This window comes from Amycolatopsis sp. A1MSW2902, from assembly GCF_017312175.1.
In the GTDB taxonomy this organism is placed as follows: Bacteria; Actinomycetota; Actinomycetes; order Mycobacteriales; family Pseudonocardiaceae; genus Amycolatopsis; species Amycolatopsis nivea.
In genome coordinates this window covers 6,220,202-6,330,652 of record NZ_QJPO01000001.1, presented here as the reverse complement: position 1 = coordinate 6,330,652, position 110,451 = coordinate 6,220,202, and the positions used below count along the sequence as shown (strand labels likewise).

General features: G+C 69.1%; 117 protein-coding genes and 2 pseudogenes (2 of these 119 only partly in view). 63 read left to right on the top strand and 56 right to left on the bottom strand.

The window, feature by feature from the left end; all coding sequences use genetic code 11:
* Positions 1 to 490: the final stretch of a BTAD domain-containing putative transcriptional regulator gene (locus tag DMP23_RS29130; protein ID WP_337823117.1), read on the top strand. The gene continues 2,438 nt to the left of window position 1, outside the view; only the last 490 of its 2,928 coding nucleotides appear in the window; its start codon lies off the left edge, out of view; its stop codon occupies positions 488 to 490.
* Here the strand turns inward: DMP23_RS29130 and DMP23_RS29125 are convergent.
* Together DMP23_RS29125 and DMP23_RS29120 are read right to left on the bottom strand one after the other, a co-directional pair.
* A complete protein-coding gene (locus DMP23_RS29125; RefSeq protein WP_337823116.1) occupies positions 450 to 950 on the bottom strand; it encodes a hypothetical protein in 501 nt (166 codons plus the stop codon). The two genes, DMP23_RS29130 and DMP23_RS29125, sit on opposite strands and share 41 nt — an antisense overlap.
* 130 nt (positions 951 to 1,080) lie before the next feature.
* Positions 1,081 to 2,187 (bottom strand): C40 family peptidase, encoded by a 1,107-nt coding sequence (locus tag DMP23_RS29120; RefSeq protein ID WP_037816020.1) that lies wholly within the window; start codon positions 2,185 to 2,187, stop codon positions 1,081 to 1,083.
* An 80-nt stretch (positions 2,188 to 2,267) separates the two neighbouring features.
* Here DMP23_RS29120 and DMP23_RS29115 point away from each other — a divergent pair, with 80 nt between their 5' ends.
* From DMP23_RS29115 to DMP23_RS29090, 6 genes are all read left to right on the top strand, one after another.
* Entirely contained in the window at positions 2,268 to 3,077 is an 810-nt protein-coding gene (locus tag DMP23_RS29115; protein ID WP_134732588.1) for a biotin--[acetyl-CoA-carboxylase] ligase, read from the top strand.
* A gap of 83 nt (positions 3,078 to 3,160) precedes the next feature.
* Positions 3,161 to 3,736, top strand: a complete 576-nt coding sequence (locus tag DMP23_RS29110; RefSeq protein ID WP_037816017.1) for a PH domain-containing protein — start codon at positions 3,161 to 3,163, stop codon at positions 3,734 to 3,736.
* 1 nt (position 3,737) lies between these two features.
* Positions 3,738 to 4,667, top strand: coding sequence for a hydroxymethylglutaryl-CoA lyase (locus tag DMP23_RS29105; RefSeq protein ID WP_337823115.1), 930 nt, complete (start codon positions 3,738 to 3,740; stop codon positions 4,665 to 4,667).
* Complete coding sequence (locus DMP23_RS29100) at positions 4,657 to 5,235, top strand: GNAT family N-acetyltransferase (protein WP_337823114.1); 579 nt, start codon at positions 4,657 to 4,659, stop codon at positions 5,233 to 5,235. The genes DMP23_RS29105 and DMP23_RS29100 overlap by 11 nt, the downstream gene beginning before the upstream one ends.
* A gap of 82 nt (positions 5,236 to 5,317) precedes the next feature.
* A complete protein-coding gene (locus tag DMP23_RS29095) occupies positions 5,318 to 6,127 on the top strand; it encodes a TNT domain-containing protein (protein WP_337823113.1) in 810 nt (269 codons plus the stop codon).
* A complete protein-coding gene (locus tag DMP23_RS29090; RefSeq protein WP_037816012.1) occupies positions 6,124 to 6,387 on the top strand; it encodes a hypothetical protein in 264 nt (87 codons plus the stop codon). Before DMP23_RS29095 ends, DMP23_RS29090 begins: the two co-directional genes overlap by 4 nt.
* Here the strand turns inward: DMP23_RS29090 and hisN are convergent.
* Entirely contained in the window at positions 6,381 to 7,172 is a 792-nt protein-coding gene (gene hisN / locus DMP23_RS29085; protein WP_037816009.1) for a histidinol-phosphatase, read from the bottom strand. The genes DMP23_RS29090 and hisN overlap by 7 nt on opposite strands.
* Positions 7,173 to 7,214: 42 nt before the next feature.
* On the opposite strand from hisN, the gene DMP23_RS29080 reads away from it, so the two are divergent.
* Both DMP23_RS29080 and DMP23_RS29075 read left to right on the top strand, forming a co-directional pair.
* On the top strand, positions 7,215 to 7,916 hold the full coding sequence (locus DMP23_RS29080; RefSeq protein ID WP_009072764.1) for a response regulator transcription factor: 702 nt from the start codon (positions 7,215 to 7,217) through the stop codon (positions 7,914 to 7,916).
* A gap of 12 nt (positions 7,917 to 7,928) precedes the next feature.
* Positions 7,929 to 9,212 carry an ATP-binding protein gene (locus DMP23_RS29075; RefSeq protein ID WP_037816408.1) on the top strand — a complete coding sequence of 428 codons (1,284 nt, stop codon included), beginning with the start codon at positions 7,929 to 7,931 and terminating at the stop codon, positions 9,210 to 9,212.
* On the opposite strand, the gene DMP23_RS29070 is transcribed toward DMP23_RS29075, so the two are convergent.
* The 4 genes from DMP23_RS29070 to DMP23_RS29055 are packed head-to-tail and all read right to left on the bottom strand — an operon-like array spanning position 9,136 to position 13,174.
* On the bottom strand, positions 9,136 to 9,840 hold the full coding sequence (locus DMP23_RS29070) for an HAD family hydrolase (RefSeq protein ID WP_337823112.1): 705 nt from the start codon (positions 9,838 to 9,840) through the stop codon (positions 9,136 to 9,138). The genes DMP23_RS29075 and DMP23_RS29070 overlap by 77 nt on opposite strands.
* Positions 9,837 to 10,361 carry a GtrA family protein gene (locus tag DMP23_RS29065; protein WP_037816006.1) on the bottom strand — a complete coding sequence of 175 codons (525 nt, stop codon included), beginning with the start codon at positions 10,359 to 10,361 and terminating at the stop codon, positions 9,837 to 9,839. Before DMP23_RS29065 ends, DMP23_RS29070 begins: the two co-directional genes overlap by 4 nt.
* 37 nt (positions 10,362 to 10,398) lie before the next feature.
* The gene (locus DMP23_RS29060) at positions 10,399 to 10,899 is read right to left on the bottom strand and encodes a GtrA family protein (RefSeq protein WP_337823111.1); all 501 of its coding nucleotides are present in this window, start codon (positions 10,897 to 10,899) and stop codon (positions 10,399 to 10,401) included.
* A 10-nt stretch (positions 10,900 to 10,909) separates the two neighbouring features.
* On the bottom strand, positions 10,910 to 13,174 hold the full coding sequence (locus DMP23_RS29055; protein ID WP_337823110.1) for a sigma-70 family RNA polymerase sigma factor: 2,265 nt from the start codon (positions 13,172 to 13,174) through the stop codon (positions 10,910 to 10,912).
* A 256-nt stretch (positions 13,175 to 13,430) separates the two neighbouring features.
* On the opposite strand from DMP23_RS29055, the gene DMP23_RS29050 reads away from it, so the two are divergent.
* Both DMP23_RS29050 and DMP23_RS29045 read left to right on the top strand, forming a co-directional pair.
* Entirely contained in the window at positions 13,431 to 14,282 is an 852-nt protein-coding gene (locus DMP23_RS29050) for a hypothetical protein (RefSeq protein WP_037816002.1), read from the top strand.
* 53 nt (positions 14,283 to 14,335) lie between these two features.
* A complete protein-coding gene (locus DMP23_RS29045) occupies positions 14,336 to 15,664 on the top strand; it encodes a glycosyltransferase 87 family protein (protein WP_037816406.1) in 1,329 nt (442 codons plus the stop codon).
* 166 nt (positions 15,665 to 15,830) lie between these two features.
* Here DMP23_RS29045 and DMP23_RS29040 read toward each other — a convergent pair whose 3' ends face one another.
* The gene (locus DMP23_RS29040) at positions 15,831 to 16,193 is read right to left on the bottom strand and encodes a hypothetical protein (protein ID WP_158714527.1); all 363 of its coding nucleotides are present in this window, start codon (positions 16,191 to 16,193) and stop codon (positions 15,831 to 15,833) included.
* 1,117 nt (positions 16,194 to 17,310) lie between these two features.
* Here DMP23_RS29040 and DMP23_RS29035 point away from each other — a divergent pair.
* The gene (locus DMP23_RS29035) at positions 17,311 to 18,495 is read left to right on the top strand and encodes a 5-(carboxyamino)imidazole ribonucleotide synthase (protein ID WP_037815999.1); all 1,185 of its coding nucleotides are present in this window, start codon (positions 17,311 to 17,313) and stop codon (positions 18,493 to 18,495) included.
* A gap of 11 nt (positions 18,496 to 18,506) precedes the next feature.
* The gene (gene purE / locus DMP23_RS29030; protein ID WP_134668765.1) at positions 18,507 to 19,004 is read left to right on the top strand and encodes a 5-(carboxyamino)imidazole ribonucleotide mutase; all 498 of its coding nucleotides are present in this window, start codon (positions 18,507 to 18,509) and stop codon (positions 19,002 to 19,004) included.
* A 53-nt stretch (positions 19,005 to 19,057) separates the two neighbouring features.
* On the opposite strand, the gene DMP23_RS29025 is transcribed toward purE, so the two are convergent.
* On the bottom strand, positions 19,058 to 20,731 hold the full coding sequence (locus tag DMP23_RS29025; RefSeq protein ID WP_238608547.1) for a class I adenylate-forming enzyme family protein: 1,674 nt from the start codon (positions 20,729 to 20,731) through the stop codon (positions 19,058 to 19,060).
* A gap of 119 nt (positions 20,732 to 20,850) precedes the next feature.
* Here DMP23_RS29025 and DMP23_RS29020 point away from each other — a divergent pair, with 119 nt between their 5' ends.
* From DMP23_RS29020 to DMP23_RS28990, 7 genes are all read left to right on the top strand, one after another.
* Complete coding sequence (locus tag DMP23_RS29020; RefSeq protein WP_106961293.1) at positions 20,851 to 22,008, top strand: acyl-CoA dehydrogenase family protein; 1,158 nt, start codon at positions 20,851 to 20,853, stop codon at positions 22,006 to 22,008.
* A 474-nt stretch (positions 22,009 to 22,482) separates the two neighbouring features.
* Positions 22,483 to 22,956 carry a hypothetical protein gene (locus tag DMP23_RS29015; RefSeq protein ID WP_037815995.1) on the top strand — a complete coding sequence of 158 codons (474 nt, stop codon included), beginning with the start codon at positions 22,483 to 22,485 and terminating at the stop codon, positions 22,954 to 22,956.
* A complete protein-coding gene (locus tag DMP23_RS29010; protein ID WP_275295377.1) occupies positions 22,953 to 23,594 on the top strand; it encodes a DUF3558 domain-containing protein in 642 nt (213 codons plus the stop codon). The genes DMP23_RS29015 and DMP23_RS29010 overlap by 4 nt, the downstream gene beginning before the upstream one ends.
* A 3-nt stretch (positions 23,595 to 23,597) precedes the next feature.
* On the top strand, positions 23,598 to 25,055 hold the full coding sequence (locus DMP23_RS29005; RefSeq protein ID WP_275295376.1) for a hypothetical protein: 1,458 nt from the start codon (positions 23,598 to 23,600) through the stop codon (positions 25,053 to 25,055).
* Between the two features lie 8 nt (positions 25,056 to 25,063).
* Positions 25,064 to 25,798 (top strand): ESX secretion-associated protein EspG, encoded by a 735-nt coding sequence (locus tag DMP23_RS29000; protein ID WP_275295375.1) that lies wholly within the window; start codon positions 25,064 to 25,066, stop codon positions 25,796 to 25,798.
* 75 nt (positions 25,799 to 25,873) lie between these two features.
* A complete protein-coding gene (locus DMP23_RS28995) occupies positions 25,874 to 26,803 on the top strand; it encodes an esterase/lipase family protein (RefSeq protein ID WP_337823109.1) in 930 nt (309 codons plus the stop codon).
* 84 nt (positions 26,804 to 26,887) lie between these two features.
* Positions 26,888 to 27,310: a hypothetical protein gene (locus DMP23_RS28990; protein ID WP_134668777.1), complete on the top strand. Its 423-nt coding sequence runs from the start codon at positions 26,888 to 26,890 to the stop codon at positions 27,308 to 27,310.
* Here the strand turns inward: DMP23_RS28990 and DMP23_RS28985 are convergent.
* Positions 27,246 to 29,150, bottom strand: coding sequence for a translation factor GTPase family protein (locus tag DMP23_RS28985; protein WP_337823108.1), 1,905 nt, complete (start codon positions 29,148 to 29,150; stop codon positions 27,246 to 27,248). The genes DMP23_RS28990 and DMP23_RS28985 overlap by 65 nt on opposite strands.
* Positions 29,151 to 29,434: 284 nt before the next feature.
* On the opposite strand from DMP23_RS28985, the gene DMP23_RS28980 reads away from it, so the two are divergent.
* Positions 29,435 to 29,863: a DoxX family protein gene (locus tag DMP23_RS28980; RefSeq protein ID WP_037815987.1), complete on the top strand. Its 429-nt coding sequence runs from the start codon at positions 29,435 to 29,437 to the stop codon at positions 29,861 to 29,863.
* A gap of 43 nt (positions 29,864 to 29,906) precedes the next feature.
* Here DMP23_RS28980 and DMP23_RS28975 read toward each other — a convergent pair whose 3' ends face one another.
* The 3 genes from DMP23_RS28975 to DMP23_RS28965 form a co-directional block, all read right to left on the bottom strand.
* Complete coding sequence (locus DMP23_RS28975) at positions 29,907 to 30,611, bottom strand: TIGR03089 family protein (protein WP_134733790.1); 705 nt, start codon at positions 30,609 to 30,611, stop codon at positions 29,907 to 29,909.
* A 98-nt stretch (positions 30,612 to 30,709) separates the two neighbouring features.
* Positions 30,710 to 31,834: an LCP family glycopolymer transferase gene (locus tag DMP23_RS28970; protein WP_037816404.1), complete on the bottom strand. Its 1,125-nt coding sequence runs from the start codon at positions 31,832 to 31,834 to the stop codon at positions 30,710 to 30,712.
* A gap of 409 nt (positions 31,835 to 32,243) precedes the next feature.
* On the bottom strand, positions 32,244 to 33,782 hold the full coding sequence (locus DMP23_RS28965; RefSeq protein ID WP_337823106.1) for an LCP family protein: 1,539 nt from the start codon (positions 33,780 to 33,782) through the stop codon (positions 32,244 to 32,246).
* Between the two features lie 118 nt (positions 33,783 to 33,900).
* On the opposite strand from DMP23_RS28965, the gene rfbB reads away from it, so the two are divergent.
* Entirely contained in the window at positions 33,901 to 34,893 is a 993-nt protein-coding gene (rfbB, locus tag DMP23_RS28960) for a dTDP-glucose 4,6-dehydratase (RefSeq protein WP_238608663.1), read from the top strand.
* A 28-nt stretch (positions 34,894 to 34,921) separates the two neighbouring features.
* Positions 34,922 to 35,806, top strand: coding sequence for a dTDP-4-dehydrorhamnose reductase (rfbD, locus tag DMP23_RS28955; RefSeq protein ID WP_337823105.1), 885 nt, complete (start codon positions 34,922 to 34,924; stop codon positions 35,804 to 35,806).
* A 312-nt stretch (positions 35,807 to 36,118) separates the two neighbouring features.
* Here rfbD and DMP23_RS28950 read toward each other — a convergent pair whose 3' ends face one another.
* The 3 genes from DMP23_RS28950 to DMP23_RS28940 are packed head-to-tail and all read right to left on the bottom strand — an operon-like array spanning position 36,119 to position 40,671.
* Positions 36,119 to 37,204 (bottom strand): glycosyltransferase family 4 protein, encoded by a 1,086-nt coding sequence (locus DMP23_RS28950; protein ID WP_337823104.1) that lies wholly within the window; start codon positions 37,202 to 37,204, stop codon positions 36,119 to 36,121.
* The gene (locus tag DMP23_RS28945; protein WP_337823103.1) at positions 37,197 to 39,710 is read right to left on the bottom strand and encodes a glycosyltransferase; all 2,514 of its coding nucleotides are present in this window, start codon (positions 39,708 to 39,710) and stop codon (positions 37,197 to 37,199) included. The genes DMP23_RS28950 and DMP23_RS28945 overlap by 8 nt, the downstream gene beginning before the upstream one ends.
* Positions 39,711 to 39,741: 31 nt before the next feature.
* Positions 39,742 to 40,671: a glycosyltransferase family 2 protein gene (locus DMP23_RS28940; RefSeq protein WP_134733787.1), complete on the bottom strand. Its 930-nt coding sequence runs from the start codon at positions 40,669 to 40,671 to the stop codon at positions 39,742 to 39,744.
* 18 nt (positions 40,672 to 40,689) lie between these two features.
* Between DMP23_RS28940 and DMP23_RS28935 the strand changes: the two genes are divergently transcribed.
* Together DMP23_RS28935 and DMP23_RS28930 are read left to right on the top strand one after the other, a co-directional pair.
* On the top strand, positions 40,690 to 41,775 hold the full coding sequence (locus tag DMP23_RS28935; RefSeq protein WP_134668796.1) for a glycosyltransferase family 4 protein: 1,086 nt from the start codon (positions 40,690 to 40,692) through the stop codon (positions 41,773 to 41,775).
* 651 nt (positions 41,776 to 42,426) lie between these two features.
* A complete protein-coding gene (locus tag DMP23_RS28930; RefSeq protein WP_043831933.1) occupies positions 42,427 to 43,557 on the top strand; it encodes a glycosyltransferase family 4 protein in 1,131 nt (376 codons plus the stop codon).
* On the opposite strand, the gene DMP23_RS28925 is transcribed toward DMP23_RS28930, so the two are convergent.
* The 3 genes from DMP23_RS28925 to DMP23_RS28915 are packed head-to-tail and all read right to left on the bottom strand — an operon-like array spanning position 43,554 to position 45,558.
* Positions 43,554 to 44,528 carry an amidohydrolase family protein gene (locus DMP23_RS28925; RefSeq protein ID WP_134733786.1) on the bottom strand — a complete coding sequence of 325 codons (975 nt, stop codon included), beginning with the start codon at positions 44,526 to 44,528 and terminating at the stop codon, positions 43,554 to 43,556. The genes DMP23_RS28930 and DMP23_RS28925 overlap by 4 nt on opposite strands.
* Positions 44,529 to 44,569: 41 nt before the next feature.
* Entirely contained in the window at positions 44,570 to 44,902 is a 333-nt protein-coding gene (locus DMP23_RS28920; RefSeq protein ID WP_238608537.1) for a hypothetical protein, read from the bottom strand.
* A 26-nt stretch (positions 44,903 to 44,928) separates the two neighbouring features.
* On the bottom strand, positions 44,929 to 45,558 hold the full coding sequence (locus tag DMP23_RS28915) for an SRPBCC family protein (RefSeq protein WP_337823102.1): 630 nt from the start codon (positions 45,556 to 45,558) through the stop codon (positions 44,929 to 44,931).
* Positions 45,559 to 45,679: 121 nt separating this feature from the next.
* Here DMP23_RS28915 and DMP23_RS28910 point away from each other — a divergent pair, with 121 nt between their 5' ends.
* Both DMP23_RS28910 and DMP23_RS28905 read left to right on the top strand, forming a co-directional pair.
* Complete coding sequence (locus DMP23_RS28910; RefSeq protein ID WP_037815971.1) at positions 45,680 to 46,336, top strand: TetR/AcrR family transcriptional regulator; 657 nt, start codon at positions 45,680 to 45,682, stop codon at positions 46,334 to 46,336.
* A gap of 50 nt (positions 46,337 to 46,386) precedes the next feature.
* Complete coding sequence (locus DMP23_RS28905) at positions 46,387 to 47,250, top strand: glycosyltransferase family 2 protein (RefSeq protein WP_205670269.1); 864 nt, start codon at positions 46,387 to 46,389, stop codon at positions 47,248 to 47,250.
* A gap of 170 nt (positions 47,251 to 47,420) precedes the next feature.
* Here the strand turns inward: DMP23_RS28905 and DMP23_RS28900 are convergent, their stop codons facing one another.
* Positions 47,421 to 47,897 (bottom strand): hypothetical protein, encoded by a 477-nt coding sequence (locus DMP23_RS28900; RefSeq protein ID WP_134733784.1) that lies wholly within the window; start codon positions 47,895 to 47,897, stop codon positions 47,421 to 47,423.
* 140 nt (positions 47,898 to 48,037) lie between these two features.
* Between DMP23_RS28900 and DMP23_RS28895 the strand changes: the two genes are divergently transcribed.
* Positions 48,038 to 49,117, top strand: coding sequence for a sugar phosphate nucleotidyltransferase (locus DMP23_RS28895; RefSeq protein ID WP_134668804.1), 1,080 nt, complete (start codon positions 48,038 to 48,040; stop codon positions 49,115 to 49,117).
* Positions 49,117 to 50,010, top strand: coding sequence for a DNA-3-methyladenine glycosylase family protein (locus tag DMP23_RS28890; RefSeq protein WP_337823101.1), 894 nt, complete (start codon positions 49,117 to 49,119; stop codon positions 50,008 to 50,010). Before DMP23_RS28895 ends, DMP23_RS28890 begins: the two co-directional genes overlap by 1 nt.
* 27 nt (positions 50,011 to 50,037) lie before the next feature.
* Here the strand turns inward: DMP23_RS28890 and DMP23_RS28885 are convergent, their stop codons facing one another.
* The 8 genes from DMP23_RS28885 to DMP23_RS28850 are packed head-to-tail and all read right to left on the bottom strand — an operon-like array spanning position 50,038 to position 54,778.
* On the bottom strand, positions 50,038 to 50,328 hold the full coding sequence (locus DMP23_RS28885; RefSeq protein ID WP_336161221.1) for a hypothetical protein: 291 nt from the start codon (positions 50,326 to 50,328) through the stop codon (positions 50,038 to 50,040).
* Between the two features lie 44 nt (positions 50,329 to 50,372).
* Entirely contained in the window at positions 50,373 to 50,609 is a 237-nt protein-coding gene (locus DMP23_RS28880) for a hypothetical protein (protein ID WP_134733778.1), read from the bottom strand.
* A 55-nt stretch (positions 50,610 to 50,664) separates the two neighbouring features.
* Positions 50,665 to 51,018: a GntR family transcriptional regulator gene (locus DMP23_RS28875; RefSeq protein ID WP_037815963.1), complete on the bottom strand. Its 354-nt coding sequence runs from the start codon at positions 51,016 to 51,018 to the stop codon at positions 50,665 to 50,667.
* Positions 51,015 to 51,161 (bottom strand): LPXTG cell wall anchor domain-containing protein, encoded by a 147-nt coding sequence (locus DMP23_RS28870; protein WP_336161224.1) that lies wholly within the window; start codon positions 51,159 to 51,161, stop codon positions 51,015 to 51,017. Before DMP23_RS28870 ends, DMP23_RS28875 begins: the two co-directional genes overlap by 4 nt.
* Before the next feature lie 9 nt (positions 51,162 to 51,170).
* Positions 51,171 to 51,698, bottom strand: a complete 528-nt coding sequence (locus tag DMP23_RS28865) for an NUDIX hydrolase (protein ID WP_238608529.1) — start codon at positions 51,696 to 51,698, stop codon at positions 51,171 to 51,173.
* On the bottom strand, positions 51,695 to 53,104 hold the full coding sequence (locus DMP23_RS28860) for a coenzyme F420-0:L-glutamate ligase (RefSeq protein ID WP_235146710.1): 1,410 nt from the start codon (positions 53,102 to 53,104) through the stop codon (positions 51,695 to 51,697). The genes DMP23_RS28865 and DMP23_RS28860 overlap by 4 nt, the downstream gene beginning before the upstream one ends.
* Positions 53,040 to 54,032, bottom strand: a complete 993-nt coding sequence (gene cofD, locus DMP23_RS28855) for a 2-phospho-L-lactate transferase (RefSeq protein WP_043831954.1) — start codon at positions 54,030 to 54,032, stop codon at positions 53,040 to 53,042. The genes DMP23_RS28860 and cofD overlap by 65 nt, the downstream gene beginning before the upstream one ends.
* A complete protein-coding gene (locus tag DMP23_RS28850) occupies positions 54,029 to 54,778 on the bottom strand; it encodes a GNAT family N-acetyltransferase (protein ID WP_134668818.1) in 750 nt (249 codons plus the stop codon). The genes cofD and DMP23_RS28850 overlap by 4 nt, the downstream gene beginning before the upstream one ends.
* A gap of 47 nt (positions 54,779 to 54,825) precedes the next feature.
* On the opposite strand from DMP23_RS28850, the gene DMP23_RS28845 reads away from it, so the two are divergent.
* From DMP23_RS28845 to dapC, 3 genes are all read left to right on the top strand, one after another.
* Positions 54,826 to 54,999 (top strand): hypothetical protein, encoded by a 174-nt coding sequence (locus tag DMP23_RS28845; RefSeq protein ID WP_093575832.1) that lies wholly within the window; start codon positions 54,826 to 54,828, stop codon positions 54,997 to 54,999.
* A gap of 120 nt (positions 55,000 to 55,119) precedes the next feature.
* Positions 55,120 to 55,440, top strand: coding sequence for a ferredoxin (gene fdxA, locus DMP23_RS28840; RefSeq protein ID WP_009072848.1), 321 nt, complete (start codon positions 55,120 to 55,122; stop codon positions 55,438 to 55,440).
* Complete coding sequence (gene dapC, locus DMP23_RS28835; protein ID WP_337823100.1) at positions 55,437 to 56,525, top strand: succinyldiaminopimelate transaminase; 1,089 nt, start codon at positions 55,437 to 55,439, stop codon at positions 56,523 to 56,525. Before fdxA ends, dapC begins: the two co-directional genes overlap by 4 nt.
* Before the next feature lie 10 nt (positions 56,526 to 56,535).
* Here the strand turns inward: dapC and DMP23_RS28830 are convergent, their stop codons facing one another.
* Positions 56,536 to 56,892 carry a DoxX family protein gene (locus DMP23_RS28830; RefSeq protein WP_134668822.1) on the bottom strand — a complete coding sequence of 119 codons (357 nt, stop codon included), beginning with the start codon at positions 56,890 to 56,892 and terminating at the stop codon, positions 56,536 to 56,538.
* A gap of 60 nt (positions 56,893 to 56,952) precedes the next feature.
* A complete protein-coding gene (locus DMP23_RS28825) occupies positions 56,953 to 57,573 on the bottom strand; it encodes a TetR/AcrR family transcriptional regulator (RefSeq protein ID WP_134668825.1) in 621 nt (206 codons plus the stop codon).
* Positions 57,574 to 57,660: 87 nt separating this feature from the next.
* Between DMP23_RS28825 and DMP23_RS28820 the strand changes: the two genes are divergently transcribed.
* Positions 57,661 to 59,058 carry an FAD-dependent monooxygenase gene (locus DMP23_RS28820; RefSeq protein WP_337824458.1) on the top strand — a complete coding sequence of 466 codons (1,398 nt, stop codon included), beginning with the start codon at positions 57,661 to 57,663 and terminating at the stop codon, positions 59,056 to 59,058.
* Here the strand turns inward: DMP23_RS28820 and DMP23_RS28815 are convergent.
* The 3 genes from DMP23_RS28815 to DMP23_RS28805 form a co-directional block, all read right to left on the bottom strand.
* Positions 59,051 to 60,010 carry a CHAD domain-containing protein gene (locus DMP23_RS28815; RefSeq protein ID WP_337823099.1) on the bottom strand — a complete coding sequence of 320 codons (960 nt, stop codon included), beginning with the start codon at positions 60,008 to 60,010 and terminating at the stop codon, positions 59,051 to 59,053. The two genes, DMP23_RS28820 and DMP23_RS28815, sit on opposite strands and share 8 nt — an antisense overlap.
* A 100-nt stretch (positions 60,011 to 60,110) precedes the next feature.
* Positions 60,111 to 61,091, bottom strand: a complete 981-nt coding sequence (gene dapD / locus DMP23_RS28810; RefSeq protein WP_037816400.1) for a 2,3,4,5-tetrahydropyridine-2,6-dicarboxylate N-succinyltransferase — start codon at positions 61,089 to 61,091, stop codon at positions 60,111 to 60,113.
* A gap of 29 nt (positions 61,092 to 61,120) precedes the next feature.
* Entirely contained in the window at positions 61,121 to 61,561 is a 441-nt protein-coding gene (locus DMP23_RS28805) for a hypothetical protein (protein ID WP_037816399.1), read from the bottom strand.
* Positions 61,562 to 61,603: 42 nt separating this feature from the next.
* On the opposite strand from DMP23_RS28805, the gene dapE reads away from it, so the two are divergent.
* Positions 61,604 to 62,677, top strand: coding sequence for a succinyl-diaminopimelate desuccinylase (gene dapE, locus DMP23_RS28800; RefSeq protein WP_337823098.1), 1,074 nt, complete (start codon positions 61,604 to 61,606; stop codon positions 62,675 to 62,677).
* A gap of 363 nt (positions 62,678 to 63,040) precedes the next feature.
* Here dapE and DMP23_RS28795 read toward each other — a convergent pair whose 3' ends face one another.
* A complete protein-coding gene (locus DMP23_RS28795; RefSeq protein ID WP_337823097.1) occupies positions 63,041 to 64,090 on the bottom strand; it encodes a chitinase in 1,050 nt (349 codons plus the stop codon).
* A 194-nt stretch (positions 64,091 to 64,284) separates the two neighbouring features.
* Complete coding sequence (locus tag DMP23_RS28790; RefSeq protein WP_134733763.1) at positions 64,285 to 66,375, bottom strand: M4 family metallopeptidase; 2,091 nt, start codon at positions 66,373 to 66,375, stop codon at positions 64,285 to 64,287.
* A gap of 359 nt (positions 66,376 to 66,734) precedes the next feature.
* On the opposite strand from DMP23_RS28790, the gene DMP23_RS28785 reads away from it, so the two are divergent.
* Positions 66,735 to 67,520, top strand: a complete 786-nt coding sequence (locus DMP23_RS28785) for a TIGR00730 family Rossman fold protein (protein WP_037815948.1) — start codon at positions 66,735 to 66,737, stop codon at positions 67,518 to 67,520.
* A complete protein-coding gene (locus tag DMP23_RS28780) occupies positions 67,520 to 68,062 on the top strand; it encodes a TIGR00730 family Rossman fold protein (RefSeq protein ID WP_200864309.1) in 543 nt (180 codons plus the stop codon). Before DMP23_RS28785 ends, DMP23_RS28780 begins: the two co-directional genes overlap by 1 nt.
* A 5-nt stretch (positions 68,063 to 68,067) precedes the next feature.
* On the opposite strand, the gene DMP23_RS28775 is transcribed toward DMP23_RS28780, so the two are convergent.
* A complete protein-coding gene (locus DMP23_RS28775) occupies positions 68,068 to 68,742 on the bottom strand; it encodes a lysophospholipid acyltransferase family protein (RefSeq protein WP_134668882.1) in 675 nt (224 codons plus the stop codon).
* A gap of 54 nt (positions 68,743 to 68,796) precedes the next feature.
* On the opposite strand from DMP23_RS28775, the gene DMP23_RS28770 reads away from it, so the two are divergent.
* Both DMP23_RS28770 and DMP23_RS28765 read left to right on the top strand, forming a co-directional pair.
* Entirely contained in the window at positions 68,797 to 69,702 is a 906-nt protein-coding gene (locus tag DMP23_RS28770; protein WP_337823096.1) for a glucosyl-3-phosphoglycerate synthase, read from the top strand.
* A 93-nt stretch (positions 69,703 to 69,795) separates the two neighbouring features.
* Positions 69,796 to 70,380 carry a hypothetical protein gene (locus tag DMP23_RS28765; protein ID WP_337823095.1) on the top strand — a complete coding sequence of 195 codons (585 nt, stop codon included), beginning with the start codon at positions 69,796 to 69,798 and terminating at the stop codon, positions 70,378 to 70,380.
* Here DMP23_RS28765 and cydC read toward each other — a convergent pair.
* From cydC to DMP23_RS28745, 4 genes are read right to left on the bottom strand one after another with little or no spacing between them, the layout of a single operon-like run.
* Entirely contained in the window at positions 70,364 to 71,872 is a 1,509-nt protein-coding gene (gene cydC, locus DMP23_RS28760; RefSeq protein ID WP_238608520.1) for a thiol reductant ABC exporter subunit CydC, read from the bottom strand. The genes DMP23_RS28765 and cydC overlap by 17 nt on opposite strands.
* Positions 71,869 to 73,359, bottom strand: a complete 1,491-nt coding sequence (cydD, locus tag DMP23_RS28755; RefSeq protein ID WP_337823094.1) for a thiol reductant ABC exporter subunit CydD — start codon at positions 73,357 to 73,359, stop codon at positions 71,869 to 71,871. Before cydD ends, cydC begins: the two co-directional genes overlap by 4 nt.
* A gap of 12 nt (positions 73,360 to 73,371) precedes the next feature.
* The gene (locus DMP23_RS28750; protein WP_443111297.1) at positions 73,372 to 74,334 is read right to left on the bottom strand and encodes a cytochrome d ubiquinol oxidase subunit II; all 963 of its coding nucleotides are present in this window, start codon (positions 74,332 to 74,334) and stop codon (positions 73,372 to 73,374) included.
* A gap of 6 nt (positions 74,335 to 74,340) precedes the next feature.
* A complete protein-coding gene (locus DMP23_RS28745) occupies positions 74,341 to 75,504 on the bottom strand; it encodes a cytochrome ubiquinol oxidase subunit I (protein WP_337823092.1) in 1,164 nt (387 codons plus the stop codon).
* Positions 75,505 to 75,644: 140 nt separating this feature from the next.
* On the opposite strand from DMP23_RS28745, the gene DMP23_RS28740 reads away from it, so the two are divergent.
* Genes DMP23_RS28740 through DMP23_RS28720 form a run of 5 tightly spaced genes read left to right on the top strand, consistent with a single transcriptional unit; the run spans position 75,645 to position 77,991 of the window.
* Positions 75,645 to 75,962, top strand: a complete 318-nt coding sequence (locus DMP23_RS28740; RefSeq protein ID WP_037815937.1) for a helix-turn-helix transcriptional regulator — start codon at positions 75,645 to 75,647, stop codon at positions 75,960 to 75,962.
* Positions 75,959 to 76,657 (top strand): permease prefix domain 1-containing protein, encoded by a 699-nt coding sequence (locus tag DMP23_RS28735; RefSeq protein WP_337823091.1) that lies wholly within the window; start codon positions 75,959 to 75,961, stop codon positions 76,655 to 76,657. Before DMP23_RS28740 ends, DMP23_RS28735 begins: the two co-directional genes overlap by 4 nt.
* The gene (locus tag DMP23_RS28730; protein ID WP_037815935.1) at positions 76,654 to 76,983 is read left to right on the top strand and encodes a DivIVA domain-containing protein; all 330 of its coding nucleotides are present in this window, start codon (positions 76,654 to 76,656) and stop codon (positions 76,981 to 76,983) included. The genes DMP23_RS28735 and DMP23_RS28730 overlap by 4 nt, the downstream gene beginning before the upstream one ends.
* On the top strand, positions 76,976 to 77,431 hold the full coding sequence (locus DMP23_RS28725; protein ID WP_037815932.1) for an SRPBCC family protein: 456 nt from the start codon (positions 76,976 to 76,978) through the stop codon (positions 77,429 to 77,431). Before DMP23_RS28730 ends, DMP23_RS28725 begins: the two co-directional genes overlap by 8 nt.
* Positions 77,428 to 77,991, top strand: coding sequence for a DNA-3-methyladenine glycosylase I (locus DMP23_RS28720; protein ID WP_337823090.1), 564 nt, complete (start codon positions 77,428 to 77,430; stop codon positions 77,989 to 77,991). The genes DMP23_RS28725 and DMP23_RS28720 overlap by 4 nt, the downstream gene beginning before the upstream one ends.
* A 542-nt stretch (positions 77,992 to 78,533) precedes the next feature.
* Here the strand turns inward: DMP23_RS28720 and DMP23_RS28715 are convergent.
* A complete protein-coding gene (locus tag DMP23_RS28715; protein ID WP_037815927.1) occupies positions 78,534 to 79,328 on the bottom strand; it encodes an enoyl-CoA hydratase-related protein in 795 nt (264 codons plus the stop codon).
* A 202-nt stretch (positions 79,329 to 79,530) separates the two neighbouring features.
* Between DMP23_RS28715 and DMP23_RS28710 the strand changes: the two genes are divergently transcribed.
* Both DMP23_RS28710 and DMP23_RS28705 read left to right on the top strand, forming a co-directional pair.
* Positions 79,531 to 79,698, top strand: coding sequence for a DUF3117 domain-containing protein (locus DMP23_RS28710; RefSeq protein ID WP_005155393.1), 168 nt, complete (start codon positions 79,531 to 79,533; stop codon positions 79,696 to 79,698).
* A gap of 88 nt (positions 79,699 to 79,786) precedes the next feature.
* A complete protein-coding gene (locus DMP23_RS28705) occupies positions 79,787 to 81,226 on the top strand; it encodes a M17 family peptidase N-terminal domain-containing protein (RefSeq protein WP_037815924.1) in 1,440 nt (479 codons plus the stop codon).
* A 40-nt stretch (positions 81,227 to 81,266) separates the two neighbouring features.
* Here DMP23_RS28705 and map read toward each other — a convergent pair whose 3' ends face one another.
* Together map and DMP23_RS28695 are read right to left on the bottom strand one after the other, a co-directional pair.
* Positions 81,267 to 82,055 carry a type I methionyl aminopeptidase gene (map, locus tag DMP23_RS28700; protein ID WP_134668851.1) on the bottom strand — a complete coding sequence of 263 codons (789 nt, stop codon included), beginning with the start codon at positions 82,053 to 82,055 and terminating at the stop codon, positions 81,267 to 81,269.
* An 81-nt stretch (positions 82,056 to 82,136) separates the two neighbouring features.
* A complete protein-coding gene (locus DMP23_RS28695; RefSeq protein WP_337823089.1) occupies positions 82,137 to 83,033 on the bottom strand; it encodes a LysR family transcriptional regulator in 897 nt (298 codons plus the stop codon).
* A gap of 63 nt (positions 83,034 to 83,096) precedes the next feature.
* On the opposite strand from DMP23_RS28695, the gene DMP23_RS28690 reads away from it, so the two are divergent.
* Positions 83,097 to 84,287 carry an MFS transporter gene (locus DMP23_RS28690; RefSeq protein ID WP_337823088.1) on the top strand — a complete coding sequence of 397 codons (1,191 nt, stop codon included), beginning with the start codon at positions 83,097 to 83,099 and terminating at the stop codon, positions 84,285 to 84,287.
* A 4-nt stretch (positions 84,288 to 84,291) separates the two neighbouring features.
* On the opposite strand, the gene DMP23_RS28685 is transcribed toward DMP23_RS28690, so the two are convergent.
* Positions 84,292 to 84,948 (bottom strand): O-methyltransferase, encoded by a 657-nt coding sequence (locus DMP23_RS28685; RefSeq protein ID WP_009072906.1) that lies wholly within the window; start codon positions 84,946 to 84,948, stop codon positions 84,292 to 84,294.
* Between the two features lie 235 nt (positions 84,949 to 85,183).
* Between DMP23_RS28685 and sigE the strand changes: the two genes are divergently transcribed.
* The 5 genes from sigE (at position 85,184) to DMP23_RS28655 (ending at position 89,950) form a co-directional block, all read left to right on the top strand.
* Complete coding sequence (sigE, locus tag DMP23_RS28680; protein WP_134734579.1) at positions 85,184 to 85,798, top strand: RNA polymerase sigma factor SigE; 615 nt, start codon at positions 85,184 to 85,186, stop codon at positions 85,796 to 85,798.
* Positions 85,795 to 86,484: an anti-sigma factor family protein gene (locus DMP23_RS28675; protein ID WP_337823087.1), complete on the top strand. Its 690-nt coding sequence runs from the start codon at positions 85,795 to 85,797 to the stop codon at positions 86,482 to 86,484. The genes sigE and DMP23_RS28675 overlap by 4 nt, the downstream gene beginning before the upstream one ends.
* Positions 86,485 to 87,057: 573 nt before the next feature.
* Complete coding sequence (locus DMP23_RS28670; RefSeq protein WP_275295322.1) at positions 87,058 to 88,587, top strand: S1C family serine protease; 1,530 nt, start codon at positions 87,058 to 87,060, stop codon at positions 88,585 to 88,587.
* Between the two features lie 98 nt (positions 88,588 to 88,685).
* On the top strand, positions 88,686 to 89,111 hold the full coding sequence (gene tatB, locus DMP23_RS28665) for a Sec-independent protein translocase protein TatB (protein ID WP_337823086.1): 426 nt from the start codon (positions 88,686 to 88,688) through the stop codon (positions 89,109 to 89,111).
* 332 nt (positions 89,112 to 89,443) lie between these two features.
* On the top strand, positions 89,444 to 89,950 hold the full coding sequence (locus tag DMP23_RS28655) for a hypothetical protein (protein ID WP_037815913.1): 507 nt from the start codon (positions 89,444 to 89,446) through the stop codon (positions 89,948 to 89,950).
* 58 nt (positions 89,951 to 90,008) lie between these two features.
* On the opposite strand, the gene DMP23_RS28650 is transcribed toward DMP23_RS28655, so the two are convergent.
* The 4 genes and pseudogenes from DMP23_RS28650 to DMP23_RS28635 form a co-directional block, all read right to left on the bottom strand.
* Entirely contained in the window at positions 90,009 to 91,154 is a 1,146-nt protein-coding gene (locus tag DMP23_RS28650) for an Mrp/NBP35 family ATP-binding protein (RefSeq protein ID WP_337823085.1), read from the bottom strand.
* 25 nt (positions 91,155 to 91,179) lie between these two features.
* The gene (locus DMP23_RS28645; protein ID WP_037815909.1) at positions 91,180 to 91,677 is read right to left on the bottom strand and encodes a DUF1003 domain-containing protein; all 498 of its coding nucleotides are present in this window, start codon (positions 91,675 to 91,677) and stop codon (positions 91,180 to 91,182) included.
* Positions 91,670 to 92,981: pseudogene (locus DMP23_RS28640) on the bottom strand (magnesium transporter MgtE N-terminal domain-containing protein). The gene DMP23_RS28645 and the pseudogene DMP23_RS28640 overlap by 8 nt, the downstream one beginning before the upstream one ends.
* A 57-nt stretch (positions 92,982 to 93,038) precedes the next feature.
* Positions 93,039 to 93,953 (bottom strand): aminoglycoside phosphotransferase family protein, encoded by a 915-nt coding sequence (locus tag DMP23_RS28635; RefSeq protein WP_443111295.1) that lies wholly within the window; start codon positions 93,951 to 93,953, stop codon positions 93,039 to 93,041.
* Positions 93,954 to 94,038: 85 nt separating this feature from the next.
* Here DMP23_RS28635 and DMP23_RS28630 point away from each other — a divergent pair, with 85 nt between their 5' ends.
* The gene (locus DMP23_RS28630; RefSeq protein WP_134668866.1) at positions 94,039 to 94,914 is read left to right on the top strand and encodes a slipin family protein; all 876 of its coding nucleotides are present in this window, start codon (positions 94,039 to 94,041) and stop codon (positions 94,912 to 94,914) included.
* Here DMP23_RS28630 and DMP23_RS28625 read toward each other — a convergent pair.
* Together DMP23_RS28625 and DMP23_RS28620 are read right to left on the bottom strand one after the other, a co-directional pair.
* Positions 94,899 to 95,492: a DUF4190 domain-containing protein gene (locus DMP23_RS28625; protein WP_238608509.1), complete on the bottom strand. Its 594-nt coding sequence runs from the start codon at positions 95,490 to 95,492 to the stop codon at positions 94,899 to 94,901. The genes DMP23_RS28630 and DMP23_RS28625 overlap by 16 nt on opposite strands.
* A 58-nt stretch (positions 95,493 to 95,550) precedes the next feature.
* A complete protein-coding gene (locus DMP23_RS28620) occupies positions 95,551 to 95,886 on the bottom strand; it encodes a DUF4190 domain-containing protein (RefSeq protein WP_337823083.1) in 336 nt (111 codons plus the stop codon).
* A 164-nt stretch (positions 95,887 to 96,050) separates the two neighbouring features.
* On the opposite strand from DMP23_RS28620, the gene DMP23_RS28615 reads away from it, so the two are divergent.
* From DMP23_RS28615 to DMP23_RS28590, 6 genes and pseudogenes are all read left to right on the top strand, one after another.
* On the top strand, positions 96,051 to 97,241 hold the full coding sequence (locus tag DMP23_RS28615; protein ID WP_337823082.1) for an acyl-CoA dehydrogenase family protein: 1,191 nt from the start codon (positions 96,051 to 96,053) through the stop codon (positions 97,239 to 97,241).
* A gap of 76 nt (positions 97,242 to 97,317) precedes the next feature.
* Positions 97,318 to 97,845 (top strand): general stress protein, encoded by a 528-nt coding sequence (locus tag DMP23_RS28610; RefSeq protein ID WP_037815899.1) that lies wholly within the window; start codon positions 97,318 to 97,320, stop codon positions 97,843 to 97,845.
* Between the two features lie 248 nt (positions 97,846 to 98,093).
* Positions 98,094 to 99,413 carry an ABC transporter substrate-binding protein gene (locus DMP23_RS28605; RefSeq protein ID WP_337823081.1) on the top strand — a complete coding sequence of 440 codons (1,320 nt, stop codon included), beginning with the start codon at positions 98,094 to 98,096 and terminating at the stop codon, positions 99,411 to 99,413.
* Positions 99,410 to 100,357 carry a carbohydrate ABC transporter permease gene (locus tag DMP23_RS28600; RefSeq protein WP_037815896.1) on the top strand — a complete coding sequence of 316 codons (948 nt, stop codon included), beginning with the start codon at positions 99,410 to 99,412 and terminating at the stop codon, positions 100,355 to 100,357. Before DMP23_RS28605 ends, DMP23_RS28600 begins: the two co-directional genes overlap by 4 nt.
* Complete coding sequence (locus tag DMP23_RS28595; protein WP_037815895.1) at positions 100,357 to 101,199, top strand: carbohydrate ABC transporter permease; 843 nt, start codon at positions 100,357 to 100,359, stop codon at positions 101,197 to 101,199. Before DMP23_RS28600 ends, DMP23_RS28595 begins: the two co-directional genes overlap by 1 nt.
* Positions 101,200 to 101,202: 3 nt before the next feature.
* Positions 101,203 to 102,379 (top strand): annotated as a pseudogene (locus tag DMP23_RS28590) (ABC transporter ATP-binding protein).
* Between the two features lie 54 nt (positions 102,380 to 102,433).
* On the opposite strand, the gene DMP23_RS28585 reads toward DMP23_RS28590, so the two are convergent.
* Complete coding sequence (locus DMP23_RS28585) at positions 102,434 to 103,342, bottom strand: hypothetical protein (protein ID WP_337823080.1); 909 nt, start codon at positions 103,340 to 103,342, stop codon at positions 102,434 to 102,436.
* 114 nt (positions 103,343 to 103,456) lie between these two features.
* On the opposite strand from DMP23_RS28585, the gene DMP23_RS28580 reads away from it, so the two are divergent.
* Together DMP23_RS28580 and DMP23_RS28575 are read left to right on the top strand one after the other, a co-directional pair.
* Positions 103,457 to 103,957, top strand: a complete 501-nt coding sequence (locus tag DMP23_RS28580; RefSeq protein WP_337823079.1) for a DUF4265 domain-containing protein — start codon at positions 103,457 to 103,459, stop codon at positions 103,955 to 103,957.
* 143 nt (positions 103,958 to 104,100) lie between these two features.
* Positions 104,101 to 104,295: a PspC domain-containing protein gene (locus DMP23_RS28575; protein ID WP_051172855.1), complete on the top strand. Its 195-nt coding sequence runs from the start codon at positions 104,101 to 104,103 to the stop codon at positions 104,293 to 104,295.
* Between the two features lie 56 nt (positions 104,296 to 104,351).
* Here the strand turns inward: DMP23_RS28575 and DMP23_RS28570 are convergent, their stop codons facing one another.
* From DMP23_RS28570 to corA, 4 genes are all read right to left on the bottom strand, one after another.
* Positions 104,352 to 104,699 (bottom strand): ClpX C4-type zinc finger protein, encoded by a 348-nt coding sequence (locus tag DMP23_RS28570; protein ID WP_275295314.1) that lies wholly within the window; start codon positions 104,697 to 104,699, stop codon positions 104,352 to 104,354.
* A 56-nt stretch (positions 104,700 to 104,755) separates the two neighbouring features.
* Positions 104,756 to 105,595 carry a chromosome partitioning protein ParB gene (locus tag DMP23_RS28565; RefSeq protein WP_037815882.1) on the bottom strand — a complete coding sequence of 280 codons (840 nt, stop codon included), beginning with the start codon at positions 105,593 to 105,595 and terminating at the stop codon, positions 104,756 to 104,758.
* A complete protein-coding gene (locus DMP23_RS28560; RefSeq protein WP_043836938.1) occupies positions 105,592 to 106,245 on the bottom strand; it encodes a metallophosphoesterase family protein in 654 nt (217 codons plus the stop codon). The genes DMP23_RS28565 and DMP23_RS28560 overlap by 4 nt, the downstream gene beginning before the upstream one ends.
* A gap of 195 nt (positions 106,246 to 106,440) precedes the next feature.
* Positions 106,441 to 107,529, bottom strand: a complete 1,089-nt coding sequence (gene corA, locus DMP23_RS28555; protein ID WP_037815877.1) for a magnesium/cobalt transporter CorA — start codon at positions 107,527 to 107,529, stop codon at positions 106,441 to 106,443.
* Between the two features lie 329 nt (positions 107,530 to 107,858).
* On the opposite strand from corA, the gene DMP23_RS28550 reads away from it, so the two are divergent.
* Both DMP23_RS28550 and DMP23_RS28545 read left to right on the top strand, forming a co-directional pair.
* On the top strand, positions 107,859 to 108,362 hold the full coding sequence (locus DMP23_RS28550; RefSeq protein WP_037815874.1) for a MaoC family dehydratase: 504 nt from the start codon (positions 107,859 to 107,861) through the stop codon (positions 108,360 to 108,362).
* A gap of 30 nt (positions 108,363 to 108,392) precedes the next feature.
* Complete coding sequence (locus tag DMP23_RS28545) at positions 108,393 to 109,505, top strand: DUF2332 domain-containing protein (RefSeq protein ID WP_443111360.1); 1,113 nt, start codon at positions 108,393 to 108,395, stop codon at positions 109,503 to 109,505.
* A gap of 302 nt (positions 109,506 to 109,807) precedes the next feature.
* Here the strand turns inward: DMP23_RS28545 and DMP23_RS28540 are convergent, their stop codons facing one another.
* Positions 109,808 to 110,209: an NUDIX hydrolase gene (locus DMP23_RS28540; RefSeq protein WP_037815870.1), complete on the bottom strand. Its 402-nt coding sequence runs from the start codon at positions 110,207 to 110,209 to the stop codon at positions 109,808 to 109,810.
* A gap of 167 nt (positions 110,210 to 110,376) precedes the next feature.
* Here DMP23_RS28540 and DMP23_RS28535 point away from each other — a divergent pair, with 167 nt between their 5' ends.
* Positions 110,377 to 110,451: the beginning of a hypothetical protein gene (locus tag DMP23_RS28535; protein WP_037815868.1), read on the top strand. 111 nt of this gene lie beyond the right edge of the window; 75 of the gene's 186 nt are visible here — the first part of the coding sequence; it begins with the start codon at positions 110,377 to 110,379; the stop codon falls past the right edge of the window.

Genomic DNA, 110,451 nt, shown 5'->3' with positions numbered 1-110,451 from the left:
CAGCGTGTTCACCGACTGGTACCGCGCGCTCCGCCTGGCCGTCACCGGTCCGGTCGCCGCCGCGGAAGCCGCCTACCGCAGCGCCGCGGCCCGGTTGTCCGGCAGCGGAATGTCCGGAGTGGACCGCGGCCTGCTGCCGCTGGCCCGGCATTGCCTTTACGTTCAGCACGGCCTGGAGTCCACAGTGGACTTCACGCTGCCGCCGGATCGCCCGGACCTGTTCCTGGAACTCCGGGCGTGCCTTACCGTCTCGACCGGCGACGCACGCGAGCTGTATGCGCGACTGGCTCCCGCGGAGAACGAGCTGGCCGGTGCCGGTTCCGGCGTGGTGACGCTCGGCCCGGTCGCCTACTACCTGGGCGAACTGGTTGTCCGGCTGGGATTGCCGCCCGACGAGCACTACCGCAAGGCCGCCGAAGTGGCCCGCCGCGCGGGTGCCGCGCACTGGGTCAGTCGACTACGTACCATTTCCCGCCGCGATTCTCCATGACCGCGTCGCCGAGGTCGCTGTCGGTGAACTTGACGGAAGCCTTGACCGCGCGCGCCGGGATCTCGACCCGCTTGGCCCCTTCCTTGATCTTGGACCGGTCGACGGTGGCCGTCTGCAGGGCCTTCTTCTGCGCCGGGGAGATCAGCTGGAACGCCATCGGCATGGTCTTCTCGCACGGTCCCATGCCCTGGTCTTCCGCCTGCTTGGCGGCCGGACCGGCGATCTCGCACACCGTCGCTAGGTCCTGCCTGCCCGCCGCGTGCATGAAGGCTTCGTACCGATCGACCGCGTCGCCGCCGGTCGACTCCGCCGCGGAGGACGTCGCCGGTGCCGCCGAGGTCGACGGCGACGGCTGCGCGGCTGAGGACGACGCGGGTGCGCTCGAGGGCGCGGAGGGAGCGGGAGCCGCGGTGCCGCCGCTTTCGCCGGAGCAGCTGCTGATCAGGAGGGCAGCGCCCACGGCGAGAAAGGGGAGCATACGAGCGGACATGGCGTGCCTTTCCCGTCAGGAAGAATGCTCCGGAGCATAAGCGACAGACGGGCGCTGCGTGCGGAAACGGGAAAGTTGCCGCTGATCCTGAGGTTCGACGTCAGTTCGCCGGATGCCCCGCCCCGGCGTAGTCGTCGCCTGGCCGGTGGAACGTGTGGATCTGGATCGCCTGGCCCTCGGTCGGCGCGTTGATCATCAGGCCGTTCCCCAGGTACAGCCCGACGTGGTGGATGTGCGCCTGGCTGCCGTAGAAGACGAGGTCGCCCAGCTGCGGTTCCTGCCCGGCCGGAACCGGCGGCATCGAGCGGAACTGGCTGTCCGCCGTGCGCGGCAAGGAAACCCCGGCGCTGTCGTAGGAAGCCTTGGTGAGACCCGAGCAGTCGAAGCCGGCCGCGCCCGCGTCGGGGCCGTTGCCGCCCCACACGTACGGCAGGCCGAGCTGTCCGAGCGCGAATCGCGTGGCGCGCACCGACGGCGCGTTCGCCTTCGCCGGGTCCAGGGAAAGCGTCGCGTACAGCTGGGCGTAGCCGAGCACGCGCTGCCGGAACAGCTCCATGCCGCTGCCGTTCTCGTAACCGGCGACGGCCTTCCACCAGCCGTTGCCCGCGGACAGGTCGACGCCGCTCGCGCACAGTGCGCGTCCCGCCGCGACGGACGCGGCCGACGGGTCGGACAGCGCCGGGTTCGCGATGCCGGGGATCTGCGCGCCGTACTTCTTCCACTGCTGCGTCGAAAGCCCCATCGGCTCGCCGTCGCCGCGGCCGTGGTTGTTGCCGGCGACGCCGAGGCCCGCCAGCGTGACCCACGACAGGTGACAGTCCGGGCGCTCCTTGCGCATGGTCAGCTCGCCGTTGGCGTACCCGAGCAAAACGGGGGCCGGGATGTCCAGCGGCCCGGCGAGCGAATCCGCCCACTTCTGCAGCGGGGCCGGACCACCGCCTCCGCCGGCCGCACCCTGCGCCGGTTCCTGCGCTTGCACCGGAGCGCTCGCCTGCAGCACCGACGGACCGCTGACGGTCTGCGTGGGCACCGGGGCGGTGAGCGCGGCCTGCGCCGGAACGGGAGCGGGCTGGTCGCGTCCGGCGACCAGCCAGCCCGCGGTGGCGAGGCCGGCGACCAGCGGCAACGCCACGAGCCCGCGATACAGCGCGCCGCGAGCCCAAGCGGGCTTCGGCGGCGCGTCGGCGGTGGGGGTCTCCGGCGTCACGGCGTCCAATCTAGAAGAGCGCACCTCTGGGTAACGAGCGAACGGCTTGCACGTTAGGGGGACTCTCATATTGTGGGCACATGGCTGAACTCGACGCGGCGCGGCTGCGGGACGGACTCGGCGGCCGCTACGCCCGCCTCGACGTCGTGGAGACGACCGGTTCCACCAATGCTGACCTGCGGGAAGCGCTCGTCGCGGGAGCGGCGGACCGGACCGTTTTGCTGGCCGAACACCAGACGGCCGGGGTCGGACGGCGGGCTCGTTCGTGGAGTTCGCCGAAGGGTGCCGGGCTCTACCTGAGCATCGCGCTGCGCCCGGCGGGCGTGCCGTTCTCCGCGCTCGGTTCACTGTCCGTGGTCGCTGGGCTCGCGGTGCACGCGCTCGCCACCGATCTGGGCGTCGACGTCGCCCTCAAATGGCCTAACGACGTGCTCGCCGGGCCGGACCGGGCCAAGTGCGCGGGCATCCTCGCCGAGGCCGTCGGCGCCGACGACGCGGCCGTGGTGCTCGGCATCGGGCTGAACGTCCTGCCGCTCGGCGACGACGTCCCGGCCGGTCCGGGCGGTCTTCCCGCGACCTCGCTCGCCGAGCAGGGCGCGACGACCACCGACCGCACCGAGGTCGCGCTCGGCCTGCTGACCAGGTTCGACGACCTCGAACGCCGCTGGCGGACGGCGGGCGGCGACCTCACCGAGGCCGGTCTGCTCGGCGACTACCGCGCCCGCTGCGCGACGCTCGGCCAGGACGTCCAGGTGCAGCTGCCGGACGGGTCGACGCTCACCGGCCGCGCCGCGGACCTGGACGCGTCCGGCCAGTTGCAGGTCGACGTCCCCGACGGACGGCGGCTGACCGTCTTCGCCGGTGATGTGGTGCACGTCCGCCCTGCTTGACCGGAACGGGCGCGCCCGCGCGAGGCCCGCGCCGGTACGGTGGATCCACCACATCGGCACACATTCGCAGGGGAGCGCCCGCCGTGGCCTATCCGGACGATTTGCTCAGCCAGAACGAACGCGTGGTGGTGCACAGCCACCCGCATTTCAAGATGCTGATCTTCCCGTTCCTGGCGTTCGTGATCACCGTCGGCGCCGCGGTGTGGCTGCTCGTGGTCACGCGGGACCTCGCCGGTCCGTGGAACAACGTGTCGATGATCGCGATCGCGGTGGTGGCGCTCGTCCTGGTGGTGTGGCTGTTCCTCGCGCCGCTCGTCCGCTGGCGCACGACGCACTTCATCGTGACGACCGACCGGCTGATCGCGCGCGAGGGCGTGCTCAAGCGCACCGGCATCGACATCCCGCTGTCGCGGATCAACAGCGTGCAGTTCGAGCACGGCCTGCTCGACCGGATCTTCGGCTGCGGCACGCTCATCATCGAATCGGCCTCGGACGAGCCGCTGCGCTTCGATGACATTCCCCACGTCGAGCACGTGCACACGGTCATTTACCGCGAAGTCAACGACAATCCCTACGACGACTACCACGGCGCGCCCGGTCCGCAGGACACCGAACCTCTGCCCCCGCGCGGCCGGGAACCGCGCGGAAGGAGACGCTGACGTGGGTGCTCGAGAGGTCGGCCTGCCGGAACGGGTCCCCGCGGGCGGGTTGCCGCCGCGGGTCGAGATCTGGGAGGTCGGGGCGCGCGACGGGCTGCAGAACGAGAGCTCGGTCGTGCCGGTCGAGGTCAAGCTCGAATTCCTGGACCGGCTCGCCGGTGCCGGGCTGACCACCCTCGAGGCGACCAGCTTCGTGCACCCGAAGTGGGTGCCGCAGCTCGCCGACGCCGAACAGCTGCTCGCCGGGCTCGACCGCCACGACGGCGTCCGCTACCCGGTGCTGGTCCCGAACGACCGCGGCCTCAACCGCGCGCTCGACGCGGGAGTCGACCACATCGCGATCTTCGCCAGCGCCACCGAGACCTTCGCCCAGCGCAACCTGAACTCGACCTTCGACGACCAGTTCGGCATGTTCGAACCGGTCGTGACGCGGGCCCGCAAGGAGGGCCTCGAAGTCCGCGGGTACCTGTCGATGTGCTTCGGCGACCCGTGGGAGGGCGTGGTCGACGTGGAGCAGGTCGTGCGCGCGGGCAAACGGCTGCTCGACTTCGGCTGCTCGCAGCTTTCGCTCGGCGACACCATCGGCGTCGCGACCACGAACCAGGTCACCCGGCTGATCGAGGCCTTCGGGGACACTTCGGCGCTCGCCGTGCACTTCCACGACACCTACGGCCAGGCGCTGGCCAACACCGAGGCCGCGCTCCGCGCCGGTGTGTCCACTGTGGACTCGTCGGCCGGCGGTCTCGGCGGCTGCCCGTACGCCGAGTCGGCGACCGGCAACCTGGCGACCGAGGATCTGGTCTGGCTGCTGGAAGGGCTGGGCGTGGAGCACGGTGCCGATCTCGGCAAGCTGGTGGAGACTAGCGTGTGGATGGCAGGGCAGCTCGGCCGTCCGTCGCCGTCGCGGGTCGTGAACGCGCTTGCCGGATAGCGTTCCCGAATTCGTTCCGCTCAGCGCGGAGACGTGGCCGTTGTTCGAGCGGCTCTTCGGCCCCGGCGGGGTACAGGGCGGCTGCTGGTGCACGTTCTTCCGGCTCAGCGGTCCGGACTACAAGGCCGCCGGTCGCGATGGCCGCAAGGAGCACGTCCGAGGCGAGGCGCAGGACGGGAAACCGTTGGGGCTCTTGGGCATCGTCGACGGCGAGCCGCTGGGCTGGGTGGCCGTGTCGCCGCGGAAGGACAATCCGCGGCTGGCGCGCTCGCGCGTGATGGCGTCGGACGAACCCGGCGCGGTCTGGTCGGTGACCTGCTTCTACATCCACCGTCGCGGCCGCCGTCGCGGGCTGGCGTCGGCGTTGCTGCGGGCTGCCGTGGACTACGCCGCCGAACAGGGCGCGGAAACTGTCGAGGGGTATCCGGTGGAGGTCGGTTCTCGGTCGACCTCCTCGGACCTCTATCACGGCACTGCCGGCATGTTCGCCGACGCGGGGTTCGAGGTGGTCGAGAAGCGCGGCGTGGCCCGCGCGTTGGTGCGGCGGCGCATCGCGATCGCCCGATAAGGTGGGCTTCCCGTTCGCCCGGAACCTCCTGGTGCGAGCGAGCGTCCGACCCGGTGCCGGCACGACCGAGAAGAGGGTGCCAGTGTCCGACCAGCCCGAACCGGCAGACACCGACGTCGCCACCGGCCCGGTGCGCGTGCCCGCCCAATACGGCGGGCTGCTGCACCGCGGCTTCGACGAGGTGCCCACCCCGCCTTCGGGCACCGGCGTGCTGCCCGCGCACAGCCGTCCGCCGGTCGGTTCTCCGCGCACCGACCGGGAAAGCGTGCTGGCGCTGTTCGCCGTCCACATGTTCCCGCTCGGGCATTTGCCGGTGGCGGCGGACCGTCCGGACCGGCAGTTGCCGCTGCCCGCGGACGCGGGCGCCGAGGGCGCGCGGCGTCCGTTGTTCGACCATCCGGAATCGGCGTTGCTGGACGACTCCGCGGTGCTCGGATACGTCAAGCAGGGCTTCCGGCGTTCGCCCGCGCCGCCGGTGGACCCGGAGCCGCCCGAGGCGGTCGTCGAAGGCTATGTCGCGCCGGAGGGTCCCGAGTGGGAGAGCCGGTTCGTGGTCGGCGCCGAGTACGTGTGGCCGCCCGCGGAGGGCGGCGTCGAAGAGCCGAATCCGGTGGTACTGCCGGAAAACACGCTGCTGGACCGCTTCGGCAGCGACCACGGCCGCGTGTTCGCGCCGGACGGCACGCCGTTCGCGGAACGCGCGCTGCCGCCCGCCGCGCTGCGGTCGGGCTACCGCCGGTATCGCGTGCTGAAGCCGATGCCGGTGTGGCAAGCCACGTCGGCGGAGTGGTTCGACGGGCCGGGCGGCGGAATCCGCTACCGTGCGGTGCTCTCCGCGGACGAACTGGTCACGCTGGGATTCCTGGTCGACGTCACGCGGGAGGCACGATGAACACCCAGTCGATTCGCAAATGGCTGGACGTCATCGGAGTGCCCGGGGAAGTCGTGTCGATCGGCCGGGAAGCGGACAACACGTGGTGCCTGCTGCCGACCGCGGACGGCGGCTGGGAAGTGTTCTGGCGCGAACAGGGCAACCGCTACGACTGGGCCGCGTTCACCTCCGAACAGGTCGCCTGCCATTACCTCTTCGGCAGGCTGACCTGGTCACAGGTGGCGCGCGGCGCGGTCGGCGTGCTGCCCGGCGCTCACTGACGGCGGAGCACGGCCAGCGCTTCGTCGTGCAGGAGGCCGTTCGTGGACAGCGCTGAGCCGCCCTCGTAGGTCTCCGCACCGGAAAGATCGGTGAACCGCCCGCCCGCCTCGGTGACGATCACCTGCGCGGCGGCGACGTCCCACGGGTTCACGATGCACTCGGCCGCGACGTCCATCGCGCCTTCGGCGACGAGGCAGTGGCTCCAGAAATCACCGAACGCGCGGGACTCCCAGCACGCTTCGGTGAGCGCCAGGTACTTCTCGCGGGAGTGGTACTCGGTCCAGCTGTTCAAGTCCGTCGTGGACAGATAGGCGTCGCCGAGCGTCGCCACCTTCGACACCGACATGCGCCGTTCGCCCGCCGCGTCGCGCAGGTGCGCGCCCTCGCCGCGAGCCGCCCACCAGCGCCGGCCCAGCAACGGCGCGCTGATCATGCCGACCACCGGCGTGCCGTCCTCGACCAGCGCGATCAGCGTCGCCCACACCGGGAGTCCGCGCAGGAAGTTCTTGGTCCCGTCGATCGGGTCGATCACCCACGCCCGGCCCTCGCTGCCCGCCGAGCCGCCGCGTTCCTCGCCCGCGACCGTGTCGCCGGGCCGCTGCGCGGCGAGGATTTCGCGGATCGCGTCCTCGACCGCGGTGTCGGCGTCGGTCACCGGCGTGCGGTCCGGTTTCGCGGACACCGCGAGGTCGAGCGCACGGAAACGGGCAGTGGTCAGCGCGTCGGCGGCGTCCGCCAGCCGGGTGGCGAGAACGAGGTCATCCGAGTAGGCAGGCACGGTCACGATGGTTTCACGCCCGTTCGCCGTAAGGTTGGCCAGGTGAGCATGGTCCTACTTGCCGAAGACGATCCGGCCATCGCCGAGCCGCTGTCCCGCGCGCTGCACCGGGAGGGGTACGAGATCGAGGTCGTGACCGACGGCCCGGCGGTGCTGGCCGCGACCGCCGCGCACCGGGTCGACCTGCTCGTGCTCGATCTCGGGCTGCCCGGGATGGACGGGCTGGAGGTGTGCCGCAGACTGCGCGCGAGCGGCACCGAACTGCCGGTGCTGATGCTCACCGCGCGCACCGACGAGGTCGATTTCGTCGTCGGCCTCGACGCGGGCGCGGACGATTACGTGGCCAAGCCGTTCCGGCTGGCCGAACTGCTCGCGCGGATCCGCGCGCTGCTGCGCCGCCGGGTGCCGGAGGTGCTGGAGGCCGGCGGCGTCCGGATGGACCTCGGCGCGCGACTGGTCACTGTGGACTCGCACGAGGTGCAGCTGGCGAACAAGGAGTTCGAGCTGCTGCGCGTGCTGATGAGCCGGGCCGGGCAGGTCGTCAGCCGCGACGAGATCCTCGCCGAGGTGTGGAACGACCTCGAGTCCAAGACGTCGAAGACGCTCGACATGCACATGTCCTGGCTGCGCCGCAAACTCGCGGTCGCCGCCGACGAGGCGGCGGGCAGGCAGGCGAAGCCCGCGCACTCCGACGCCGAACGGCGCATCGCGACCGTGCGCGGCGTCGGGTTCCGGTTCAATGTCGAGTAGCCGCCGATGAGCATGCGCCGCCGGATCCTGCTGGCGATCCTCCTCGCCGTGCTGGTCACCGCGGCCGTGCTGGGCATCCCGCTCGGCGTCACCGCGTGGCGGCTGGTGGAGAACCTCAACCGGGAAAGCCTGGCCGAACGGGCGCGCAACATCGCCGCGACGGTCGACACGCAGGTCGCGAACGGCCAGGAAATCGACCTGGAGCAGTTCCGGGTCGGCGTTCCCGAGGGCGGCATGCTGATCGTGCGCGCCGAGGGCTTCAGCGAAAAACACCTCGGCGCGAACCCCGGCCCGGATCCCGTGGTCGAATCGGTGCCGACCGCGCGAAGCGGCACCGTGATGCTGGCGATCCCCAGCGGTCCGGTCCGCACGAAGCAGACGCAGGTGACGCTGCTGGTCGTGCTGCTGGTGGTCCTGTCGGTCGGTACCGGCACCGTGGTGGCGACAGTGACCGCGCGCCGCCTGGCGAAACCGCTCCGGCACGTCGCAGACCGCGCGTCCCGCCTGGGCGGCGGCGATTTCCGGCCGGATCCGAGCCGCTACCGCGTGGCCGAACTGGACATGGTCGCGGAAGCCCTGGACACGTCGGGGTCCGCCTTGGCGCAGCTCGTGCAGCGGGAACGACAGCTGGTCGGGGATGTCTCGCACCAGCTGCGCAGCCGGTTGACCGCGCTGCAGCTCCGGCTGGAGCCCTTGACCGGCCACGAGGACCCGGATGTCGTCGAGGAGTCCCGAGCCGCGCAGGAACAAGCCGACCGTCTGGCACAGGCCCTGGACGAACTGCTGGCCGCCGCGCGCGCTGCCCGCGAGGTAGACGCCGAACCGGTCGATCTGCCCGTGGCGCTGCCCGCTGTCGCGGAGGAATGGCGTCAGCTGCTCCGGGTCGAGGGACGGAATTTGCGCCTGAAGGTCGCGGACGGCTTGATGGTGCGCGTGACTCCGGCGCGGCTGCGCGAGGTGATCGGCGTGCTGCTGGACAACGCCCTCCGCCACGGAGCGGGGACGGTCACGCTGTCCGCCCGCCGCGGTGACGCGGAGGGGACTGTCGTGATCGAGGTCGCGGACACCGGATCCGGAGTGCCGGACGAAATCGCGCCGCACATTTTCGAACGCGGTTTTTCGGGCGGGGGTTCGACGGGCGTGGGTTTGGCTCTGGCCCGCGCACTGGTCGAGGCGGACGGCGGACGGCTGGAACTGTCGAATAAGCGTCCGGCGATTTTCAGTCTGTTCCTGAAGGTGCCGCGCCCGGACGAGGTAGGCGAATTGCGGTGGCCCGCGGAGCCGGTTCCTCGCTGAGGATCTGGACGGCTTCCCGCAGGTCAGCCGCGCTCCGATGCGGTGGCTGACCTTGCTGCCACGTGCGGTGGTGGCTGATCCAGAGCGTGCGCAGTCCGGCGTTATGCCCGCCCGCAATGTCCAGATCAGGGCTGTCGCCGATGATCCAATCGTCGGGGGTCAGCGTGGTTCCGCAGTTTCGCGCGGCGAGCTGGAAGATGCGCGGATCGGGTTTGCGCAGGCCGACGGCGGCGGAAATGCAATAACCGTCGACTGCGTTGGCGAGGCCGGTGCGGTGGAGTTTCGCCAGCTGGTTGTCCTGCATGCCGTTGGTGACAATGCCGATTCGCCATCCCGCGGCGCGCAGGGTGCCGAGATCGTCCAGCACGCCGGGGTAGAGCTGCACCAACTGCGGAATCCTCGCGCGGTAACTCGCCCAAAGCTGGTCAGCGGGCTCGGCCAGGTCGAATCGCTGCTGGACTTCCGCGAAGAACCGGTCCATCGGCCCGCCGCGCCGCGCCGAGATCAGCCAGGCTGCCGCGTCCCCGGGAAGCCGGTGCTGGGAGGTGAATTCCGCCGCCCAGCGGGAAAACGCGCCGCTGAGATCGGTCAGCGTGTCGTCCAGATCGACCAGCGCCAGCCGAGTCACCGGGGAAGCCGGGTGACCCCGTCCTTCCGCCGTTCCCCGAGCTCGTCCGGGAACACCCACTTCTTGAAGCCCCAGAACCGGAACACCATCGCCAGCAGCATGCCGATGATCGACCCGCTCGCGAAGTCCGCGACCTCCTGCACGAACCGCGACACGTGCGGCACTTCCAGGTGCAGCCAGTAGCGCGAGATCAGCAGCGGAATCAGGTTCACCACCACCGCGACCCCGCTGATCACGAAGAACAGCGTGGCCTCGTGGGCGCGTTCGCGGCCGCCGCGGGTGCGGAACGACCATTCGCGGTTGAGCACGTACGACACGATCGTCGCGACGATGATCGCGATCGCCTTCGCCGTGGTCGGTTTCGACTCCAGCACGCTGAGCTTCAGCAGGTACCAGACGCCGTTGTCGACCAGGAAGGTCGTGCCGCCCACGATCGCGAACTTCAGCAGCTCCCGGTGCCTCACGAGCACGGAGCGCAACGGCTCGGGCGTGCGGGCGAGCACGGTTTCGACGACGGTCACGTAACGCAGTCTAGAGAATTCGAGGTCACGGCAGGTCTCAGGCGGCCTTACGGTCCGGAATATCCGGATTGTCATTCCGCGCTGGTTCCGTCCGGGCGCCCTCCGTAGGGAACACCCACTTCTTGAAGGCCCACCAGCGGAACAGCGTCCCGAGCAGAGTGCCGATGATCATCCCGCTGACGAAGTCGGCCGTCTCCTGCCCGACCAGGGTCACGTGCGGCACCTGCAACTGCAGCACGTAGCGCGAAACCCACTGCGGCAACGCGTTCAGCGCGAGCGCGACCCCGCTGAGCAGGAAGAACAGCGCCGCCTCGTGGGAACGTTCGCGGCCGCCGCGAGTGCGGAACGACCATTCGCGATTCGCGACGTAGGAGAAGATCGTGGCGATCAGCACACCGACGATGAGCGCCGTGACCGGATGGGTCCGCAGCACGGTGAACTTCAAGGCGTACGTGATCGTCATCGTGATGACGAAGCTCGTCCCGCCGACCAGGGCGAAGCGGACCAGTTCGCGGTGCTTCGCCAGGAGTTCGCGCACCTCGTGGACGCTACTCCGTGACCCAGCCGAAGAACCCCCGGGGCTCGACCGACGGCGGACGTTTGCCGTGGTTATCGGGTTTGCCCGGCTTGCTGTCCGAACCGGGGTTCGGCGGCGCGCTCGTGGTGGCGGCCGGGCTGCTCGACGTCGGGTCCGGGGTCTCGTCGTCAGGCGATGTCGAAGTCGGCAGGGTGGTGCTCGGCCTCGGGTGCTTGGACGAGTTCGGCGGGTGGCTCTTCGAGGTCGGGATCGACGTCGTCGGCAGCGTCGGCACCGACGTGGACGACATCGGCCCGAGCGTCGGGTCGTGGCACATGTTCCACCAGCAGCCGAGCTCCACCGCGACCGGTTTCGCCGAGGCGCTGCCGAGCGAGGCGTTCACGGTGACGGTGAGCGGGCCGTCGAACGGCTTGCGGTTCACGCCCACCCACAACTCCGCCGTCTCGCCGGGAGCCAGTGGGTTGACGCTGGTGCAGCTCAGGCTCGCGGCACCGGGCGTGCACTTGAACCGCTTGACGCTGAACGGCCCGATAGCACTGTGGTCGAAGGTGATCGTGACGGGTTTCGTGCTTTGCCCGGTGTTCTGCACGTGGGCCCTGATGACCGGATGGAACCAAGGGCCGATCTTGTCGGCCGTCAGCGACAGAGCGTCCTTCGGGGCCTTGACCTTCACCTGCACGGTGACGTTGACGTTGACCGAAGCACCCGCAGTGACCGAACCGGTCACCTCGCCGCCCTTCGCGCTGTCGTCCGCCTGCAACCGGAACATCAGCACCGCCGATTGCCCAGGCTGCAATCCGCTGCCGGTCTTGCAGGTGACCGTGCCCTCTCCACCCGGGCACGCGACCTGCATCGGCCCCGACTGCGCGGCCGCCTCGCTGGAATACGCACCAGCCGCGCCGCCGCCGTTCGCCTGAACGGCCCGGACACCAGGCGGCAGGTTGAGCGTCGCCTGGACCGGTTCGGACACGGAACCGCCGTTGTTGCGCACGGTGATCGGCAGCGCGACCGGTCCGCCGCCCGGCTGGAGTTCGACTCCGCTCGGCGGCATGGACGCGGACAGCTGCGGCGGCGCGGCAGGCGGGTTCTGGGCAGGCGGCTGCGCCGGCGGGGCGGCCGGGGGCGCCGCGGGCGGCGGTACAGCCGGAGGCGCGGGCTGGGCAGGCGGCGGGGCCGGGGGAGCGGGCGGCGCGGCCGGCGGAGGTGCGGGAGCGGGCTTCGGCGCGGGCGCCGGCGCGGCGGCCGGCGGCGCGGGGGCCTGCTGAGCAGTCGGAATGGTCTGCGTCCCGCCGCCCGCGGCCAGCGCGACCGCGACGGCGGCCACCATCGCGGCTCCGGACATGGCGACCCCGGCGAACTGCCGCGGCGCGGACGCGGCTGCCGCCGCACCCGCCTTGGCCCCGCCTGCCGCGGCGGCTCCGGCACCGACCGCGGCGGCACCGGCGGTAGCCGCGCTCGCCTTGGCCGCGCCGATCGTCGCCAGGTAGCCAAGAGCGGCGCCGCCCAGGACGATCGGGGCGATGATCGCGCGCAGGCTGCCGTTGACGTCGGCCAGTTCGGCCGCCAGCACCCGGCACTGCTCGCATTCGTCCAGGTGGTTCTCAACCTGCGAGCGCTCGCGCTTCGAAAGTCCGTCGCGCGTCCAAGCACCGAGCCGCTCGGCGGTCGCGCGGCAGCGGTCCGCACCGGTTTCCTGCAGATGGACCTGCAGGTACGCCTGGCGAAGCCCTTCCCGGGCGCGGTACGCGAGCGCGGACACGCCGTTCGCGGTCAGCCCGAGCAGCGGCGCGACTTCAGCCGGGCTCTGCTGCTCGATTTCGGTGTGCCACAGGACTGCCTGCCAGCGTTCCGGAAGTCGCGCGAACGCCTTCGCGGCCATCGTGCGCTCGAGGCCAGCGACGGCGGTGTCGGAGAACTGCACGGTGAGCGCCTCGCCGGCAGCACCGCCGACGTCGCTCATGTCCTCGTTGAGGTCGATCCGGCGGTCACGGCGCGTCTTGTCGTACGCGGTGTGACGCAGCGCAGTAAGCAAGTACGCACGGAAGGCGCTGTCCGGGCCCTTCCCGCCACGCAGCGTGTCCAAAACCTTCGAGAACGCCTCCGACACGAGGTCGTCGGCCTCCGAGCTGGACCGCGCGAGCTGGCGGGCGAGGTTGTGCGCGGCACCGCTGTGCCGCTCGTAGAGCGGACCGTAGGACGCGATCTTTCCCGCGCGCACCTCTGCGATCAGCTCGGCGTCACTCTTACCGGAGAGATCGGCGGGAACGGTGGACACGGGGCTCCTTCGATGCTCCACGCGCGGCGGACTCCACGCGCCTTGCTCCTTACAACGCACACCAAGTGTGACGGATGCGGCGACACTCGTCACGCCGTGGTCCGGCAGATGCCTCAGTAGGCGCAGCAAGTTCACCTCCTCGTCTGGTGATTACGCGAAAAAGATCGGGGAAAACGCGTCACGAGGGGAGTACCGCCGCGTCCCCTCCGTGATTGGGGAACAAGATCGACAGGTACCGGAAGGAGCTGGGGGTTCGGTGGACGTACCGGCGACCGGGGCGCGGTTCGGCTCCGCAGGCGACTCGTCGGGGGACGAGACGCGTGCGCGGTTCGAGCGGGACCGCCATTTGCGGGCATTGCGAGCTCGCTGGCGAACAGCCAGCCTCGCCGCCGGCTGGCGTTTCCCGAGCGATTGGGCACTGCCCGAAGTGGACGCGGTGTGCGCGGCCGTCGTCCGGCACGGTTCGACGGGCGCGGAGAACGCGCTAGCCGGGCTCGGCAGGGCGCGGGCCGCGGCGGGAGCGGGGCTGTCGGAAACGCTGTCCGACCTGGCCGCTCTGCACGCGGTGCTCGCCGACCCGGACGCCGTCGACGGATTCGTCGCGCCGGATGTCGACGCCACCCCCGCCCGGCTGCTCCGTGTCACGGCGCTGGCCTGGGCAGACGTCGCGACCGACCAGCTCGTGCACACCGAGGTCACCGACCCGCTCACCGGCCTGCCGTCCGCGGCGTACCTGCGGACCCGGCTCGGCGAGATCTACCGAGGCGGGGTCAACGAGGCGAATGTGCTGCTCACCGTGTCGCTGGACCTGACGTCAGTGTCCGGCTGGCCGCGGCTGACCGCGATGATCCTCGCCGCGGACGCGGTCAAAGCCGTGTTCGACACCGGCGAGTGCTACGCGACGATCGGCCCGTCCGCGGTCGCGGTGCTGGCCGAACGCAACGAACGCCTGGCCACGCGCGGGGTCGCGCTGCGAAGGGCACTCAACGAACGCCTTTCGGTGGACCCGCAACTGCGCGACGTCGCCCGTCCGCTCGTGTCCGCTGTCCGGTTGCCGGGGACGCACGACCGGGCGTGCGAGCTGCTGACGGAATTGGCGCACAGCTGAGCCCCGGTCCCCCTTCCCGACCAGCATTCCCGCACTCGTGCTTTCCTGGTGTGGTGACCAGGACCGTACCCTCCGCTGCTGACGGCGAAGCTCCGGTGAATCGATCCGGGCAACCCCGGCTGGCTCTGCGCCGATCTCTGGCACGGCTGTCCGTGCGCCCCCGGTCGATGCTCATCCTCGCGGTGTTCCCGCTGCTGGCGATCGCGGTCGGGTTCTGGGGCTGGACGCACGACTGGAACCTCGGCGTGGACAGCGCGGTCTACCGGGCAGGCGCACTGCAGCTGCTGCGCGGCGACAACCTCTACGACGCGAACACGTTGCCCACCGAGCCGGGCTGGGCGCTGCTCCCGTTCACCTACCCGCCGACCGCGGCGCTGCTGTTCGCGCCGCTCGCGGTCGTGCCGGTGCAGGTGGCCTGGGGTTTCCTCACAGTGGCGTCGCTGGCCGCGCTAGCCCTGTCGATCCGGATCGCGATCGGCGCACTGCCCCGCCCGGCCGCCGACGGTCCTCGCTGGTGGGCCTCGCCCGCCCGGTCGACCATCGTGTTCTTCCTGGTCTTCCTCGGTTTCGAACCGGTGTGGCGGACGATCTTCCTCGGTCAGATCAACCTGATCCTGATGGCGATGGTCCTGCTGGACATGCTCGTCATCGGCGCCCGAGGCAGCCGCTGGGGCGGAGTGCTGGTCGGCCTCGCGGCGGCGATCAAGCTGACCCCCATCGTGTTCCTCGGCCACCTGCTGGTCACCGGCCGCTGGAAAGACGCCCTGCGCGGGTTGGCGACCTTCGTCGGCATGCAGGCGCTGCTGTTCCTGATCAATCCGCACGATTCGTGGAAATACTGGACCAAAACGCTCCCCGACACCGGCCGGATCGGCCCGGTGCACTGGGCGGGCAACCAGTCGCTGAACGCACTGATGAACCGCGCCACGGACCTGGCCCCGTGGGCCTCGACCGCAGCGACCGCGATCGGCCTGGTGCTCGCCATCCCGGCCCTGTGGCTGATGTTCCGCTTCCACCGGCGCGGCCAAGCGCTTGCTGCGCTGCTCGTCACCGCGTTCTGGATCCTGCTGATCTCGCCGATTTCCTGGTCGCACCACTGGGTCTGGGTCGCACCGCTGGTCGTGCTCCTGGTGTCCAGGCTGCCGAAAACCACCCCGGCGACCGCCTGGAAACGGTGGCTGGGCACGTTCCTGGTGGCGTTCGTCTTCGTCAGTTGCGTGCTGCTGATCTTGCCAAATGGCCGAAATGTCGAGCTGCACTGGAAGGTGTGGCAGAACATCCTCGGCGACGCTTACATCCTCACGCCAGTCGTGCTGGCCATCGCCCTGGCCGTGCGGTGGGGCCTGCAGCGGCGAGCTCGCAACCGTATTGGTTCTTCTTAGCCCTTTGCCCTGTTCAGCGGCTCGCCGACCGTTTTTGTCGGTGGCGACGGTTACTGTCTGAATCGCGGTGGTTACGCGGCCGTCCGGAGCCCTGGCTCGCGGACGGGCACGGCCCTCGTTCTGCTCCCGCGTTAAGCGGACAGATCAACCGAATAGTGAGCCCTAGTCAGTTCTCCGAGCCACCGTAGAAGTCGCCCAGCGCGGTGCGGGTGTACTGAATGAGCAACTCGGCGTGCGCGAAGTCGTCCGGAAGACATTCGCGCGCGGCGGTGAGCAACTCGTCAAACCGGAACGGCGGGGAGACGGTCTTGGCAAGCGGGTGCCGTTCGCGGAGCTGCTTCATCAACTCGGCGAGGTAAATCACGGCCGAGTTGGAGTCGGTAGTCCAGAGCCAGACGAGGACGTCGCCGAACCCGGCGGGAAAGGCCAACGGCCGGGACGCGCCGGTGAGCATCCCAGTGGCCACTCCGGGGAGGCTGGCTTGGCGAAGCGCGTAAAGAACCGGCCGCGGGAGGGTGACAGAGTCCATCCAGCCATCCTGCTGCAGCGGGCCGCTCCGGGGTGGGCTTTGACGCGCGGGTGTCGCCTGCTTGCGGGCTGGGTGCTTGGTGGTTGCTTCCGTCAGCTCGCTCCGGCTGGTGCTTGGTCAGACGGGTTCTCTGGGGTGCGCCGGAGCTGGTGCCCGCTGCCGGGTCGAGGCATGGCCGGTGCGCGCTGGAGCCGGTTATCGCCACGGCCGGTACTTCGCCGCAGGCGGTACGCCGCCATCGCCAGTTCCCGTCGCAGTCGATAACTCACCAAGGCCGGTTTCCGCCGCAATCGGTTCCTGGTTTCAGCCAGCGAACCCTCGCTGTCCCGGCCCGCCCGCACCCCGTCCGCGTTCGCCTTTGCCCTTCCTGCTCCCAGCCGGTTTCCGGCGTCAAACCGCGCCGCTCGCCGTATCGGCCCGCCCGCACCCCGCTTGCTGCCGTCTCTGCTTCCCCTCCGCCAGCCGGTTTCCGCACCAGCCCGCACCGCACGCCGTCTCGGCCTAACCGCACCCCGCCTGCAGCCGCCCTGGCCTGCCTGCGCCAGCCGGTTCCCGCCGCCTGTCCGCGAACCCTCGCCGTCTCGGCCCAACCGAAGCCGCGTGCGGTCGCCTTCACCCTCCCGCCGCAGTCGTTTTCCGGCGTCAAACCGCAACCCCTCCCGGCCAACCGCACCCCGCCCTCTGCTGCCTTGGCCTTCTTGCCGCAGCCGGTTCCCGCCACCGGCCCGCGCCCCCGCAGCCACGGCCTAACTGCACCCTGCCCGCTGCTGCCTTCGCCTTCCCGCCACAAACCCGCATCGCTCGCCGTCGCGGCCCAACCGCACTCCACCTGCTGCCGCCTTGGCCAGCCAGCCGCAGCCAGTTCCCGCCGCCAGCCCATAACCCCCGCCGCCCCGGCCTAGCCGCCCGCCGCCTTGGCTGCCCGCGGGAGCCGGTTCCCGCAACCCTCCCGCCGTCCCGGCCCAACTGGCCGCAGCCTTGGCCCGCTCGCCGCAGCCAGTTCCCGCCGCGAACCCGCACCCCCGCCGCCCGAGCCCAACCACACCCCACCCGCAACCCCCTCCGCCGCAGGTCGCCCGTGGTCCGCCACTTCTCGCCCAGTAACCTGGGCTGCGTTATGGACAAACGAACCGGTCTTCCCATCGTCGGCATGGTGGGCGGCGGGCAGCTCGCCCGCATGACGCAGCAGGCGGCGATTTCCCTCGGCCAGTCGCTGAAGGTGCTGGCGGCCGACGAGGGCGACGCGGCGGCCCTCGTCGCGAGCGACGTCGTCATCGGCCACCACACCGACCTCGACGCGCTCGTCGACTTCGCCCGCCAGGTCGACGTGGTCACCTTCGACCACGAGCACGTGCCCGGCGAGCACCTGCTCACCCTCGCCACCGAGGGCTTCGTCGTGCGCCCCGCGCCGACCGCGCTCGGGTTCGCGCAGAACAAGCTCGTGATGCGCGAAATGATGGCCGGCCTGGGCGTGCCGGGCCCCGCCTTCGCCGAAGTGTCCACTGTGGACGATGTGGTCGCGTTCGGCGGCGAGCACAGCTGGCCGGTGGTGCTGAAGGCGTCGCGCGGCGGGTACGACGGCCGGGGCGTCTGGATGCTCGACACCGCACAGCAGGCCCGCGAGACCGTTCCCGAACTCCTCGAGGCCGGCACCGAGCTGCTGGTCGAGGAAAAGGTCGCGATGAAGCGCGAGCTGTCCGCGCTGGTCGCGCGTTCCCCGTTCGGCCAGGGAGCGGCGTACCCGGTCGTCGAGACCGTACAGACGAACGGCATCAACACCGAGGTCCTCGCCCCGGCACCGGGGCTGTCCGAGTCGCGCGTGCACGAGGCGCAGGAGCTGGCCCTGCGCATCGCGTCGACGCTCGACGTCACCGGGCTGCTCGCGGTCGAGCTGTTCGAGACCGAGACCGGCCTGCTGGTCAACGAGCTGGCGATGCGCCCGCACAACTCCGGCCACTGGACCATGGACGGTTCGCGCACGTCGCAGTTCGAGCAGCATCTGCGCGGCGTCCTGGACTACCCGCTCGGCCGCACCGACCTGATCGCGCCGGCGTGCGTGATGGCGAACGTGCTCGGCGCGGACGTCTCGCCGCAGATGAGCCCCGACGAGCGCGTGCACCACCTGTTCGCGCGCTTCCCCGAGGTGAAAATCCACCTCTACGGCAAGCAGGACCGGCCCGGCCGCAAGCTCGGGCACGTCAACTTCATCGGCGACCGCATGGACGACCTGCGCAATCGCGCGCTGCTGTCCGCGCACTGGCTGTCCCACGCCGTCTGGCTCGACGGCTACGAGATCCACTGAAGGGGAACACAATGGCGCCGCAGGTGGGCGTGATCATGGGCAGCGACTCCGACTGGCCGGTGATGGAGGCCGCGGGACAAGCGCTGGACGAGTTCGGCGTCGAGTACGAGGTCGGCGTCTACTCGGCGCACCGCACCCCGCAGCGGATGCTGGACTACGCGAAGTCCGCGGCCGACCGGGGCATCCGCGTGATCATCGCGGGTGCGGGCGGTGCCGCGCACCTGCCGGGCATGGTCGCGTCGGCGACCGTGCTGCCGGTGATCGGCGTACCGGTTCCGCTGAAGTACCTGGACGGCATGGACTCGCTGCTGTCGATCGTGCAGATGCCCGCCGGCATCCCTGTCGCGACGGTGTCCGTCGGCGGGGCGCGCAACGCCGGTCTCCTCGCGGTCCGGATCCTCGCCGCCGCTGACCTGCAGTTGCAGGCGAAGCTGACGCAGTTCCAGGAGGACCTGGAGCAGCTCGTCTTGGACAAGGACGCCAAGCTCCGCGAAAAAGCGGGCAAGTAAGTCCGGGCACGCGGATGCCGGTCCAGAACCGGCATCCGCGCACTCCCGCAGACTCAGGCCGGGTCTGGCAGCTGCTTGCGCAGTTCGCGCTTCAGCACCTTGCCCGCCGCCGACACCGGGATCTCCGCCACGAAGTGCAGTTCCCGCAGGCGTTTGTACGGCAGCACCTTCTCGTTCACCGCCGCCATCAGCTGCTCGGCGTCCACTGAGGAGTCCGGCTTCCGCACCACGAACGCCACCGGCAGTTCGCCGACCTCCGGACTCGGCCGTCCGACCACCGCCGCGGACAGCACGCCCGGCGACGCGCTCAGCAGTTCCTCTAGCTCGCGCGGAAAGACGTTGTATCCCTTGTACAGCAGCATGTCCTTCTTGCGGTCCACAATGGACAGGTAGCCGTCCTCGTCGAGGACCCCGATGTCGCCGGTGTGCAGCCATCCGTCGACCAGCGCGGCAGCGGTCTCTTCCGGACGGTTCCGGTACCCGCGCATCACCTGCGGCCCGCGCAAGCACACCTCGCCCTCCTGCCCAGGTGGCAACGGCTCCTCGCTGCCGTCCGCGACGAGCTTGACCTCGGTGTCGAAGATCGGCCTGCCGACCGACCCCACCTTGCGCACGCCGGACCGGTAACTCGGCGAGATCACCGCACCCATCGTCACCTCGGTCAGCCCGTAGCCCTCCGCGATCACGACGTCAGGGAACCGCTGATGCAGCGCGCGGATCATCTCGTGGCTCATCGGCGCCGCACCGGAGCCGATGTTGCGCACCGACGACAGGTCAGCAGTGTGGAACGCAGGCGTGGCCAGCAGGGCCGCGAACAGCGCGGGCGCGCCACCGATCGTCGTGACCTGCAGCCTTTCCGCGTCCGCGACGTACGCGGCCGGGTCGAACCGGGCGTGCAGCACCGTCGTACCGCCGCCCATCAACGGCCCGTTGAGCCCCGCGATCACGCCCATCGCGTGGAACCACGGCGTCAGGTTGATGCCGGTGCCGGTGCCAAGCCGGGTCGGCCATTCGTCCGGGCTGCCGATCTGGTCGATCGTCACGTCGCCGTTCGCGTCGAGCGCCGGTACCGACCCGGTCGACCAGCAAGTGTGCTGCAGCGTATTCGTGACGACGTTGCGATGCGTGAGCTCAACGCCCTTGGACCGCCCGGTCGTGCCACCCGTGTAGGCGAGATGGGCGAGGTCGTGGTCCACGTCGATCGGCACGTCAGGCCTGGTTGCGGGCTGATTAGCGAAGAACTCGCGGAACTCGACGCTCCCCTCGCCGAGCTCGCCGGTCGGCGCGACGACGATCGTGTGCCGTGCCGGAATCCGGTCGGCGACCGCCGCGAGCGTGCCCGAGACCGGCCCGAACGTCACGACCGCGGCGGCCCCGCAGTCAGTGAGCTGGAAGGCGAGGTCGTCCGGCGGGAGCAGCGGGTTCGTCGGACTGAATGTCGCCCCGGCCAGCAGGATGCCGTGGTAGGCGATCGGATACGCGAGACAGTTCGGCAGGTGCACGGCGACCACGTCGCCCCGCCCGATGCCGCGGGCGAGCAGTGCTTGCGCGAACTGGCAGGCGGCCTGCCAGGTCTGGGCGAACGTGAGCTGGTCGCCGTCCATGGCGAACGCGACCCGATCGCCGTAGCGCGTCGCGGCGCCGGCGAGTACCGAACCGATCGGCACCTCGGGGTAGTCAAGGGAAGCGGGCAATCCGGGCGGCGGGGTCGACGCAGTGGCAGCCATCGCTTGACCATACGAACGGTGAGGCCGAGGACACAAGAAGCGAGCTGCCGCGTTCGGAGTGAACGCGGGCTAACATCGAGGGACTTTCTCCCGTTTCGCTGCAGAAGAGGTGACTGAAGGTGGCCGAGGGCCTGTATCAGCTGGCCGAAGAGCACGAGGAACTGCGGGCCGCGGTCCGGGCTCTAGCCGAAAAGGAGATCGCGCCCTACGCGGCGGAGGTCGACGAGCAGGAGCGCTACCCGGTCGAGGCCAACGAAGCGCTGATCAAGGCGGGTTTCAACGCCGTCCACATCGGCGAGGAATACGACGGCCAGGGCGCCGACGCCATCGGCGCGTGCATCGTGATCGAGGAAGTCGCGCGCGTCGATGCGTCCGCGTCCCTGATCCCGGCGGTCAACAAACTGGGCACGCAGCCGATCATCCTGTCCGCTTCGGAGGATCTGAAGAAGCTGGTCCTGCCGTCGATCGCCTCGGGTGAAGCCTCAGCGTCGTACGCCCTGTCCGAACGAGAGGCCGGTTCGGACACCGCGTCCATGCGCACCCGCGCCCGCCTGGACGGCGATCACTGGGTCCTCAACGGAACCAAGTGCTGGATCACCAACGCCGGCGAATCGTCCTGGTACACGGTGATGGCCGTAACCGACCCGAACGCGGAAAAGAAGGCCAACGGCATTTCCGCATTCGTCGTGCACAAGGACGACCCGGGATTCTCGGTAGGCCCGAAGGAAAAGAAGCTGGGCATCAAGGGCTCGCCGACCCGCGAAATCTACTTCGAAAACTGCACCATCCCCGCGGACCGCATCATCGGAGAACCGGGCACCGGCCTGAAAACCGCCCTGCGCACCCTAGACCACACCCGCCCGACGATCGGCGCACAAGCCCTGGGAATCGCCCAAGGAGCCCTGGACGCCGCCGTCGCGTACGTCAAGGAACGCAAGCAGTTCGGCAAGGCAATCGCAGATTTCCAAGGAATCCAGTTCATGCTGGCCGATATGGGAACGAAAATCGAAGCCGCCCGCCACCTCGTGTACGCCTCCGCAGCCTCCTCCGAACGAGGCGACAAACGCGCTGGCTTCACGGCATCGGCAGCAAAGGCGTACGCATCCGACGTGGCAATGTCAGTGACGACGGACGCGGTGCAGCTGTTCGGCGGCGCAGGCTACACGCGTGACTTCCCGGTGGAACGGATGATGCGCGACGCGAAGATCACGCAGATTTATGAAGGCACGAACCAAATCCAAAAGGTCGTCATGGCGCGGGCCCTGCTGAAGGGCTGAGTTCTCGGCACTCCGTCGAAGAGCCCCACTGCCCGGATCGGGTGGTGGGGCTCTTTTCGTGTCCGAACCTGCCGTGACTTGGCTACTGTCTCGTCGGGGAGGCCGTGTCCGCAGGGGAGAGACTGTCGTACGAAGGTGCGGTTCGCAAGCTTGACCGCAGTTGCACCGATAAGTACACGGTCGATGTATCGGTTGGTCTAGGAGCCTCAAGGGTCGGCAGGCAGGATCCGTGTGATGCCGCAGCAACGGTCGCAGACATGGTTATCGCCAACCTGAAGCGGAAGGCGAGCACCTAACCGTGGCTTGCGTAGCTGGTGGCACGCAGCGGTTTGGGCTGCTCGGCGTAGCGCACAGTGGGGTGAGTTTGCCTGTTTCCGGCACCCCGGTGTGAGCAGTTGGTTACAGTGGCATCCGGAGGGGCCTCTGACTGGTTGCCTGGTCAAGAGGCGGTGCACGGGCACGGGAGGGGCAGGCATGGCTGAGGACGGCCTGGGGAAAGCGATAGAAACGACCGGGTGGCTGACCGGGCTGCCGATCACCGTCGTGGGCACTGCGATGAACGTCGCTCAGGGGGTGTCGGACGCTGCCGCGGTGGCATCTGCCACGAAGGCAGGTGCCGGATTCACCCTGAGTCCGGATGAGGCTCGTTCGCTCCTCGAGCGGGCGAAGAGGCTCAGGGAAAACGTGGCGAAGATGCAGGCGGATGCGCAAGCGCTGGCCAGGCTCACTCCGCCCTCGCCGGACCCGGGAAGCGTGGGATTCAACCAGCAGGCGGTCACCACTTTCTCAGCGGGCAGGGACTCGCTGAATGCCATGGACCAGTACATGGTGGAGTTGATTGGCCGCCTGGAGAAGGCATTGGGCATCGTCAGCGAATCGGACAGCCATGCAGCTGCGGACGTGAAGGCTGTCGGAGAGACCGAGCAGGGCAAGGGGCTACTTGGATGAGGATGCGGTTCTCGGTCTCGGTTGTCAGCGTCGCGACGGCTGTATTGCTGGCGGGGTGCTCCGGCGGTTCGACGCCAAGTACTTCTCCTGGCGCGACGAATGCTCCCCCGTCATCTTCCGCAGCGGGCAAGACGTTGCCGTATGCGGGTGCTCCGAAGGTGGAGCATCCATTGCCGGAGTCGGTGTTGTCCGTGCATCCGTGTGACGGTGCGCTTACTTCGGAGCAGGTGAACACTCTTCTCGGGAAGCCGACGCAGGGTGAACATGCCGACAACCCAGCACTCGGGGCAGAGTGTCATTGGTCGAACAAGGATGCCGGCTCATTGGCTACGGTGCTCTATACGACCAAGGTGGCAGATGGGTTAAGCGCGGTATATGCGAACACGAAGCCACAGTCGAAGTTATGGCGCCCGTTGTCCCCTATTCAAGGCCTTCCAGCTGTAGCTTCTTCGGTTTATCAGCAGCAGGCAGGGAAAAATTCTTTCTGTCAAGTGACTGTTGGTATTAGTGACCAGAAAACAATTGATGCATCAGTCACGCTTGGCTATTCGCAGATCGGCAAGACGGATCCGTGTGATGCGGCGGCGGTCGTTGCGGACATGGTGGTCACCAATCTGAAGAAGAAGGCGGGTGAGTGACCGATGGGGTTCTTCGACTTCATCGGCGAGAGCGCCCAGTGGATTGGCGACCGGATCAGTGACGCGGATGACTGGGTCAACGATCGGCTCAAGGACGCTGGGAACTGGTTTTCCGACTTCTACCACGGGAACCTCGGTGATCAAGCTCTTCCGGCGCCGGCGATTGTGCAGCAGGTTCAGCAAGGGCCCGGAACGTCGTCGTGGGACAGTGGTAGTTCCATGGTTCAGAAGATGATCCAGGAGCACAACCAGAACAGCGACGACGCACAGCAGATCACCACCATGCTGGAATCTGTCTGGACCGGCGACGGTGCGGACGCGGCTCGGGCTCGGTTGAGGCCGTTGTCGGATGCTTCTTCTACTTCTGCGCAGGCGTACGTGGTCAATGGGCAGAAGTTGGTCGACACCACGCACGGCTACAACGACATGAAGATCGCGTTGCAGGCGATGCCTCCCACGCCTCCGCACAAGAATCTTTGGGACCAGGGGACTCCCTGGGACACTGATACCGAGAAGCAGATCAACGAGTACAACGCTGCTGCCAATCACAATGTCGAGCGGTATCAGAAGTACGCTGACCAGGCTAAGACCAATGGTCAGGGGTTGAATAGCAATTACGGTCAGGTTTCCGGGTTCGACGGGCAGAATCTCAAGATCGACTCCGGGGAAGATCGCGGCAAGGGCAAGACCGGGTCGCACGAGAAGGTCTATCGAAAAGGCGGGCAGGATTCTGGTGGGCCTGGGAGGGGGCCGGGGGCCGTTGGCGGGCCCGGGAATGGGCCAGGAACCAGCGGGCCAGGGACCAGCGGCCCGGGAACCGGTGGGCCGGGAACCAGCGGGCCTGGGGGTAGTGGGTCTGGGGTTACTGGCGGACCCGGTGGGGTGTCGTACCCGCCGGGAGGTGTCACGGTGCCGCCGGGGTATCGGCCGGGGGATGGTGATGGGACTTCGACGGCTGGGTGGACTCCGCCGTCGGTTGATCGGGGTGGTGGGTCGAACTGGACTCCGTCGACGCCGACTTCCTGGGGCAACGGCACCGGCAACAGCACCGGCACAGGCAACAGCGGCGGTAGTACCTGGACGCCGGGTGGGTTTGGGCCGTTCGGTGGAGCAGGCGAAACCGCGGGGCGCAGTGGCGGGATCGCGGCTCGGCTTGGCGGCGGTGCGGGTGCGGGCACAGGCACAGGCGTAGGAGCCGGAGCCGGGGTCGGCGCGGGTGAAGAAGGTGCGGTCCGCGGAGGGGCCGGAGCGGCGGGCAAGGGCGCGGCTGGAGCCAAGGGCGCACCCGGAATGGGTGGCATGGCCGGCGCAGGAAAAGGCAAAGGCGAGGAAGACAAGGAACACCAACGCAAGTACGGAATCGACGACGACTCGGCCTTCTCGCTCGTTGACGAGAACGGCGAGCGGACCCTCGACCCCCGGACCGGGCTGCCTCCTACGCCTCCGACGATTGGTGGTTGAGGGGCTCGATGACGATCATCGACAGACCGCTGCGGATGCCGCGGTCGGTGTTTTTGGCGCTGTGGCACGAGGAAAACCTCGGGAAAGCGCCGGTGGTGGTTGAGGACACCCCGATGTATCTCACCGAGGAAGGCGCGGCCGAGCGGGCGAAGCGGACGCGCGGGCTTCTCGAAGACCTTGGCGGGACGGCGGATGCGTTGCGAGGCACGCTCAAGCTGCTCGCGACGGCGCGGCATGAGGTGTACGGGTGGACTGACTTCGGCACCCATCAGGAGGACAACGGGGCGATTCTCGTCGCGGCGACCAAACCCGACGCCGTTCGGTTGATTACCGACTCGGAGTTCGTTCAGCTGGATCCGGTGTCGCCGGACGAGTTGGCGGCTTGTTTGGTCATGGCGATGCCGGAATGTCCGCCGGCCTCCGTGCGGGCGATGCGGGTCAGCCGGGAGTACTACGACAACGGCGGGGCGGACCCGTTGGCTGAGGAGGGTGGCGAGGCGGACGAGTTGCGGTATCTGATGCGGGCGCCGCGCGACGCGGTGCATCAGTTGCATGCCGCGGTCCGCGATGGGCGAGGCGAGCGGAGGTACAGCTCGCCGCTCTCGGTGCTTGATCTCAGTGGGCGCGGGCGGGTGTTGAGCTTCCAGACCACCAACGGTGGCGAGGCGCAGATTAGCGTCTACCCGGGAAATCGGGCCTCCTTGATCGATGCGGTGAACCGGGCACTCGTCAGTTTGCGATAAAAACTAGTAACCGCGTTTCCCTTTCTCGTGTTCCGCGTTAACCAAAGCGTCGGGTTCACAGAGAGGTGAAACGGAATGGGCGTACGCGCGTTCGGACGGGGCATGGTCCTCCTGGCAGCGGCGGTGGTCGCGCTCGGCGGGGGCACCGCGGTGGCAGCGACCGGGAAAGAACCGACCGGTCCGGTGCAGCCGAACATCATCGCCGCGGCGATCTACTCGGCCGGGCAGCCGACGATCGCGCCGCCGGGGGCCAACGACTGGAACTGCAAACCTTCCGCGGAGCATCCGAACCCGGTGCTGCTGTCCAACGGCACCACGGCCAACGCGTACGAGAACTGGGCGAACCTTTCCCAGCGGCTCGCCGATGAGGGGTACTGCGTGTTCGCGGGGAACTTCGGCGGGTCGCCGGGGGCGTTCCTGCAGACGGTGGGTCCGGTGGCGGGGACAGCCGGCCAGCTCGCGACCTTCGGGGACAAGATTCTCCAGGCCACGGGGGCCTCGAAGCTCGACGTCGTCGGGCATTCGCAGGGCGGGATGAACCCGCGCTACTGGATCAAGTACCTCGGCGGCGCGAGCAAGATCGGCAAGCTGATCGGGCTGTCTCCGTCCAACTACGGCACCAGCCTGTTCGGCCTGCTCACCGCGATCCAGGCGATCCCGCCCGCGCGCGATCTCGTCGGCGTGGCTTGTGCGGCTTGCAATGAGCAGTCGACCGGGTCGGCGTTCCTCAAAGATCTCAACGCCGGCGGCGACACAGTTCCGGGCGTCGACTACACCGTGATCCAGACCAAGTATGACGACGTTGTCACCCCGTACACCAACGCGTTCCTCAAGCCCGCGCCCAACGTGAAAAACCTCGTCCTCCAGGACGTCTGCGGGCTCGACTACACCGACCACCTCGGCATCACCTACGACCCGATCGCGCAGCGCGAGGTGCTCAACGCGCTCGACCCGCAGCACGCGAAAAAGCCCAACTGCGTGTTCGTGCCCCCGGTGATCAGCTGAGATACCCCCGCGCCGGGGTATAAACGCGAACACTTTCGCCGACCTGGTTGTGCGGACTCCGGCTCCGGTGTCACAGTCGGTGACATGTTCTGGCTGCTCCCCGACACCTGGACGCCGCACGACGAGGCCGAGCTGGTCGCTGGATGGCGGCTCTGGCTCGAGCTGAGCGACCGCGCGTGGCCCACCGCGTCGTGGGATGGCACCCCGTCCGGCGCGGTGGGTCCGTTGCGCGAACTGCTCGACGCGTGCGACGAAATCGAGAGCACGTGCCGGGAAACGGCCGAGCCGTCCGCGGAGTTCACGGACATCGTTCAGCCGCTCGTGCTGTGCGCGAGCGCGGTCATCTGCCTCTGGTGGGACGACCACGCCCCGCTCGACTCCACCCGTGCGAAGGCGCTCCACGAGGACCTGCGCCGGTTTTCGGCCCTCGCGGAGCGCGTTCTCACGCTGTTGTCCGCCCACGGCGGCTGGACGGAACTCGACCTGGCCCGCCGCCACCCGGCTTGAGCCGGTACTCGGCGAAACTGGTGACCAACGTGCCCTCGCCTTGGGTGAGCGCGGGCAGTGCTTGTTCCAGTTCCTGCGCTGAGACGGCGGGGAGATGACCGTCCACAGTGCACCGATCGCCGGTGATCACTGGTTCGCCGGGGACGGCGCGTAGCTCGATTAGCTTGCGCAGTACGGCGCTGATCGCGGAAGCCGGAGCCTCCAGTTCGAACGCGTGGACTGGTTCGTACACACGGGTTCCGGCTTGGCGAAGGGCCTCCTGCAGAACCAACCGTGTCATGCCGCGGAAATCGCCGGCGGTGCTTGCTGGTGGGTAGAACGCGGTGTCGGTGAGGGTGACCACGCAGTCGATCACTTCCCGGCCGTGCAAACCCTCGTGCAGGACCTCATGGACGGTGTCCTCAATGGCCGTGTGGAAGGAAAGCGGCAGCGAGCCCAGTTCGACTTCCAGCCGGTAGTCGGTACCGGAGCCGGGCGGGCCGGGTTCGACGCGGAGTCCGACGGTTGCCCAGAAGAACACGCGCTCGTCCGGGGCCGGGCGACGTACGCGATGCCCAGTCCCATGTAGACGTTCGACCAGCAGCGGTCGCGACTCCTCGAATTCGGCGGCGATGTCGAACTCTTCGGCAAGGGTCGTCCGGATGACTTCCTTCTGCACCTCGCCGTACAGGCGGACGGTGATTTCCTGGTCCTGTCGGCGGATGCTGATCAACGGGTCCTGTTCAGACAGTCGGGTCAGCGCGGTGTACAGCGCACTGGTCTGGTCTGGATCGACTGGATAAACCAGCGTTTCCAGGCTCGGCGGGGCGAAGAACCGGTCCTGAGACAGGTCGGCGTTGTCGCCTAATCGGTCGCCGATCCGGATCTCCGGCAAGCCCCAGACACGTGCGACATCTCCGGCCAGCGCCTCGCCGGACACGGGCGTCGCGCCGTGCTCGAACACTCGTACTGCGGACGGGCGGCCGACGCCTTCCGCACCTACGCGGCGGAAGGGTACCGGTCGGCGTGCTGCCAGGTTGCCGGAAAACATTCGCACGTAAGCGATTTTCTCGCCCGAGCGGCCGCGTTCGATTTTGAAGACGGTGGCGTCGAGCGGTCCGTCGCCGCGGCGTTCGCGAGATGGCAGCAATTCGTAAACCCCGGCGATGAGGTCGGCGACGCCAGCGCCGGTGGCTGCGGAGCCGAAGAAGACTGGATACACCGAGGCGGCGGATACCTGGCGCACCAATGCTTTTCGGTAGTCCACAGGAGACGCTGTACCGGCTACATAGGACTCAAGGAAGACGTCGTCTCCGGCGAGAGCGTCGGCGAGCCGTTCGTCGAAGGGCAGCGGCACTGGGTGTGCGTCAGCGGTGCCGAGTTCTTTTACCGTGCTCATTGCGACACATCGCGGGGAAAGCTTGGTACGCAAGGATTCCAGTAGCGACGTTTCCCGCGCGCCGGTGCGGTCGATCTTGTTCACGAATACCAGCACCGGAATGCCGAGCCGGACGAGCGTGCGCATCAGCACGCGGGTCTGGGCTTGCACTCCTTCCACCGCGGACACCACGAGCACCGCGCCGTCGAGCACGCCGACGGCGCGTTCGTCCTCCGCGATGAAATCGGGGTGGCCGGGGGTGTCCACGAGGCTGAGCCGGTGGCCAGGCGTGCTGACCGCCACGACGGCGGACTTGATGGTGATGCCGCGCCTGCGTTCGAGGTCGAGCGAATCGGTCTGGGTGTCGCCGTCGTCGACGCGGCCGGCGTGGTCGATCACGCCGGTCTCGAACAGCAGACGTTCGGTGAGGCTGGTTTTACCTGCGTCGATGTGCGCCAGGATGCCGATGGTCAGTGTTTTCATGCGTGCGGAAGTCCTCAGCTGCGGGAGACAGGCCGAACTGGGGTCGATCGGACTGTCGGCGCATCGGGACTCCTCGCAGGTGGCGAACAACAGCGAACAACACGGCCGCGAGCAGCACACACCCGCGGTTATCGGCACGGTAGCGCCGGGCGTGACGCGGTGTACAGCGAGTTTTCGGTGCCTGTCGGTTTCCTGTCGATCACTGGCTGACACCCCCGCGGCGGTGTTCAGTGCCCTACCGTGGGCCTGGTCAGTTGAATTTTCACCTATCGGGAGCTGTCTCCATGTTGACTCGAGTCAAGGACGTCGCGCTGCTGCTCGGCCGGATCGGCATCGCGGTGGTGTTCTTCGCCCACGGCCTGCAGAAATGGGACAGCGGCGTCGGGGCGACCGCCGACATGTTCAGCCAGATCGGCATCCCGCTGCCGAGCGTCTCCGCGTTCCTCGTGATCGTGCTCGAACTGCTCGGCTCGATCGCGTTCGTCGTCGGCTTCCTGCTGCCGGTGGTCGCCATCGGCTACGCGATCAACATGGCCGGCGCGCTGATCTCGGTGCACGCGGCGCACGGTCTCACCGGCGAAGGCGGCTACGAACTGGTGCTGGTGCTCGGCCTCACCGCGCTGGCGCTGGGCTTCAACGGCGGACGGCTGTCCCTGGACCACGTGCTGTTCCGGCGTCGCCGCGAAGGGGCGCACGAGCTGCAGAGCGCCTGAGCGCGTCGTGAGTGCTGGTGCCGGTTAGAACCGGCGCCAGCGCTCACGAGGGCAGGTCGGCGGTGGTGCGTTCGGCCTCGCGGCGGGCGGACAGTTTCGCCGGGTCGGCGTTCGTCACCTGGACCAGGTGCGCGCTGGCGGCGAGCGGAACGAGCAGGCCGTCGAGTACGCCGTCCGGCACCGTCCAGTCCATCGTGGACAACACTCGGTCTGCCGCGGTCAGGCCGAGTGTTGCCGCGCGCGCAGTGGCTTCCGCCCACACTTCGTCCACTGTGGAGGAACCGAGCGCGGGGGTGTCGCCGGGCGTCGGCTGCGCCGGGAAGAACTGGTCGCCGGACATCCGGGCCTCGCTGAGGTAGTCGAGCGCTCCGCCGGACGGCGGGGTCGACAGGCCGCGGCCCATCGGGTCGAGCGACACGATCGCGACGGCCGGGGCGTCGATCTCCTCGTCCGGGGTGGTGAACACGACCCGCGCGCCGTCGGGTTCCGCGACCACGCGGGCTCCGCACCACCACGCGCCGAGCAGCACGCCCGCGGTCTGCCAGTGCGCGGGCAGCCGCACCGCGACGGCGTCGCCCTGCTCCACGTCGAACTCGTCGACCAGCCAGTTCGCCGTTTTCGCGGCCCAGTTCTGCATCGTCGCCACGGACAGCTCGACCCGGCTGCCGACCCGGTCGTCGTAGTGCGTGATCAGCGGTTTCGCCGGCGAGGACAGAAGCGGCCGCAGCAGCTGCTCGGTGAGGCTCATGCGCCCGCCTCGCTAGCGCTCGGCGCGGCATGAGCCGAAGGCGCAGTGTTGGATGATTCGCTCGCAAGCTCGCTCATGTCTTCAGGCTAGTCGCGGCGTCAGTCGACGCAGGGCACGCCCGGGATTCCGGAGTCGAGGCTCTGCGAAACCGCACCGGCCGCCGCACCACCGCCCCCGGTGCCGCCGGTGCTGGTGCGTCCGGCCAGTCCCGCGACGAACTTCCGCACCGCCGCCGGATCGACCTCGACGATGCTCTGCCCGTCCTCGCTGCGGCCGTTCGTGGTGATGACCGGGATCGTCGCGAAGGTCAGGTCGCCGGACGCGATGCCCTTGACCTGCTGGGCGAACTCGAGCACGTCGAGGCTGTCGTCGAGGACGAACGACCGGTGCACCGCGTCCATCAGGCTGTTCAGCGTGCCCGGATTGGCGAGCGTGCCCGCGGACAGCACCTTGCGCAGCGCCGAGGACAGGAACGCCTGCTGCCGCTTGATCCGGTCGAGGTCGCCGTTCGGCAGGTTCTTGCGCTGGCGCACGAAGGACAGCGCCTCGCCGCCGCTCACCGTCTGCACGCCGCGGCGGAAGTTCGCGCCGGAGTCCTTGTCCGAGGTCGCGTGGTTGAGGCACACCGGCACGCCGCCGACGGCCTCGGTGATCAGGTAAAACCCGAGCAGGTTGATCTCGGCGTAGTGGTCGATGCGCGCTTGGGTGAGGTCCTGCACGGTCTGCACCAGCGCCCGCCGCCCGGCGGCGTCCGAATCGCGGGCGATCTTCGCCTGGTCGCGCTCGCCCTGCGCGCGTTCCTCCTGTTCGGCGTGCGCCTTGGCGACGCCGTACGCGGAGTTGATCTTCGCCTTGCCGCGGCCGGGCACGTCGACCCAGCTGTCGCGCGGGATCGACACCGCGGACGCCTTGCCGCCGTTCTTCGGGATCCGCAGCAGGATGACGGTGTCGGTGTTGATGCCGGCCTTGTCCTCGGTGCGCAACGACTTCAGCATGCTGGGCGGCAGCGGGTTGCCCTGCTGGTCGGTGCGCGCGTCGCTGCCGACGAGCAGGATGTCCGTGCCGCCGTCGTCGGCGGGCGGGGCCGGGGGCTCGCCCGCGCGCGGGGTGAGGACGTCGGCGGTCGCGACGTTGTCCTGCAGTTTGTCCTTGGTGACGTATGCGTAGCCCGTGCCGCTCAGCGCGAGCAGCGAGACCAGGCCGATCGCGACGCGACGGGTGATCCGGGTGGCCCGGCCCGAGCGGCGCTGCGGTTCCGGCGGCGCTGGGTTCGACGGCTGGGGGAGTTCGACGCGCGGGTGCGGCGAGGGTTTCCACTCGGAAGCGGCAGCGGCGCCCTCGGCGACCGGCTCGGTTTCGTCCGCGGCGGTGTCCTCGGCTGCCTCTTCGGCGGGGGGCTCAGACTCTTCGGCAGCGGGCTCAGCGGACGCGGATTCCTCGGCAGCAGGCTCGACGGCCGCGTGCTTCGGCTCCGGCGTTCCGGCGGATCCGCGGTCCGAGGCGTCGGAAACCGCCGGACTGTCGGCGGAATCCGCCGTCCGGTCCGGTTTGTCCTGGTTTTCGCTCACCCCGGCTACCTCCCCGTTCACCAGCGTACGGCCTGCGGCGCACCGGCACGCTGGGTGCTCGACTCTAGTTGACGCAGGGAACATCGCCCGCCGTGATGAGCGGCGCGGGTGAGGTCGACGGGCTGGACGGAGGGGCTCCGGACGGCGAGGACGCGGGCGGTGCCGCAGGAGGAGCCGAGGACGTCGTGGCCGGCGCGCCGGCGGTGTCGCGCGCGTCCTTGCCGAGGATCACCCGGACGTGCCCGGCGGCGACGTCGGCGTCCGGCTCGGCCTGAGCGTTGCTGCCGAGAGCTTGGCGGACCAGGTCGGGGGCGGCCTCGTCCGACGGGTGGTAGCGCAGCACCGTCGTCGCACGGGTGGACAGCTTCGTGCTGGTGCCGAGCTGGAAACCCTTGCCCTGCAACAGAGTCTGCACCTGATCGGCGGCGCCCGAGCCGGAGCCGTCGAACAGCTCGACGGTGGTCTGCGCGGCCCCGGGCAACGGCGCGTTGCTGGGGATCGGGGTGCTGCCGTCGGAGGTCAGCCGGTCGATCTCGGCGCGGACCTTCACCGGGTCGACGCGCAGCACGTCAGCGCCGCCCATGACCGCGTTGCCCTCGGTGGGGATGGTGTGGAATTCGACGTTTCCGCCGGTCAGCCCACGCATCTGGTCGACGAACTCGGACAGGTCCCAGCCGGCGGACAGCACCACGGACTTCTTCACCGCCTCGATGAGCTGCGCGATCCGCACCGGGTTCGCGAGCACCTCGGACGAGAGCACCTTGCTCGCGAGCCCGGACAGGAACGCCTGCTGGCGCGCGATCCGGTCGAGGTCGCCGTTCTGCAGGCCGTAGCGCTGGCGGACGAACGCGAGCGCCTGGACGCCCTCGATGGTCTGCTTGCCCGCGGGCAGGTCGACGCCCGACTTCTTTTCCTTCACCGGGTTCTTGAGGCACACCTGCACGCCGCCGATGGCCTTCGTGACCTCGTAGAAGCTGGCCAGGTTCACCTCGGCGTAGCGGTCGATCATGCCCGGTTTGCCGATGAACTTCTCGAGCGTCGCGACGAGGTTCTTGCGTCCGGCGAGCTTGGCTTTCTCGTCGACGTCCTTGAGGTCGGCGTTGCCCTTGGCCTGCAGCGTCTTGGCGGTGTCGTTGTAGGCGTAGACGTAGGCGCTGTTCAGCTTGTGCTTGCCGAAGCCGCCGGTGATCTCGACGTAGGAGTCGCGCGGGAAGGAGATGGCGATCGCGTGCTCCCCGTTCTGCGGGATGTGCACGAGGATCATCGTGTCGGTCTGCTTTTCGCCGTCGGACTCGCCCGCGTGCAGCATGTCGAGCACCTCGCGGGGCAGCGGATTGCCCTGCGCGTCGGTGCGGCTGTCCTGGCCGACCAGGAGGATGTCGATCGCGCCGTCGAGCGGTTTCGCGTGCGGCTGCTGTTCGCCGAAGATCGCCGTGGTGGAGAAGCCGGACCGCGGGTCGCCGATGAACTGCCAGCCGTACCAGGTCACCGCCAGCACGACCACGGACACGACGGACAGCAGGATCTTCCCGCTTCGCCGCAGCACGACAAGCACGCCGCGACCGCGGTGCGCCGGCAGCGGCGTCCCCGGCCATTCGGCCACTGTTCCTCCCCAGGATGCCCCGCGCTTTTCGCGCTTTGCCGAACTCTACCGAGTCTCAGGTGAGCCACCCGTAGGCTGGTGGCGAGAGTGCCCGGTCGGGCGGAAGGGGTGGATGAGGATGCGGGTCCTGGTCACGGGCGGTGCTGGGTTCATCGGTTCGCATTACGTGCGGCAGGTGCTGTCGGGGGCGTATCCGACACTGTCCGACGCCGAGGTCGTGGTGCTCGACAAGCTCACCTACGCGGGCAGCGAGGCGAACCTCGCCCCGGTCGCCGACAGCCCGCGGCTGCGCTTCGTGCGCGGCGACATCTGCGACACCGCGCAGGTCGCCGAGCTGATGAGCGGCGTCGACCTGGTCGTGCACTTCGCCGCGGAGTCCCATGTGGACCGCTCGATCCTCGGCTCGGCGGACTTCGTGCTCACCAACGTGCTCGGCACGCAGACCTTGTTGCAGGCGGCGCTGGAGGCGCAGGTCGGGAAGTTCGTGCACGTCTCGACGGACGAGGTGTACGGGTCCATCCAGGACGGTTCGTGGTCGGAAGACCACGTACTGGAGCCGAATTCGCCGTACTCCGCCTCGAAGGCCTCGTCGGACCTGATCGCCCGCTCGTACTTCCGGACGCACGGTTTGCCGGTGTGCGTCACGCGGTGCTCGAACAACTACGGCCCGTACCAGTTCCCGGAAAAGGTCATCCCGCTGTTCGCGACGAACCTGCTGGACGGCAAGAAGGTCCCGCTGTACGGCGACGGCCTGAACGTCCGGGACTGGCTGCACGTGGACGACCACTGCCACGGAATCCAGCTGGTCGCCGACGGCGGCCGTCCCGGCGAGATCTACAACATCGGCGGCGGCACCGAACTGACCAACCGGGACCTGACCGAACGCCTGCTCGCCGCGGTCGGCGTCGGCTGGGAAATGGTCGAACCGGTGGCCGACCGCAAGGGCCACGACCGGCGGTACTCGGTCGACATCGCGAAGATCAGCGGCGAACTCGGTTACGCTCCGCGGGTGTCGTTCGAGGACGGTTTGGCGGAGACGGTGCGCTGGTATGCCGACAACCGCGCGTGGTGGGAGCCGCTGAAGGCCCGCGCCGCGCTCGGCACGTCCTGAAACCCTTTTCGCAGTAGGAGGTACGCCGGTGCGGCTGGCAGTGCTCGTGCCCGGCGGTTCTGGCCAGCTAGGCCGGGACCTGGTGAATTCCGCGGGCCCGGAAACGGAGGTGCTGGCACCTTCGTCGGCGGAGCTGGACATCACGGCGACCGGCCAGGTGATCGCCGCCGTGGGAGAACTGGCAGAGCGCGCTTCGGCGGCAGGTGCGGTGCCGGTCGTGATCAACGCCGCGGCTTACACGGCAGTTGACGCAGCGGAGTCGGATGAGGCTAGAGCGTTCGCGGTGAACGTCGACGGACCACGGGTACTGGCGGCGGCTTGCACTTCACGGCGAGTGCCGTTGATTCACATCTCTACGGATTATGTATTCCCTGGGGATGGAGATCGGCCGTACGAGGTCGATGATGCTTTGGGGCCTAAGAATGCCTATGGGCGGACTAAGGCCGCAGGGGAGGACGCGGTACTCGGGTCGGGAGCGTCGGCCTGGGTAGTGCGGACGAGCTGGGTTTATGGGAAGACCGGAGCCAACTTCGTAGAGACAATCCGGCGGCTGGAATCGGAACGTGACCAGTTGTCGGTGGTAGATGACCAGGTAGGCGCACCGACCTGGTCAGCTGATCTTGCCCAAGGCCTCTGGGAACTGGCAGGAGCGATCGCCGGGGGCAGGGGCCCGGAAGGAAAGGTCCTGCACTGCACCGGCAGCGGAGAGACCTCATGGTACGGATTCGCCAGGGCGATCTTCGAAGAAATCGGAGCAAACCCCGAACGAGTAAAGCCGTGCACCACCGAAGAATTCCCCCGCCCAGCACCCCGCCCCGCTTATTCTTTGCTCTCCAACGCGTCTTGGCGAGACGCAGGACTTACCCCATTGAGGGATTGGCGCGCGGCTTTAAACAGCTACATCCACGGCTAAAGAGGAGAAAGGCCCAGCCCCCACCCTGCGCCCCGATACGAAGCACCCCCGAACCGTCAGCACAATGGGGCTTCGGGGCCTTTCTCCGGGCGGTTTCTTTTCCGGCTTCGCCGGTTCTTCCCGGCTTCGCCGGATTCTCGGCTTGTGGCCCCCCACCCCGATCCTTTAATTGTCACTACGGTCTGAGGTGCTTGTCAAGGCTGGAAAGAGTACCTTGACAAGCACCTCAGACCGCGTGCTTGGCGGGGATCGGGGATGCGGGGGTCTGGGTGGTGCCCCTGTTATGCGTTGATGCTGCGGTTTTAAACCGTTTTACGCTTCGGTTGCCTGGCGGTATGCGTTTAAGGTGCGTAGTGCGGTGTTGTGCCAGGTGAAGCTTGCCGCGTGGGTTCTGCGGGCGGTGGAGGTGGCTAGGCCGTGGGGGTCTGTTACGGCTTGGCGCAAGGCTTCTGCGAGGCCGTCTACGTCGTCGTACGGGACTAGGGTGGCGCAGTCTCCTGCTACCTCGCGCAGGGCCGGGATGTCGGTGCAGACGACGGGGACATCTGAAGCCATTGCTTCCAGGACCGGCAAGCCGAAGCCTTCATCCCTCGACGGGAGAACCAATGCTGCGGCGCCAGCCACGACCGTGCGGAGGTCCACATCGGACAGATAGCCGGTCTGTCCTGACCTTGGCAACCTGGGGAATGGGCCGGGGCCAGCGAAGACCAGCGGTGGAAGGTCTGAGGCGGCGGCGTGGGCGGCGGCTAGCCAGTCGAGACCCTTGCGTGGTCCGGCGGCGCCGGCGAACAGCAAATACTTCTCTGGCAACCGTAGCTTCGCTCGCACTCCGTCATCCGGTGGGCGGGCGGTGAACCAGGCTGGGTTCACGCCTAGCGGGGTGGCGATGATCTTCGATCGATCGACATCCAGTTTCTCGGCGACGGAATCCGCGACGGCCTCGGTGGGGGTGCAGATGACATTCGCTCGGTGGGCGCCGCGTCGGACCAATTCCGGGAGGGTTCGGTCGGAGTGGGCGAGTTCCTGGGGGGCGTCGATGAAAGCCAGGTCGTGGATGGTCAGTACCGCGGCGGCACGGAGGCGGCCGGGGAGGACGAAGTTCGTGCCGTGGACTACATCGGTTGGTCCGGCGAAAAGTTCGACGGGGGGTAGCTGGGTGCGCAGCCAGGTGGCTCGCAGCAGCCTTGCGGAGACTGGCATTCCGCGTGCCTGAACGCCGTGGGGCAAGACATGCCGCAGTTTCCGCCAGCCCCGCAGAGTGAACGCGACTGCGCGAAGGTCCACTTCGGACATGGAAGCGAGCTCTTCGCTCAACGCGGCGGTGTACCGGCCAATGCCCGTCCGGGAACCGAGCAGAGGGGTGCCGTCTAGCAGGACGCGCAGCGGACGGTCAGCCACGGCGCAACCGCTCCCGCGCTACCTTCGTGACCCGTCCTGCTGCTCGCTTCGCCAGTTCGCCTGGGCCGCCAGCGGCGAGATATTCCCGTACCAGCGCCAAATCCCGCCGCACCATCGCGGTGCCGCGTACCGGGTCGCTGACGGTGAGGTCGGCGCCGCCGGGCAACCGGTCCGCGGCGGGGCGCGGGTTGCGGCAGAACTCCACCAGGGGTTTCAGCGCTTCCGGCCAGGCGTAGCGCTGCGCGACCACCCGGATCCGTTCGACGCAGGCGTCGGCGAATTCCCGGTCGTACAACGACTTTTCCAGTGCGGCTGCCAACGCGCCCGCGTCTTCGGCCGGGACGACGACGCCGAGGCCTTCCGCGCGGACGAGGTCGGCGAATGCGTCACCGTCGGTCGTCACGATCGGCAAACCGGCCCACAGGTAGTCGAGAACCCGGGTGCGGAAAGCGAAAGTCGTCTCGACGTGTTCGTAATGCGTGGTGACACCGCAATCGGCGTCGAGAAGCCAGTTCTGGCGGTCCGAATACGGGACCCATTGTTCGTTGAAGAAAACGTTCTTGTCCGTGAGGCCCAGCGAATCCGCCAACCGCACAGTCTTGGCGCCGATGTCCATTTCGGCGACCTCGGGGTTCGGGTGCTTCATGCCGAGGAACACCAGACGGGCGTCGTCGCGGCGGTGGCGGAGGAGGTCGAAGGCGCGGATCAGGGTCAGCGGGTCGAACCAGCTGTACACGCCGCCTGCCCACAAAACGACCCGGTCGGATTCGCCGATGCCGAGAGCGGAACGCAGACCCGGGCCGGTGCGCGTCGGGGCTTGCGGGGAGAGCCCGAACGGGACGACGGCGAGCAGCGACTGGGTGGTCGGGTCGGCGTCGTAGAGGCGCGGGGACAGACGGCCGAGCGCGGCGAGGTGGCCCAGCCAGAAGTGGCGCTGGCGCTCGGAGGCGCAGAGGAAGAAATCGGCGCGTTCGAGCTGGGCGTCGAGGACGCGGGTGACGCCGGCCAGATCGAGCGCGCGCTGGTCGTCGGGGGCGTCCTTGCCCTGTTCCAGCAGCTCCAGGTGCATCGGGTCGTACACGTCGGCGACCACGATCTTGTGCTCGTGCTGCTTCTTCAGCGACGGCGCCAGCTCCAGCACGTGCCCCTGAAGGATCACGACGTCCGCCCATTCGATCGGGCCGTCGAGGTCGCGGTGCTTGCCCGAGCTGACCTGGAAGGCCGCCGGCGGGGGCGAGACCAGCGGGTTGGTGGTCATGAGGTGCACGTCGTGCTCGGCGGACAGCGTCGAGGCGATGTTCCACGCCCGGATCGCCGGGCCGGCCATGCGCTCGGTGATCGAATCGCCGGTCAGCACGAGGATCTTGCGGCGCTGGCCGAACACGTCCTTGATGCCGAACGCTTCGACGAGGATTTCGTGTGCGCGAAGGTAATCCGGCAGCGGGTACGCGGGCTCAAGTGCCTTGCGCAGCAACGGAAGCAGGTCCGCGTCGGTACGCACGCGCGCGGCCTGCTCGACTGCGCGGGACTCCGCCAGCGACGGCATCATCTCCACGAATCGGTCCACTGCCAGCACTCCGGCGAGCGTGGTGCGTGGGACCGCGACCTCCGAGGTGTCGACGGGGCCGACGCCCTTTTCCAGATCAAGCTGGTCCGGGTTGATGCCGCCGCGTGCGGTCGCCCGGCGGACGGCCAGCGCGAGGGCCGCGGGAAGAGCGCGAGCCAGGGATTCGTCGGAGAGGTTCTTGTACAGCGCGGCCAGTGCGTTGCGTTCCAGCAGGAACGTCTCGCGGCCGGTGTCGGGCGCGTCGACGGCTGCCATGGTGCCGTGGTGGCGGTGGTAGGTGAGCGATTCCGGCACGTAGCGGACGCGCCAGCCGCGCAGGTTGAGCCGCCAGCCGAGGTCGACATCCTCGTAGAACATGAAGAAACGCTCGTCGAAACCGCCGAGTTCGGCGAACACCGACGCGCGCACGAACAGCGCCGAGCCGGTGCCGAAGAGGACGTCCTTGGCGACGTCGTGCTCGGCCTCGGGCACGTCCGCGATCGGGCTGCCGGCGTGGCGCTTGTAGCCCATGCCGAACCAAGTCAGACCCGCGTCCACGAAGTCGGTGCCGGTGCCGTCCCAGTCGAGGACCTTGCTCGCCACCGCGGCGACGGTCGGCTGCGCGCGCAGTTCGGCGACGGCCGCGGAGACCCACGCCGGAGCGGGGCGGGCGTCGTTGTTGAGGAAGCCGAGGACGGTGCCGTTCGCGTGCTTCGCGCCCAGATTGCAGCCGCCGGCGAACCCGGTGTTGACCGGCGATTCGATGAGCTGCACGTCGGGCAGCTCGGCGCGGATGCGGGCCGCGTCGTCGCCGCCGGAAGCGTTGTCGACGCAGATCAGCTCGACATTCGCGTAATCCAGGTCGGTTCGCAGCGCCCGCAGGCAGGTGATGGTGTCGTCGGCGCCGCGGTAATTCACCACGATCACCGAGACGAGCGGTTGCGGGTCCCCCACTGCCAAGACGAGCTCCTCCGTCGAATTTCCGCCCAGCTTAAAGGCCAGCCCAGGCATCCCAGATCGCGCCTCGGCCCAGCGCCGAGATCCGGCTGACGCGACCGCGTTCCCGCAGCGTGCGGGGGAGCCGGAAGACGATCTCCGCCAGTACCCGCAGCCGCAGCGCGGGGTCGAAGTTCGCCGCGTCCGGACGGCGCCGGCGCAGCGGAAGCAGCGCGGTGATCGCGGCGAAGCGGGCCAATTCCCGGATCGCGACTTTCGTAGGGGCGCAGCGCAGCAGCATGAGCAGGCGGTTGCGTTCGTTCCAGCGGTGAAATTGCGGTGAACCGGGCTTCGTGCTGGCTCCGTGCAGGTGCTGGACCCGCGCTTTCGGCGCGGCGACGACGTGCCAGCCGGCCAGCCGCAGCCGCCACGCGGTGTCGGTGTCCTCGTAGTAACAGAAGAAGCTCGCCGGGACGCCGCCGACCGCGCGCACGGCGTCGGTGCGCAGCAGCGCGGCGCCGCCGCAGAAGCCGAAGACCTCGTCGCTGGGCTCGGTGAGGTCGGCGCCGTGGCCGTCGGCGGTGAGCCGGACGCCGGTCGACTGGGTGCTGCCGTCGGTCAGTTCGAGCCGGGACGTGACGGCGGCGGCGAGCGGCTGGCTGTCGAGGGTGTCTTCGAGGTTGGCGAGCCAGTCCGGTTCAGGGGCGGCGTCGTCGTTGAGCCAGGCGACGCGAGGGGTGCCGATGCGGTCGAGCGCGTGGGCCATCGCACCGGCGTAACCGGTGTTGCGACGCAGCCGGAGGACCTCCGGACGGCTCGGGTGCTCGGCCAGAATCGTTGCGGTGCCGTCGGTTGAGGCGTTGTCCACCACGAGTGTCCGATGTGGACGGTCCTGGGCGGCGAGCGCGTCGAGGCACGCGGCGAGGTGGGCTTCCCCACGCCAGGTCACCACGACGACGGTGGTGCCGGATTCCGCGCTGGTCACCTGGGAGAGAATAGCGGCGTGCCCGAACTGGTCGTGATCGCTGAGCAACTGCTCGCCCCCGTTCCGGGTGGCACCGGCCGGTACACCGCCGAACTGCTGCCCGCGCTCGCCCGCACCGCGCCGCCCGGCTGGACCGTGTCCAGCGTGGTCGCGCGGCACGCGGACGTCTCCGCGGCGCAGGTCGAGGGGGTCGAGGGACCGCGCGTGCTGCCGCTGCCGCCGAGGGCGCTGGTCGCGCTGTGGCAACTGGGCCTGCGCTGGTGGCCGGGCGGTGACGCGGTGCACGCGCCGACCCCGTTCGCGCCGCCCCGTGCCCCGGCTGGGCGAACGCTGACCGTCACCGTGCATGACACGGTGCCGTGGACGCATCCGGAGACCCTGACCGCACGCGGCGTCAGCTGGCACCGGTCGATGATCGCGCGGGCGGCGCGGCGGTCGTCCGGGCTGATCGTGCCGACCCGGGCGGTCGCCGACGAGCTGGCGGTGCTGCTGGACGTGGACGTCCCGGTGCGGGTCGTGCCGCACGGGGTGACCGTGCCGGAGGGGTCCGCCCAGCTTGACCTGCCGTCGCGGTACGTGCTGGCGGTCGGGACGATCGAACCGCGCAAGGGCATGGACGTGCTGGTCGACGCGGTGGCGCAACTCGACGGCACGGACGAGGTCGGCGACGTCGGCCTGGTGCTCGCCGGCCAGCCCGGCTGGGGCGGCATCGACCCGGTGCGGCTGGCGGCCGACCGCGGCCTGAAATCGGTGCGGGTCCTGGGGAAGGTGACCGACGCCCAGTTGGCGACCGCGATGCGCGGCGCGAGCGTGCTGGCGATGCCGAGCCTCGCCGAAGGCTTCGGACTGCCGCTGCTGGAAGCGATGGCGATCGGGGTCCCGGTGGTGCACACGGACGTCCCGGCCCTGGTAGAGGTCTCCGGCGGGGCCGGGCTGGTGGTGCCGCGCGGGGATGCGGACGCGCTGGCGTGGGCGCTGAAAGAGGTGCTGTTGTCGCCGGACAAGGCGGCGGAGCTTTCGAAGTTGGGGCGGGAGCGGGCCCGGACGTTCACTTGGCGAGCGGCTGCTGAGGCGGTGTGGGCGGCTCATCGGCGGGCTAGCTGACGGGTGGTTTGTGGCGGGGTGGCGAGTGCGGCTGCGGCGGGCTGGCTGCGGTCGGCGGCGGCTGGGCTCTGGCGGCTGAGTCGGCGGGCTGGCTGACGGCTGGCGGGCTTGCGGCGGGTCGGCAATTGGGCTTTGGCGCCTGCGGCGGCGGGCGGCTGGTTTGTAGCGGGGGCGGCGACTGCGGTTGCGTCGGCGGGCGGGCTGCTGTCGGGCTGCTGTGGGGGCTTTGGTGGGCGGGTTGCGGTTGGGGCTTTGGCGGCTGCACCGGCGGCCGTTCGGGTAGCGGCTGGGCAATGGCGGCTATAGCGGAGGCTGGGTGGGCTGGGCATCGGCGGCCGGGTCGGGTGCTCGCGAAGGTTCCGGTGCTGGTCGAACCGGGGCGGCCGGGCTGGCAGTGCCGCGGCTGCCGAGGGGCGGCGGGGCTGTCGAAGCTCGGCAGGGAGTCGGCAGGGAGCAGGCGCAGGTGTTCGCGGGCCGGTGTGGCGTCGGCAGTCGTCAGGCTGCCATCGGCCTAACACGGTCGAGTGAACCCGGACGGGTGAGTGCAGGTGGGCGAGGGTGGTGGCGCCTGGAGTCGGCGGCAGTTTGCCGGTTCCTGACCTGTGCGGTGGGTGATCGCCGTACGCTGCACTCGTGACCGGTGATCCCCGTGTGCTGATCGACGCGACCGCGGTGCCCGCGGATCGGGGTGGGGTCGGCCGATACGTGGACTCGCTCGTTGGTGCGCTCGATCAGGACGGGGCACGGCTGACGGTGGTCTGCCAGCCTCGTGACCTGCCGCTTTACAGTCAGCTCGCGCCTGGTTCCCGGATCGTCGCCGCGTCGCCCGCGACCTCCACGCGCACTGCCCGGCTGACCTGGGAGCAAGCCACCTTGCCCCGGCTCGTGCGGCGGCTCGCTGCCGACGTCGTGCACTCTCCGCACTACACGATGCCGCTCGCCAGCGGGGCCGCTTCGGTAGTCACGCTGCATGACGCGACGTTCTTCACCGACGCGGTCCTGCACTCGTCGGTCAAGGCCCGGTTCTTCCGTGCGTGGACCGCCACCGCGCTGCGGCGGGCGACACTCTGCGTAGTTCCCAGTCACGCGACAGCGGTAGAGCTGGCGCGAGTGAGCCCGGTGCGGCACGCGGAGTTGGAGATCATCCATCACGGCGTCGACAGCGAACGCTTCCACCCGCCGTCCCCGGAGGAGATCGCGGCGGCGCGGAAGGCGGTCGGGCTCGGTGCGACGCCGTACATCGCGTTCCTCGGGGCGCTCGAACCGCGGAAAAACGTGCCCGCGCTGATCCGCGGTTACGCCCGCGCGGTCGCCGGGCAGCGGGACGCGCCGGCGCTCGTGCTCGCCGGGCAGCCTGGCTGGGACACCCAGGTGGAGCGCGCGCTGGACGCGGTGCCGCACCGGCTTCGGGTGATTCGCGCGGGGTATCTGCCGTTCGGGACGCTCGCCGGATTCCTCGGCGGTGCGGAGCTCGTGGCGTACCCGAGCCTCGGCGAAGGATTCGGGCTTCCGGTGCTCGAAGCGATGGCCTGCGGTGCCGCGGTGCTGACCACGCGCCGCCTCTCCCTGCCGGAAGTCGGCGGCGACGCGGTCGCGTACTGCGGTGTCGGTGCGGGCGATGTCGCCGCGGCGTTGACGGAATTGCTGGCCGATCCGTCGCGTCGCTCAGTACTCGCTTCCGCGGCGCAGCGGCGCGCCAAGGAATTCTCGTGGACGACAACGGCGGATCGGCACCGCGAGGCTTACGGAAAAGCCTGGCATCAGCATTTGCGCAATCGTTAACGGAGACCGTAAAGGGCTTCCGCGTTGGCGTGCGCGATCTTTTCCCGGTCTTCCTCGTCGGGTAAATTCTGCAGGAATTCCGCGACAGCTGTGGATTGGACCCGGTGGAATGGATAATCGCCGGAAAGCAAGATCCGATCGGTGCCGGTGTATTCGAGAGCATTGCGCAGCATTCGCGGGACGAGCATTCCGCTGGTCGCCAGGTGAATGTTGGTGCGGAAATACTCGGAGACGCGACGTTCGAGATGCGTGGCCGTGTGCGACAGGCTGTCGATGCGGTCCAGTGCGAACAGGACCACCTCGCCCCAGTGGCCGAGGACGACTTGGAGATCCGGGTGGCGGTCGAAGGTTCCGCGCAGGATCAGCCGGATGACGGCGAGCCCGGCCTCGTAGTGCCAGCCGAGGCCGTACGTGGCCAGTCCGAGGTCGAGTTCCGGGCCGAAACCGCTGTAGGAAGCCTGGCGGACGGACTCCACCGGGATCTGCGGGTGGACGAAAACCGGCCTGCCGAGCGCGGCGGCCGCGCCGAGCAGTTCGTCGTACGCGGGATCGTCGAGCGGGCGGTCGCCGCTGCGGCCGTACGACATGATCCCGACGTGCGCCGGATCCTTCGCGGTCCGCTGCAGTTCGGCGAGTGCTGCGTCCGGATCGGACATCGGCAGCGTCGTCATGGCGCGGAAGCGGTCGGGATGCTTCGCGACGGCCTCGCTGATCAGGTCGTTCGCCTCGCGGCTCAGCTCGATGCCCTGCGGGGCCGGGCATCCGTGCGTTCCCGGCGGCGCGATCGAGAGGAGCTGGACGTCGATGCCCGCCTCGTCCATCCACGCGACGCGCTGGTCGCCGATGTCGAGCAGGCGCTCGGCGAGATCGCCGCGGTCGTTGTGCGCGATGCTCGGGTCGCCGGATTCGGTGCGCAGCATCCGGTCGATGCCGGAGGTGGTCCAGTGCTCCTCGATGGCGACGGTTTTCATCGGCCCCCTCTTTACGGCTGGTGGTTTCGAGGTTACCAGTTTCAGTTAACGGCACCGGGGCGTTTGCGGACGTGGTGGGCGATGGCGACCGCGACTCCGCTCGCGACGAAGAATGCCGTGACCGCCGGATTCATCGATTTAGACAAACTCGGCGCGCTTTCCGGACTTAACGCCCAAAGTGCGAGCACTCCGAGATAGACCGCGGCCAATCCGGCGGACCACCAGCGCAGCGCGCGCGGCTGGGAATTGCGCAGGCTGGAGACGAGAAGCGCGATCAACGGAATGCCGGAGAGCAACGCGAACTGCCCGAGGACGAGAGCAGGGACGGACCAGGCGGTGATCAGGACAGGCAGCGAGGCACGGGACGCGGGCATGACGATTCTCCTTCGCGGGTACGGGTTCAGCGGTGACAGTGAGCTTCGGCGGCGGTCTTCAGATCGGCCAGCCAGAGGTCCAGACCCGGGGCCAGGTACTTGATCGCGGTGGCCGGGTCGGCCTCGATCTGCTGGCCGGTCCAGCTTTCTTCGGTGCGGACGAGGACTCCGCCGCGCACCGGGACGAAGTTCCAGACGTGCGTGCCCTTGTCGATCCGCAGGCCCTGGCCGATCGCCGGGCCGGACCAGCGGATGCACTGGCCGGGTTTGACCTGGTGGACGGTCGACGTGATGACCAGTGTGGTGGCCGGGGTCGACGGCGTGGGTGGAGCGGGCGTGGTCCAGCGGAACCGCGAACCGGGGTGCAGGCGACCTGGGTCGAGGCGCTTCATGCTCGTGACCGGCTTTTGCCAGCGCGGCCAGCTTTCGACGCTGGTGTGCAGTCGCCACACGGTGCTCAGCGGGGCCTTGATGAAGGTCTCCGCGCGGTGGTGGAGCTGGGCGGTCGGGTCGATGCCTTTTCCTTGGCAGGTCAGGGAACTCGGGTGCGGGGTGGCGGCTTGGGCGGTCGCGGCGCCGAGCAGTCCGGCGGCGACCGGAAGGGCCAGCAGTGCGGCGCGCAGACGCGGCTTGAGGTTCGACACGGTGAACTCCATTAGTGATAGTTAATTGGCTTAACTTCAGTTAAGACCGTACAAGTTCGCGACCGTGAACGTCAATAGCGGGAGTGAAGGGGCTTAACTACACTGTGCGGAGAGGAGCGAAGGGATACAGCCGATGGCCGAGCAGGCACCGCGGGAGCGTTACCGCGAACAGGTGCGCGAGGAGATCAAGCAGCACGCGCGGCAGCAGATCGCCGAGGCGGGGCTGCCCGCGCTGTCGCTGACCGCGATCGCCAAGCAGATGGGCATGACCGTGCCCGCGCTGTACCGGTACTACCGCGGCCGGGACGAGCTGATCACCGCGCTGATCCGGGACGCGTTCCGGAGCCTCGCCGACACCGTCCGCGCGGCGGCGGATTCCGGGGCGGACCTGCTGGCACTGGCACACGTCATCCGGGACTGGGCCAAGGCCGATCCGCAGCGCTACTTCCTCATCTACGGCACGCCGGTGCCCGGCTACCACGCGCCGCCGGACACGACGGCGATCTCCAACGAGGTCATGGAAGTCCTGATCGAGGCGAACGCGGCACTGGGCGAACCGGAGTCGGCGACGACGTTCCACGTGCACCTCGAAACCCATCGCGAGTGGGTGGACAGCGACACCGCCGGCACCGGCGCGGTGCGGCGCGCGCTGTCCTTCTGGACCCGGCTGCACGGGGTCCTGTCGCTCGAACTGGCCGGCCACTTCACCGGGATGAAATTCGACCCGGGCCTGCTGATCGACGACGAACTGGCGGAGCTGAAAGGCGGTCCGGGGAATCACTGCGGGTGACCGGGTCGGTGGGCTGATGTAGCCGTCCGTGAGCAGTGGACAATGGCGCCGTGACTGAGCAGCGCACGTATGGTGACCGCGTCGGCGTCGTGACCGTGACCTACTTCCCCGGCGAAACGCTCGAGAAGTTCCTCGACACGCTCGACAAGGCGACGGACCGCGAGGTGCACGTCGTCGTCGCCGACAACGCGTCCACCGACGGCGCTCCGGAGAAGGCCGCCGAGCGCGAGAACGTGACGCTCGTCAGCATCGGCGAGAACGTCGGCTACGGAACGGCTGCCAACCGCGGCGTCGCGGCGCTCGACGACAGCTACGGCTGGGTCGTCGTGGTCAACCCGGACCTCGAATGGGAGCCGGGCTCGCTCGACGCGCTGATCGAGGTCGCCGGGCGCTGGCCGCGCGGGGCCGCGTTCGGGCCGTTGATCCACGACCTCGACGGGACCGTCTACCCGTCCGCGCGGCTGCTGCCGTCGTTCGGACGCGGGATCGGGCACGCGGTGTTCGGCAAGGTCTGGCCGGGCAACCCGTGGACTCGCGAATACCGCCAGGAAAACGCCGCGCCGGTCGAGCGCACGTCCGGCTGGCTGTCCGGCTCCTGCCAGCTCTTCCGGCGCGAGGCGTTCGACTCCGTCGGCGGCTTCGACACCCGCTACTTCATGTACTTCGAGGACGTCGACCTCGGCGACCGGCTCGCGAAGGCGGGCTGGCAGAACGTCTACGCGCCGTCGTCGAGCGTGATGCACATCGGCGGCCACTCGACCGCGCGCGCGTCGGCGAAGATGCTGCGCGCCCACCACGCGAGCGCCTACCGCTACCTCGCCGACCGGCACCAGGGGCTGCTGTGGAAGCCGGTGCTGGCCGCGGTGAAGCTCGGGCTGGCGCTGCGGGTGAAGCTGGAGACCCGGAAGGGCTGACGGTCCGCAAAGGACGCCCGGGCAACCGGCGTGCCCCCGGGATCGTCCAGATGCTCAGCCGCCGCAACACTTTGCGGTCGTAAAGATCGCTCGCGGGAGACGCGACCTCCCGAACGGGAAGTCTCCCCGGGCAATCCGGGCAGCCCGGGCCCGGGGAGACCCCGCGAGGATCACAGCCCGTCGAGCCGCCGGGACAGGTTGGACCGTCCGCTGTTCTGCTTGATCGTGGGGACCAGGCCGGTCATTTCCTCCTCGGCCGGATCCTTCAGCGGGCTCGCCACCGGCTTCGCCTGCGGGCGCGGGACCAGCGGCGTCGTCTGCGGAGCGGCCGGGCTCGGCACCGTCGGCTGCGGAGCGGTGTTCTGCGCGCCGGGGATTTCGAGCGGCCGCGTCGGCGTCGGCTGGGCCAGCGGATGCGGCGACGGCTGGGTGCGCGTGCCCGCTGCCAGCGGATGGTCGTTCTCTTCGATCAGCGACGCGGGCAGCTGCGTCGTCGTGTCGGGATCCAGCCCGGAGACCACCGCGGCGGAGATCTGCTGAGTGCTGGAGGAATCCATCGGAGACGTCATGTTGTCCGGCGTCACCACGAAGGCGCCGCGGGATCGTGCGCGTGCGAGCAATGCGTCCGCGCGATCGCGGGGGTCCATTCCCCTCGGCCTCCCGACTGACCCGGGGCCTCTAGGGAAAGGCCCGCCTGTTTCCTGTCTAGGGTAGGCCCTCGGGGCCCGCGCCGCCCACGTTTCCCGCGGCTTGTCGCTCAGCGGTGCGTGATACAAAGGAGATTTCTGTGACGTCCGAGGTCGAGGTCGACGCCGTCGTACTGGTCGGCGGCCAGGGCACGCGGCTGCGCCCGCTCACGCTGTCCGCGCCGAAGCCGATGCTGCCGACGGCGGGCACGCCCTATCTGAGCCACCTGTTCTCCCGCATCCGCGCGGCCGGGATCCGGCATGTGGTGCTCGGCACGTCGTACCGGGCCGAGGTGTTCGAGGAGTACTTCGGCGACGGGTCCGCGCACGGGCTGGAGATCGAGTACGTGGTGGAGGAGGAGCCGCTCGACACCGGGGGTGCCATCCGCAACGTCTACGACCGGCTGCGCGCCGACCACGCGATCGTCTTCAACGGCGACATCCTCTCCGGTGCCGACCTGCACGCCCAGCTGCGCACCCACCTCGACTCCGGCGCGGACGTGACCCTGCACCTCCAGCGCGTCCCGGACCCGAGCCGCTTCGGCTCGGTGCCGACCGACTCCGACGGCCGGGTCACCGCCTTCCTGGAGAAGACGCCGAATCCGCCGACCGACCAGATCAACGCCGGCTGCTACGTCTTCCGCCGTCCGGTGATCGAGACCATCCCGGCCGGGCGGCGGGTGTCGGTCGAACGCGAGACGTTCCCCGGGCTCCTCGAAAATGGCGCGCATCTGCACGGATTTGTTGATTCTTCGTACTGGCTCGACGTCGGCACTCCCGAGGCGTTCGTCCGCGGCAGCGCCGATCTGGTCCGCGGCGTCGCGCCGACTTCCGCGCTGGCCGGGCCGACCGGCGATTTTCTGGCGCTGGACGGGGCTTCTGTCTTTACCGGAGCGAAGCTCACCGACGGCACGACGGTCGGTGCGCGGGCTGTCGTCGGGAAGGGCGCGACGGTGTCCGGTTCGGTCGTGTTCGACGACGCGGTGATCGGCCCGGACGCGATTGTCGAGAATTCGGTGCTGGGCCGCGGAGCGCAGGTCGGCGAGGGCGCGGTGCTGCGCGGTGTGGTGCTCGGCGACGGCGCGTCGGTGGGGGCTCGCTGCGAACTGCTCGACGGCGTGCGGATCTGGCCCGGCGTTTCGGTGCCGGACGGCGGCATCCGGTTTTCGAGCGACGCGTGATGGAGTGGCGTCCGGGGTTTCCGGTGGATCTGGCGCAGGTGCTGGGTCCGCTGAGCCGTGGGCGCGGGTCGCTGAACTTCCGGCGCGACCGCGGCGTCTGGTGGCTGGCCGCGAACACGCCCGGCGGCAAGGGAACGCTCGCGCTGCTGCACCGGCCGGACGGCGTCGTCGAGGCCGAGGCTTGGGGCGAGGGCGCGGATTTCCTGCTCGCCGGCGTGCCCGCGCTGCTCGGCGCGGACGATGACGACACCGGATTCGTCGCGCACCACGACGTGATCGCCGCCGCCCGCCGCGACACGCCTGGGCTGCGACTCGGCTCGACCGGACGGGTGTGGGACGCGCTGGTGCTGGCGATCCTCGAGCAGAAGGTGAGCGGCAAGGAAGCGATCCGGTCGTGGGCGGAGCTGTGCCGGTGGTTCGGCACGCGCGCCCCCGGCCCCGGCCCGGACTTCCTGCGGGTGCCGCCGGACCCGGTCGCCATTCGGTCCATTGTGGACTGGAACTGGCACAAGATCGGGGTGGATGTGAAGCGCCGCTCGGCCTTGATCGAGGCGGCCCGGGTCGCTCCGCGGCTCGAAGAAGCGGTGCAGTTGCGCGGGGTTGAGGGACGCGCGTGGCTGCGGACGGTGCGGGGCATCGGCGTGTGGACGGCGGCGGAGATCGCCCAGCGCGCGTGGGGCGACCCGGACGCGGTCAGCTTCGGCGACTACAACATCCCGGCGGTGGTCGGGTACACGCTGCTCGGGCGGGAGATCGACGACGAGGAAATGGCGCAGGTACTCGCGCCGTACGTACCGCAGCGGCAGCGGGCGATCCGGTATCTGGGAGCGGCCGGGGCTCGGCGGCCGCGGTTCGGGCCGCGGATTGAGCTGCGGGATTACCGGGCGATGTGAGTGCCTGACCGGCGTGCCGCGGTCTGGCTACTGACCGGGGCCTTGCGGCGGGTACGGATACTGCGGGTTCTGCGGCGGGACACCGGGCTGCGGCGGATACTGCGGGCCGGGCTGCGGATAGCCGGGGTAGTTCTGGACGGGGTAGCCCTGCTGCGGTCCCGGCGGGGGATAGCTCTGGCCGGGTGGCGGATAGCCCTGCTGCGGCGGGAAGTAGCCCGGCGGCGGGCCTTGCTTCTTCTTGGCCGAAGCGCGCACGATCGCGAATACCGCGCCTGCTATCAGCAGCAGGATGATGAGATGCCACGGTTGTACAGCCATGAAGACCCTCCCCTGGTCAAGGCTTTGCCACAGGACGAAGCGGGTCAGCCCTGCGGATTCTGCGGCGGATATTGCTGCGGCGGGTACTGCTGCGGAGGACCAGGTTGCGGCGGGTACTGGCCCTGCGGCTGCTGACCATACGGAGCACCGGGCCCCTGCTGTCCCGGGTACTGCCCCGGACCGGCCTGCGGCGGCTGCTTAGGCCGTCCCACCGCGAATTTCAAGACCAGGATGAGGATCAGCAGCAGGATCAGCACGACCGGCAGGACGAATTTCAGCATGAGGTTCCCATCGGGTCGGGCAAGGACAAAACCAGATGCTAATTCCTCGCCGTGATCAGCGCAGGGCCGCCGCCGCGATTGCCACGCCTTGTTCGGCCGACAAGCCCAACCCCCGGATCACCTCGGCGTACGTGGCCGCGGCGGCCTGGGCTCGGGACAGCGTCTCGTCGCCGGTCGCGCCGACGAAAGTGCCTGCTCTGCCTCGGGTTTCCAGCAGACCGGCTTCCTCGAGTTCCCGGTACGCACGCGCGACGGTGTTCGGCGCGATGCCCAGTTCCGCGGCCAACCCGCGCACTGTCGGGAGTTTGGTGCCGACCGCCAGGGTGCCGTCGTTGATCTGGTTGGCCAGCGAGGTCCGGACCTGTTCGAACGGCGGGACAGCCGAGGCCGGGTCGTAGCTGATGCTCATCGTTGCCGCCGTTTCCGTCGGATACTGACCACAATGCCCAGCGCCAGCAGCGCGAACGCTACCGCGAAGCCGATCAACACCGCCCATCCGCTGATGGCCACGCCGGTGTCGCCCGGGTGCAGGTGCGGTCGCGCCAGGTCCATGCGTCCAGGTTAACGGGCCGCGGCGATCAATTCGGCCAGATCTTCCGAACCCGCGGGCAGCGCGTCGACCGGCCACCAGCGCAGGTCGTCGGATTCCTCGCTGCGCACGGGTTCCGCGCCGGGCGGGGCGTGCACGACGTACCGGACGTCGAAATGCCGAGTCGGGACGCCGAGGGAGCAGGTGATCGGGTGGACGTCCAGGTGCACCGGCGTTTCCCCGATCACCAGGCCGCTCATGCCGGATTCCTCGGTCGCCTCGCGCAGGGCGGCTTCGGCCAGCGACGCGTCGGACGGTTCGCAATGCCCGCCGAGTTGCAGCCAGCGGCCGACGCGCGGGTGCAGGGTCAGCAGGACCTGCGTGCTGGTCGAGTCGAGGACCACCGCGGACGCGGTCAGGTGCCCGGCTTCGCAGGAGCGCTGGCAAGTGTCCGAACGCGACGCCAGGAAACCGAGAAACGCTTGCCGCAGCGACTCTTGTGCCGGTTCGGAGGGCTTCCATTCGGTCAGCGCGGCGACCGCGGATTCGTGCAGGGTCATCGTTCGATCAGCCAATCGCCGGTGGAAAGCGGTCCGCGCGGGGGAGCGGGTTCGGCCGGGTGCCCGATGGCGACCGCGCCGAGCGGGTGCCACTGGTCGGTCAGGTCCAAAGTGGACCGGACCAGGTCGGCGGCGAAAATGGTCGAGCCGATCCAGCACGAGCCGAGGTCTTCGGCGGCCAGCGCGACCAGCAGGCCCTGCACGGCGGCACCGGCGGCGACGGTGAACATGGTGCGCTCGTGGCGGTTTCGCCGGTCGTCGCGGTAAGTGTGCGCGCCTTCGGGCAGCAGGAACGGGATGACCAGTTCCGGTGCACGATAAAGAATGTCGCCGCGGGAAAGGCGTTTCGCGATCTGCTCGGGCGTGAAGCCGTCGCTGGTCAGGTCGGCTTCCCAGGACGCACGCATCGCGTCGAGGAGTTTGCGGCGCAGGCCTTCGTCGCGCAGCCAGATGAACCGCACGGGGTGAGTGTGGTGCGGCGCGGGCGCGGTGAGCGCGGACGCGACCGCGCGACGCATGGCTTCGGGGTCGACCGGCTCGTCGCTGAAGTGCCGGACGGAACGCCGGTGCGGTACCGCTTCCCGGCGGCCCTGCGCGATGGATTCGTTGGTGCCCAAGCGAAAGAGGTCGGTTTCGCCCGGGCGGATCAGGTCCCGCGCGGTGGATCCGTCGTCGTGGATCTGCAGGCCGCGCACGACCGCGACCGGCAACCCGCCGAGCTTGCCCTTCACCAGGTCCGCCGCGGCGGCGATCTCGTCCGCGATCGCGATTTCCGTAACGGCCAGCTCGTTTCCCTGCGAATCGACCTGTCCGGCGTACCCGTGCAGCACGCGCAGACCGGACGCGCCGATCGCGGCGTCGGTCTGGCCGACTCGCCAGGCCCGGCCCATCGTGTCGGTGACGACCACGGCCACCTCGACGCCCAGCCGCTCGCGCAAACCGTTGCGCAGAGCCAAAGCGGACGCGTCCGGGTCCGCGGGCAGCAACGCCACCTCGTCGCCGCGCACGTTCGACGCGTCGATCCCGGACGCCGCCTGCACGATGCCCAGGTTGTTCTCGGTGATCAGCGTGCGCGCGATCCGGGCGACCACCCGCACCGATTCTTCCTCGATCAGCTTCCGCCGGGCCGCGTCGCGCGCCTCGGGGTCGCTCGGCACGCGCACCAAGCGGCCCTCGATCTTCGAGAACGCCTTGCTGGTCACCACGACCACGTCGCCGGACCGCAGCCACGGCGCGGCGGACACGATCGCGCCGGTCAGGTCGTCGCCGGGACGGAACTCCGGCAGCCCGGGAACCGGCAGGATCTCGATCTTCTGGGAAGCGTGGTCAAGCTGTGTTGCATCAGACACTGGAGACTCCAGCCACGTCGAGCGCCGCGCGGACCATGTCCGCCGTCGCGTCCACATCGGACATCAGCAGCGGCACCGCGCGCACGTCCACGCCGGGCACCGTGACCTCGTGATCCTCCGGCGCGACGAGCCAGCCGTCGAGCACGCCGCCTTCCGAACGCGCTCCGTAGTGGCGGCCGACCGCCTCCGCGGAGGTCTCCACGCCGATCGCGGTGAGGCACGCGTCGGCCATGCCGCGCAACGCTTTCCCGCCGATGATCGGCGACACCCCGACGACCTTGGCGCGAGTTTTCCGCAGTGCGTCGCGCACGCCGGGCACCCCGAGCGTCGTGCCGACCGACACGACCGGGTTCGACGGCGCGAACAGCACGACGTCCGCCTCGGCCAGCGCTTCGAGCACCCCCGGACCGGGCTTCGCCTCGTCATTGCCGACCGCCACGATCGAATGTGCGGGCACGCCGGCCCGGTAACGCACCCACCACTCCTGGAAGTGCACGGCCTTCTGCTGCTCCGGCTGGTCCGGATCGTCGATCACGACGTGCGTTTCGACCCGGTCGTCCGACATCGGCAGCAGGCGCACGCCGGGCTGCCAGCGATCGCACAGCGCCTCGGTGACCTGGGACAGCGGATAGCCCGCGCGCAGCATCCGCGACCGGATGAGGTGGGTCGCGATGTCCTTGTCGCCGAGCCCGAACCAGGTCGGCTCCGCGCCGTAGGCGGCGAGTTCCTCCTTCACCGTCCAGGTCTCGCCCGCGTGGCCCCAGCCGCGTTCGGTGTCGATGCCGCCGCCGAGGGTGTACATGCAGGTGTCGAGATCCGGGCAGATGCGCAGGCCGTGCATCCACACGTCGTCGCCGGTGTTCACCAGCGCGGTGATCTCGTGCGGGGACTCGCCCGCGCCGATCGCGGGAAGTCCGAGTGCGGTTTTGACCCCGAGCAGGAAGCGGGCGCCGCCCACCCCGCCTACCAGTACGACGATCTTCACGACTGGCGATCCTCGCACGTCCGCGGCGCCGGGCCCCAGTACCGGTACCTGTGGTGCTCCGAACAGCCCAGCGCGGAATACAACGCGAGCGCGCCGGCGTTGCCCACCGCCACTTGCAGAACCCACTTGTCGGCGCCGTGCGCACGGCCCCAGTCGGCGAGCGCGTGCAGCACCGTGGTGGCCAGGCCGCGGCGGCGAAACTCCGGCGCGACCGCGAGACGGGCGACGTGGAGCCAGTCGTCGACGACGGCCCCGCGCACCGCCCCGGCGGTGACCCCGTCGGCCAGCACCACGCCGTAGCCGACCTTTCCGGTGGTCACGACGTGCCGCTGGGCGGAACCCGGCTCGGTGGTGTTCTCGGCCAATTCCCACCATTCCGGCGTCGCCTGGTCGAGGACCTCGGCGCCGGGCGAAGGACCGGACGGCAGCGGACCGGTCAGCACCGACACCCGGTACCCGGCGGCGTGCTCGACCTGCTCGCGCCAGCCCGCGGCGGCCACCGCGCGCTCCAGTTCGCTGTCTTCCAGCACCTGAACCGCGGGCGGAATGCCGCGAGCGTGGGCGAAGTCACATACGGCCGCGAGCGCGTCCGGGACCGGACGGCCGGGGTCGCCGACCGCGAGTGTGCTGTTCGCGCGCCCGGTGAAGCCGTCCGCCCAGCGCAGAGTCCATTCTCCGAGCGGCTCCTCGACCACCGCCTGCCACGCTTTCGCACACACGATTTCGAGCTTTTCCCGGGAGTTCACGGTTAGATTGTGACGGAGAGAGCTGTCCCGTTCCGCAGGAGAACCCCATGAGTTACGCGCGCAAGGACGACCGGCACAACGATGAGCTTGTCGACGAGATCGCCGACGGGTTCAAGCGGACTCTTGAGGAGAAACGCGAGGACGGCAAGCCCGCCGGACCCGCGTTCACCATTACCGGCGATGCCCGGAACGCGCCGAAACCGCGCCGCCGGGACCGCTGAGCGGCTCGGATCCGCCCCGTTTCCAGGGGTGGGATAAGGGTCGCCTAACCACCACCGGGGGCCAGGGAAGCGCGTAATGTCCGCACCGACCGGCCCAGCAGGAGAAGCCAGGAGTACGCAGTGACCTACGTGATCGCCGAGCCCTGCGTCGACGTGCTCGACAAGGCGTGTATCGACGAGTGCCCCGTGGACTGCATCTACGAGGGCGAGCGGATGTTGTACATCCACCCGGACGAGTGCGTCGACTGCGGCGCCTGCGAGCCGGTCTGCCCGGTCGAGGCCATTTACTACGAGGACGACGTCCCGGACAACTGGTCCGACTACACCAAGGCGAACGTCGACTTCTTCAACGAGCTGGGCTCGCCCGGCGGCGCCTCCAAGGTCGGCAAGACCGCGCACGACCCGGGGTTCATCAAGGCTCTGCCCCCGCAGGGCGAATGACCCGGCTGCCCGACTTCCCCTGGGATTCGCTCGCCGAGGTCAAGGCCCGCGCGCAGGCGCATCCCGGGGGCATCGTCGACCTGTCCGTCGGCACGCCCGTCGACCCGGTGCCGGACTCGATCCGCGCCGCGCTCGCGTCGGTGTCGGAGATCCCCGGCTATCCGGCCACGCACGGCACGCCTGAGCTGCGGGAAACGGCCGTCGCGGCGCTGGAGCGGCGGTACGGGATCACCGGCGTCGAACCGGACGCGGTGCTGCCGACGATCGGTTCGAAAGAGGCCGTGGCCTGGCTGCCGCGGCTGCTCGGCTTCGGGCCGGGCGACGTGGTGGTCATCCCGGAGCTGGCGTATCCGACGTACGAGGTCGGTGCGCTGCTCGCGGGCGCCGAGGTGGTGCGCGCGGACGGGCTGACCCAGCTCGGCCCGCGCCGCCCGGCGATGATCTGGCTGAACTCGCCGTCGAACCCGACCGGCCGCGTGCTCGGCGTCGACCACCTGCGCAAGGTGGTCGAATGGGCGCGCGAACGCGGCACCGTCGTGGTGTCCGACGAGTGCTACCTCTCGCTCGGCTGGGAGGCGGAACCGCTGTCGGTGCTGCATCCGTCCGTCCACGGTGGACAGACGGACGGCCTGCTCGCGGTGCACTCGCTGTCCAAGTCGGCGAACCTCGCGAGCTACCGCGCCGGATTCGTGACGGGCGACCCGAAGCTGGTGAAGACCCTGCTGGAGGTGCGCAAGCACGCCGGCATGATCGTGTCGCGCCCGGTGCAGCAGGCGATGGTGGCCGCGCTTTCCGACGACGAAGCCCTTGCCGGGCAACGCGAACGCTATCGCGCGCGGCGGGTCGTGCTGCGGAAGGCGTTGCAGGGCAACGGCTTCGAGATCACTTATTCCGAAGCCGGGCTGTATCTCTGGGCCACGCGCGGGGAATCCGCGCAGGCCACGGTGGAATGGCTCGCCGAGCGCGGCATCCTGGTCGCGCCGGGCACCTTCTACGGGCCCGCGGGCAAGGAACACGTGCGGGTCGCGCTGACGTCAACGGACGAGCGCATCGAGGCGGCCGCGGAGCGGCTGGCGCAGGGTTGAGAGCACGGGGTCAGGCGACTGACCCCGTGAAATACCCGGTCGCCGCGACCGCGAGCGCGAGGAAGACCGCCGGGAACGCGATGTTGTGGAACACCTTCGCGCGGATGTGCGCTCCGACCGCGCCGACGAAGAACAGCGTCAGCCCGATCGCCGCGGCCAATCCCAGGCGAGGCCAGCCGAGCAGGCCGGCCACCAGCCCGGCGACGCCCGCGCCTTCCAGGATCGCCAGGTAGGGGATCCATCGCGGGCCGACGCCGACCTCGGTCGAGTTCTGCACCACGAACCGCGCTCGGACGGCTTTGGCCACGACCTCGAAGGCGTTGATCGCGACGCAGACGAAGGTGGCGACGAGAAGTCCGGTTTGCATGGCTGCTCCTTTCCGGTCCCACTTCCCTGACGGGGCGGGGGCCGGAAAGGTGACCGGCCGTCAGTAGTCGCGGCCGGTGAAACCGCGGTAGACGAACCGGGTGAGCGCCTCGATCGCTTCCTCGTCGGAGGGCTGGTTCCACCCTGCTGGCGGCGGCGTGACCAGCCACATCTGCGCGAAGTTGTCGATCAGCTGGTACATCATCGCGATGGTGAGCTGGGTGTTCGCCGGGAGCCGCAAGCCAGCCGCGGTGACGTGCTTGAGGTGGCTCTCGACGTCCGAGGCCTGGGTGGCGCCGAAGTTCGCGTACGCGGCGGCGAAGGCCTCGTTCACCATCGCCGCCTGGCGCAGCGCGAGCATCGTGGGCGCGTTGGCGCGGTAGAAGTCCCAGTACTGCCGCACGTGCCAGCGGACCGCGGCGGGATCGCTGAAATCGGACAGATGGTCCTCGGCCATGGCCTGCTGGTCGCTGTCCTCGGCCAGGTCGGCCAGCAGCGCGATCAGCAGTTCTTCCTTGCCCGCGAAGTGGTTGTAGAACGACCCCGCGGCGCGGCCGGCTTCCCGGGTGATGTCGGTGATCTTCGTGTTCAGGTAGCCCTTGGCCGCGAACACGCGCTTGGCCGCGTCCTTGAGTGCCGTTTCCGTTTCGGCGGCTTTGTCCCGGCGGCTCGTCGCTGTCATCCGGCACCTCCCTTGACGCGAACGCTATCAGCGGGCATGCTGAATCTAAATTCAGTGAATCATAATTCAGTGAGACGGGAGAAGGACATGACGGTGCTGGTGGCGGGGGCGGGCCCGACCGGGCTCACGCTGGCGATCGAGCTGGCGCGGCGTGGGGTCGGCGTGCGGGTGGTGGACAAGGCGGAGCAGTACTTCGTCGGCTCGCGCGGCGACGGGCTGCAGCCGCGCACGATGGAGGTCTTCGAGGATCTGGGCGTGCTGGACGCGGTGCTCGCCGCGGGTGCGCCGCCGCACGAGATGCGCGTGTACCTCGACGGGGAGTTCACGATGGTGCGGCGGATGGCCGAGCCGGTCGAGCCGACGCCCGCGGTGCCGTATCCGACCGCCTGGTTCCTCGGCCAGTCGCAGACCGAGGGGATCCTCCGGGACCGGCTGGCCGAGTTCGGCGTGCGGGTGGAGCTGAACACCGCGTTGACCGGCTTCACGCAGGACGAGGAGGGCGTCACCGCGGAGCTGTCGACGGGGGAGACGGTGCGCGTGGACTACCTGGTCGGCGCGGACGGCGGGAAGAGCTTCGTGCGCAAGACGCTGGGGATCGCGTTCGAGGGGGCCACTGACGAGTCGATCCGGATGCTGCTGGGCGACGTCTCCGCGGAGGGGCTCGACCACGGCTCGGCGTACTGGTTCGCGAAGGCGGACGAGCCGATGTCCGGCGTCGCGTTCACGCCGCTCCCGGGGACGCCGTATTTCCAGTTCGCCTCCCCGCTCGGCGACGGCGACGCGGGCACCTCGCTGAGCGAGTTGCAGGAGCACCTGGACGCGGTGTCCGGCGGCGGGATCCGGCTGCTGGAGCTGGCGTGGTCAACCGTGTGGCGGCCGAACATCCGGCTGGCGGCGGCATTCCGGCAGGGCCGGGTGTTCCTCGCCTGGGACGCCGCGCACGTACACCCGCCGACCGGCGGACAGGGCTTGAACACCGGGGTGCAGGACGCGTACAACCTGGCCTGGAAGCTCGCCGACGGATCGCCCGCGCTGCTGGACAGCTACGAGGCGGAACGACGCGCGGTCGCGGCGCGGGTTCTGGGGGTGAGCACTGCGTTGCTGGAGAAGTACAAGGAGGGTGCCGAGGACGCGCACGAACGCGGGCCGGAGACGCAGCAACTCGACCTGACTTACCGGGGCGGCCCGCTGTCGCCGGTTGGTGTGGGAGCGTTGCGGCCGGGAGACCGGGCACCGGACGCGCCGCTCGTGGACGCGAACGGCAAGAGCGTGCGGCTGTTCGAGTTGTTCCAGGGTCCACATGCGACAGAACTGGTCTTCGGCGACGGACCGCTCGGGACGGAGCATCCCGCGTACCGGATCCTGCCGCAGGGGGCGACGGGGGAACTCGTGGACGCGGGCGGGCATGCGTACGCGGCGTACGAGGGGGCACCGGGGAAACGGGTGCTGGTGCGGCCGGATGGGTACGTGTGGTCGGTTAGCTGACTGCGTGTTCGGCTGCTTCGATGCGGTGCCAGATGTCGAGCCAGGTGGCGCGGGCGTGGGCGCGTTTGGCGAGTTCGTGTTCGACGATTCGTCCGGCGACGAAGCCGATTTCTGCGTCTGCGTTGGGCAGTACTCCGCGCACCTTCTCCGCGGCGAACACCGCGTCCTGGTGATCGCCCAGCACGGTCTGGAATTTGCGCGTCGCCTTGATCAGCTCGGACAGTTTCGCGGCCTGCTTCTTCTTCGCCGCCGATCGGGCCAATTCGGCGGTATAGCGGAGTTTCTTGCCGTGGATGCGCAGTGCGTGCAGGTCGTCGTCCGGGGGATTCGGGGGCAGGGCGGCGACTGCGCGGGCGAGTTTCCGGTACGGCTTTCGTACGTCCGCGGCCAAACTGGGCTTCTCGGCGGGGGTTTCGTCGATCTCGTGCTCGGCGGTGCGGGACAGCTGGGCGATGCCCTGCAGCAGGGTCGCGTACCGGGGGCTCGACAGCGCCCGGTTCAAGCGGCGGCGGGCGGTGGTGCGTTCGGAGACGAAGCGGGACACCAGCCGTCGTCCGGCGGGTTGGTCTCGGACGTCGAAGTCGGCGATCACCTCGCGCAGGTGGCCGATCAGGACGTCGTAGTCGCGGACCTCGCCGAGGACCTGGCCCAGCCAGCCGAGGCCGGCGCGTACCGGTTCCGCGGTGGGGCCGACCAGCGCGCTCGAGGACTTCAGCACGCTTCGCATCCGCCGTTGCGCGACGCGCATCTGGTGCAGTTCCTCCGGATCGGCCCCGGCCCGGGTGCCCGGTTCGCGGGACAGCAGTTCGCGCAGTTCGTGGTCGAGTTTGGCGCGGACGTGCGCGGCGGCCGGTGCCTCGGGGCCCGCCTTCGCCGGTTCGGCGGGGAGCCCGAGAGCGGCCGGCGTCGTCGGTTCCGGAGTACGGCGGCGGCTGGTCGCGTCGGAAGTCACCTAGTTAATGGTAGGTGAACAGCGATCCGATCGGAGTCCGCCAAAACAGCGAGAGGGTGCGCTCCCGCAGCGGGAAGCGCACCCTCTTCGAAGAGCTGGATCAGTTGGCGTGCAGTGCTTCGTTCAGCTGGATGCCGACGCCGCCGCGCGGCACGACCTCCACCGCGCCGGTCGCGGAGTTGCGGCGGAACACCGCGCCCGAGATGCCGGACAGCTCGCGTGCCTTGACCGTCTTGCCGTCGACCTCGACCTTGGTGCCCGCGGTGATGTACAGCCCGGCCTCGATCACTGAGTCGTCGCCGAGGGAGATGCCCGCGCCGCCGTTCGCGCCGATCAGGCAGCGTTCGCCGATCGAGATCACCTCGGTGCCGCCGCCGGACAGCGTGCCCATGATGGACGCGCCGCCGCCGACGTCGCTGCCGTCGCCGACCACCACGCCCGCCGAGATGCGGCCTTCGACCATCGACGCGCCGAGCGTGCCCGCGTTGTAGTTGACGAAGCCCTCGTGCATCACGGTGGTGCCGGACGCCAGGTGCGCGCCGAGCCGCACGCGGTCCGCGTCGGCGATGCGGACGCCGGTCGGGAGCACGTAGTCGACCATCCGCGGGAACTTGTCCACGCCGTACACGGAGACCGCGCCGCGCGACCGCAGCCGCAGCCGGGTCTGCTCGAAGCCCTCGACCGGGCATGGGCCGTGGCTCGTCCACACGACGTTGGCCAGCAGGCCGAAGATGCCGTCGAGGCTCTGCACGCGCGGCTGGACCAGCCGGTGCGACAGCAGGTGCAGGCGCAGGTAGACGTCGTGGGCGTCGGCGGGCGCGGTGGCAAGGCTGCCGATCGTGACGCGCACCGCGACGACCTCGACACCGCGGTCGGTGTCCGGGCCGAGCAGCGCGGCCGCGGACTCGCCGAGCAGCTCGGTGGTCTGTTCCGCGGTCAGCCGCTCGGTGCCGCTCGTGCCTGCGTCGACCAGCTTGGGGTGCGGGTACCAGGTGTCCAGCACGGTCCCGTCGGACGTGACGGTGGCCAGCCCGACGCCGACGGCGCCGGTCGTTTCGGGGTCAGGGGTCTGCTCGCTCACGCCGGTCACGGTAGCCGAAGCGGGCCGGATCAACCTGTGGTGGCCAGCTGGTTCACCTTTTGCTTGACCTCGGTCAGCGCGGTCGAGATGGACACGAGCGCCTGCGTGCACGCCCCGCCGGGGGTCGGCACGGTGGTGCAGCCCGCCTGGCGGAACGCGCCGACCGCCTGGTCGAGCGCGGTCGCGTCGCGGTCGAGCGGCTGGTTGACCGTCTTGCCCGCTTTCGCCAGCTTGTGCACCGAACCGGCGGTGTTGCCGACCTCGGTGACGTATTTCTCACAGCCCTTGGGCAGCTGGGTCTGCGGACCGGTGAAGCAAGCGTCGGCCGACAGCGCCTCGAGCTTGGTCGGCAGGGCGTCCGGACCCGGATCGCCGGCTCCGGGACGGGCCTTGGGCCCGGCCTCGTTGCTGCAGCCGGTGAGGACGAGGGCGAGGACGCCGAGAGCGACCAGGGAGCTTCGCGTGCGCACGTCCTCACGGTAGCCCCCGCGCCTGCTGGGTACGGTGCCGGTATGACCTCCCTTGACCTGCGCGCCGATCCGGCCGACCTCACCGCTGCCCTTGTGGATGTGTTCAGCGTCTCCGGGGAGGAGGGCAAGCTCGCGGACCTGGTGCAGGCGGCGCTGGCCGAGCAGGCTCCGCATTTGGAGGTCGTGCGCAATGGGGACGCGGTGCTGGCGCGGACTCGGTTGGGGCGTCCTTCGCGGGTGATTCTCGCGGGGCATTTGGACACTGTTCCGGAGAATTCCAACTTGCCTTCTCGTCGTACTGGGGTCGGGGACGATTCCGTGTTGCATGGGCTGGGGTCGGTGGACATGAAGGGCGGGGATGCGGTTTTCTTGCATCTCGCCGCTACTTTGCCGGAGCCTCGGCATGATGTGACGTTTGTGTTTTACGACAATGAGGAAGTTGAGGCTGTTCGGAACGGGCTTGGGCGGATTGAGCGGGAGTTGCCTGAGTGGCTTGCCGGGGACCTCGCGATTGTCGGGGAGCCGTCCAATGGGGTGATTGAGGCCGGGTGTCAGGGGACGCTGCGGGTTGAGGTGCGGACTTCCGGGGCTCGGGCGCACACTGCTCGGGCTTGGATGGGGTCGAATGCGATTCACGCGTTGGCGGAGCCGTTGCGGCGGCTGGCTTCTTATTCGCCTCGGGTGGTGGAGATTGACGGGCTGACTTATCGGGAAGGGTTGCAGGCTACTGCTATTTCCGGCGGGGTGGCTGGGAATGTGGTGCCGGATGCTGCCGTTTTGACGGTTAATCATCGGTTCGCGCCTGATCGGGGGGCTGAGGAGGCCGAGGCGCATGTGCGGGGGGTTTTTGATGGGTTTGATGTGACGTTGGTGGATATGTCGCCTGGGGCGTTGCCTGGGTTGTCTGCGCCTGCGGCGGCCGAACTGGTGGCTGCGGCTGGGGGGGCGGCTGCGGCCAAGTTGGGGTGGACGGATGTGGCTCGGTTCGCTGCGTTGGGGATGCCTGCGGTGAATTTCGGGCCTGGGGATCCTACGTTGGCGCATACGCAGCAGGAGTCGGTTCGGGTTGGGGAGATTCGGGGGGTTGCTGAGGTGTTGAGGCGGTTTTTGAGTTGATTCTGTTTCGGTTCGGGCCTCGTCGCCTGGCGGCGACATTGGCCCGTGCGTGCGTGGGGCACCCCGAAGCTTGATTGTGCTGACGGTCTGGGGGTGCTTGTCAAGGCGGGAAAGATGCCTTGACAAGCGCCCCCAGACCGCAGGGAGGCTTCGTATCGGGGTGCGGGGGAGGGGCTGGGTGCCTCGCTCGTTGGGTGCACTGGTGCGGTTTAGGGCCGTGAAGGGCTCCTTGAGGGAATCTAGGTCCGTGAAGGGGCCCCTCACGACAGGAAGGGCCGCCGGGGAGAACCGGCGGCCGTTCGGGTTTGTGGGCTGAGGCCGGGGCGGCGCAATGCGCAAGCACCCCGGCCCACAGCAGCTTTTTTACCGGCCTTGCAGCGATTTCACGTTGTCGCCGAAGGTCCAGCCTTTTGAGCCGTCCCAGTTGATTGACCAGTCCATCAATCCCTTGAGTCCGGGGACGCTCTGGTACGCCTGCGAGACCAAGCCCGGGTCCATGTAGCCGCCGCCTGCGCCTGGTTGGGCTGGGAGGCCTGGGACCTGTTTGTCCAGTGGGACGCGGATTGTGGTGCCTTGAACGGTGAGGCCCTTGTCCAGACACTGCGTCTGCACGGTGAATCCCTGCACGGTTCCGGCTTCGTAGCTGTCGCCGGAGCAGCCGTACATGGAGCCGTTGTAGTACTGCATGTTCAGCCACCACAGTTGGCCGTTGTCGGCGTACTTCTTGATGATGGGGAGGTATGCGCCCCAGATCGAGCCGTAGGTTACCGAGCCGCCCGTTACGTATGCGGTTTCCGGGGCCATGGTCAGGCCGAAGCCGGCGGGCATTTGGGACAGTACGCCGTCGATGATGCGTTCCAGGTTTGCTTGCGAGGCGGACAGCGAATTGATGTCGCCGCTGCTTGACAAACCGGTCTCGATGTCGATGCCGTCGAAGTTGTACTTCTTCAGGATCGGCACGATGGTGCTGACGAACTTGTCGGCGACCGAGCTGGACGACAGGTCAATGCCCGCTGCCGCGCCGCCGATGGACATCAGGATGGTGGCTCCGGCGTCCTTGGCCGCGCACATCTCGGCGGGCGTGGAGACCTTCACTGTCGAGTCCATGCCGTCTTCCCACTGCACGGTGCCGTCGGAAAGGATCACCGGGAAGGCGGCGTTGATGACGTTGTACCCGTGTGCGGCCATGCTGGGGTCGTTGATCGGCACCCAGCCCATGCCGGGGTGGACGCCGTTCGAGGCTCCGTCCCAGTTTTCCCAATAGCCTTGCAGCACCGAACCGGAGGGTCTCGGTTTTACCGCGCACGTGTCCGACTGCGGAGCGGCCGCTGAGGCGGGGGCGATTCCCGCGAGCGGCAGTGCGAGCAGGGCCGCCACGGCGGTCCCGAACCAGCGCGATTTCCGTCCGTTCATCACGGCTCCCGTCCCCGGTAACGGTGGTGTCGCAACGGTAAGCGGCGCACCGGGGGATGCCTACCCCCGATCGTATGGTCTAGACAAATTCCACCAGCATGGTCTGGACAAGTGGGTGAACACAGACCAGCCGGGCACGAGGCGCCGTGCCCGGCTGGTCCAGAAGGCCGAGAAACTAGAGTGCGGTTACTGCGTCAGCAGGCCCCGTTGTCGGTCCAGACGGCCCAGGAACCGGGTGCGCCCGGCTCAGCGCCGACGGAGTACCACGTCGAGGTCCACTTGTGGTTGTTGTACGAGACCACGTCGCCCGGACCGTAGAACGTGTTCGAGTCCCACGCCGCGATGCCGCCGCAGCCCGGCGGGGTGCCGCTGCCCACGGTCAGGGTGAAGTCCGAGGTGTGCGTGGCGTTCGCACCGGTCGCGGTGATCGTGACCTTGCTGGTGCCCTTCGGCGTGCTGGCCGTCGTGGCGATGGTGACGGTCGCGGTGGCGCCGGACTGGATGGTCGCCGGGTCGAAGGTCGCGGTCGCGCCCGAGGGCAGGCCGCTCGCGGTCAGCTTCACCGACTGCGCGTTGCCGTTGGTGATCTTGGTGGTCACCGTGGACTTGGCCGACTCACCGGGCTGGACAGTCGCGGTCGCCGGGGACAGCGCGACCGAGAAGTCGTTGCCCGCCGGCGGGTTGCCGGTGCAGGTGGCCTCGCCCGAAACCGCGCCGACCGAAACCGCGTCCCACGCCGCCTTGGTGGCGTTGAACTCGGTGCAGCTGCCCGGGAACAGGTCGACCGCGGCCTGAAGGGTGGCCTTGCGGGCCGCCTTGTGGTTCCAGGACGAGGTCTTGTGCAGCAGGCCGTTGTAGAAGATCTTGCCCGCCTTCTGGATGCCGACGCCGGTGACGCTGCTGTTGTTGCAGGTCGGGCTCGACGGCTGGCCGTCCGAGGGAGAGCTGCCCTCGGCGAGCAGGTAGAACCAGTGGTTCTGCGGGCCCGCGGCGGCGTGCACCTCGGTGTTCGGGATCGACGACGAGTAGCAGTTCGGGTCGCCGATCTGGCCCGGGTTGTACATGTAGCGGATCGGGCCCTGGCCGACCAGGTTGACGCCCTCGCCGACGGTGAAGTCCGGCTTGTCGACCGGGTTGTTCGCGTAGAACTCGGTCAGCGCGCCGAAAATGTCGCCGGTGGACTCGTTGAGCCCGCCGTTCTCGTTGCCCGAACCCGCGCCGCCCGGCGTGTTCTGGAAGATGCCGTGCCCGAACTCGTGGCCGACCACGTCCATCGACGTCGCCTGGCGCTGGTTGTCCTGCGAGTGGCCGAAGTGCGTGGACGAACCGTCCCAGTACGCGTTGACGTCGTTCAGCCCGACCGAGGCGGGGAACCCGCGGCCGTTGCCGTCGATGCCGCTGCGGCCCAGCCAGTCCTTCAGCATGTTCCACTCGGTCTGCACGCTGTAAAGCGTGTCGACGCAACCGGTTTCGAGGTCGGTGCCCTGCCCGTTGCCCCAGTTGTTGCTGGACTTCGTGAACACCGAGCCGTTTTCGCGGCCGCAGCTGATGCCCGACCGGTTCGGGTCGCGCATCGAGTACGAGCTGCCCGACCCGGTGGTGTCGATGCTGACCTGGCCGACGTAGTAGCTGTTGCCGTTGCCCGCCGCGGCGGGGGCCGCGGCGTTCGCGCCGGACTTCGCCGGGCTTTCGGCCTTCACGTCGTCGCGCTGGTCGAGGACCTTGCCGGTGGCGGCGTCGACGAAGACGTGCAGGTTGCTCGGTGCCTTCGCGGTGCGGCCCTTGACGACGACCTCGTAGGCCAGTTTCGGCTGTGCGCCGCCGAGAACGACCAGATCAGGCTTGCTCACCGTGCTCACGGTCGGCAACTGGGCGCGGGCGACCGAGGCCGCGCGCGCCGCGTCGACAGTGGGCTTGGTGCCCACGGTGATGGCCGCGCCCTCGGCGGAGTCGGTGCCGCGCACGCGGCCCGTTCCGTCGGCGACGATCACCGCATCCCCGCCGACGACCCGGAGGCCGTCGTAGGTGCGCTCGTAGGAGTTGTAATACAGCCCGGCGTCGCCCAGGGTGGTGCTGACGCGGTGCAGGCTTTCGGCCGAGCTCTTGCGGAGCCCGACCGCGCCTGCGGCGGCGGCCCGGTCGGCGGCCGCGATCGCGGTGGCCTGCGGGTCTGCGGTGGGGTGGGCGGGGGCCGCGGATGCCGGGGTCACCGGCAGCGCGAGCAGGGAAAGGGCGAGACCGGCGACACTTGCGATGCCGGTGGCGAGCCCTCTTCTGGACGTCATCGACAGTCCTTTCGGGGTACACGATGGGGAAAAGCGCAACGCGTTGAGCTGGGCTGATCAGGCCGCGGACACCGTGAGTAAAAAAGCGCTCACGGGGGCGGTCAATGCGCTGAACGGACCAGCGGGACCTCGGGGGCGATCGGGACTATTCCCCGCAAGTAGCCCCGTAGCAGGGAAAACGCCGGTTTGGGACGGGCCGGACGACTTTCGTAGGTAGTTCCTGACAACCGGCCGTTGGTAGGAGGACCGGAACCCGCTGGTGGTCCGCTTTCCCGCGTTCAGCCGCGGGCAACCGAGCCGTCACGCTCCGGTGCCGCCTCGGGCGCCCGCCGCGGCCGATCGGCCCGTAGGCTTGGCTGGTGAGCGAACAGTCTGAATTTCCCGACGGCCAGTACCCCGAACGTCCGGTGGAGCGGCACAAGGGCCCGGTGGTGCTCCGGCGCGATCGGCGCGACCAGGGCAGCACCACCGATCAGCGGCTGCTCGACTCGCGGGGGCCGAGCGACTGGGTGCACACCGACCCGTGGCGCGTGCTGCGGATCCAGGCCGAGTTCGTCGAGGGATTCGGCGCGCTGGCCGAGGTTCCGCGCGCGGTGACCGTGTTCGGTTCGGCGCGCACCAAACGCGACCACCCGGAGTACGAACTGGGCCGCAAGATCGGGGCCGCGCTCGCCGACGCCGGGTTCGCGGTGATGACCGGCGGGGGCCCCGGCGCGATGGAGGCGGTGAACCGCGGCGCGAACGAGGCGGGCGGGTTCTCCGTCGGGCTCGGCATCGAGCTGCCGTTCGAGCAGGGCCTCAACCCGTGGGTCGACCTCGGCGTGAACTTCCGCTACTTCTTCGCGCGCAAGACCATGTTCGTCAAGTACTCGCAGGCGTTCATCTGCCTTCCCGGCGGATTCGGGACGCTCGACGAACTGTTCGAGGCGCTCACGCTGGTCCAGACCAAGAAGGTCACGAAGTTCCCGGTGGTGCTGTTCGGCACCGACTACTGGGGCGGGCTGTACGACTGGATCGCGAAATCCGTGCTCGACGGCGGGAAAATCGGCGAGAAGGACCTCGACCTGCTGCACTTGACCGACGACATCGACGACGCGGTGCGCGTCGTGCAGGAGTCTTATCAGGCTTGGGAGGACACGCACTGATGCGGATCTGTGTGTTCTGCGGTTCGGCGCAGGGCTTCTCGCCGGAGTACGCCGAAGCGGCGGCCGGTGTCGGGAAACTGTTGGCGCAGCGGGGAATCGGCCTCGTCTACGGCGGCGCGAGCGTCGGCACCATGGGCGTGGTGGCGAACGCCGCGCTCGCCGCGGGCGGCGAAGTGATCGGCGTGATCCCGGAAGTGCTGTCGAACGTGGAAATCGCGCATGGCGGTCTCACCGAATTGCACGTGGTCGCCGACATGCACCAGCGCAAGGCGAAAATGGCCGCGCTGTCGGACGCGTTCGTCGCGTTGCCCGGCGGGGTCGGCACCCTCGAGGAATTGTTCGAGGTGTGGACGTGGGCGCAGCTCGGTATTCACCGCAAGCCGATCGGGCTGCTCGACGTGGCCGGGTATTACTCGCCGCTGGTGGCGTTCGCCGATCAGATGCTGGAGAAGGGATTCCTGCGGCCGGAAACGCGGGAGCTGATCAGCGTCGCGTCCGACGCGGACAAGCTGGTCGACATCATGAGCCGCTCGGTCGGATAAGGCGCCTACGACGCTTTTTCGTCCGGTCGCTTGTGATAGGTGTCGACGTATTCCTGCCCGGACAGTTCGAGGATCGCGTACATGATCTCGTCGGTGACCGAGCGGCGGATCGCCGAGGACGAGTCCTGGCCCTCGTAGCGCGCGAAGTCCAGCGGTTCGCCGAAGCGGACCTTGATCTTGGCGAGCCGCGGGATTTTCGCGCCGTTCGGCTGGATGCCCTCGGTGCCGAACAACGCGACCGGGACCACCTTCGCCCCGGTGGACAGCGCGAGCGCGGCGACGCCGGTGTGCCCGCGGTGCAGCCGTCCGTCGAGCGAGCGGGTGCCCTCGGGGTAGATCGCGAAGACGCCGCCGTCGGTGAGCACCTTCCGGCCCGCTTCGAGCGCGGCGAGCCCGGCCTGTGCGTTGCCGCGTTCGACCGGGACGTACCCGAGCGCGTCGAGCGATTTCGCGATGAACCGGCCCTTGACGCCCTTGCCCGTGAAGTACTCGGCCTTGCCGAGGAACCGGACCTGCCGCGGGGTGGTGAACGTGATCACACCCGTGTCCAGCGCCGCCCGGTGGTTGGAGGCGAGCAGCACCGGACCGTCCTCGGGGATGTTCTCGACCCCCTCGACCTGGGGCCGGTAAAGCGCGCGGACCAGCGGTCCGAGCACGAAACGGACGAGCAGCGACAGCAAGGGTTCTCCCTCCGGAGGATCGGGCACCGGCTCCAGCATGGCACGATCGCCTCCATGAGCTGGTTTCACCGTCGCACCTGGCAGGAGCCCGGGTGGAGCGCCGCGGACATCCTCGCCGCCAAACGCGGCCGGACCGTGTCGGTCGTGCTGCCGGCGCTGAACGAGGAGGAAACGGTCGCCGCGGTGGTCGCCTCGGTGCGCCCGCTGCTCGGCGGAGTGGTCGACGAGCTGGTGGTCGTCGACTCCGGCTCCACCGACGCGACCGTCGAGGTCGCCGCGGCCGCCGGGGCTCGCGTGGTGCGCCGCGAGGACGTCGTGCCGGAGCTGCCGCCGCGTCCGGGCAAGGGCGAGGTGCTGTGGCGCTCGCTCGCCGCGACGACCGGCGACGTCGTGGTCTTCCTCGACTCCGACCTGGTCGACCCGGACCCGGCGTTCGTGCCGTCGCTGCTCGGCCCGCTGCTCACCGAGGACGGCCTGCACCTGGTCAAGGGCTTCTACCGCCGCCCGCTGCGGCTGGAGAGCACCGGCGGCGGCCGGGTCACCGAACTGCTGGCGCGCCCGGTGCTGTCCGCGCTGCGCCCGGCCCTCGGCGAGCTGGTGCAGCCGCTGGGCGGCGAGTACGCGGGCACGCGCGAGTTCCTGGAGTCGGTGCCGTTCGCCGGGGGATACGGCGTCGAGATCGGCCTGCTGCTCGACGCCGAGGAGCGCTACGGCCTCGACGGGTTGGCGCAGGTCAACCTCGGCGTGCGCAAACACCGCAACCGGTCGCTGCTGCAACTCGGCGTGATGGCGCGGCAGATCCTCGGCACCGCGCTGGCCCGCTGCGGGATGCCGAGCGCGGAGGCGGCGCGGTTCACGCAGTTCGTGCAGGTGTCGGGGGAGTGGGTGCCCGACGTGACGGAGGTGCCGGTGGCGGATCGGCCGCCGATGCGCGAGGTGCTGGCCGCCCGGCGGGAGTGACCCTCTGTCTACAGTGGACAGAACGCGGCTTCATCGAGATGTCATCGTCGCGCGCTACGTTCCGGAGCCGATCCGATTCGAGCAGCGGGGGCGATGGACGTGGCCAAAGACCGACTGGATCCTTCGAGCGCGCGCCGGCTGGAGCTGCGCGATCTGGTTCTTCGGCAGCCGGACCGGAACACCGTGCGGGTATACGCGGACGACGGCAGCAGGGACGGGTTTCTGGTCGGCTGGGCCGAACTGGCTCCGCATCCTTTTCACCGGCGGCCCGCGTGGCAGACGGTTTACCGGAGCGTGCCCGGCGACGACTCCAGTTACTGGCGCGGCGGAATTGCCCGCCAGGCCGGGTACACGGCGTTGGATTACGGGGGAAGCGACGAGATCCGGCTGGCGATCGACGAGATCCTCTCGCTCGCCCGGTGGGGCGACGTCCTGGCCGCCCGCGCCGGCCGGGCCGGGACTTACACCGCCACGATGCACCCGGTGCAGGCCGACTGGCTGGCCGGTCTCGCCGAGCCGAAGGGGATCACTCATCTCGGCGGCGGACGAGTCCGGCTCACCGCTGTCGTCGTCGCGCTGTTCCGCGGATCGCCGGAATCGCAGCCGTACGTCGACGCCAACGACCTGTTCCACCTCGATCCGATGGACTCGCCGATCCAGCTCATCCGGGAACAGTGAGCGCTGGCCGACCGTCTTCGACCATGAGGATCTGGTCGAACCCGGCGACGTGCTCTGGCCGGTGCGTCACCAGCACGACGGTTCCCTTCGCCTGAGCGAGAATCCTCGCCAGGACCTCGTCGCCGTGTGCTGGGTCGAGGCCTTCCACCGGTTCGTCGAGGACCAGGACCGGCGGTGCGGCGAGTACCGCGCGGGCGAGGATCAGCCGTTGCCGTTGACCGCCGGAGAGGGCGTCGCCGTCTTGGCCGGTGTCCCGGTCCAGCGGGAGGTCGAAGCCAGCGGTTTCGCAGGCGGCGCGCAGGTCGTCGTCGGTGGCTTCCGGGTTCGCGAGCAGCAGGTTCTCGCGGACGGTCGTGGCGAAGACGTGTGCGTCGGCGAGGGCTCCGGAGATCACCGCGGGGTGCGGTCCGGTCACGGGGCGGCCGTCGACGGTGATCGAACCGGACGTGGGGGAGACGAAGCCGAGCAGGACGTGCAGCAGAGTCGTTTTTCCGGCGCCCGAGGGGCCGAGGATGCCCAACCGGGTGCCGGGCGGCAGGTCGAGGTCGATGCCTTCCAGCGCGGCGCGGCGGCCGGGATACTGGACGCCGACGTTGGTCAGCCGGAAATGCCCTGGTCCGGGGATCGGTTCGGGGGTTCGGGCCGGCGCGGCGAGGACGGCGCGCACCCGGCTCAGCGAGGCGCGGATTTCGGGGATTCGCTCGGCGGCGGGAAGCAGCGGAAGGACCAGTTCGAACAGGGCCATCGTGGTCAGGGTGAGGGCGGCGGTGACCGGGATGCTCGCGGGGCTGAGCAGCGCGACCGCGACGGTGGTCGCGAATTGCACGGCCACTCCGGCGGCAGTGGTCAGGGCGAGACGGCGGCCGGTGCGGCGGGATTCTGCGGCCAGCTTGTCGATGACCGTGGTGGCGCGGGTTTTTTCTCGTTGTTCCCAGCCGTAGGCGATGAGTTCGTGGCGGCCGAGGACGAGTTCCACGGTGCGTTCGGCGAGTTCCTGCGGCGGCTCGGGGGCTTTGCTTCGGGGGATTAACAGAAGTCCTGTTGCGAGCAGTCCGATGAGGACAATTCCGGAAAGCGGAAGGCTTACCGGCCCGGCGAAAACCACGACCGCTAGACCGACAGTGCTCGCGACCACGGCCGGTAGCGCTAGTCGGAGGATGGCGTCTTGCACGGCGTCCACATCGGACACCAGGCGGGTGACCAAGTCCGCGCCGGAGTGTTCGGCGACGCGGCGGGGGAGTAGGGCCTGGTACACCCGGGTCCGGAGGGAGCCGAGGTAGCGGAGGACAACGTCGTGTCCGGCAAGGCGTTCGGCGTAACGGAGTCCGCCGCGCGCCAAGGCGAAGACGCGCACGGCGACGATCGCGAGGGTGAGCGCGGCGAGCGGAGGTTGCTCGGCGGCACGCATGAGCAGCCAGGCCGCAGTGCCAGTCAGGCCGAGTCCGGCGAGTTCGGCGCCGACGGCGAGGAGGGTCGCGCGGACGAGTTTCATACCGTCACCCCATGCTTGAGCTCGACCGTTCGCGACGCGAGTGCTGCCAGCGCGGGTCGGTGTGCGACCAGGACTGCGGTGCGGCCGGGCAGCAGTTCCTTGGCACCGGCCAGCACGGTCGCTTCCGTACCGGTGTCGAGGCGAGCGGTGGGTTCGTCCAGCAGGACGAGTCCGGCTTCGGTGCGGGACAGAGCTCGGGCCAGTCCGACGCGTTGGCGTTGCCCGGCGGACAGTCCCGCGCCCAGTTCGCCGATCTGCGTCGCGTAGCCGTCGGGGAGGTCGGTGACGATGTCGTCAACGCGGCGTCCGCCGGTGTTTTCCTTGAGGGTCCCGCGAAAGAGCGTCGGACGTTGCGGTAGCCACGCCGTGTCGCGCAGCCAGGACGAGTGGTCGAGGGTGCGCAGGTCGACGCCGTCCACGAGCACTCGCCCGGAGGTCGGCTCGACGAAACCCAGCAGAACGGCGAGCAGGGTGGATTTGCCGGAACCGCTCGGTCCGACCAAGGCGAGGTGTTCGCCGGGTTGAATCGTTAAGTCTACTTCGGACAGTGCGCAAGTTTCGCCGTAATGCACGGATACGTGGTCGAATACCACTTCCGGTGGACCGAGGCGGCGTGTCTGCGTACCGGACCGGCGGATTGTCGTTGGTGCGCTGAGAATTTCTTTCCATGCGGTGAGTCCTTCTGCAGCGGCGTGGAACTTGGCTCCGGCGGCGCGCAGCGGCAGGTACGCCTCCGGGGCGAGGGCCAGGACCAGCATTGCGGTGTGCGCGGTCATCGAGCCGGACAGCAGGCGGAACCCGATGGGTACCGCGACAAGCGCGATCGACAGGGTGGCGACGAGTTCCAGCACCAGCGCGGACAGGAAGGCGACTTTCAACGTCCGGATGGTGGCGTCGGCGTGCGCGTCGGCCATTTCGCGCACGATCCGGGTCTGGGCTTGCGCGCGGCCGAACAGTTTGAGCGTCGGCAAACCTCGGACGACGTCGAGGAAGTGTCCGCCCAGTCGCGTTAGGAGTGTCCACTGTGTACGCGCTCTTGTGTGCGCGCCAATCAACGCGCCGAAGAGCGGAATCAACGGGACGGTGGCGGTGACGATCAAGGCGGAGGTCAGATCGGCAGTGAAAAGCCTTGCCAGTACTGCGATCGGGACCACGACCGACAGCACCATCGCTGGCAAGTAGCCCGTGAGGTAGGTGGCAGTGGCCTCGACGCCTTTGGTGATTCGGGTGGCGGTCACGCCGGGGTCGCCGGTCGCGTCTAGCAACCGACGACGCAGGCCAGCCTGGGCCGATGCCGCGAAGTGGCTGGCGAGCAGGCCCTGCGCGATAACGAGCAGAAGCCTCGCTCCGACGGCGACGCACAGGGCGACCGAAACGCCGCCGCCGGTGAGCAGGGTCGCGAGCCCGTCCGCCTGGACGAGCACGGTGACAGCGGTGCCGACGCCCAGCACGGCGAGCGCTGTCAGGTAGCCGCGTAGACCAGGCATGGTGAGTCTCCTTTAGAAGTGCAGCAACGACTTCTCGTCGACCGGACGTCGGTGCGCTCGCCAGGTCAGCCACTGCACGACGACCAGCACAAGGAGCGTGGGCGCGGCGAACCAGCCGAGCACCGCGGCCATGTCCGGCGTGGTGGCGGCCTGGTCGACGGTCAACTGGTAGCCCGCGCCAGAGGACAGGACGACCGGGAACCGCAGCACGCCGACCAGCAGCGCGGGGCACGCGCTCAGCAGCATGACGGCGGGGAGCGCCAACCGTGGTCGCCGGAGTCCGAAAAGGACGGTCAGATAGGCAGCGAAGGCGACAGCTACCACCGTCAGCGCGGCCCAGGAGCCGCCGAAGAAAGCTCCCCAAACCGTCGCTGTCACCAGGAAAACGCCCACCGGAAGCAGGAACGACCGGGTCAGCCGACGAACCCGTCCGGGGCCACGCACTGCGAGGAAAACCAATCCTTGCAAGCAGAACAGGGCGACAAACCCAAGCCCCCACAACACTGCGTACGGATTGAACAACGCCAGAACGTCGTCGACCGGACGGCCCTGCGCGTCGAGCGGAAGCCCGCGCACGAGGTTGCCGAGGAACAATCCCCACGAGACCGCGGTGACCAGCGCACCCGCGGTAATGGCGAACGTCCACCCGCGCCGGTTGCCCTCCGGATGTCGACTCCGCAACTGCACCGCCGCGGTGAACGTGACCAAGCCCAGCAGCAACAGCACAATCAGCACGTAAGCCCCGGCGAACACCCGCCCTTCCAGATGCGGGAACGCGCCGAACAGCACGCCGACCGCCGCGACCAGCCACACCTCGTTCGCCAGGAAAAACGGGCCGACCGCGCCGAGCACGCGCCGCTGTCCAGCCTCGTCGCGGGAGAGCGCGGGCAGCAGCATCCCGACGCCGTAGTCGTAGCCTGCCAGCGCGAAGTAGCCGCCCAGCAGCAAACCGAGCACACCCCACCAGATCGTCACCACGGGTCACACTCCACTCAGGACAGGAAGTTCGGTTTCCGCCGCGGCGACGGCCGGACCGCGTTTGGCGATCCGGGCGAGAAGCACCCAGTCGGCGATGGCCAGCACGGCGAACAACAGCGTGAAAGCGATGAAGGAGAACAGGATCTGCCCGCCGCTGACGCCGGCGACGGCGTCCGCGGTGCGCAGCTTGCCCCACACCAGCCACGGCTGACGGCCGATCTCGCGGACCAGCCAGCCCAGGATCGCCGCGATGAACGGCACGGCGATCCCCGGCACCATCAGGATGAGCACCGGCCGTGCCCGGAGCAGCCGGTCGCGGAACAACAGCAGCGTGCCGACCAACGCCGCGAAGAACGCGAAGAAGCCGATATTGATCATCATCCCGAGCGGCAGCCCGACGGCGACCGAACCCTTGAACTTGTCCGGCTGATACCCGGCGACCTCGGCGAACTGCGCGAACCCGGCCTGGACCACCAGCACGCTGCCGATCAGCGACGCCGCCACCCCGATCCGCAGCGACCGGCGGAAGAAGTCGATCTCGCTGGTGCGCTTGAGGAAGTGGTACGCACTGACGCCGGTCACGAAGAAGCCGCCGGTCAGCAACGCGGCCCCGATAACGTGCGGCAGCGACGCGACCAGTGCCGGGTTGGCGAACAACGCGCCGAAGTCGTCCAGCCGCAGCACGCCGTTCTCCATCCGCGAGCCGACCGGGTTCTGCAGGAACGAGTTGGCGACCATGATGAAGAGCGCGGAGGCGTACGCGGTGAGCGTGACCAGCCATAACACCGCCAGGTGCAGCCACTTGTTCATCCGGCCGCGGCCGAAGATCCACACGCCGAGGAACGTCGATTCCAGGAAGAACGCCACCAGCGTCTCGATCGCGAGCGGCGCGCCGAAAACGTCCCCGGCGAACGCGGACAGCCCGGTCCAGGTCATCCCAAACTGGAATTCCATCACGATTCCGGTGACGATTCCGAGTGCGTAGTTGACCACGTACAGGCGGCCCCAGAACGCGGTCATCCGGTGCAGCTGCTCCCCGCCGCGGAGCGTCGCGCGGGTCTGCATGATCGCCACCATGGTCACCAAACCCAGAGTGAGCAGCACAAACAGGAAGTGGAACGAGGTCGTGGTCGCGAACTGGAGTCGCGCTATCGGCAGTGGGTCCATGCCGATGGAGCCTATACGTAGCGCGGCTACATGTAGCGGCAAAACCCATGAGATCGGGGTGATCTCAGGGTTTTTCCCGGACGGTTCGGGAAGGCGCGGAGATTAGCCTGCCAGGGTCAAGATGAGTAGACTGCCGACCTATGAAAGCGGACACGTTGCGCGGACACCTCGACGCGTTGCTGCTCGCCGTCCTCGACGGCCGCAAGCTGCACGGATACGCGATCATCGAGGCTTTGGCGCTGCGCAGCGACGGAGCGCTCGACCTGCCCACCGGCACGGTGTACCCGGCGTTGCGCCGGCTCGAGCGCGCCGGCTGGCTTGCCAGCGAGTGGGACGTGGTGTCCGGCCGCAAGCGGCGCACCTACCGGCTCACTCGCGCCGGGCAGCAGGCGCTGGCCGCGGAACGGGTGCAGTGGCGGGAGTTCACCACGGTGATCGGTGGAGTGCTGGAACCATGACCACGACAAGCCAGACCGCGGCAAGCCCCATCGAGGCCTACCTGGCCGAACTGGACCGCGCGCTGATCGGCCGCCGCGGCACGAAAGCGGACCTGCTCGCCGAAGCCCGCGACGGTCTGCGTGACGCGGCCGAGGCGTACCGCGAGGGCGGCTGGAGCGAGGTCGAAGCGCAACGCCGCGCGGTAGCGGATTTCGGTCAGGTCCGCGAGATCGCCGGTGACTACCAAGCGGAACTGAGCATGCACAACGGCGTACGGACGCTGTGGCTGCTCGTGCTCGGCGTGCCCGCGATGCAGACGTCGTGGGAGGTGGCGCGCATCTTCACCTACGGCTCCTGGTCGCGGCTGACCACGCCGAACCCCGGCTGGTATCCGTACGTCACGCAGTTCACCCACGCCGCGATCTACGCCGTGCCGGTGCTGGGCCTGCTCGCGCTGCTGGGCACCCGGTTCCTCAGCCGCCGGTTCGACAGCGTCCGCACGGCCCGGGTCAGCCGGACGCTCGGCGCGATCGCGGTGGGCCTCAACCTGTTCTCCGTGCTGCTGCTGATCGGAGCGACCGGGGTAGTCGACGCGGCGCGGCTGTTCCTGAGCGGTCCGTGCGGCGTGCTGATGGTCGCCTGGGTGGTCCTGTCGTTCCGACTTGTCGTGCTAGCGCGACGTTCCTGGCGGCGGTGTGCCACGATCGTCGCGTGACGACCGCGCTGATCTACCTCGTAGTCATGCTGCTGGTGGCCGCCGTGGTGTTCCTCCTGGCCGCCGTGGTGTTCGGCCGGGGCGAGGAACTGGCGCCGCTGCCGCCGGGCAGCTCGCCCACTCGTCTGCCCGCCGAGGACATCACCGGCGAGGACGTCCGCCAGGTACGCTTCCAGCTGGTGTTCCGCGGGTACAAGATGTCCGAAGTGGACTGGGTGCTGCGCAGGACCGGCGTGGAACTGGACGAACTGCGCGAACGGGTCGCCCGGCTCGAAGCCGCGCAACAGCCCCGCGAAGCAGCGCACCGGAGGCCGACGGGTGAGTGACCTGGTGCTGTCGGTAGACGTCGCGGCACCGGCTGGCACGACCTGGCTCGCACTCACCGACTGGGCCCGCCAAGGCGAGTGGATGCTCGGCACGCAGGTACGGGTCGTCGAGGGCAACGGCCGCAGCGTCGGCTCGAAACTCGCGGCCTTCACCGGCTTCGGAGGCATCGGCTTCACCGACACGATGGAGATCACGACCTGGGAACCGCCCCTGCGCTGCACGGTGCGCCACCTGGGCAGCCTGGTGCAGGGAACGGGCGTGTTCCAGGTGCTGTCGAAGGGCGCCGGCCACTGCACCTTCGTGTGGGCCGAACACCTCAAACTGCCCTTCGGCCTGCTAGGCCGCGCAGGCTGGCCCCTGGCGCGCCCCGCGTTCGCCCTCGGCGTACGCCATTCACTGCGGCAGTTCGCGAGGTTCGCGGAAAATTATTCAATGGGGGAACAATGACGGAACTACTGGGCGAAGACGGCATCGCCCGCTGCAGCTGGGGCAACTCAGCCCCCGATTACGCGACGTACCACGACGAGGAATGGGGCGTCCCGCTCCACGGCGAGGCCGAGCTGTACGAACGCCTGTGCCTGGAATCGTTTCAGTCCGGACTGTCCTGGATCACCATCCTGCGCAAACGCGAGAACTTCCGGAAGGCTTTCCGAGGCTTCGCACCGGAGAAGGTCGCCCGCTTCGGCGAGAAGGACGTCAACCGCCTGATGCAAGACGCGGGAATCGTCCGCAACCGCGCGAAAATCGAAGCAGCCGTGAAGAACGCCCGCGCCGTCGCAGACCTGGACATCCCACTGGACAAGCTGCTGTGGTCCTTCGCCCCCGCGAAACACCGCCGCCCCCGCACCATGGCCGACGTCCCGGCGATCACCGACGAGTCGAAGGCAATGGCGAAAGACCTGAAGAAACGCGGCTTCGCCTTCCTGGGCCCCACCACCTGCTACGCGCTGATGCAAGCCACCGGCATGGTCGACGACCACGTAAAAGGCTGCTTCCGCGCCGCGTGAAGTACGTGAGGGGAACCCTCACGTACACAGATTCCCCCAGGGTGGCCCTCACGACCGGCCGCTCGTTCGGTGAGGGGCCCCTTCACGGACGTGGATTCCCTCAAGGAGCCCTTCACGGACCACCCGGCAGCTGCCCGCCCCGCCCGCCACCCGGGATGCGCCCCCAATGCGGCATTGGGTGCGTCAGATGCACCCAATGTGGCGTTCGGTGCGTCCCACGCACCCAATGCCACATTGGGGCGCTAGCCCCACCACCAACCAAACCGCCGCCGGTGCACTCAACAATCAGTGCACCCAGCCCCCCGCAGCCGGTGCACCCAACGCATCGAGGCACCAAGCCCCATCCCGCAGCCGATGCACCCAACGAGCGAGGCACCCAGCCCTCCCCCGCACCCCGATACGAAGCTCTCCTGCGGTTCGGGGGTGCTTGTCAAGGCATCTTTCCCGCCTTGACAAGCACCCCCGAACCGTCAGCACAATCAAGCCTCGGGGTGCCCCACGCAACCCTCTTTTATGCGGCGCAGCCGCTCCTCTTTAACCCTTCACTTCCCCTGAAAATTAGGCCGCCGCTTCCCCACAAACGCCTCCACAGCCTCCGCATGATCCGCAGTACCCCCCAACTCCGTCTGCGCAGCGTCCTCAGCAGCCAACGCCTCCTCCAACGAAGACTCAGCCGCCACCCCCAACACGCCCTTGATCTTCGCGTAAGCCACAGTCGGCCCAGCCGCGAGCTTCGCCGCCACCTTCTGCGCCCGAGCGGCCAGCTCCTCGTCCGGCACAACCTCCCCGACGAGGCCGATCCGCAACGCCTCCGCCGAATCCACCGTCCGCGCCATCAGCATCAACTCGGCAGCCCGCCCATACCCGATCAACCGCTGCAACGTCCACGACGCGCCCGAGTCCGGCCCAAGCCCGACATTCGCGAACGCCATCAAGAACGACGACGACTCCGCCGCGATCCGCAGGTCGCTGGCATACGCGAAAGCCGCGCCAGCACCGGCCGCGGTGCCGTTCACCGCCGCGATGACCGGCTTCGGCATCCCGGTGATCGCCTTGACGATCGGGTTGTAGTGGTCGCTCACCGTGTGCAGCGGGGCCGGGTCGTTCGCCTGCAGCAGGCCGACGTGCTCCTTGAGGTCCTGTCCGGCGCAGAACGCCTTCCCGGTGCCGGTGAGCACCACCGCGCGGACGTCCGGGTCCTCGGCGGCCGCGCGCAGCTCGGCGATCAGGCGCTCCTTGAGCTCGACGGTCAGCGAGTTGTACGCCTCCGGCCGGTTCAGCCGCAGGGTGCGCACGCCGTCGGCGTCGGCGGTCAACAGGACGTCGGATGTGGTCACGAAATGCTCCTCTGAAGCGGCGGCTCGGGTTCTCGGGACTGAGTCTCGCACCCTCGGCGGGCGGCATACCAGCACCGATGCGGCGGCAAATGATCGGTCCGCGTTCGCGCCCGGGCGCTGATGAGGGACAATGGGGGACGAGACCCGGCTGGCATGGGAGTGCGCGACCCGGGCGCGCCGGTTGAGACGGAGGGAGCACGCTATGGCGGCCATGAAGCCCCGGACCGGAGATGGTCCCCTCGAAGTGACCAAGGAGGGGCGGGGCCTCGTCATGCGGGTGCCACTGGAGGGTGGCGGCCGGCTGGTCGTCGAGCTCTCCGCGGAGGAAGCGAAGGACCTCGGCGCCGCATTGCAGGAGGTCACTGGCTGACCTGCGCTCTCCCCGCTCTGTCCACTGTGCACCCCGGTCTCCTTCTGGAGGCCGGGGTCGGTTCGTCTGCGCCCTAAGGTTGCTCGCTGTGCGTAACTCGCTACCACCCGTCCCCACGAAGCTGCCCGAAATCGAGGTCGTCGCCGCGACGCGCCGCGGAGTTCCGCGAGCAGTGCTGATCGCGCCGGCCGAGGCGGAGGAAGGCACAGCGTACGGGTCGAGCGGACGCGCCGCCGAAGTACGCGAAGTGCCCGAAGACGGCGACGCTCCGCGCTGGGTCGCCGGTATCGGCGAAGGCGCGCCGAAGGACTTTCGACAGACCGGTGCCGCGTTGGCGCGCGCGTTCCGCGAAGCGGCCGGGGACCGTCCGATCCGGACAGTCCAGGTCGTACTGCCCGAAGACGCGACAGCCGAGCACGCTGCCGAGTTGGCGATCGGACTGTCTCTGGGCGGATACCGGTTCGTGGTCACCACGACAGAGCCGAAGCCGCCGGTGCCCGCCGTACGCCTCGTTGTCGCGCACGAGCGTGCCGTACCCGCGTACGCAGACGCCGTAGCGCGCGTACGCGTTCTCGCGGCGGCTGCTGCCTTTACCCGCGACCTGGCGAACGCGCCGTCGAACATCAAGAACCCGGCGTGGCTGGCGAACACCGCGGCGAAGGTGCTGGGCGGCACGGTCGACGTGACCGTGCGGGACGAGAAGTGGCTCGCCGACAAGGGGTTCGGCGGAGTCCTGGCGGTCGGCGGCGGTTCGGCTTCGCCGCCGCGGCTCATCGAGATGACGCACCGCCCGCGCGGCGCGACGAAGCACCTGCTGTTCGTGGGCAAGGGGATCACCTTCGACACCGGCGGCATTTCGCTGAAGCCCGCCGACGGCATGCACCTGATGCGCACCGACATGGCGGGCGGCGCGGCCGTGATCGCCGCGATGCGCGCGATCGGGGAGCTGAAGCTGCCGGTGCGCGTCACCGCGCTGGTGCCCGCGGCGGAAAACCACGTCTCCGGCGGCTCGTACCGGCCGGGCGACATCGTGCGGCACTACGGCGGCCGGACCACCGAGATCGGCAACACCGACGCCGAGGGCCGGATGGTGATGGCCGACGCGCTCGCCTACGGAATCTCCCAGTTCAAGCCGGACCTGATCGTCGACGCGGCCACGCTGACCGGCGCGATGAAGGTGTCGCTCGGCCTGCGCACCGGCGGCGTCTTCGCTACGGACGACGACCTCGCCGCCCGCGTGATCGAGGCGGGCGCCCGCGCCGGCGAGGCCTGGTGGCGGATGCCGCTGGTCGAGGACTACGCGACCGGCATCGAGGGCGAACTCGGCGACGTCCGGCAGGCCCCCGGCGGCCCGGGCGGGATCATGGCGGCGCTGTTCCTGCGCGAGTTCACCGCGGGGCTGCCGTGGGCGCACCTGGACATCGCGGGCCCGGCGCGCGCGGACAAGACGTACGACGACGTGGTGCCCGGCGCGTCCGGGTTCGCGGCGCGGACGTTGGTGGAGTTCGCGGCTTCCTACGAGGGCTAGCCGGTCGCTGCCGCGGCGGAAGTCGCCGCGGCAGTGCGGGCTAGTTCTTCCCCGCCAGCTCTTCCTCGCGGCGGGTCAGCACGATCGGGTCCCCGTCGGTGATCGCGACCGTGTGCTCGGAATGCGAGGTGCGCGAGCCGTCCGCGGAACGGATGGTCCAGCCGTCCGGGTCGTAGACGATCTTGTCCGTCGTGCGAGCCAGCCACGGTTCCAGCGCGAGCGTCAGGCCGGGCCGGAGTTTCATGCCGCGGCCTGCCCGGCCGCGGTTGGACACGTGCGGGTCGCCGTGCATGGTGCGGCCGATGCCGTGCCCGCCGAACTCGGTGTTGACCGGGTAGCCGTAGCCGGTCGCGACCGCCTCGATGGCGGCCGAGATGTCGCCGAGCCGGTTGCCCGGACGGGACGCCTCGATGGCGGCTTCCAGCGCTTCCTCGGTGGCCCGGATGATCCGCTGGTCCTCCTCGGCGGGCGTGCCGACGATGATCGTGCGCGCCGAGTCCGCCGCCCAGCCGTCGATGGTGACCGCGATGTCCGCGGTGAGCACGTCGCCGTCGCGAAGCGTGTAGTCGTGCGGAAGGCCGTGCAGGACGGCGTCGTTGACCGACAGGCAGATGACGTTGCGGAACGGGCCCTCTCCGAACGACGGCGCGTAATCCCAGTAGCACGAGACGGCCCCGCGCCGCTTGATCATGCCGCGCACGTGGTGCTCGATGTCCATCAGGTTGACGCCGACGTCGGCGAGCTTGCCGACCTCGGTCAGCACCTCGGCGATGAACCGCCCGGTCACGTGCATGCGGTCGATCTCCGCAGGCGTCTTCAGCTCGATCACGACTACCTCGCGTCCTCAAGTTCCGGTATTTCTATACCGGAACGCTAGCACGGTACCGGGATACAAATACCACCCCGGCGGCTAATCCGTCCTGCCGAGCACGTGGTCGCGGAACGCTTGGACGGCGGGCGAAAGCGGTTCCCCGGCGCGCCAGGCCAGCCCGATCGTCCGGTGGACCGGCGGGTGCAGCGGCACCTCCGCGACCCCGGCCGGGGAACCCGGCTCGAAGCGTGGCAGGAGCGCGACACCCAGCCCGGCCCCGACGAGGCCGCGGACAGTGTCGGATTCCTGGCCCTCGAAGGCGACCTTCGGCGTGAAACCGGCGGCAGCGCAGAGGTCGTCGGTGATCCGGCGCAAGCCGTAGCCGGGTTCCAGCAGCACGAACGGCTCGTCAGACAGTTCCGCGACGCGCACGTTGCGCCGTCCGGCCAACCGGTGCCCGGCCGGGACCGACAGATGGATCGGCTGCCGGTCGAGCACGACGGTCTCCAGTCGTTCGTCCTCGACGACCGGCGCGAGCAGAGCGAGATCGAGCTCGCCGGACACGAGCCGGTCGACCATGTCCTGCAACGAACCCTGCACGAGGGAGAACCGGGCGGTCGGGGCCTGTTCGCGATACCTGCGCAGCAATTCCGGCACCAACGACCGGCCGAGCAGGTGCAGAAACCCGAGCACGACGCGGCCGGTCGCCGGTTCGATCTCCTCGCGCGCGAGGCGGACCCCGGCGTCGACCACGGGCAGGGCGCGTTCCGCCGCGTCGGCCAGCAGTTCGGCGGCGCGGGTGAGCCGGACGCCGCGCCCGTCGGGCACGGTCAGCGGCGCGCCGAGAGCCTGTCCGAGCGCGGCTAGCCGCCTGCTGACTGTGGGTTGCGGCACTCCGAGGAGCTCGGCCGTGCGAGTGACGTTTCCGGTGCTTCGCAGCGTGGCCAGCAGACACAGGTGCGGGACGAGCTGCGCGGTGAGGCTCTCATTCGGCACGGTATGAATGATGGCAGATCTGCGTATTAGACGTATTGATTAGCGAAGCTTACTTTCGAGGTCATGCTGTCCTCCGCCCGCCGGGCCAAGGTCGCGGTCGCCGCCGCGGGCTTCACGTCGTTCGCCCTGCTCTACGCCCCGCAGGCGGTCCTGCCGCAGCTCGCCGGGCAGTACCACCTCGATCCCGGCGGCGCGGCGCTCGCGGTGAGCGTGGCGACCGGCGCACTGGCGATCTCCGTGCTGCCCATCGCCGCGCTGTCCGAGGCGATCGGGCGGCGGCCGGTGATCATCGCGTCCGTCGTGCTCTCCTCGGTGCTCGGGCTTCTGCTTCCGCTGATGCCGAACTACCCGCTGCTGCTGGTGCTGCGCGCGGTACAGGGCGTCGCGATCGCCGGATTCCCGGGCGTGGCCACAGCTTATCTCGTGGAACGGCTCGGGAAGACCGGCGTCGCGGCCGCGGTCGGCGCGATGATCGCGGGCAACACCATCGGCGGCATGACCGGACGGCTGGCCACCGGGTTCACCGCAGGTCCGTTCGGCTGGCGCGGCGCGCTGTACGTGGTGGCTGGGCTTTCGCTGGTCTGCGCGGTCGTGACTGTGGTGACGCTGCCGCCTTCTCCGGTCCGGACGGGGGAGCGGCAGGGCCTTCGCGACATCGGCGCGGGCCTGCTTTCCGCGGTGCGCCGGCCGGTGTTGCTCGCGCAGTACGCCGTCGCGCTGCTGGCCATGGGCGCGTTCGTCGCGCTGTACAACGCGGCCGGGTTCCGGCTGACCGGCGAGCCGCTGAACCTGTCGCCGGCGATCGCGTCGCTGGTGTTCGTGTCGTACGCGCTGGGCTCGGTTTCCTCAGCCACGGCCAACCGGTTGTCCGCGCGGGTCGGCCGTCGGCAGGCGCTGGTCGGAGCGCTGGTGCTGACCGCGGTCGGGGCGCTGCTGACGATTCCTGACTCGCTGCCGTTGATCGTCGTCGGCTTCCTCGTGTTGACGACGGCCTTCTTCGCCGCGCATTCGATCGCGAACAGCTGGGCCGCCGCCGAGGCCCCGGAGAACGCGCGCGGGCAGGTCGGCGGGCTGTACATGCTCATGTACTACCTGGGCAGCAGCGTCGGCGGCGGGGTCGGCAGCGTCGTCTACGGAGCGGACGGGTGGAGCTGGTTGATCGTGGCCGTCGTGGTGTGGCTGGGGCTGGCTGTCGCGGCGGTGCAGGTGGGCACGCGGGTGCGGAGCGAGAAGCGGGTGCTGGTGGGCAGCTGACCGCTCACGAGCACGCCGTGGCCACGAGCAGTCCGCCGCCGACCGGCAGCAGCGCCGGGATCAGCCGGTCGTCCTCGCGGACCGCTCGTGCGACCTCGCGCAACGCCATCGTCTCCGGATCGCGCCGCGCCGGGTCGGTGAGCCTGCCGCCCGCCAGGACCTGGTGGAACACGATCACCCCGCCGCGGCGCAGCAAGGCCACGCCCTGCTCGTAGTAGCCGGGGTACTCGATCCGCGCGGCGTCGACGAACACCAGGTCGTAGCCGCCCGGAGTGAGCCGTGGCAGCACGTCCAGCGCGCGGCCGACGATGAGCCGCATCCGGCCCGGCGGATAGCCCGCCTCGAGGAAGGTCTTGCGCGCCGCCCGCTGGTACTCCGGCTCGACGTCGATCGAGGTCAGCACGCCGTCGGGGGCCATCCCGCGCAGCAGGTACAGCCCGCTCACGCCGGAGCCGGTGCCGACCTCCACGACCGCCCGCGCGGCGACCGTCGCGGCGAGAAACCGCAGCGTCGTGCCTGCTCCGGGGGCCAGCGGGGCGCACCCGAGGTCGACCGCGCGCAGCCGTGCCGCGGCCAGCACGTCGTCGTCGGGCAGGTACCCGTCGACCTGCTCGGCGCCGACCGCCCCGGTCTCGGCCGCCGCCTCTGTCCCCGAACTCACGCGCGAAGGTTAGCGCTGGTTGTCGATAAATCAGCGAAGGCTCCCTGGTAAGCGCCTTCCGGCCCGGGGGAAAGCCCGCGATCGCCCTGGAAAGGACCTCGCCGGCCAACTTCTCAGGCTGCTCTCAGATCGGTCTCATGAGTTCCATAAGGAAGGCCGACAGACTGAGTCTCAACCACACGGGAACACCGTGTGCCCGGCCCGCGTTGGCAGAGGTGAAGAGGAGTTGACCCAGATGGAGGTGCCTGCTCCCCTGATGCAGAACGCCGAACTGCCGGAAGCCGCCCCGGTGACCGTGGACGCAGCCGAGACGGCTTGGACGCCGCCCTCGTGGGACGAGGTCGTGCGGGAACACGCCGACCGCGTGTACCGGCTCGCCTACCGCCTCACCGGCAACACGCACGACGCCGAGGACCTGACCCAGGAGACGTTCATCCGCGTCTTCCGGTCGCTCGCGTCGTACAAGCCCGGCACCTTCGAGGGCTGGCTGCACCGGATCACCACGAACCTGTTCCTCGACATGGCGCGCCGCCGCTCGCGCGTGCGCATGGAGGGACTGCCCGAGGACACCGACCGGATCGTCGGCGACGACCCGAGCCCCGAGCAGCACTACAGCGACACCCACCTCGACCCCGACCTGCAGGAGGCGCTCGACGAGCTGCCCCCGGAGTTCCGGGCCGCGGTCGTGCTGTGCGACGTGGAAGGACTGTCGTACGAGGAGATCGGTGCGACGCTGGGCGTCAAGCTCGGCACCGTGCGCAGCCGCATCCACCGCGGCCGCTCGGCGCTGCGCGCGTCGCTGGAGCGCCGTCGCGCGGCTCGGGAGGAATCTGCGAAGGTGCCCGTATGACCGGCTGGCGTTTCGCCGAATCCCACCTCATGCCCGACGCGGTAGTCGCACTGGTCGACGGCGAGCTGACGCCGGTCGCCCACGACCGCGCGCTCGCGCATCTCGCGCGCTGTCCGGACTGCGCGGCCGAGGTGACGTCGCAGCGGCAGGCCGTCGCGGCGGTGAAGGACGCGGGTGCGCCGTCGATGTCGGCGGGCTTCCTGGCCAGTCTCCGGTCCATTCCGGAGCACACTGACTTGCCGGGCACGCCGGACAACCTCGCGGTCACCTCGGACGGTCAGCTGGTGGCGATCCAGCGGCCGGACCGGGTGGCTGGACTGCGCGACGCTGGGGTGCTCGGGGGTGCTGCGCCGTTGGGAACAACCGCGCCGCTCGGGCAGTCGGCGAACGTGCTCGGCGGCGGTCGGTTCGCTTTCAGCCGGAAGCGGGCGGCGCAAGGAGCCGGAGTCGTGGTGTCCGGGCTCGTGCTGAGCGCGCTCGCGCTCGTCGGGACCGCGGCGGATAGCGGGGAAGGGTCCGGCGGGAGTGGGCCGGTTCGGGCGCCTAACGCTAATTTGCTGCCGGCGAATATGAATGTGCCTCGGGCTGGTGGGCCTTCTTCCTCTCCTGCGCCTTCTCCTTCGTCTTCGCCGGAGCCGGAAGAAGCTGGGGTGGTTCGGGCTGGGGCTGCTGTCGCGGCTCGGTAGATCGCGGGTGGCTCGTCGCCTGGCGGCGACATTGCGCCCCTTGGTTGCGTGGGGCACCCCGAAGCTTGATTGTGATGACGGACGGCGGGTGCTTGTCAAGGCGGGAAAGATGCCTTGACAAGCACCCGCCGTCCGCATTTTGGCTTCGTATCGGGGTGCGGGGGTGGTGTGGGTGCCTCGATGCGTTGGGTGCACTGGCTGCGGTTTTGGGCGCGCGGGGTGGGGGCGTGGTTGCGATGGATTCGGCGGGCGGCGGTTGGGGGCGGGGTTAGCGCCCCAATGTGGCATTGGGTGCGTGGGACGCACCCAATGTGGCGTTCGGTGCGTGGGACGCACCCAATGTGGCATTGGGGCGGCATCCCGGGTGGCGGGCCGGGCGGGGGTGGTCCGTGAAGGGCTCCTTGAGGGAATCCAGGTCCGTGAAGGGGCCCCTCACTGACGGGCGGCATCCGGGTGTCGGGCGGGGGGTGTGGGAGTGCAGGCAACAGGCATTTCACTGCGGCCTGGGCACACTCATCCCTAGGCTTGGGTATCGTCGACTCCCAGCCAGACTGAACCGCATCCCGGGGAATGATGACCGACCAGCCGAACGCTAATTCTGATCAGTCCGGTGCCGTCGGAACGGACCGGTTGGGGCCTCGGCCGCTTGAGCGGCCCGCGGTCGACCAGCAGCAGGCGGCTGTCTTCGGGCGGCCGCACGGGGTCGAGGGGGCGTTCGACAAGCTTTACACCCCTGCGCCCAACGGGAACGGGCAGAAGCTCAATCTCGCGCCGCCTACGCCGGAGTCGCTGGCGGAGGCGTTCAGCCGTCCCGCGGGGGCTGAGGGAGTGCGGCTGCAGCGGCCGCTCGAGGCTTCCGGGGAGAACGGCACTTCCGAAGATCCGTTGTGGACTGACGCCAGCGATCCGTGGCGGGATCCGGCGGCCGGGGCGGTGTTGGCTGGGCCTGCGGTCGCTCCGGAGGAGGACGAGGCCGAGAAGCCGAAACTGCCCAAGGGCGCGCAGTTGAGCTTGCCCGAGGTGTTGTTCGGGCGGCGGGTGCAGCCGAAGGCGTTGGCGCTGCTGGGGGTCGTCGCGTTGGTGATCGGCGCGGTGGGCGGGCTGGTCGGCTGGTGGGTCGCGGACACGGGGTCCGCGTTGACCGGCAGCGCCACGATTTCCGAGGCGGAGGCGGCCAAGGAGCGGCCGCCGGGGTCGCTCGCGGACATCGCGCGGCGAGTGTCGCCGGCGGTGGTTTCGCTGGAGGTCGTCAAGCCTGGCGCGGACAGCGGCGAGCAGGGCTCCGGCGTGGTGATCGATCCGCAGGGGTACGTGCTGACCAACGAGCACGTGGTCGCGACCGCGGTCGGCGACGCGGCTACGAAGATCACCGCGGTGTTCAACGACGGGACGCGCACCGAGGCCAAGATCGTGGGCGCGGATCAGAAGACCGACCTCGCCGTGGTGAAGGTCAACGTGACCAACCCGGTCGTGATGCAGGTCGGGAAGTCGTCGGATCTGCAGGTCGGGGACGCGGTGATCGCGGTCGGCTCGCCGCTCGCGCTGCAGAACTCGATCACCGCGGGCATCGTCAGCGCGCTCGACCGGCCGGTCACCGCGGGCGGCGACAACGGGGCGGCTCCGGTCACCTACTCGGCCATCCAGACCGACGCGGCGATCAACCACGGCAACTCCGGCGGTGCGCTCGTCGACTCGACCGGGGCGCTGGTCGGGATCAACTCCGCGATCCGTTCCTCCAGCTCCGACGGCGGCAGCATCGGCATCGGGTTCGCCATTCCCAGCGACTACGCGATCAAGATCGCCAAGGCGCTGATCAAGGACGGCAAGGTCAAGCACGCCGACATCGGGATCAACGCGGCCTCGACGGTCGCCGGCTCGACCACGATGGGCGCGCAGGTGCGCAACGTCGCCCCGGGCGGACCGGCGGCGTCGGCGGGGATCAAGGAAGGCGACGTGATCACCAAGGTCGGCGACCACGTCGTGCGCGACTCCGCCGAGCTGACCGTCGCGGTGCGCAGCCACGATCCGGGCCAGGTCGTCCCGGTGCAACTGGCCCGCGACGGTGCGCTGCTGGTGGTGGACGTCACGCTGGGGTCGGACTGACATCCGTTCTTAAGCTCCCGTGCGACGTTCGGGCCTGCCGGGACGAGAAACGGCCCGGGTAGTCTTGGGCGGGGCAGCACCGAGCGGAGGTTTCACGGGTGTTCGACAGTGTCGGCTGGGGCGAGATCCTCGTGATCATCATCGCGGGGCTTTTCATCCTCGGACCCGAACGGCTGCCCGAAGCGGCGGCCTGGATGGCGAGGAGCGTCCGCAAGGCCCGCGACTTCGCGACCGGCGCGCGCGAGCAGCTGCGCGAGGAAATGGGTCCCGAGTTCGACCAGCTGCGCAAGCCCCTGGAAGACCTGCGCGGCCTGCGCAACCTCGACCCGAAGCGGGTTGTCGCGCAGCATCTGTTCGACGGGGATTCGGATCCGCTGGGGTTGAACGGGTTCAAGAACGAGCTGAACGGGTCGAACGGGAACGGCTCCAACGGCACTCCGACGATCAAGCCGCAGACCGCGTTGCCGCAGCCGGAGCCGTTGAAGCCGGGCGAGCGTCCACCGGTGGATCCGGACGCCACCTGATTCCTCGCGAGGAGATGGGTCCCGGGTTCGTCCAGTTGCGCAAACCTTTGGAAGACCGGCGTGGCCTGCGCAACCTCGACCCGAAGCGGGTAGTCGCGCAGCATCTGTTCGACCGGGTTTCGGATCCGCTGCATCGAACGGGAACGGCTCCAACGGTGCTCCGACGATCAAGCTGCAGACCGCGTTGCCGCAGCCGGAGCCGTTGAAGCCGGGTGAGCGTCCGCCGGTGGATCCGGACGCGACCTGATTCCTCGTACGACCAGCCGGGCGACGCGCTGATCAGGCTGGGTAGCCTCAGGGCATCAGCTCAACCGACCCTGGAGGTTCCCGATATGTCACGCCGTGCGGCTGCGCTGGCCGGAACGATCGCTGCGGCCGCCTTCGCCGTCGCCGGGTGCAGTGCCGACGACGAGCCCAGCACCAAGGCGCCCGCCACCTACACTTCGGTGCCCGCCCCGGCGATGCCGTCCTCTTCGGCCCCGTCGAACGCTCCGTCGAGCGCTCCTGGGAACGGCAGTGCCACCGGTGAGCAGCCGAACGTCAAGCGCGGCGCGCAGACCGGCGAGGCGGGCGTCGACGTGCTGGTCACCGTCGCCTACCAGGGCGGGAAGGTCACGCCGCCGGCTGAGGTCGTCGACGTCAAGGTCGGCAACAAGGTGAAGATCCTCGTGTCGTCCGACCAGCCGCAGAACATCGACGTCCAGGACCTGCCGGACAAGTCGGGCGACGTGTCCGCGAAGAAGCCCGAGGACATCGACTGGACCGTGAGCAAGCCGGGCGACACCAAGGTGACGCTCCGCGAGTCCGGTGCCCTCCTGGTGACGATCCACGCGTCCTAAAGAGCACAGCGAAGAGGCGTGCACCTGATCCAGGTGCACGCCTCTTTGCTGAGCAGGATCAGCGTCCGGCGGGGCTGACGTTCAGCATCATCCCGGCCAGCCCGCGCGCCCGGACCGACAGCTGCTTCGCCGCGTCCTTCAGCACCAGCGCCGCCGGCGCCTCCGGATCGGACAGCACGATCGGCGTGCCCTCGTCGCCCTGTTCGCGCAGCCGCGGGTCCAGCGGGACCTGGCCCAGCAGCGGCACCGTGGAGCCCACCGACTTCGACAGCGAATCCGCCACCGTCTGGCCGCCGCCCGCGCCGAAGACCTCGATGCGTTCGCCGGTCGGGGTTTCCAGCCACGACATGTTCTCGATCACGCCCGCGACGCGCTGCCGCGTCTGCATCGCGATCGCGCCCGCGCGCTCGGCCACCTCGGCGGCGGCCTGCTGCGGCGTGGTCACCACGAGGATTTCCGCGTTCGGGATCAGCTGCGCCACCGAAATCGCGATGTCGCCGGTGCCCGGCGGCAGGTCCAGCAGCAGGATGTCCAGGTCGCCCCAGAACACGTCGGCCAGGAACTGCTGCAGCGCGCGGTGCAGCATCGGGCCGCGCCACACGACCGGGGTGTTGCCCGGGGTGAACATGCCGATCGAGATGACCTTCACGCCGTGCGCCTGCGGCGGCATGATCATCGTGTCGACCTTCGTCGGCTTCTCGCGCGCGCCCAGCATGCGCGGCACCGAGTGGCCGTAGATGTCCGCGTCCACCACGCCGACCGACAGGCCGCGCTCGGCCATCGCCACGGCGAGGTTCACCGTCACCGAGGATTTGCCCACGCCGCCCTTGCCGGACGCCACGCAGTACACCCGCGTCATCGAACCCGGCTGCGCGAACGGGATCACCGGCTCCGCCGCGTCGCCGCGCAGCGATTTGCGCAGCTCAGTGCGCTGCTCGTCGCTCATCACGTCCAGCTCGACCTTGACGTCGGCGACGCCGTCGAGCTTCGAGACGGCCTTCTTGGTGTCCTCGGTCAGCGTCGCCTTCAGCGGACAGCCCGCGACCGTGAGGTAAATCCCGACGGTGACCAGCCCGTCGTCACCGACCGCCACGTCCTTGACCATGCCGAGGTCGGTGATCGGTTTTTTGATTTCCGGGTCGTACACGTCCTTCAGCGCGGTGCGGACGTCGTCGACGCTGGGGAGCTGCTGTGTACCAGTCACGCTTCCATCGTACGTACTGCCCAGTTCAGCTTTGCTTGGCCTTGCGCGGCTTGGAGTCCACGTCGAGATCGTCGCGCAGCCGGTCGAGCTCGCTGCGCAGGTAGTCGCGGGTCGCGACCTCGCCGACCGCCAGCCGCAGCGCCGCCAGTTCGCGGGCGAGGTACTCGGTGTCCGCCTTGGTCTGCGCGGCACGCGTGCGGTCCTCTTCCAGCGACACCCGGTCCCGGTCGTCCTGGCGGTTCTGCGCGAGCAGGATCAGCGGCGCGGCGTACGCGGCCTGCGTCGAGAACGCCAGGTTGAGCAGGATGAACGGGTACGGGTCCCACCGCAGCGACACCGCGACCAGGTTCAGCACGATCCAGACGACCACGATCAGCGTCTGCCAGAACAGGTACTTCCCGGTGCCGAGGAACCGCGCGATCCGCTCGGTGAACCGGCCGAAGGTGTCCGGGTCGATGTTCAGCCGCAGGCGGGCCTGGCTGCGCGGCTGGTCGAGCCTGCGGCCGGTCCTGAGTTCAGGCACGTTCGGCCTCCTCCAGGTCGGTGCCGTCGGCGCCGTCGGTGGCGTCGTGCAGCCCGGTTTCGCGCCAGTCGTCGGGCAGCAGATGGTCGAGCACGTCGTCGACGGTGACGGCGCCGAGCAGGTGGTCCTCGGCGTCGACGACCGGGCCGCAGGCCAGGTTGTACGCCGCGAAATACCGGGTGACCTCGGACAGCGTCGCTTGCGGGCGCAACGCGGTGAGGTCGGTGTCCACCGCGCTGGCCACCAGTTCGGCGGGCGGTTCGCGCAGCAGCCGCTGGAAGTGCACGACGCCGACGAACCGGCCGGTCGGCGTCTCGGTCGGCGGACGGCACACGAACACCATGCTGGCGAGCGCGGCGGGGAGTTCGGCGTTGCGGATGTGCGCCAGCGCCTCGGCGATCGTCGCGTCCGGCGTCAGCACCACCGGTTCCGGCGTCATCAGACCGCCCGCGGTGTCCGAGGAATACGCCAGCAGCCGTTTGACCGGCGCGGATTCCTCCGGCTCCATCAGTTCCAGCAGCCTGCTCTGCTCGGCGGGCGCGAGTTCGGCGAGCAGGTCGGCGGCGTCGTCCGGGTTCATCGCCTCGAGGATGTCCGCGGCGCGTTCCTCGGCGAGGTAGGACAGCAGTTCCTTCTGGTCGTCCTCGGGAAGCTCCTCGATGACGTCCGCGAGCCGTTCGTCGTCCATCGCGTCAGCGACCTCGTGCCTGCGCTTCATCGGCAGGTCGCGCAGGGTCGCGGCGACGTCGACCGCGCGCATCGTGTCGAACAGCATCAGCAGCTGGCCCGCGCCTTGCGGCTGTCCGGCGAGGTCGGTGAGCCCGAGCCCGGCGACCTCGTTTCCACGGCAGCACCTGCATCGCGGTGCGCCGCCTGCTCAGGGACAGCCGGGTCGGCCGTTCGCGGACGGCGAGTTTCGCGAGCACCCAGTCCCGGGTGCGGGTCGGCTCCATCGCCGCGTCGACCACGGTCACCCGGGTGTCCGCGCCGGTGAGCGTCGCGTGCGCGTCGAGAAGCTGGCCGCACACCAGCACCTCGTTGGGCCGCTGGTGGAAATGCCGCATGTTGACCGAACCCGTGGCCAGCGTCACGGCGTTCGGTTCGATCGAGGTGACCCGCAGCATGGGCACGAACACCCGCCGCCGGGTCGCCAGCTCCACGACCATGCCGAGGATCCGCGGCGGCTGCTGGTCCAGCCGCAGCCCGGCGACCACGTCGCGGACCTTGCCGATCGACTCCCCGTCGGGCCCGAACACCGGCAGACCCGCGAGCTGTGCTGCGTAAACCCGGTTTGTGCCTGCCATGGCGCCGACACTATCGGCTGGCGCCCGAGCGCGCTCGTGCCGCGACTCGGCGAATTCTCAGCCTGCCATGGCCCACCGGGTGAGCGTGGGCAGCGCGTCGGCGGACGGGCCGTCGTCGTCCTCGGGCAATCCGCCGAAATCGACCAGATCCTGGGCGTGCCACAGCCGGTTCTGCACTGCCCGGACGAGCGTCCACGCCTTGGCGCGGTCGCGGTCCAGCCCGCTCGCGGCGAGCTTCGAGTCCAGTGTGGATTCACTGAACCGGTTCCACAGCAACGAAAGCACGCCGTACTCGAGGTCGCCGGCGAGCGGTTTCGGGTCGATCACCAGCCACGGCTCGCGAATGCCGGACAGCACGTTCTCGTAGTGCAGGTCCTCGTTCACCAGTGCGTTTCCGGCTTCCGGGCCGAGGTCGCGGCACACCTCGAGCGCCGCGTCCAGCTCTCGGCGGGGGAGCGGTTCGGCCAGCTCCCGCCACGATTTGGGCAGTTCTTCGAGCAGTTCCTCCGCGACCGCGGACAGCGTGCGGGTGAGCTCGGCGGGCGCGGGCACGGCGAGCCGCCGGGCGAGTTCGCTCATGATCTCGACGGCGGGCAGCAGCGGTTCGCCCTCCAGCGTCCGGCTGTCGTCGAGGCGTTCCAGCAGCATCGCCCCGTCCTCGGGCGCGGATTCGAGCAGCAGCACCGATCCCCGACCGGCCCATGTGGACAGTGCGAGCGGCTCGTCGCGCGATTCTTCCTCCACCCAGCCGAGTTTCAGCACGACGCGGGAACCGTCCGCGCGCCGGGCGGGCTGGACGACGCCGACGTAGCCGTGCCGGGCGGTGTCCTCGAACTCCAGCCCCCACAGCCGGGCGTACCGCCGCGCGAGCGCGGGCAGCGAGGCGAGCCACGGGACGGCTTCCGGACCGAGCACCTTGGGGGCGCGTTCAGCGAAGACGGGCGGGATCTCCAAAACGGTCACAACGCCCATCCTGGTCGGCCGCGCAAACCGTTTCCGGGGCTGTTTCGCGCGCGTACAGTGAACGGATAGGGGTTTGGCGAACCCGGGAGCTGCCATGATCGTCGAGATTGTCAGCGCGGTGGTCGTCGCGGGCGGGGTGTGGCTCGCCTCCGCGGTGCGCGTGGTCAAACAGTACGAACGCGGGCTGGTGTTCCGGTTCGGCCGGGTGCGGCCGGAGGTCCGGGATCCCGGGCTGGCGCTGCTGCTGCCGATAGCCGACCGCATGCAGAAGGTGAACATGCAGGTCGTGACGCTGCCGGTGCCCGCGCAGGACGGGATCACCCGCGACAACGTCACCGTCCGGGTGGACGCGGTCGTGTACTTCAAGGTGATCGACCCGGTGCTGGCCGCGGTCCACGTGCAGGACTACCGGTCGGCGATCGGCCAGGTCGCGCAGACGTCGCTGCGGTCCATCATCGGCAAGAGCGACCTGGACGACCTGCTGTCGAACCGCGAACGGCTCAACGAGGGCCTCGAGCTGATGATCGACAGCCCGGCGCTCGACTGGGGCATCCACATCGACCGGGTCGAGATCAAGGACGTCGCGCTGCCGGAGTCGATGAAACGCTCGATGTCGCGTCAGGCGGAGGCCGAACGCGAACGCCGTGCCCGGGTCATCTCCGCGGACGGCGAGTTGCAGGCGTCGCACAAGCTCGCCCAGGCCGCCGCGACGATGGCGGACACCCCGGCGGCGCTGCAGTTGCGGCTGCTGGAGACCGTGGTGCAGGTGTCGGCGGAGAAGAACTCGACGCTGGTGCTGCCGTTCCCGGTGGAGTTGCTGCGGTTCCTGGACGCGCGGACCGACCCCGCGGCGCCGGCCGCGAAACCGCCGGAGCCGCGAGCACCGTCGGCGTCGGAAGCGGCCAGCAACGGACAGGTCGCGCCGCCCGCGAGCGAGGCGAGCGACGTGCCGGATCAGCGGTCGAGGTAGCCGTTCATGCCGAGGACCAGCAGCGTCACGAAGAAACTGCCCCACAGCGCGGCCATGACGTAGCCGACCACGACGGCCGACAGTGCCATCGTGCGGCCGCCTGCCTCGTTGCGGTTGGCCTTGGCCAGCGCGACGTGCCCCATCACGATGCCGGGGATCGCGAGAACGCAGGTCACCAGGCCGAGCACGGAACACACCAGCGCGCCGGTCGCGAGCCCGCTGTCGCTGGTGTTCGGGTACGGCCGGTAGGCGCCGCCGTACGGCGGCGGAGCCGGGAAACCCTGGTACGCGGGCGGCGGCGCGAACGGATCCGGTTGCGCCGCAACGGGATACGGCGTCGCGGGCGGTTCCGCGGCGGCAGCCGGCTGCTCACCGGGCAGCACCGCGACCGGTCCGGGATCGGGTGCGGTCCAGCCCGGCGGCGGGACGGGCGAGTCGGTCTCCGCGGTGGACGACACGGCGTCCGCCGGAGCCTCGTACGGCGTGGGATCGGCGGTGGCCGGCGGCTCGTACGGAGCGGGGTCCGCGGTCGGCGGCGGCTCGTACGGCACCGGATCGCGGTCGGACGGGGTGGTCATCGGGGCTCCCTCACGGTGCCGGGTTCGGAGGACGACGCTACCGGGTTTCGCGGCGGCATCAGCCGAAAACGCCGGACTGGACCAGCGCGCGCACGACCAGCGGGACGGCGATGCCCCAGACGATCAGCGCCGCGTAGCCGATCACGAACCCGGCGACCGCCAGCGCGCCGCCGGTGCCGCGGCCGCGCCGGGCCCGGTAGAACGCGACGTGCCCCATCACGATCCCCGCGATGGCCATCGGCCCGCACACCACGAACCCGGCGATCGAGCAGATCAGGGACCCGATCGCGAGCCCAGCGCCGGGCGCCGGACCCCGCGGCGGATAGGGCTGGTGCTCGTACGACGGGTGCTCGTAGCTGCCGCGGCCAGCAGGCTCTTCGCTGCCCTCGCTCATCGGGATCCTTCGCGGTTTCGGGTGGATCAGCACCTTATCCGCACCTTAACGGGGGAAACCGGGGCCGGGCGTGAGCACCCTCATAGCCGCTCGGGCGCGAACCAGTCATACTCCCCGGTAACCCAGCGCCGGGAGCCGGCGTCGCCGCCGAAGGGAGCCCAGTGATGGCCCGTCTTGCCCGGACCGCCGGCCTGACCGATGTACAGCAGGAGATTCTGTCCACGGTGCGCTCGTTCGTGGACAAGGAGATCATCCCGCACGCGCAGGCGCTGGAGCACGCGGACGAGTACCCGGCGGAGATCGTCGAGGGCATGAAGGAGATGGGCCTGTTCGGGCTCACCATCCCGGAGGAGTACGGCGGCCTGGGCGAGTCGCTGCTCACCTACGCCTTGGTGGTCGAGGAGATCGCGCGGGGCTGGATGAGCGTGTCCGGCGTGATCAACACGCACTTCATCGTGGCGCACATGATCAAGCAGCACGGGACGCCGGAGCAGAAGCAGCATTTCCTGCCCCGGATGGCGACCGGCGAGGTCCGCGGCAGCTTCTCGATGTCGGAGCCGGATCTGGGGTCGGACGTGGCGGCGATCAAGACCCGCGCTAAGCGCGAGGGCGACGACTACGTGATCGACGGCGCGAAGATGTGGCTGACCAACGGCGGCTCGTCGAACCTGATCGCGCTGTTGGTGAAGACCGATGAGGGCGCGGAGAAGGCGCATCAGAACCTGACGACGTTCCTGGTGGAGAAGCCGTCGGGGTTCGGCGAGGTGCTTCCGGGGCTGACGATCCCGGGCAAGATCGACAAGATGGGCTACAAGGGCGTCGACACCACCGAAGCGGTGTTCGACGGCTTCAAGATCGGCGCGGACAAGGTGCTGGGGGAGGCGCCGGGCAAGGGCTTCTCGTACATGATGGACGGGGTCGAGGTCGGCCGGGTGAACGTGGCGGCGCGGGCGTGCGGGATCGCGATCCGGTCGTTCGAGCTGGCGATCGCGTATGCGCAGCAGCGGTCGACGTTCGGCAAGCCGATCGCGCAGCACCAGGCGATCGCGTTCAAGCTGGCGGAGATGGCGACGAAGGTCGAGGCCGCGCATTTGATGATGGTGAACGCGGCCCGGTTGAAGGATTCCGGCGCCCGCAACGACGTCGAGGCGGGGATGGCGAAGCTGATCGCCAGCGAGTACTGCGCCGAGGTGACCCAGGAAGCGTTCCGGATCCACGGCGGGTACGGCTACTCGAAGGAATACGAGATCGAGCGCCTGATGCGCGAGGCCCCGTTCCTGCTGATCGGCGAGGGCACCAGCGAAATCCAGAAAACCATCATCAGCCGCGGCCTCCTGCGGGATTACAAAGCCTGACCCGCGCTTCGCCGGAGTTCGCGCGCTCCGCCGGTTCTTGACAAGATGGAACCCTCGGACCGGACGAGCGCAGGTGATGATGGTGAGCAGTCCCTTTGGTGGCGGCCAGAGCCCGGCCGGGCTGCCGCGGCTCCCGACGCCGCCCACCGGCTGGCCGATCGGGTCGTACTCGACCTACGGCGAAGCGCAGCAGGCGGTCGATTTCCTGGCCGAAAGCGAGTTCGCGGTCACCGACGTGACGATCGTCGGCGTCGACCTGATGCTGGTAGAACGCGTCATCGGACGGCTGTCGTGGGGCCGCGTGCTCGCCGCGGGCGCGATGTCGGGCGCGTGGTTCGGCCTGTTCGCCGGGCTGCTGCTGGGGATGTTCGTCAACCAGGGCGGATTCACGCTGCAACTGCTGACTGGGCTGGTGCTGGGCGTGCTGTCCGGGCTGGCGTTCTCCGCGATCGGTTACCGCACGTCGCGGGGGCGTCGGGATTTCTCGTCGGCGAGTCAGCTTGTGGCTGGCCGGTATGACGTGCTGTGTCAGCCGCGCAGTGCGGAGCAGGGTCGGGAGTTGCTGGCGAAGCTGGCGTTGCGTCCGCCGCCTGCCACCGCATAACTACCCACGGGACTTTTTCACCCGTCCTTCCGATGGTTCGCGCGCACCTGGCTGAATCGTTACCGACCCTGCTTGCGGCCGGTGATCGCCGGGCATAGGTTGACCGACACCGGTTGGCCGGTCGTGTCCTCCAGCGCGGCCTGCCGGCAACTGGCACGTCGGGGTGCTGGCTCGGGTCCGCCTCGTCGCGGCGTGCTGTCTGGGGGCGGCGCCGGACGGTGCCGTGTGCACATGGCGAGGAGGCTTGAATGGGGAAGAAACGGCCCAGCGGAAAGAAACGAGGACCTGCCCGCGCGGCGGCGCTGCTCGCCGCGGGCTTGGCGGGCAGCGGCCTGATAGCGGGTTGCGGAACGGCTTCCGGGACGACGATCAACGTCTACTACTCCCCGGAGGACCACTTCCAGACGGTCGTCGACAACTGCAACAAGACCGCCGCCGGGCGGTACCGGATCGTCTACAACAAGCTGCAGCGCGGCTCGGACGACCAGCGGATCCAGATGGCGCGCCGGCTCGCCGCGGGCGACACGTCGATGGACGTGCTCGGCCTCGACGTCACCTGGGTTTCGGAGTTCGCCGAGGCGGGCTGGGTCGACGAGTGGACCGGGCAGAACAAGGCGGCCGCGTCCGAGGGCGTGCTGAAGGGCCCGCTGGAAACCGCGACGTATCAAGGAAAGCTCTACGCCGCGCCGAAGAACACCAACGTGCAGTTGCTCTGGTACGACGACCGCCTCACCCCGACCCCGCCGAAGACGTGGGACGAGATGATGCAGATGTCGCAGCGGCTCAAGAGCGAGCACAAACCGTATTCGGTCGTGTTCACCGGCGCCCAGTACGAGGGCCTGGTCGTCATCTACAACACGCTGGTCGAATCGCTCGGCGGGCACATCCTGTCCGACGACGGGAAATCCGTCGTGATGGACGAGGGCGCGGTGCAGGCGCTGGAGCTGCTGAAGAAGGTCACGTCGTCGGGCATCACCGATCCGTCGCTGACGAACCAGAAGGAGGACGACGTCCGGCGGACCTTCCAGGGCGGCGGTGCCGCGTTCGAGCTCAACTGGCCGTTCGTTTACGCCTCCTACGCCGAGGAAAAGCCGCAGGACCTGTCGCACTTCAAGTGGGCGGTGTATCCGCAGGCGAAGGCGGGCATTCCGTCGAAGAGCACGATCGGCGGGTTCGACCTGGCGGTGAGTGCCTTCTCGCAGCACAAGCCCGAGGCGTACGAAGCGGCGTTGTGCCTGCGCAGCAAGGAAAACCAGAAGGTGTCCGCGATCAACGACGGCGTGCCGCCGACGATCGAGTCGGTGTACCACGACGACACCCCGCTGGATCCTTCGAAGCCCGCGTCGGCGGACAACCCGAACATGGCCGAGAAGTACCCGATGCGCGACTCCATTCTGTCGGCGCTGAAAACCGCCGCGGTACGGCCGCTCACTCCGGTGTACCAGAACCTGTCCACGGTGATGTCGAAAATCCTTTCCCCGCCCTCGGCGATCGATCCGCAGACGACCGCGCAGAAACTGCGGGAACAGCTCGATGACGCGCTCCAGTCGAAGGGAGTGATCCCGTGACCGTCCAGGATCCCGCCGCCGCCACCAAGGAAGCGGCGCACCGCAAGGGAAAGCCCGAGCTCTCCGAGGGCAAGAAGGCGGAACGACGGCTCGGGCTGTGGTTGTGCGCGCCCGCGTTCCTCGTGATGATCGCGGTGACCGGATACCCGATCGTCTATTCGGTCTGGCTTTCGCTGCAGCGTTACGACCTGCGGTTCCCGGCGAAGCACGAGTTCATCGGCTTCGACAATTACGCCGCGGTGCTCACGAATTCCTACTGGTGGACCGCGTTCGGCACCACGATGTTCCTCACCGTCGTGTCGGTGGCGATCGAGTTCGTGCTCGGCATGGGCCTCGCGCTGATCATGCACCGCACGCTCGTCGGCCGCGGACTGGTGCGCACCGTCGCGCTCATCCCGTACGGCATCGTCACCGTGGTGGCCGCGTTCTCGTGGTATTTCGCGTGGACGCCCAAAACCGGCTACCTGGCGAACGCGCTGGGCGAGGGCGTCGCACCGCTCACCGACCAGTGGCCGTCGCTGTTCATCATCATTCTCGCCGAGGTGTGGAAGACGACGCCGTTCATGGCGCTGCTGCTGATGGCCGGGCTGGCGCTGGTGCCCGACGACCTGCTGAAGGCCGCGGCGATGGACGGCGCGACCGCGTGGCAGCGGTTCACCAAGGTGATGCTGCCGGTGATGAAACCGGCGATTCTCGTCGCGCTGCTGTTCCGCACACTCGACGCGTTCCGCATTTTCGACAACATTTACGTGCTCACCGGCGGCGCGCAGGACACCGGATCGGTGTCCATGCAGACCTACGACAACCTGGTCAAGGGGCTCAACCTCGGGATCGGCTCCACGATGGCGGTGCTGATCTTCATCACGGTGGCGATCATCGCGTTCCTCTTCATCAAGGTGTTCGGCACCGCCGCGCCCGGCACGGACGACGGGGGGAAGCGCTGATGGCTATCGGAGGTGCGGCCACCACCGGCCGCAAGGTCGGCTGGGGCCTGCTCGACATCCTGGTGCTGGTGTTCGCGATCGTCCCGGTGCTGTGGGTGCTTTCGCTGTCGTTCAAGACGAAGGCGACGCTCACCGACGGCAATTTCATCCCGGTGGAATGGACGCTCAAGAACTACGCGGACATCTTCCAGACCACGGAGTTCCTGCACGCGCTGGTGAACTCGATCGGCATCGCGGTGATCTCCACGGTCATCGCGGTGGTGCTGGGCACGATGGCCGCGTACGCGATCGCCCGGCTGGATTTCCCCGGGAAACAGGTGCTGGTGGGGCTTTCCCTGCTGATCGCGATGTTCCCGCAGGTATCGCTCGTCACCCCGCTGTTCAACATCGAGCGCGGGCTCGGCCTTTTCGACACCTGGCCGGGGCTGATCCTGCCCTACATCACGTTCGCGCTGCCGCTGTCGATCTACACGCTGTCCGCGTTCTTCCGGGAAATCCCGTGGGAACTGGAAAAGGCGGCGAAAATGGACGGCGCGACGCCGGCGCAGGCGTTCCGGAAGGTGATCGCGCCGCTGGCCGCGCCGGGCGTGTTCACCACGGCGATCCTGGTGTTCATCCTCTGCTGGAACGACTTCCTGTTCGCCATCTCGCTGACGTCCACCGAGTCGTCGCGCACGGTGCCGGCGGCGTTGTCGTTCTTCACCGGGTCCTCGCAGTTCGAGGACCCGACCGGCCAGGTGTGTGCGGCCGCGGTCGTCATCACGGTGCCGATCATCCTGTTCGTGTTGTTCTTCCAGCGTCGCATCGTGGCGGGGCTGACGTCCGGTGCGGTGAAGGGCTGACCCATGGCTGAAATCGTTCTCGACAAGGTTTCCAAGCGCTACCCCGACGGCGCGCTCGCGGTGTCCGAAGTGGACATCACGATCGCCGACGGCGAGTTCATCATCCTCGTCGGCCCGTCCGGCTGCGGGAAGTCGACCACGCTCAACATGGTCGCCGGACTGGAGGACATCTCCTCGGGCGAACTGCGCATCGACGGCAAGCGGGTCAACGAGAAGGCTCCGAAGGACCGGGACATCGCGATGGTGTTCCAGTCGTACGCGCTGTACCCGCACATGAGCGTGCGGGAGAACATGGCGTTCCCGCTGCGGCTGGCCAAAGTGGACGACAAGATCGTCCGGTCCAAAGTGGAGGAAGCGGCGCAGATCCTCGACTTGACCCAGCATCTCGACCGCAAACCGGCCAACCTGTCCGGCGGGCAGCGGCAGCGGGTGGCGATGGGCCGGGCGATCGTCCGCAACCCCCAAGGCGTTCCTGATGGACGAGCCGCTGTCCAACCTGGACGCCAAACTGCGCGGCCAGATGCGGACGTCGGTGTCGAAGATCCAGAAGCAGCTCGGCACGACCACGCTGTACGTCACGCACGACCAGACCGAGGCGATGACCCTCGGCGACCGCGTCGTGGTGCTGCGGGCCGGGTATGTGCAGCAGATCGGTTCGCCGCAGTTCCTTTACGACAACCCGGCGAACCTGTTCGTGGCCGGGTTCATCGGCTCCCCGTCGATGAACTTCGTTCCCGCGACGCTGGAAAACGGCGAGCTGCGCAGTTCGCTGGGCACCACCCCGCTGACCGACCGGATCCGCCGGATGGCCGAGGCGGCGAACGCCCCGCGCGAGGTGATCATGGGCATCCGCCCGGAGCACTTCGAGGACGCCGCCCTGGTCGAATCGGGCCGGGAGGGCGCGACGTTCACCGCGCACGTGGACGTCCTGGAGTCGATGGGTTCGGAGAAGTTCGCGCACTTCACCGTGGACGGCGAAGCCGCGACCTCGGCCGAACTGGCGGAACTGGCCGCGGACAGCGGTTCGGCCGACGTCCCCGGCGCGGAATCGCTGATCGTGGCCCGGCTGTCGGCCGAATCGGCGGCCGCGGAGAACCAGGACCTGCAGATGTGGTTCGACGCGGACAAGGTGAAGCTCTTCGACCCGTCCGACGGCCGGAACGTCACCTACTCCGACTGAGCCGCCGGTCCGTGAAGGGCTCCTTGAGGGAATCAGATTCCGTCAAGGAGCCCTTCACGGGATCCGCGAAAAGATCGTCGCAGCAGCGGTGCGGGCGGCGGGGCAAGCAGCTTCCCCGCCTGCGCCGCTGGTGTCGACCACGCTCACCGTCGCCTGCTCCGCGCGTCCCGGAGTGGCCGGGGAGGGCTGCACCGTCCGGACGCGGCAGAACGCTCCGTCGGCCGCCACCCGTGCGGTCCGGTTGCCGAGCGTTTCCGACGGCCCCGCCGGAGCCTGCCGCACCACCGCGAACTCCAGGCTCACCTTGTCGAGGATGCAGGAATGCCCGGCGAACCCGGCCGTCGCGTCGGCACCCTGCGCCCCGGACGCGCTGAGGATCGCGCAGGAATCCACCCGGCCCCACGACCGGTCCGGCAACTGCGGATGCCGCACCCGGTTGCCGGTCACCGCGTCCAGCACCCCGCCGACCACGTCGTCCGCCGCGGTACACCGATCCTCCGCACTGCCGCTGTCGTCCTTGTCCGTGATCGAGACGGCAAGCCGAACCCCGTCGGCGAATGTGACGGCCCGTCCGCACGTCCGCGGGGGCACGAACCCGGCCTGCTGCACCGAAACCCCGTCCGGCACCTGACCCGGGTACGCGTAAGCCTGCACATTAGGATCGCGATCGGCGGCAAGCGGCCCGATGGTGACCGTCCGGGGCCGCCCGGCCTGCACGAAGTCCGCTTGGCAAGCGGTGAACGAGGAATCTGGCGTGTCGGCAGTGCTGTTCTTGAGCCGTTTCGGGTCGAGCAGGCTGCAGTAGTCGAGCGTGGCGAAGTCCCCGAGCGCCGAGATCGCGGTCAAGGGCACCGGCGTGGACTGCGCCTGCGTCGTCGTCGGGGCAGACTCCGCGGCACATCCGGCCGTCGCGGCGAGAAGCACCGAACAGCCGACTGCGAGGACTCCGAGTGGGTTACGCACGGGGTGCAGTATCACCGTGAGTGGCGAAAAAGCCAGCCCTCGCCGGGAAATCCCACACTTCGCTGTGTCATCACCGCTGGTCGGGCGGTTTCGGACGGGTGGCAGGATACGGCGGTGCCTGAACAATCCGCCGACCTTGATCAGCCGGCCCACGTCAAGGTGGTGTTCGAACTCCCTTCCGAGGGCGACGACTGGCCGCCGGTGAGCCGGGAAGGGCTGTGGGCGGTCCCGCTCGGACTGGATCACGTCCGGCTGGCCACCATTCCGTGGTTCGCCCGGGGCGCCGCCGAAGGCGACGTCTTCCGCGTCGAGCGGGACGAGGCGGGGGTGCTCCGGCTGGTCGAACGGGTGGAATGGTCCGGGAACTGCACCATTCGGATGATCGTCTGGGCGGACGGCCCGTTCGGCGGCGACCTCGGCCGAGCGATCGACCATTTCGCCCCGTTCGGCTTCGAGGGCGAACAGCTCAGCCAATTCGGCATGGTCGGGTTCACGGTCCCGCCGGGAGCGAACCTCGCCGAGGCGAAGCGTGCGCTGCAGGAGGGCCGGGCGGACGGTTCGTGGGCCTACGAGGAGGGCTGCGTCAGCGACGAATGGCTCGCGGCCGGATCCTGACCTGCGAGTTCCCGCCCCGACCCCGACTTCTCCCCACCGCCGCGCCCCAACCCCTTAGGGGTCCAGATCGTCCCCCGGAGCGATGTGCCCGGACGCCGGACGTGGTGACATAGAGGTACGAACCCAAACGGGAGGGGAACACGATGACCGCACCTGTCACTCGCCGGTTGAGCCGGCCGCGGGAGGGGCGCATGATCGGCGGCGTCTGCGCCGGGCTCGCCCGCCGCTTCGGGACCACGCCGGGCAAGGTCCGGGTGCTCGCGCTGCTGTCGTGCCTGCTTCCGGGGCCGCAGTTCGTCGCGTACCTGATCCTCTGGGCCATCATCCCCAACGACTGAGCAGACCCTCGAGCTCGATCGGCCCCCTCCCGCCGCCAGACGGGAGGGGGCCCTTCTCATTTCCGCTCGGCGGAAAACCGCTCCCAGGCCGATTGCCGCGTCACCCCGAGCGCCTCGCCGATCCGCGCCCACGCCACGCCGCGCGTCCGCAGCAGGTCCACCTGTTCCTGGATCCGCGCGTCCGTCTGCGCGCTGACCTTCGCCATCCGCGGGATGCTCTCCAGGATCTCCTCGTCCGTCTTCCGCTCCCACAGCGTCACCTCGGGCGTTCCCGGCTCGTGTTTCCCGGCCAGGATCTGTTCGCACAATCCGACGCAGCCGTCGCAGATGTAGACGCCGGAGCCGGCGATCAGCTTGGCCACCTCGTCGGCCGGTTTGAGGCAGAACGAGCAGTACGAAGTCATCGGCAACCTCCTGACGTGTCAGGATTATCCTGACACGTCAGGAGTGGCCTGACAAGTCACTGCTGGGCGCGCAGCGTCTCGATGACCTCCTCGTCCCAGCGATGCGTCCGGATCAGCCGGTACCGCTCGCACGCGACCCACAGGTACGCCTCGGCCTCGGTGCGGTCGCCGATCAGATCCGCTTGCCGCAGCATCGCCACCACCGGCGTGAATTCCTCGTCGAACCAGCGTTGCGCGACGGTCGCGCGGTCGGTGAACCGGCCTTCGTCCTGCATGAGCCGGAAACCCCACGCTTCGACGTGCTCGCCGAGTTGCGCGTAGTTCCACGGATCCGTCATCAGCACCGACGCGCGAGCGTGTCCGGACAGCGGGACTCGTTCCAGGAACAGCCGCCGGTAGTCCTTCACGATCAGGTCGCCGCGATACCGGATGCCGCTCGGGTCCAGTTTGGTGCGCACGACCGTCACCGAAGCTTCTATTGTGGACAGTCCTTGCGCCAGCGCGACCGAAACCCGGTGGTGGCCGTCGATGATGAAGTGCAGCTCGCCGATCCGGTACACCTCGATCGGCGGGATCGCTTCGCCGCGCCGGGCGGCCAGGGCGAGCCGTTCCCAGCGTTGCCGGACGCGGGCGGACGTCGGACGGAAGCGGCGGTCGAAATCGCGGCTCCGGTCGACGGTGCCGACGATCGAGTCCAAAGTGATCACTCGCGTCCCGATCCGCGCCTCGCTGACGTAACCGAGCGCCTGCACCACTTCGTGGAAGGGCAGCATGATGTTGACGTCGTCGGGTTCGCGGCGCAGCCACGTGGAAAGCCGCGACAGCACCTGCCTGCGGCGGGCGCGCAGGAAGTCGTTTTCGGCGTCGGCACGCGGGAAACCGGTCGGTCGGGTCATCGCGGGAACTCCATCACCTGATAGCCCACCACATTGCGGATCCGGGTACGGCCTGCCACGCGATCGGGCACCGGTTCGCCGTGCGGGTGGATGTGTCCGTGCAGCAGCCACTGCGGCCGCAGGGTGTCGATCGTTCGGTGCAGACAGGTGAAACCTTGGTGCGGCGGGTCTTCGCGGTCGCCGAGATGCCGCGGCGGCGAATGCGTCAGCAGGATGTCGATTCCGTTGCCGTCGCGCCATTTCCGCCAGCGGAACCGGCGCTCCAGCCGCCGGGCCCGGCGCGCCTGCTGCCGCTGCGTCCACTGATTCGGGCCGTCGCGGTAGCGGATCGAACCGCCGAGCCCGGCGATGCGGAGACCGGCGACGTCGACGATCCGGCCGTCGGCGTTGATCCCGCCCGCCGGGCCGGGCCATTCGGTCGGGAAACCGTCCTTCATGGACAGTCCGCCGTAGCGGGTGAAGCCGCTCAGATCCGGGTCGTGATTGCCGGGGACGAACACGCACGGCACGTCGAGCATGCCGGCGAGGAACTCGAGATACGCGAACGGCAGATCGCCGGCGGCGACGACGAGGTCGACCCGCAGCGAGCGGACCGCGGAGGTCCACAGCCGCTCGTCGGCCTCGTCGGCCACCACCAGCGCTTTCGGCATGCGCCAAGGTTACGGCGCACGCGGCGTCACTTCATGCCGTGCGCGAACCCGGGGTTGAGCGCGATCATCGCGACGATGCCGACGATCCAGACGAGGCAGAGGGCGAGAGCCCAGAACTTGAGGTTGGACAGCAACCGGGACATGACGAGACAAACCTCCTGCGACCGGGGGAAGAAAAGGGGACCGCGAGGGCGGCTACAGCCAGCCGTTCTTCCGGAATATTCGGTACAGCAGCAGACAGATCGCGAGAATGATCGTGACCACGATCGGATAGCCGAACTGCCAGTGCAGTTCGGGCATGTAGTCGAAGTTCATGCCGTAGATGCCCGCGACCATCGTGGGCACCGTGATGATCGCCGCCCACGCGGTGATCTTGCGCATGTCGGTGTTCTGCTGCAGCGAGATCTTCGCGACCGTCGCGTCGACCAGGGTGCTGAGCAGTTCGTCGAACGCCGCCACGCGTTCGGACACGGTGGCGAGGTGGTCGGCGACGTCGCGGAAATACGAGCGGACCTCGTCGGGCACCAGCCGCGTGTAGCCCTCGGCGAGCCGCGACACCGGCGTGGCGAGCGGGACCACCGCGCGCCGCAGTTCGAGCACTTCCCGCTTCATCAGGTAGATCTGCTCGGCGCTCACCGACGAACGCGGCGCGAACACCTGCGCCTCGATCTCGTCGATGTCCGCCTCGATCCGGCTGGTGACCTCCAGGTAGTGGTCGACCACGTGGTCGGCGATCGCGTGCACGACCGCCGCCGCGCCGAGGGCGAGCCGCTCCGGGTCGTCGTCGAGGTCGCGGCGCAGCCGGGCGAGCCCGGAGTGGTTCCCGTGCCGGACGGTGATCACGAAATCGCGGCCGAGGAACACCATCAGCTCGCCGGTTTCCACGATCTCGTTCGCCGTGGTCGGCGACTGGTGCTCGACGTAACGGACTGTCTTCAGCACCAGGAACAGCGTGTCGTCGTAGCGCTCCAGCTTCGGCCGCTGATGCGCCTCCAGCGCGTCCTCGACGGCCAGTTCGTGCAGGCCGAAGGTGTCCGCGATGCCCTGGATCTGGTCGGAATCGGGCTCGTGCAAGCCGATCCAGACGAAACCCGCGTGGCGCTTGCGCACCTCGCGGATCGCCTCGGCGTGCGTCCAGCGCCCGGGCAGCCGCTTGCCGTCGACATACACCGCGCAATCGACGACATAGGCCGACAGCGGCACCGGGATCGGCCGGTCGAGATTGGCCTTGGCCCGGTTGTTGCCGCGGCCGCGAAGGCCGCCTAGCGAGGGAATGGCAGGCATGGGTTCTCCTGGGCAGGCGTCGTGAAGCACGAAGACGACGGCCAGGCGGACTGCGGGGGTCCGTCCGGCGGCACCGTGAGTTCCCGGACGCGGGCTACCAGGAAGGGGAAAGGCCGGCCGGCGAGGCGGGAACGCACGTACTACTAGGGAGCGGACTATCACCACTGCTCATGAGCGGTTCCTCACCTCCTTTCGGCCGGGACACGCCAGGGCGTGCGAAGTGGCAGGGGTCGCGTTGACGCGCGATCACCGATGGTCGAGGGTACTCCTCACCACGGATACGTGTCGCACCTGGTTCGGCAGGTGTTACCCGGACAGGAGGCGCAAGCGTGCAATTCGGCCGGTATTACGAGGAGTTCGAGGTCGGCGCGGTCTACAAGCACTGGCCCGGCAAGACCGTCACCGAATACGACGACCATCTGTTCTGCCTGATCACGATGAACCACCACCCGCTGCACCTGGACGCGCACTACGCGGGCGAGACGACCGATTTCGGCAAGAACGTCGTGGTCGGCAACTACATCTACTCGCTGCTGCTCGGCATGTCGGTGCCCGACGTGTCGGGGAAGGCCATCGCGAACCTCGAGGTCGAATCGCTCAAGCACGTCAAGCCGACGTTCCACGGCGACACGATCTACGGCGAGACCGAGGTGCTCGACAAGACCCCGTCGAAGTCCAAGGACGACCGGGGAGTGGTGTACGTCGAGACGCGAGGGTACAAACAGGACGGCACCATCGTGTGCATTTTCCGGCGCAAAGTGATGGTGCCGAAGCGGTCCTACGGCGACACCCGCGGCGGGGAGCAGCCCGGCCGTCCGACGCCGCACGAGTGATCGATCCGCCGAAGGGGAGCACGGGTGGCCATCGCCCTGGAGAAGATCAAGCAGACGCTGCGCAAGTTCGCCGAGGTGGAGGCGCGCGGGGTTTCGCCGCTGTATGACCACCTCGCCACGCACGCGGCCGAGGACGACGACGTCGCCGCGCTGCTGACCGACGCTCGCGGCGGCGAAGCGCGCGGGACGTTGCTGTTCGCCGCCGCGCACCGGCTGGTGCAGGCGGATCCGATCCATCCGCTGTCGCGGTACTACCCGTCGGTCGGCGGTTTCGACGGCGTCGACAGCGAGACGTGGCCGTTGTTCCGCTCGTTCCTGCTGGAACGCGCGGACCAGGCCCGCGAGATCATCTCGACCCGCTACACGCAGACGAACGAGGTGCGCCGCGCCGCGCTGCTGTACCCGGCGGTCACGGCGGCGGCGAAGGAAGCGGGCGGCAAGATCGCGCTGCTCGAGGTCGGCTGCAGCGCGGGGTTGCTGCTGGGGCTCGACCGGTTCGGCTACCGCTACCAGTGTGACGGCGGCGAACAGCTCGCGGCGGGTCCGGCGAAGGCCGCTGTCGGGCTGCACTGCGCGATCGACGTCGCGCCTGGTGCGAAGCTGCCCAAGCTGCCGAAGAAGGTCGCTGTGGCGGCCCGAGCGGGCCTGGACCGGGCACCGGTGGACCTCTCCGACGAGGACGAACTGGCGTGGCTGGAGGCGTGCGTCTGGGCCGACCAGGTCGACCGGATCCGGCTGCTGCGCACGGCTGCCGCGGAACAGCGGAAGCACGCGCCGGAGCTGATCGCCGGGGACGCGGTGGACGACCTGGCCTCGGCGGCCGCGCGACTGCCCGAGGAACTGCCGCTGGTGGTGCTGACGAGTCACGCGCTGGCGTATCTCGGGGACCGGCGGGCGGACTTCGTGGCCGAGCTGGCGCGGCTGTCCTCGTCCCGGCCGGTGTGGTGGGTGAGCCAGGAGTTCTACCGGGCCGGGCTGGAGACCGTCTTGCCCGGCCGGGACGACCTGTCCTCGGACGACGCGGCCGCCGGCGAGCCCGCGATGGCGGTGCTGGGGCTGACGAGCTGGGTCGGCGGGGAACCCGAGGCCCGCGCGCTGGCCAGGACGGCGCCGCACGGGCAGCGGATGACCTGGCTGCCGTGAGCTGATTCGTGCGCGGCGACCGCGGCTGGAACCGTGATCGCCGCGCACGACGTCGCTCGGTGCCACTCGGCATCGCTCGGGCGCCGTGAGTAACGTGTGTCACATTCACCCCATCAGTCACACTGTCCCGCACGCGCCCGCGCCGCCGGACGGATGCGCGTCCGGCGATATCGAATACGCGTTCCGCGCATTTTCCGTGCTCATCGCGGATGCTTGAACGATGGGGAAACTTTCCGACAACTCCGCAATGCGTTCGCAATCGCGGACGCCGCCGGAGGCAATACGGAAATAGCCGCTCCGGATTACGCGGCGGGCCACTCATTCCAGTCACGCAGCGTTATGAGCAACTGGTCCACCAGGTGGCCCGCTTCGTCCAGATTGACCAGTTCGGCCGAGTTGACCCACCGCGCGTCGGTGGCGTCGTCGCCCGCGGTGAGGATTCCGCCGGTCCACGTGCATTCGTAGTCGTGGATGTCGTAGTTGCCGCGGACGACCGAGCCGGCCAGTGTGTGCGGTCTCACGTCGAGCCCGGTCTCCTCGCGGAGCTCCCGGACCACTGCTTCGTGGTCCGTTTCGCCCGGTTCCACCCGGCCGCCGGGCAGCGACCACTGGCCTTTGCCCGGATCGTTCGCGCGCCGGATGAGCAGGAGTCTGCCCTGGTCGTCGAACACAATTCCGCCCACGCAGCGCTCGAGGCCGTCCATGCCACGAAGGTAGCCGAACCCGGCCGCGCCCCCTAGCGTTCGGGAACCTGTACACGGAGAGTAGCCGTACGGTACACTTCGAGCGCCTGGCTGACCCATGCGCGGGACTTTCCTCCCGCGTGAGTGGTCAGTGCGGTACAACGTAGAAAGTCAGTTTTCCGGGTGTCATGGAAGAGACGGGATTGATCGCTGTGAACGCGAAGAAGCTTGCGGGACTCGTGGGTATCGCGTTGGTGCTGTTC

Excerpts from the sequence above, each read along its gene's own strand:
- DMP23_RS29115 (WP_134732588.1), top strand. The coding sequence starts at position 2,268 with ATGGCTGAACTCGACGCGGCGCGGCTGCGGGACGGACTCGGCGGCCGC.
- DMP23_RS29090 (WP_037816012.1), top strand. The coding sequence starts at position 6,124 with ATGAACACCCAGTCGATTCGCAAATGGCTGGACGTCATCGGAGTGCCC.
- DMP23_RS29080 (WP_009072764.1), top strand. The coding sequence starts at position 7,215 with ATGGTCCTACTTGCCGAAGACGATCCGGCCATCGCCGAGCCGCTGTCC.
- DMP23_RS29075 (WP_037816408.1), top strand. The coding sequence starts at position 7,929 with ATGCGCCGCCGGATCCTGCTGGCGATCCTCCTCGCCGTGCTGGTCACC.
- DMP23_RS29040 (WP_158714527.1), bottom strand. The coding sequence starts at position 16,193 with ATGGACTCTGTCACCCTCCCGCGGCCGGTTCTTTACGCGCTTCGCCAA.
- DMP23_RS29035 (WP_037815999.1), top strand. The coding sequence starts at position 17,311 with ATGGACAAACGAACCGGTCTTCCCATCGTCGGCATGGTGGGCGGCGGG.
- purE (WP_134668765.1), top strand. The coding sequence starts at position 18,507 with ATGGCGCCGCAGGTGGGCGTGATCATGGGCAGCGACTCCGACTGGCCG.
- DMP23_RS29025 (WP_238608547.1), bottom strand. The coding sequence starts at position 20,731 with ATGGCTGCCACTGCGTCGACCCCGCCGCCCGGATTGCCCGCTTCCCTT.
- DMP23_RS29015 (WP_037815995.1), top strand. The coding sequence starts at position 22,483 with ATGGCTGAGGACGGCCTGGGGAAAGCGATAGAAACGACCGGGTGGCTG.
- DMP23_RS29010 (WP_275295377.1), top strand. The coding sequence starts at position 22,953 with ATGAGGATGCGGTTCTCGGTCTCGGTTGTCAGCGTCGCGACGGCTGTA.
- DMP23_RS29005 (WP_275295376.1), top strand. The coding sequence starts at position 23,598 with ATGGGGTTCTTCGACTTCATCGGCGAGAGCGCCCAGTGGATTGGCGAC.
- DMP23_RS29000 (WP_275295375.1), top strand. The coding sequence starts at position 25,064 with ATGACGATCATCGACAGACCGCTGCGGATGCCGCGGTCGGTGTTTTTG.
- DMP23_RS28995 (WP_337823109.1), top strand. The coding sequence starts at position 25,874 with ATGGGCGTACGCGCGTTCGGACGGGGCATGGTCCTCCTGGCAGCGGCG.
- DMP23_RS28990 (WP_134668777.1), top strand. The coding sequence starts at position 26,888 with ATGTTCTGGCTGCTCCCCGACACCTGGACGCCGCACGACGAGGCCGAG.
- DMP23_RS28985 (WP_337823108.1), bottom strand. The coding sequence starts at position 29,150 with ATGAAAACACTGACCATCGGCATCCTGGCGCACATCGACGCAGGTAAA.
- DMP23_RS28980 (WP_037815987.1), top strand. The coding sequence starts at position 29,435 with ATGTTGACTCGAGTCAAGGACGTCGCGCTGCTGCTCGGCCGGATCGGC.
- DMP23_RS28975 (WP_134733790.1), bottom strand. The coding sequence starts at position 30,611 with ATGAGCCTCACCGAGCAGCTGCTGCGGCCGCTTCTGTCCTCGCCGGCG.
- rfbB (WP_238608663.1), top strand. The coding sequence starts at position 33,901 with ATGCGGGTCCTGGTCACGGGCGGTGCTGGGTTCATCGGTTCGCATTAC.
- DMP23_RS28925 (WP_134733786.1), bottom strand. The coding sequence starts at position 44,528 with ATGAAAACCGTCGCCATCGAGGAGCACTGGACCACCTCCGGCATCGAC.
- DMP23_RS28920 (WP_238608537.1), bottom strand. The coding sequence starts at position 44,902 with ATGCCCGCGTCCCGTGCCTCGCTGCCTGTCCTGATCACCGCCTGGTCC.
- DMP23_RS28915 (WP_337823102.1), bottom strand. The coding sequence starts at position 45,558 with ATGGAGTTCACCGTGTCGAACCTCAAGCCGCGTCTGCGCGCCGCACTG.
- DMP23_RS28910 (WP_037815971.1), top strand. The coding sequence starts at position 45,680 with ATGGCCGAGCAGGCACCGCGGGAGCGTTACCGCGAACAGGTGCGCGAG.
- DMP23_RS28900 (WP_134733784.1), bottom strand. The coding sequence starts at position 47,897 with ATGGACCCCCGCGATCGCGCGGACGCATTGCTCGCACGCGCACGATCC.
- DMP23_RS28890 (WP_337823101.1), top strand. The coding sequence starts at position 49,117 with ATGGAGTGGCGTCCGGGGTTTCCGGTGGATCTGGCGCAGGTGCTGGGT.
- DMP23_RS28885 (WP_336161221.1), bottom strand. The coding sequence starts at position 50,328 with ATGGCTGTACAACCGTGGCATCTCATCATCCTGCTGCTGATAGCAGGC.
- DMP23_RS28880 (WP_134733778.1), bottom strand. The coding sequence starts at position 50,609 with ATGCTGAAATTCGTCCTGCCGGTCGTGCTGATCCTGCTGCTGATCCTC.
- DMP23_RS28875 (WP_037815963.1), bottom strand. The coding sequence starts at position 51,018 with ATGAGCATCAGCTACGACCCGGCCTCGGCTGTCCCGCCGTTCGAACAG.
- DMP23_RS28870 (WP_336161224.1), bottom strand. The coding sequence starts at position 51,161 with ATGGACCTGGCGCGACCGCACCTGCACCCGGGCGACACCGGCGTGGCC.
- DMP23_RS28865 (WP_238608529.1), bottom strand. The coding sequence starts at position 51,698 with ATGACCCTGCACGAATCCGCGGTCGCCGCGCTGACCGAATGGAAGCCC.
- DMP23_RS28860 (WP_235146710.1), bottom strand. The coding sequence starts at position 53,104 with ATGTGGACGCGACGGCGGACATGGTCCGCGCGGCGCTCGACGTGGCTG.
- DMP23_RS28845 (WP_093575832.1), top strand. The coding sequence starts at position 54,826 with ATGAGTTACGCGCGCAAGGACGACCGGCACAACGATGAGCTTGTCGAC.
- dapC (WP_337823100.1), top strand. The coding sequence starts at position 55,437 with ATGACCCGGCTGCCCGACTTCCCCTGGGATTCGCTCGCCGAGGTCAAG.
- DMP23_RS28830 (WP_134668822.1), bottom strand. The coding sequence starts at position 56,892 with ATGCAAACCGGACTTCTCGTCGCCACCTTCGTCTGCGTCGCGATCAAC.
- DMP23_RS28825 (WP_134668825.1), bottom strand. The coding sequence starts at position 57,573 with ATGACAGCGACGAGCCGCCGGGACAAAGCCGCCGAAACGGAAACGGCA.
- DMP23_RS28820 (WP_337824458.1), top strand. The coding sequence starts at position 57,661 with ATGACGGTGCTGGTGGCGGGGGCGGGCCCGACCGGGCTCACGCTGGCG.
- dapE (WP_337823098.1), top strand. The coding sequence starts at position 61,604 with ATGACCTCCCTTGACCTGCGCGCCGATCCGGCCGACCTCACCGCTGCC.
- DMP23_RS28795 (WP_337823097.1), bottom strand. The coding sequence starts at position 64,090 with ATGAACGGACGGAAATCGCGCTGGTTCGGGACCGCCGTGGCGGCCCTG.
- DMP23_RS28790 (WP_134733763.1), bottom strand. The coding sequence starts at position 66,375 with ATGACGTCCAGAAGAGGGCTCGCCACCGGCATCGCAAGTGTCGCCGGT.
- DMP23_RS28780 (WP_200864309.1), top strand. The coding sequence starts at position 67,520 with ATGCGGATCTGTGTGTTCTGCGGTTCGGCGCAGGGCTTCTCGCCGGAG.
- DMP23_RS28770 (WP_337823096.1), top strand. The coding sequence starts at position 68,797 with ATGAGCTGGTTTCACCGTCGCACCTGGCAGGAGCCCGGGTGGAGCGCC.
- DMP23_RS28765 (WP_337823095.1), top strand. The coding sequence starts at position 69,796 with ATGGACGTGGCCAAAGACCGACTGGATCCTTCGAGCGCGCGCCGGCTG.
- cydC (WP_238608520.1), bottom strand. The coding sequence starts at position 71,872 with ATGAAACTCGTCCGCGCGACCCTCCTCGCCGTCGGCGCCGAACTCGCC.
- cydD (WP_337823094.1), bottom strand. The coding sequence starts at position 73,359 with ATGCCTGGTCTACGCGGCTACCTGACAGCGCTCGCCGTGCTGGGCGTC.
- DMP23_RS28745 (WP_337823092.1), bottom strand. The coding sequence starts at position 75,504 with ATGGACCCACTGCCGATAGCGCGACTCCAGTTCGCGACCACGACCTCG.
- DMP23_RS28740 (WP_037815937.1), top strand. The coding sequence starts at position 75,645 with ATGAAAGCGGACACGTTGCGCGGACACCTCGACGCGTTGCTGCTCGCC.
- DMP23_RS28735 (WP_337823091.1), top strand. The coding sequence starts at position 75,959 with ATGACCACGACAAGCCAGACCGCGGCAAGCCCCATCGAGGCCTACCTG.
- DMP23_RS28720 (WP_337823090.1), top strand. The coding sequence starts at position 77,428 with ATGACGGAACTACTGGGCGAAGACGGCATCGCCCGCTGCAGCTGGGGC.
- DMP23_RS28710 (WP_005155393.1), top strand. The coding sequence starts at position 79,531 with ATGGCGGCCATGAAGCCCCGGACCGGAGATGGTCCCCTCGAAGTGACC.
- DMP23_RS28690 (WP_337823088.1), top strand. The coding sequence starts at position 83,097 with ATGCTGTCCTCCGCCCGCCGGGCCAAGGTCGCGGTCGCCGCCGCGGGC.
- sigE (WP_134734579.1), top strand. The coding sequence starts at position 85,184 with ATGGAGGTGCCTGCTCCCCTGATGCAGAACGCCGAACTGCCGGAAGCC.
- DMP23_RS28675 (WP_337823087.1), top strand. The coding sequence starts at position 85,795 with ATGACCGGCTGGCGTTTCGCCGAATCCCACCTCATGCCCGACGCGGTA.
- DMP23_RS28670 (WP_275295322.1), top strand. The coding sequence starts at position 87,058 with ATGACCGACCAGCCGAACGCTAATTCTGATCAGTCCGGTGCCGTCGGA.
- DMP23_RS28655 (WP_037815913.1), top strand. The coding sequence starts at position 89,444 with ATGTCACGCCGTGCGGCTGCGCTGGCCGGAACGATCGCTGCGGCCGCC.
- DMP23_RS28635 (WP_443111295.1), bottom strand. The coding sequence starts at position 93,953 with ATGGGCGTTGTGACCGTTTTGGAGATCCCGCCCGTCTTCGCTGAACGC.
- DMP23_RS28630 (WP_134668866.1), top strand. The coding sequence starts at position 94,039 with ATGATCGTCGAGATTGTCAGCGCGGTGGTCGTCGCGGGCGGGGTGTGG.
- DMP23_RS28625 (WP_238608509.1), bottom strand. The coding sequence starts at position 95,492 with ATGACCACCCCGTCCGACCGCGATCCGGTGCCGTACGAGCCGCCGCCG.
- DMP23_RS28620 (WP_337823083.1), bottom strand. The coding sequence starts at position 95,886 with ATGAGCGAGGGCAGCGAAGAGCCTGCTGGCCGCGGCAGCTACGAGCAC.
- DMP23_RS28615 (WP_337823082.1), top strand. The coding sequence starts at position 96,051 with ATGGCCCGTCTTGCCCGGACCGCCGGCCTGACCGATGTACAGCAGGAG.
- DMP23_RS28610 (WP_037815899.1), top strand. The coding sequence starts at position 97,318 with ATGATGGTGAGCAGTCCCTTTGGTGGCGGCCAGAGCCCGGCCGGGCTG.
- DMP23_RS28605 (WP_337823081.1), top strand. The coding sequence starts at position 98,094 with ATGGGGAAGAAACGGCCCAGCGGAAAGAAACGAGGACCTGCCCGCGCG.
- DMP23_RS28595 (WP_037815895.1), top strand. The coding sequence starts at position 100,357 with ATGGCTATCGGAGGTGCGGCCACCACCGGCCGCAAGGTCGGCTGGGGC.
- DMP23_RS28575 (WP_051172855.1), top strand. The coding sequence starts at position 104,101 with ATGACCGCACCTGTCACTCGCCGGTTGAGCCGGCCGCGGGAGGGGCGC.
- DMP23_RS28570 (WP_275295314.1), bottom strand. The coding sequence starts at position 104,699 with ATGACTTCGTACTGCTCGTTCTGCCTCAAACCGGCCGACGAGGTGGCC.
- DMP23_RS28565 (WP_037815882.1), bottom strand. The coding sequence starts at position 105,595 with ATGACCCGACCGACCGGTTTCCCGCGTGCCGACGCCGAAAACGACTTC.
- DMP23_RS28560 (WP_043836938.1), bottom strand. The coding sequence starts at position 106,245 with ATGCCGAAAGCGCTGGTGGTGGCCGACGAGGCCGACGAGCGGCTGTGG.
- corA (WP_037815877.1), bottom strand. The coding sequence starts at position 107,529 with ATGCCTGCCATTCCCTCGCTAGGCGGCCTTCGCGGCCGCGGCAACAAC.
- DMP23_RS28540 (WP_037815870.1), bottom strand. The coding sequence starts at position 110,209 with ATGGACGGCCTCGAGCGCTGCGTGGGCGGAATTGTGTTCGACGACCAG.